At 71.6% G+C, this 113,273-nt stretch carries 100 protein-coding genes and 1 pseudogene (1 of these 101 running past the window's edge); 35 read left to right on the forward strand and 66 right to left on the reverse strand.

The features are described 5' to 3' along the window. Positions 1–259: 259 nt before the first annotated feature. Together ACFULQ_RS10810 and ACFULQ_RS10815 are read right to left on the reverse strand one after the other, a co-directional pair. Complete coding sequence (locus ACFULQ_RS10810; protein ID WP_028809711.1) at positions 260–442, reverse strand: hypothetical protein; 183 nt, start codon at positions 440–442, stop codon at positions 260–262. 196 nt (positions 443–638) lie between these two features. Continuing rightward, positions 639–914, reverse strand: coding sequence for a hypothetical protein (locus tag ACFULQ_RS10815; protein ID WP_381306609.1), 276 nt, complete (start codon positions 912–914; stop codon positions 639–641). Between the two features lie 196 nt (positions 915–1,110). Here ACFULQ_RS10815 and ACFULQ_RS10820 point away from each other — a divergent pair, with 196 nt between their 5' ends. Further along, positions 1,111–2,535, forward strand: a complete 1,425-nt coding sequence (locus ACFULQ_RS10820) for a protein kinase (RefSeq protein ID WP_383541124.1) — start codon at positions 1,111–1,113, stop codon at positions 2,533–2,535. 57 nt (positions 2,536–2,592) lie between these two features. Here the strand turns inward: ACFULQ_RS10820 and ACFULQ_RS10825 are convergent, their stop codons facing one another. From ACFULQ_RS10825 to ACFULQ_RS10865, 9 genes are all read right to left on the reverse strand, one after another. Next, positions 2,593–3,411 (reverse strand): TrmH family RNA methyltransferase, encoded by an 819-nt coding sequence (locus ACFULQ_RS10825; protein WP_383541127.1) that lies wholly within the window; start codon positions 3,409–3,411, stop codon positions 2,593–2,595. A gap of 64 nt (positions 3,412–3,475) precedes the next feature. Next, complete coding sequence (cobA, locus tag ACFULQ_RS10830; protein WP_383541128.1) at positions 3,476–4,708, reverse strand: uroporphyrinogen-III C-methyltransferase; 1,233 nt, start codon at positions 4,706–4,708, stop codon at positions 3,476–3,478. A 250-nt stretch (positions 4,709–4,958) separates the two neighbouring features. Further along, a complete protein-coding gene (gene cobT, locus ACFULQ_RS10835; RefSeq protein ID WP_383541130.1) occupies positions 4,959–8,741 on the reverse strand; it encodes a nicotinate-nucleotide--dimethylbenzimidazole phosphoribosyltransferase in 3,783 nt (1,260 codons plus the stop codon). Between the two features lie 366 nt (positions 8,742–9,107). Beyond that, entirely contained in the window at positions 9,108–10,319 is a 1,212-nt protein-coding gene (gene cbiE / locus ACFULQ_RS10840) for a precorrin-6y C5,15-methyltransferase (decarboxylating) subunit CbiE (protein ID WP_383541133.1), read from the reverse strand. An 83-nt stretch (positions 10,320–10,402) separates the two neighbouring features. Next, complete coding sequence (locus tag ACFULQ_RS10845; RefSeq protein ID WP_383541135.1) at positions 10,403–11,041, reverse strand: GNAT family N-acetyltransferase; 639 nt, start codon at positions 11,039–11,041, stop codon at positions 10,403–10,405. 156 nt (positions 11,042–11,197) lie between these two features. Then, a complete protein-coding gene (locus ACFULQ_RS10850) occupies positions 11,198–12,028 on the reverse strand; it encodes a MetQ/NlpA family ABC transporter substrate-binding protein (protein WP_383541138.1) in 831 nt (276 codons plus the stop codon). Positions 12,029–12,095: 67 nt separating this feature from the next. Continuing rightward, entirely contained in the window at positions 12,096–12,821 is a 726-nt protein-coding gene (locus ACFULQ_RS10855; protein ID WP_062241543.1) for a methionine ABC transporter permease, read from the reverse strand. Beyond that, entirely contained in the window at positions 12,818–13,849 is a 1,032-nt protein-coding gene (locus tag ACFULQ_RS10860; RefSeq protein WP_383541139.1) for a methionine ABC transporter ATP-binding protein, read from the reverse strand. The genes ACFULQ_RS10855 and ACFULQ_RS10860 overlap by 4 nt, the downstream gene beginning before the upstream one ends. 321 nt (positions 13,850–14,170) lie before the next feature. After that, positions 14,171–14,821 carry an HAD family hydrolase gene (locus tag ACFULQ_RS10865; RefSeq protein ID WP_383541141.1) on the reverse strand — a complete coding sequence of 217 codons (651 nt, stop codon included), beginning with the start codon at positions 14,819–14,821 and terminating at the stop codon, positions 14,171–14,173. A 69-nt stretch (positions 14,822–14,890) separates the two neighbouring features. Here ACFULQ_RS10865 and ACFULQ_RS10870 point away from each other — a divergent pair, with 69 nt between their 5' ends. Together ACFULQ_RS10870 and ACFULQ_RS10875 are read left to right on the forward strand one after the other, a co-directional pair. Continuing rightward, positions 14,891–15,250 (forward strand): hypothetical protein, encoded by a 360-nt coding sequence (locus tag ACFULQ_RS10870; RefSeq protein WP_383541144.1) that lies wholly within the window; start codon positions 14,891–14,893, stop codon positions 15,248–15,250. Then, positions 15,231–15,662 carry a hypothetical protein gene (locus tag ACFULQ_RS10875; protein ID WP_383541147.1) on the forward strand — a complete coding sequence of 144 codons (432 nt, stop codon included), beginning with the start codon at positions 15,231–15,233 and terminating at the stop codon, positions 15,660–15,662. Before ACFULQ_RS10870 ends, ACFULQ_RS10875 begins: the two co-directional genes overlap by 20 nt. A gap of 67 nt (positions 15,663–15,729) precedes the next feature. Here ACFULQ_RS10875 and ACFULQ_RS10880 read toward each other — a convergent pair whose 3' ends face one another. The 3 genes from ACFULQ_RS10880 to ACFULQ_RS10890 form a co-directional block, all read right to left on the reverse strand. Then, positions 15,730–16,227, reverse strand: coding sequence for a GNAT family N-acetyltransferase (locus ACFULQ_RS10880; RefSeq protein WP_383541150.1), 498 nt, complete (start codon positions 16,225–16,227; stop codon positions 15,730–15,732). 45 nt (positions 16,228–16,272) lie between these two features. After that, positions 16,273–16,779: a sigma-70 family RNA polymerase sigma factor gene (locus ACFULQ_RS10885; protein ID WP_383541153.1), complete on the reverse strand. Its 507-nt coding sequence runs from the start codon at positions 16,777–16,779 to the stop codon at positions 16,273–16,275. Between the two features lie 75 nt (positions 16,780–16,854). After that, positions 16,855–18,027, reverse strand: coding sequence for a glycerophosphodiester phosphodiesterase (locus ACFULQ_RS10890; RefSeq protein WP_383541156.1), 1,173 nt, complete (start codon positions 18,025–18,027; stop codon positions 16,855–16,857). Positions 18,028–18,398: 371 nt separating this feature from the next. Between ACFULQ_RS10890 and ACFULQ_RS10895 the strand changes: the two genes are divergently transcribed. Continuing rightward, complete coding sequence (locus ACFULQ_RS10895) at positions 18,399–19,070, forward strand: 1-acyl-sn-glycerol-3-phosphate acyltransferase (RefSeq protein ID WP_125191514.1); 672 nt, start codon at positions 18,399–18,401, stop codon at positions 19,068–19,070. Positions 19,071–19,151: 81 nt separating this feature from the next. Here ACFULQ_RS10895 and ACFULQ_RS10900 read toward each other — a convergent pair whose 3' ends face one another. The 4 genes from ACFULQ_RS10900 to argH form a co-directional block, all read right to left on the reverse strand. Then, on the reverse strand, positions 19,152–20,669 hold the full coding sequence (locus ACFULQ_RS10900) for an MFS transporter (RefSeq protein ID WP_383541160.1): 1,518 nt from the start codon (positions 20,667–20,669) through the stop codon (positions 19,152–19,154). Continuing rightward, positions 20,666–21,214 (reverse strand): TetR/AcrR family transcriptional regulator, encoded by a 549-nt coding sequence (locus ACFULQ_RS10905; protein ID WP_383541163.1) that lies wholly within the window; start codon positions 21,212–21,214, stop codon positions 20,666–20,668. Before ACFULQ_RS10905 ends, ACFULQ_RS10900 begins: the two co-directional genes overlap by 4 nt. A gap of 84 nt (positions 21,215–21,298) precedes the next feature. Continuing rightward, on the reverse strand, positions 21,299–22,270 hold the full coding sequence (locus ACFULQ_RS10910; protein ID WP_383541166.1) for an aldo/keto reductase: 972 nt from the start codon (positions 22,268–22,270) through the stop codon (positions 21,299–21,301). A 104-nt stretch (positions 22,271–22,374) separates the two neighbouring features. Further along, positions 22,375–23,805 (reverse strand): argininosuccinate lyase, encoded by a 1,431-nt coding sequence (gene argH, locus ACFULQ_RS10915; RefSeq protein ID WP_383541169.1) that lies wholly within the window; start codon positions 23,803–23,805, stop codon positions 22,375–22,377. A 198-nt stretch (positions 23,806–24,003) separates the two neighbouring features. Here argH and ACFULQ_RS10920 point away from each other — a divergent pair, with 198 nt between their 5' ends. Further along, complete coding sequence (locus ACFULQ_RS10920) at positions 24,004–24,933, forward strand: hypothetical protein (protein ID WP_383541172.1); 930 nt, start codon at positions 24,004–24,006, stop codon at positions 24,931–24,933. 121 nt (positions 24,934–25,054) lie between these two features. Next, positions 25,055–25,642, forward strand: a complete 588-nt coding sequence (locus tag ACFULQ_RS10925) for a pyridoxamine 5'-phosphate oxidase family protein (protein WP_383541175.1) — start codon at positions 25,055–25,057, stop codon at positions 25,640–25,642. A gap of 27 nt (positions 25,643–25,669) precedes the next feature. On the opposite strand, the gene ACFULQ_RS10930 is transcribed toward ACFULQ_RS10925, so the two are convergent. Both ACFULQ_RS10930 and ACFULQ_RS10935 read right to left on the reverse strand, forming a co-directional pair. Continuing rightward, positions 25,670–27,112 (reverse strand): sensor histidine kinase, encoded by a 1,443-nt coding sequence (locus tag ACFULQ_RS10930; protein ID WP_383541178.1) that lies wholly within the window; start codon positions 27,110–27,112, stop codon positions 25,670–25,672. After that, positions 27,109–27,849, reverse strand: coding sequence for a response regulator transcription factor (locus ACFULQ_RS10935; RefSeq protein WP_383541181.1), 741 nt, complete (start codon positions 27,847–27,849; stop codon positions 27,109–27,111). Before ACFULQ_RS10935 ends, ACFULQ_RS10930 begins: the two co-directional genes overlap by 4 nt. Positions 27,850–28,000: 151 nt before the next feature. Here ACFULQ_RS10935 and ACFULQ_RS10940 point away from each other — a divergent pair, with 151 nt between their 5' ends. The 5 genes from ACFULQ_RS10940 to ACFULQ_RS10960 all read left to right on the forward strand — a co-directional run bounded on the left by ACFULQ_RS10940 (position 28,001) and on the right by ACFULQ_RS10960 (position 32,903). Next, positions 28,001–29,356 (forward strand): ferric reductase-like transmembrane domain-containing protein, encoded by a 1,356-nt coding sequence (locus ACFULQ_RS10940; protein ID WP_383541183.1) that lies wholly within the window; start codon positions 28,001–28,003, stop codon positions 29,354–29,356. Between the two features lie 20 nt (positions 29,357–29,376). After that, complete coding sequence (locus ACFULQ_RS10945) at positions 29,377–29,835, forward strand: FMN-binding protein (RefSeq protein WP_383541185.1); 459 nt, start codon at positions 29,377–29,379, stop codon at positions 29,833–29,835. Between the two features lie 77 nt (positions 29,836–29,912). Further along, the gene (locus tag ACFULQ_RS10950) at positions 29,913–31,295 is read left to right on the forward strand and encodes a ferric reductase-like transmembrane domain-containing protein (protein ID WP_383541189.1); all 1,383 of its coding nucleotides are present in this window, start codon (positions 29,913–29,915) and stop codon (positions 31,293–31,295) included. A gap of 29 nt (positions 31,296–31,324) precedes the next feature. Next, on the forward strand, positions 31,325–32,110 hold the full coding sequence (locus ACFULQ_RS10955; protein WP_383541192.1) for an FMN-binding protein: 786 nt from the start codon (positions 31,325–31,327) through the stop codon (positions 32,108–32,110). Then, the gene (locus tag ACFULQ_RS10960) at positions 32,103–32,903 is read left to right on the forward strand and encodes an FAD:protein FMN transferase (protein ID WP_383541194.1); all 801 of its coding nucleotides are present in this window, start codon (positions 32,103–32,105) and stop codon (positions 32,901–32,903) included. The genes ACFULQ_RS10955 and ACFULQ_RS10960 overlap by 8 nt, the downstream gene beginning before the upstream one ends. A 69-nt stretch (positions 32,904–32,972) precedes the next feature. Here ACFULQ_RS10960 and ACFULQ_RS10965 read toward each other — a convergent pair whose 3' ends face one another. The 7 genes from ACFULQ_RS10965 to ACFULQ_RS10995 all read right to left on the reverse strand — a co-directional run bounded on the left by ACFULQ_RS10965 (position 32,973) and on the right by ACFULQ_RS10995 (position 41,251). Further along, entirely contained in the window at positions 32,973–33,518 is a 546-nt protein-coding gene (locus tag ACFULQ_RS10965) for an arginine repressor (protein ID WP_020138005.1), read from the reverse strand. Between the two features lie 19 nt (positions 33,519–33,537). After that, complete coding sequence (locus tag ACFULQ_RS10970) at positions 33,538–34,680, reverse strand: acetylornithine transaminase (protein ID WP_383541395.1); 1,143 nt, start codon at positions 34,678–34,680, stop codon at positions 33,538–33,540. Positions 34,681–34,721: 41 nt separating this feature from the next. Then, positions 34,722–35,633: an acetylglutamate kinase gene (gene argB, locus ACFULQ_RS10975; RefSeq protein WP_383541197.1), complete on the reverse strand. Its 912-nt coding sequence runs from the start codon at positions 35,631–35,633 to the stop codon at positions 34,722–34,724. Beyond that, the gene (argJ, locus tag ACFULQ_RS10980; protein WP_383541199.1) at positions 35,630–36,781 is read right to left on the reverse strand and encodes a bifunctional glutamate N-acetyltransferase/amino-acid acetyltransferase ArgJ; all 1,152 of its coding nucleotides are present in this window, start codon (positions 36,779–36,781) and stop codon (positions 35,630–35,632) included. The genes argB and argJ overlap by 4 nt, the downstream gene beginning before the upstream one ends. Then, positions 36,778–37,806 (reverse strand): N-acetyl-gamma-glutamyl-phosphate reductase, encoded by a 1,029-nt coding sequence (gene argC, locus ACFULQ_RS10985; protein ID WP_383541202.1) that lies wholly within the window; start codon positions 37,804–37,806, stop codon positions 36,778–36,780. Before argC ends, argJ begins: the two co-directional genes overlap by 4 nt. Before the next feature lie 65 nt (positions 37,807–37,871). Next, positions 37,872–40,487, reverse strand: a complete 2,616-nt coding sequence (locus ACFULQ_RS10990) for a YfhO family protein (RefSeq protein WP_383541205.1) — start codon at positions 40,485–40,487, stop codon at positions 37,872–37,874. 158 nt (positions 40,488–40,645) lie between these two features. Beyond that, positions 40,646–41,251, reverse strand: coding sequence for an ABATE domain-containing protein (locus tag ACFULQ_RS10995; protein ID WP_383541208.1), 606 nt, complete (start codon positions 41,249–41,251; stop codon positions 40,646–40,648). Between the two features lie 81 nt (positions 41,252–41,332). On the opposite strand from ACFULQ_RS10995, the gene ACFULQ_RS11000 reads away from it, so the two are divergent. Next, positions 41,333–42,565, forward strand: a complete 1,233-nt coding sequence (locus tag ACFULQ_RS11000; RefSeq protein WP_383541211.1) for a cysteine desulfurase — start codon at positions 41,333–41,335, stop codon at positions 42,563–42,565. 36 nt (positions 42,566–42,601) lie between these two features. Beyond that, entirely contained in the window at positions 42,602–43,042 is a 441-nt protein-coding gene (locus ACFULQ_RS11005) for a carboxymuconolactone decarboxylase family protein (protein ID WP_383541214.1), read from the forward strand. Here ACFULQ_RS11005 and ACFULQ_RS11010 read toward each other — a convergent pair. Beyond that, positions 43,029–45,506 carry an alpha-L-arabinofuranosidase C-terminal domain-containing protein gene (locus tag ACFULQ_RS11010; protein WP_383541217.1) on the reverse strand — a complete coding sequence of 826 codons (2,478 nt, stop codon included), beginning with the start codon at positions 45,504–45,506 and terminating at the stop codon, positions 43,029–43,031. The two genes, ACFULQ_RS11005 and ACFULQ_RS11010, sit on opposite strands and share 14 nt — an antisense overlap. Positions 45,507–45,658: 152 nt before the next feature. Here ACFULQ_RS11010 and ACFULQ_RS11015 point away from each other — a divergent pair, with 152 nt between their 5' ends. After that, entirely contained in the window at positions 45,659–46,102 is a 444-nt protein-coding gene (locus ACFULQ_RS11015) for a DUF6314 family protein (protein WP_383541219.1), read from the forward strand. Between the two features lie 121 nt (positions 46,103–46,223). Here ACFULQ_RS11015 and ACFULQ_RS11020 read toward each other — a convergent pair whose 3' ends face one another. Both ACFULQ_RS11020 and ACFULQ_RS11025 read right to left on the reverse strand, forming a co-directional pair. Then, positions 46,224–46,817 (reverse strand): histidine phosphatase family protein, encoded by a 594-nt coding sequence (locus tag ACFULQ_RS11020; protein ID WP_383541221.1) that lies wholly within the window; start codon positions 46,815–46,817, stop codon positions 46,224–46,226. Positions 46,818–46,890: 73 nt separating this feature from the next. Beyond that, complete coding sequence (locus ACFULQ_RS11025) at positions 46,891–47,331, reverse strand: GNAT family N-acetyltransferase (RefSeq protein ID WP_383541223.1); 441 nt, start codon at positions 47,329–47,331, stop codon at positions 46,891–46,893. 89 nt (positions 47,332–47,420) lie between these two features. On the opposite strand from ACFULQ_RS11025, the gene ACFULQ_RS11030 reads away from it, so the two are divergent. Continuing rightward, positions 47,421–48,056, forward strand: coding sequence for a DUF6461 domain-containing protein (locus ACFULQ_RS11030; protein WP_383541225.1), 636 nt, complete (start codon positions 47,421–47,423; stop codon positions 48,054–48,056). Here the strand turns inward: ACFULQ_RS11030 and ACFULQ_RS11035 are convergent. Beyond that, on the reverse strand, positions 48,053–49,486 hold the full coding sequence (locus ACFULQ_RS11035; RefSeq protein WP_383541228.1) for a PLP-dependent aminotransferase family protein: 1,434 nt from the start codon (positions 49,484–49,486) through the stop codon (positions 48,053–48,055). The two genes, ACFULQ_RS11030 and ACFULQ_RS11035, sit on opposite strands and share 4 nt — an antisense overlap. Between ACFULQ_RS11035 and ACFULQ_RS11040 the strand changes: the two genes are divergently transcribed. After that, on the forward strand, positions 49,485–50,417 hold the full coding sequence (locus ACFULQ_RS11040) for a DMT family transporter (protein ID WP_383541230.1): 933 nt from the start codon (positions 49,485–49,487) through the stop codon (positions 50,415–50,417). The genes ACFULQ_RS11035 and ACFULQ_RS11040 overlap by 2 nt on opposite strands. A gap of 85 nt (positions 50,418–50,502) precedes the next feature. Then, positions 50,503–50,703 carry a DUF1918 domain-containing protein gene (locus ACFULQ_RS11045; protein WP_053848921.1) on the forward strand — a complete coding sequence of 67 codons (201 nt, stop codon included), beginning with the start codon at positions 50,503–50,505 and terminating at the stop codon, positions 50,701–50,703. On the opposite strand, the gene ACFULQ_RS11050 is transcribed toward ACFULQ_RS11045, so the two are convergent. Then, positions 50,672–51,931: a glycoside hydrolase family 10 protein gene (locus ACFULQ_RS11050; protein ID WP_383541233.1), complete on the reverse strand. Its 1,260-nt coding sequence runs from the start codon at positions 51,929–51,931 to the stop codon at positions 50,672–50,674. The two genes, ACFULQ_RS11045 and ACFULQ_RS11050, sit on opposite strands and share 32 nt — an antisense overlap. Before the next feature lie 158 nt (positions 51,932–52,089). On the opposite strand from ACFULQ_RS11050, the gene ACFULQ_RS11055 reads away from it, so the two are divergent. Both ACFULQ_RS11055 and ACFULQ_RS11060 read left to right on the forward strand, forming a co-directional pair. Further along, positions 52,090–52,989 (forward strand): 3-hydroxybutyryl-CoA dehydrogenase, encoded by a 900-nt coding sequence (locus ACFULQ_RS11055; RefSeq protein WP_383541236.1) that lies wholly within the window; start codon positions 52,090–52,092, stop codon positions 52,987–52,989. 230 nt (positions 52,990–53,219) lie between these two features. Next, positions 53,220–53,477 (forward strand): hypothetical protein, encoded by a 258-nt coding sequence (locus ACFULQ_RS11060; RefSeq protein WP_383541238.1) that lies wholly within the window; start codon positions 53,220–53,222, stop codon positions 53,475–53,477. Between the two features lie 37 nt (positions 53,478–53,514). On the opposite strand, the gene ACFULQ_RS11065 is transcribed toward ACFULQ_RS11060, so the two are convergent. The 10 genes and pseudogenes from ACFULQ_RS11065 to infC form a co-directional block, all read right to left on the reverse strand. Then, positions 53,515–54,054: an NUDIX hydrolase gene (locus ACFULQ_RS11065; protein ID WP_383541240.1), complete on the reverse strand. Its 540-nt coding sequence runs from the start codon at positions 54,052–54,054 to the stop codon at positions 53,515–53,517. A gap of 74 nt (positions 54,055–54,128) precedes the next feature. Next, positions 54,129–55,469: a transcriptional regulator gene (locus ACFULQ_RS11070; RefSeq protein ID WP_383541241.1), complete on the reverse strand. Its 1,341-nt coding sequence runs from the start codon at positions 55,467–55,469 to the stop codon at positions 54,129–54,131. A gap of 203 nt (positions 55,470–55,672) precedes the next feature. Further along, on the reverse strand, positions 55,673–56,719 hold the full coding sequence (locus ACFULQ_RS11075; RefSeq protein WP_383541242.1) for a PP2C family protein-serine/threonine phosphatase: 1,047 nt from the start codon (positions 56,717–56,719) through the stop codon (positions 55,673–55,675). Between the two features lie 239 nt (positions 56,720–56,958). Next, on the reverse strand, positions 56,959–59,457 hold the full coding sequence (pheT, locus tag ACFULQ_RS11080) for a phenylalanine--tRNA ligase subunit beta (RefSeq protein ID WP_383541245.1): 2,499 nt from the start codon (positions 59,455–59,457) through the stop codon (positions 56,959–56,961). Continuing rightward, positions 59,457–60,578, reverse strand: coding sequence for a phenylalanine--tRNA ligase subunit alpha (gene pheS / locus ACFULQ_RS11085; protein ID WP_383541248.1), 1,122 nt, complete (start codon positions 60,576–60,578; stop codon positions 59,457–59,459). The genes pheT and pheS overlap by 1 nt, the downstream gene beginning before the upstream one ends. Before the next feature lie 155 nt (positions 60,579–60,733). After that, positions 60,734–61,852 (reverse strand): ATP-binding protein, encoded by a 1,119-nt coding sequence (locus tag ACFULQ_RS11090; protein WP_383541250.1) that lies wholly within the window; start codon positions 61,850–61,852, stop codon positions 60,734–60,736. A gap of 49 nt (positions 61,853–61,901) precedes the next feature. After that, complete coding sequence (locus ACFULQ_RS11095; protein WP_383541253.1) at positions 61,902–62,744, reverse strand: TrmH family RNA methyltransferase; 843 nt, start codon at positions 62,742–62,744, stop codon at positions 61,902–61,904. Between the two features lie 92 nt (positions 62,745–62,836). Further along, complete coding sequence (rplT, locus tag ACFULQ_RS11100; RefSeq protein WP_123759612.1) at positions 62,837–63,220, reverse strand: 50S ribosomal protein L20; 384 nt, start codon at positions 63,218–63,220, stop codon at positions 62,837–62,839. 101 nt (positions 63,221–63,321) lie between these two features. Beyond that, positions 63,322–63,516 (reverse strand): 50S ribosomal protein L35, encoded by a 195-nt coding sequence (gene rpmI / locus ACFULQ_RS11105; RefSeq protein WP_003977225.1) that lies wholly within the window; start codon positions 63,514–63,516, stop codon positions 63,322–63,324. A gap of 110 nt (positions 63,517–63,626) precedes the next feature. Continuing rightward, positions 63,627–64,317 (reverse strand): annotated as a pseudogene (gene infC, locus ACFULQ_RS11110) (translation initiation factor IF-3). A 347-nt stretch (positions 64,318–64,664) separates the two neighbouring features. Between infC and ACFULQ_RS11115 the strand changes: the two are divergent. Continuing rightward, a complete protein-coding gene (locus ACFULQ_RS11115) occupies positions 64,665–65,030 on the forward strand; it encodes a DUF1844 domain-containing protein (RefSeq protein WP_330268085.1) in 366 nt (121 codons plus the stop codon). A 26-nt stretch (positions 65,031–65,056) separates the two neighbouring features. Here the strand turns inward: ACFULQ_RS11115 and ACFULQ_RS11120 are convergent, their stop codons facing one another. Next, positions 65,057–65,788, reverse strand: coding sequence for an SseB family protein (locus tag ACFULQ_RS11120; RefSeq protein WP_383541257.1), 732 nt, complete (start codon positions 65,786–65,788; stop codon positions 65,057–65,059). Positions 65,789–65,938: 150 nt separating this feature from the next. On the opposite strand from ACFULQ_RS11120, the gene ACFULQ_RS11125 reads away from it, so the two are divergent. Continuing rightward, positions 65,939–66,958 (forward strand): serine hydrolase, encoded by a 1,020-nt coding sequence (locus ACFULQ_RS11125; RefSeq protein WP_383541259.1) that lies wholly within the window; start codon positions 65,939–65,941, stop codon positions 66,956–66,958. A 168-nt stretch (positions 66,959–67,126) separates the two neighbouring features. Here the strand turns inward: ACFULQ_RS11125 and mycP are convergent, their stop codons facing one another. Together mycP and ACFULQ_RS11135 are read right to left on the reverse strand one after the other, a co-directional pair. Beyond that, complete coding sequence (gene mycP / locus ACFULQ_RS11130; protein WP_383541261.1) at positions 67,127–68,302, reverse strand: type VII secretion-associated serine protease mycosin; 1,176 nt, start codon at positions 68,300–68,302, stop codon at positions 67,127–67,129. Further along, on the reverse strand, positions 68,299–69,102 hold the full coding sequence (locus tag ACFULQ_RS11135; RefSeq protein WP_383541264.1) for a hypothetical protein: 804 nt from the start codon (positions 69,100–69,102) through the stop codon (positions 68,299–68,301). The genes mycP and ACFULQ_RS11135 overlap by 4 nt, the downstream gene beginning before the upstream one ends. A 625-nt stretch (positions 69,103–69,727) precedes the next feature. Here ACFULQ_RS11135 and ACFULQ_RS11140 point away from each other — a divergent pair. Both ACFULQ_RS11140 and ACFULQ_RS11145 read left to right on the forward strand, forming a co-directional pair. Continuing rightward, the gene (locus ACFULQ_RS11140) at positions 69,728–70,108 is read left to right on the forward strand and encodes a hypothetical protein (protein WP_383541266.1); all 381 of its coding nucleotides are present in this window, start codon (positions 69,728–69,730) and stop codon (positions 70,106–70,108) included. A gap of 736 nt (positions 70,109–70,844) precedes the next feature. Beyond that, a complete protein-coding gene (locus ACFULQ_RS11145) occupies positions 70,845–72,047 on the forward strand; it encodes an amino acid deaminase/aldolase (RefSeq protein WP_383541268.1) in 1,203 nt (400 codons plus the stop codon). Between the two features lies 1 nt (position 72,048). On the opposite strand, the gene ACFULQ_RS11150 is transcribed toward ACFULQ_RS11145, so the two are convergent. The 4 genes from ACFULQ_RS11150 to ACFULQ_RS11165 are packed head-to-tail and all read right to left on the reverse strand — an operon-like array spanning position 72,049 to position 76,387. Then, positions 72,049–72,843 carry a DUF2510 domain-containing protein gene (locus ACFULQ_RS11150; RefSeq protein WP_383541271.1) on the reverse strand — a complete coding sequence of 265 codons (795 nt, stop codon included), beginning with the start codon at positions 72,841–72,843 and terminating at the stop codon, positions 72,049–72,051. Positions 72,844–72,864: 21 nt separating this feature from the next. Beyond that, complete coding sequence (locus ACFULQ_RS11155) at positions 72,865–73,650, reverse strand: 3-oxoacyl-ACP reductase (RefSeq protein WP_383541274.1); 786 nt, start codon at positions 73,648–73,650, stop codon at positions 72,865–72,867. After that, the gene (locus ACFULQ_RS11160; RefSeq protein ID WP_383541276.1) at positions 73,647–75,020 is read right to left on the reverse strand and encodes an aldehyde dehydrogenase family protein; all 1,374 of its coding nucleotides are present in this window, start codon (positions 75,018–75,020) and stop codon (positions 73,647–73,649) included. The genes ACFULQ_RS11155 and ACFULQ_RS11160 overlap by 4 nt, the downstream gene beginning before the upstream one ends. An 8-nt stretch (positions 75,021–75,028) precedes the next feature. Further along, on the reverse strand, positions 75,029–76,387 hold the full coding sequence (locus ACFULQ_RS11165; protein ID WP_383541279.1) for a glutamine synthetase family protein: 1,359 nt from the start codon (positions 76,385–76,387) through the stop codon (positions 75,029–75,031). Between the two features lie 95 nt (positions 76,388–76,482). Here ACFULQ_RS11165 and ACFULQ_RS11170 point away from each other — a divergent pair, with 95 nt between their 5' ends. After that, positions 76,483–77,220, forward strand: coding sequence for a FadR/GntR family transcriptional regulator (locus ACFULQ_RS11170; protein WP_383541282.1), 738 nt, complete (start codon positions 76,483–76,485; stop codon positions 77,218–77,220). A 177-nt stretch (positions 77,221–77,397) separates the two neighbouring features. Continuing rightward, complete coding sequence (locus tag ACFULQ_RS11175) at positions 77,398–78,090, forward strand: gamma-glutamyl-gamma-aminobutyrate hydrolase family protein (RefSeq protein ID WP_383541285.1); 693 nt, start codon at positions 77,398–77,400, stop codon at positions 78,088–78,090. An 18-nt stretch (positions 78,091–78,108) separates the two neighbouring features. Here the strand turns inward: ACFULQ_RS11175 and ACFULQ_RS11180 are convergent, their stop codons facing one another. Beyond that, positions 78,109–79,035, reverse strand: coding sequence for a LysR family transcriptional regulator (locus tag ACFULQ_RS11180; protein ID WP_383541288.1), 927 nt, complete (start codon positions 79,033–79,035; stop codon positions 78,109–78,111). A 70-nt stretch (positions 79,036–79,105) separates the two neighbouring features. Between ACFULQ_RS11180 and ACFULQ_RS11185 the strand changes: the two genes are divergently transcribed. Further along, positions 79,106–80,230, forward strand: coding sequence for a TDT family transporter (locus ACFULQ_RS11185; protein ID WP_383541290.1), 1,125 nt, complete (start codon positions 79,106–79,108; stop codon positions 80,228–80,230). On the opposite strand, the gene ACFULQ_RS11190 is transcribed toward ACFULQ_RS11185, so the two are convergent. The 4 genes from ACFULQ_RS11190 to ACFULQ_RS11205 all read right to left on the reverse strand — a co-directional run bounded on the left by ACFULQ_RS11190 (position 80,142) and on the right by ACFULQ_RS11205 (position 85,370). Beyond that, entirely contained in the window at positions 80,142–80,861 is a 720-nt protein-coding gene (locus ACFULQ_RS11190) for a helical backbone metal receptor (protein WP_383541293.1), read from the reverse strand. The two genes, ACFULQ_RS11185 and ACFULQ_RS11190, sit on opposite strands and share 89 nt — an antisense overlap. Beyond that, positions 80,858–81,427, reverse strand: a complete 570-nt coding sequence (locus tag ACFULQ_RS11195) for a helix-turn-helix domain-containing protein (protein WP_383541296.1) — start codon at positions 81,425–81,427, stop codon at positions 80,858–80,860. The genes ACFULQ_RS11190 and ACFULQ_RS11195 overlap by 4 nt, the downstream gene beginning before the upstream one ends. 294 nt (positions 81,428–81,721) lie before the next feature. Then, complete coding sequence (locus tag ACFULQ_RS11200; protein ID WP_383541298.1) at positions 81,722–84,328, reverse strand: ABC transporter permease/substrate binding protein; 2,607 nt, start codon at positions 84,326–84,328, stop codon at positions 81,722–81,724. Then, entirely contained in the window at positions 84,321–85,370 is a 1,050-nt protein-coding gene (locus tag ACFULQ_RS11205; protein WP_383541301.1) for a glycine betaine/L-proline ABC transporter ATP-binding protein, read from the reverse strand. Before ACFULQ_RS11205 ends, ACFULQ_RS11200 begins: the two co-directional genes overlap by 8 nt. Positions 85,371–86,717: 1,347 nt before the next feature. Here ACFULQ_RS11205 and ACFULQ_RS11210 point away from each other — a divergent pair. Both ACFULQ_RS11210 and ACFULQ_RS11215 read left to right on the forward strand, forming a co-directional pair. After that, positions 86,718–87,647 carry a 5'-3' exonuclease H3TH domain-containing protein gene (locus ACFULQ_RS11210; RefSeq protein WP_383541398.1) on the forward strand — a complete coding sequence of 310 codons (930 nt, stop codon included), beginning with the start codon at positions 86,718–86,720 and terminating at the stop codon, positions 87,645–87,647. A 243-nt stretch (positions 87,648–87,890) separates the two neighbouring features. After that, positions 87,891–88,736 (forward strand): siderophore-interacting protein, encoded by an 846-nt coding sequence (locus ACFULQ_RS11215; protein WP_383541304.1) that lies wholly within the window; start codon positions 87,891–87,893, stop codon positions 88,734–88,736. Between the two features lie 64 nt (positions 88,737–88,800). Here ACFULQ_RS11215 and ACFULQ_RS11220 read toward each other — a convergent pair whose 3' ends face one another. From ACFULQ_RS11220 to ACFULQ_RS11230, 3 genes are all read right to left on the reverse strand, one after another. Beyond that, on the reverse strand, positions 88,801–89,577 hold the full coding sequence (locus tag ACFULQ_RS11220; RefSeq protein ID WP_383541306.1) for an ABC transporter permease: 777 nt from the start codon (positions 89,575–89,577) through the stop codon (positions 88,801–88,803). Further along, on the reverse strand, positions 89,574–90,563 hold the full coding sequence (locus tag ACFULQ_RS11225) for an ATP-binding cassette domain-containing protein (RefSeq protein ID WP_383541309.1): 990 nt from the start codon (positions 90,561–90,563) through the stop codon (positions 89,574–89,576). The genes ACFULQ_RS11220 and ACFULQ_RS11225 overlap by 4 nt, the downstream gene beginning before the upstream one ends. A 183-nt stretch (positions 90,564–90,746) precedes the next feature. Further along, positions 90,747–91,427, reverse strand: a complete 681-nt coding sequence (locus ACFULQ_RS11230) for a PadR family transcriptional regulator (protein ID WP_383541310.1) — start codon at positions 91,425–91,427, stop codon at positions 90,747–90,749. Positions 91,428–91,700: 273 nt separating this feature from the next. On the opposite strand from ACFULQ_RS11230, the gene ACFULQ_RS11235 reads away from it, so the two are divergent. Next, the gene (locus tag ACFULQ_RS11235; protein WP_383541313.1) at positions 91,701–93,257 is read left to right on the forward strand and encodes an amino acid permease; all 1,557 of its coding nucleotides are present in this window, start codon (positions 91,701–91,703) and stop codon (positions 93,255–93,257) included. On the opposite strand, the gene ACFULQ_RS11240 is transcribed toward ACFULQ_RS11235, so the two are convergent. Beyond that, the gene (locus tag ACFULQ_RS11240) at positions 93,254–93,847 is read right to left on the reverse strand and encodes a GNAT family N-acetyltransferase (protein ID WP_383541316.1); all 594 of its coding nucleotides are present in this window, start codon (positions 93,845–93,847) and stop codon (positions 93,254–93,256) included. The genes ACFULQ_RS11235 and ACFULQ_RS11240 overlap by 4 nt on opposite strands. Positions 93,848–94,803: 956 nt before the next feature. On the opposite strand from ACFULQ_RS11240, the gene ACFULQ_RS11245 reads away from it, so the two are divergent. After that, positions 94,804–95,814 carry a hypothetical protein gene (locus ACFULQ_RS11245; RefSeq protein ID WP_383541318.1) on the forward strand — a complete coding sequence of 337 codons (1,011 nt, stop codon included), beginning with the start codon at positions 94,804–94,806 and terminating at the stop codon, positions 95,812–95,814. Between the two features lie 107 nt (positions 95,815–95,921). Next, positions 95,922–96,866, forward strand: coding sequence for an RluA family pseudouridine synthase (locus ACFULQ_RS11250; protein ID WP_383541321.1), 945 nt, complete (start codon positions 95,922–95,924; stop codon positions 96,864–96,866). 23 nt (positions 96,867–96,889) lie between these two features. On the opposite strand, the gene ACFULQ_RS11255 is transcribed toward ACFULQ_RS11250, so the two are convergent. From ACFULQ_RS11255 to ACFULQ_RS11280, 6 genes are all read right to left on the reverse strand, one after another. Then, complete coding sequence (locus ACFULQ_RS11255) at positions 96,890–98,347, reverse strand: cytochrome P450 (RefSeq protein ID WP_383541324.1); 1,458 nt, start codon at positions 98,345–98,347, stop codon at positions 96,890–96,892. A gap of 191 nt (positions 98,348–98,538) precedes the next feature. Beyond that, positions 98,539–99,159, reverse strand: coding sequence for an ATP/GTP-binding protein (locus tag ACFULQ_RS11260; protein WP_383541326.1), 621 nt, complete (start codon positions 99,157–99,159; stop codon positions 98,539–98,541). Then, positions 99,140–99,565, reverse strand: a complete 426-nt coding sequence (locus ACFULQ_RS11265) for a DUF742 domain-containing protein (RefSeq protein ID WP_383541329.1) — start codon at positions 99,563–99,565, stop codon at positions 99,140–99,142. Before ACFULQ_RS11265 ends, ACFULQ_RS11260 begins: the two co-directional genes overlap by 20 nt. Next, positions 99,562–99,969: a roadblock/LC7 domain-containing protein gene (locus ACFULQ_RS11270; RefSeq protein WP_007380839.1), complete on the reverse strand. Its 408-nt coding sequence runs from the start codon at positions 99,967–99,969 to the stop codon at positions 99,562–99,564. Before ACFULQ_RS11270 ends, ACFULQ_RS11265 begins: the two co-directional genes overlap by 4 nt. Continuing rightward, complete coding sequence (locus ACFULQ_RS11275; protein ID WP_383541332.1) at positions 99,966–101,555, reverse strand: sensor histidine kinase; 1,590 nt, start codon at positions 101,553–101,555, stop codon at positions 99,966–99,968. Before ACFULQ_RS11275 ends, ACFULQ_RS11270 begins: the two co-directional genes overlap by 4 nt. Before the next feature lie 292 nt (positions 101,556–101,847). Next, entirely contained in the window at positions 101,848–102,489 is a 642-nt protein-coding gene (locus ACFULQ_RS11280; RefSeq protein ID WP_383541335.1) for a TetR/AcrR family transcriptional regulator, read from the reverse strand. Between the two features lie 405 nt (positions 102,490–102,894). Here ACFULQ_RS11280 and ACFULQ_RS11285 point away from each other — a divergent pair, with 405 nt between their 5' ends. The 4 genes from ACFULQ_RS11285 (at position 102,895) to atzF (ending at position 109,839) form a co-directional block, all read left to right on the forward strand. After that, positions 102,895–103,719, forward strand: a complete 825-nt coding sequence (locus ACFULQ_RS11285) for an urea amidolyase associated protein UAAP1 (RefSeq protein WP_383541337.1) — start codon at positions 102,895–102,897, stop codon at positions 103,717–103,719. 206 nt (positions 103,720–103,925) lie between these two features. After that, the gene (locus ACFULQ_RS11290; protein WP_383541340.1) at positions 103,926–104,543 is read left to right on the forward strand and encodes an urea amidolyase associated protein UAAP2; all 618 of its coding nucleotides are present in this window, start codon (positions 103,926–103,928) and stop codon (positions 104,541–104,543) included. Then, positions 104,540–108,178 (forward strand): 5-oxoprolinase/urea amidolyase family protein, encoded by a 3,639-nt coding sequence (locus tag ACFULQ_RS11295; RefSeq protein ID WP_383541343.1) that lies wholly within the window; start codon positions 104,540–104,542, stop codon positions 108,176–108,178. Before ACFULQ_RS11290 ends, ACFULQ_RS11295 begins: the two co-directional genes overlap by 4 nt. Positions 108,179–108,192: 14 nt before the next feature. Beyond that, positions 108,193–109,839 (forward strand): allophanate hydrolase, encoded by a 1,647-nt coding sequence (gene atzF, locus ACFULQ_RS11300; RefSeq protein ID WP_383541346.1) that lies wholly within the window; start codon positions 108,193–108,195, stop codon positions 109,837–109,839. Positions 109,840–109,936: 97 nt separating this feature from the next. Here atzF and ACFULQ_RS11305 read toward each other — a convergent pair whose 3' ends face one another. Together ACFULQ_RS11305 and ACFULQ_RS11310 are read right to left on the reverse strand one after the other, a co-directional pair. Then, positions 109,937–112,801, reverse strand: coding sequence for a DEAD/DEAH box helicase (locus tag ACFULQ_RS11305; protein WP_383541348.1), 2,865 nt, complete (start codon positions 112,799–112,801; stop codon positions 109,937–109,939). Positions 112,802–112,841: 40 nt separating this feature from the next. Continuing rightward, a protein-coding gene (locus ACFULQ_RS11310) for a diacylglycerol kinase (RefSeq protein WP_383541350.1) crosses the window boundary here: on the reverse strand, positions 112,842–113,273 show its end. Its footprint extends 459 nt past the window's final position; only the last 432 of its 891 coding nucleotides appear in the window; its start codon lies beyond the right edge, outside the window — the gene reads right to left on this strand; its stop codon occupies positions 112,842–112,844.

Consider the following 113,273-nt stretch of genomic DNA (forward strand, 5'->3'; position numbering starts at 1 on the left):
CCGAACCGCACGCGCTACACAAGCCCCCACCGAAGACGAGCGGGCCGCCGCAGGCCTCCAGGGGCGCGGGGAACTGCGAAAAAACGCCCGCCCCCACCCACGCCGCACGGCAAACGGCTCAACCCCCGGAGGGCAAAGCAATGCCGGCGCAGCTCCCCAGCTGCGCCGGCATTTTGCCGTCCGCCGCACCCCCGTCCCCACGGGGTTTCATGGGTGGATGTCCCCGCCCGGACCGCTCTTCCGGGCCTGGGGTCGCCGCTCAGCGCCCCAGCATCACTCCCACGGACGACGCCTGTGTGGCCACTGTCTCCCAGCCGTCGAAGACGACGAGGAGCAGGACCGCCAGGGGAAGGGCCATCAGCGTCGCCACCAGCGGGTGACGGCGGCCCGTACGGCGGGGCTGACGTGTGCGGGACAGTGTCCGCGGTGCCGTAAGAGCCATGGTCCCTCTCCTGACCGTTCTGTTGTCGTTGGCAGCGGCGGGTGTCTGACCTCGGGGGACGAGTGCTGCACCCGCCGCTTGACCTCAAATCTAGGCGTCACGGCCCTCTCGCACGTCATGCCCTCGTACCGATTGCCGGGCCTCCCCGAGGATGAGCCACCACCGGTGACGTACTCCCGTGGGTGGAGACGAGGGCCTAGGTCTCCGGGTCTTCCCGGAGGGGTCGCCCGGTCTGTGCCGCTTTCTCCGAGCTGTCCTCACGCGGCACCGGCTGCTCGACCAGCGCCAGCACGCGCGTCGCCATGAAACGGGCCGTCCGCACCACCGAGCCGTTCCGCGTGACTTCGCTCACTTCCACCACGCCTCGGCGTACCGCCGTCTCCACCCGGCGGCCCGCCCTGCTCGCCACCACCTCATATGTGCGCGTCGTGTCACCGGCGTCCACGACTATCTCCACGCGATCACCCTTCACGGGTTCAATCCCCCTTCTGGGACGGGTGGTTGGGATCACATCCGAACCGAAGTCCGCCCGCCCTCCGGCTCCCTGACCACCTCTCAATTCTCCCACCCGGCACTGACAATCCATCGGGACGAGAGGGCGCGGCCTCTGCGCGCGACGGCCCGTCAATACGTAAGCTGTCGCTCGTCACACGGACCGGGCAGCGGGGATGAACATGGCGATGATGCGCCTGAGGCGCGAGGACCCGCGCGTCGTCGGCTCGTTCAGGCTTCACAGACGGCTCGGCGCGGGGGGTATGGGGGTCGTCTACCTGGGCTCCGACCGCAAGGGGCAGCGGGTCGCGCTGAAGGTCATCCGGCCCGATCTCGCCGAGGACCAGGAGTTCCGGTCACGGTTCGCACGCGAGGTCTCCGCGGCCCGGCGGATCCGGGGCGGCTGCACCGCCCGGCTCGTCGCGGCCGATCTGGAAGCGGACCGTCCGTGGTTCGCCACCCAGTACGTGCCCGGGCCCTCCCTGCACGACAAGGTCGCCGACGAGGGTTCCCTCGGCGCGGCCGAGGTCGCCTCCATCGGGGCCGCTCTCTCGGAGGGGCTCGTCGCCGTGCACGAGGCGGGGGTGGTGCACCGCGACCTCAAGCCGTCGAACATCCTCCTCTCCCCCAAGGGCCCCCGGATCATCGACTTCGGCATCGCCTGGGCGACCGGGGCCTCCACCCTGACCCACGTCGGCACCGCCGTGGGCTCCCCCGGCTTCCTCGCGCCGGAGCAGGTGCGCGGGGCCGCGGTGACGCCGGCCACGGACGTGTTCTCGCTCGGCGCGACCCTGGCGTACGCCTCGATGGGTGACTCGCCCTTCGGCCACGGCAGTTCCGAGGTGATGCTGTACCGCGTGGTGCACGAGGAGGCACAGCTGCACGGCGTGCCCGACGCGCTGGCCCCGCTCGTCCGCGCCTGTCTGGCGAAGGACCCCGAGGAGCGGCCGAGCACCCTCCAACTGTCGCTGCGGCTCAAGGAGATCGCGGCCCGCGAGGCCCAGGGTCTGCCCGACCTGCGCCCGCCCGCACCGCGCGCCGCCGAGGCGGACCGGCCCACCGGACGGCTCGCCGACACCTACCCCGACCGGCCCGCGCAGCGCCGCCCGCAGGGGCAGCCGGGCACGCAGGGCAGCCGCGGGGACAGCCCGTCACGTGGTTCCGGCCCGGCGCGCAACGGCGCTCCGCCGCGCGGTGGCGTCCCGTCCCGCGGCGGCAACGGTCCCGTGCGCGGCACCGGCGCCCCCGCCCCCCGCTCCGGCAGCGCCCGGCCCACTCCGGCTGGGCGGAACACCACCCGCTCCGGCAGCGGCAGCCGCCCCGCGCCCCGCAGCGGCACCGGGCGCCCCGCACCGCGGAACACCGGTACCGGACGCAGGCCCGCCAACCCGCGCCTGCTCCGTCAGCGGTTGTTCGTGTTCGTCGTCGTCACGCTGTTCGTGGCGCTCGGCATCGCGGCGGCCCAGGGCTGTGAGGGGCCCTCCCGTGGTCTCGGCGGCGACAGCGGCGTCGTAAGGGAACAGCGGCAGGGGCAGGTGCACGCGCCGCCCCTGCGGACGACGTCGGATCCGCAGCAGCCGGCCGGCGGCGCGACGGACTGACCGCGGCGCGCGGCCGGCCCGGGCTGGCGGCGCACCGTCGGCCGGGGTCGCCCGGGCTCAGGCCTGCGGCCGTCCCGTGGCCACCGCGTAGAACGCGACCGCGGCCGCCGCGCCCACGTTCAGGGAGTCGACGCCGTGGGCCATCGGGATGCGGACCCATTCGTCGGCGGCGACCAGGGCCTGGGTGGTGAGGCCGTCGCCCTCGGCGCCGAGCATCAGGGCGACCCGGTCCATCTTGTGCGGGGCGGCCTCGTCGAGGGTCTTCGCCTTGGCGTCCGGGGTGAGGGCGAGGAGGGTGAAGCCGGCCTCGCGGACCGAGTCCAGGCCCTTGGGCCAGGTGTCGAGACGGGCGTAGGGGACGGAGAAGACCGCGCCCATGGAGACCTTGACGCTACGGCGGTACAGGGGGTCGGCGCAGTCCGGCGAGAGCAGGACCGCGTCCATGCCGAGGGCTGCCGCCGAGCGGAAGATCGCGCCGATGTTGGTGTGGTCGTTGACGGACTCCATGACCACCACGCGACGGGCGCTCTGGAGCAACTCGGCCGCCGTGGGCAGCGGTTTGCGCTGCATGGAGGCGAGCGCGCCGCGGTGCACGTGGTAACCGGTGACCTGTTCGGCGAGCTCGGGGCTCACGGCGTAGACGGGGGCGGGCAGTTCGTCGATGACGTCCCGCATGACGTCGACCCACTTGGCGGACAGCAGCATGGAGCGCATCTCGTAGCCCGCGTCCTTGGCCCGGCGGATGACCTTCTCGCCCTCGGCGATGAACAGGCCCTCGGCGGGTTCGCGTTTGCGGCGCAGTTCGACGTCGGTCAGGCCCGTGTAGTCGTGCAGGCGCGGGTCGTCGGGGTCCTCGACGGTGATGAGATCGGCCACAGGGTGATACTGCCTTGTCCTGGAAGCGGTGCCAACGGCTGGGAACGAGTTGTGTTACCCCGGGTTACGCCGACGGCTGGAGTCCTACGGCGACGACCTCGCCGACGACGATGACGGCCGGGGGCTTCACGTCCTCGGCGACGACCACCTCGCCGACCGTCGCCAGGGTGGCGTCGACCCGGCGCTGAGCGGCCGTCGTCCCCTCCTGGACCAGGGCGACCGGGGTGTCCGGCGACTTGCCGTGGGCCACCAGGGTCTCGGCGATACGGCCGATCTTGTCGACGCCCATGAGGATGACCAGCGTGCCGGTGAGCCGGGCGAGCGCGGGCCAGTCGACCAGGGAGCGCTCGTCGTCGGGGGCGACATGGCCGCTGACGACGGTGAACTCGTGGGCGACCCCGCGATGGGTGACCGGGATGCCGGCCGCGCCCGGGACCGAGATCGAGCTGGAGATGCCGGGGACGACGGTGCAGGGGATGCCGGCCTCGGCGAGGGCGTGCAGCTCCTCCATGCCACGGCCGAAGACGTAGGGGTCGCCGCCCTTCAGCCGTACGACCGACTTGCCCTGCTTGGCGTGCTCGATCAGGGCGTTGTTGATGGCCTCCTGGGCCATGAAACGGCCGTAGGGGATCTTCGCCGCGTCGATCACCTCGACATGCGCCGGGAGCTCGGCGAGGAGGTCGCGGGGGCCGAGGCGGTCGGCGATGACGACGTCGGCCTCGGCGAGCAGGCGCCGGCCGCGGACCGTGATCAGGTCGGGGTCGCCGGGGCCGCCGCCGACCAGGGCGACGCCGGGGGTGCGGGTGCGGTAGTGGGGGGCGACGAGGGTGCCGTCGCGCAGGCCCTCGACGACCGCGTCCCGGACGGCGGCGGTGTGGCGGGGGTCGCGGCCCTTGGCGTTGGTGGTCAGGACGGCGACCGTGACGCCCTCGCTGTGGCCGGTGGCCGGGGTCCAGGCGGTGGCCTGGTCGGCGTCGTCGGAGCGGACGCACCAGACGCGGTGCCGCTCCGCTTCGGCGGAGGCGCGGGTGTTGGCCTCGGGGTCGCTGGTGGCGATGAGGGAGTACCAGGCGTCTTCGAGGTCGCCTTCCCGGTACGGCCGCCTCTCCCAGGTGATCTCGCCCGCGTCCGCCATCGCCTCCACGGAGGGGGTCGCGGCAGGGGACACGAGGAGGACGTCCGCGCCCGCCGCGATCAGGGCCGGGAGGCGGCGCTGGGCCACCTGGCCGCCGCCGAGGACGACGACTTTGCGGCCGGTGAGGCGGAGGCCTACGGGGTAGGCGGGGTTCTCGGCCATGAGGGGCGGCTCCTCTGGTACGGCGGTGCAGTGGCCCTGACGTGCGGATTTTACGGGGCGGGCGGGGAGGACGGCTCGGGTGTCCGGTGGCTGGGCTTCGGGGCCGGGGGCGGGTGCGTGGGTCCGTGCCCACCCGTCCCGCCCTGCCGGACGACTGCCCACGGACCCACGAGCGCGAGGAAAAGGACGCGGAATGCCCACGTGCGAAGGGGACCCGGAGACAGAACGCCCCCGAGTCCCCCCAGAAGTCCTACTTCTCGGTCACCCCTGCGGAATCGAAGGTCGCCACCTCGTGCATCGCCCTCGCCGTGCTCTGGACCAGCGGGAGGGCCAGCAGGGCGCCCGTGCCCTCGCCCAGGCGGAGGTCGAGGTCGACCAGGGGGCGCAGGCCGAGCTTGTTCAGGGCGGCGACATGGCCGGGTTCCGCGCTGCGGTGGCCCGCGATGCAGGCCGCGAGGACCTCCGGGGCGATCGCGCGGGCCACCAGGGCGGCGGCTCCGGCGCTGACGCCGTCGAGGATGACCGGGGTGCGCAGCGAGGCACCGCCCAGCAACAGGCCGACCATCGCCGCGTGTTCGAAGCCGCCGATCGCCGCGAGCACGCCGATCGGGTCGGCGGGGTCCGGCTGGTGGAGCTCGATCGCGCGCCGGACGACCTCGGTCTTGCGGGCCAGGGTCTCGTCGTTGATACCGGTGCCGCGGCCGGTGACCTCGGCGGGGTCGGTGCCCGTGAAGACGGAGATCAGGGCGGCGGACGCGGTGGTGTTCGCGATGCCCATCTCGCCCGTGAGCAGGGCCTTGTTGCCGGCCGCGACCAGGTCGCGGGCGGTCTCGATGCCCACCTCGATGGCCTGCTTGGCCTCCTCGCGGGTCATCGCGGGGCCGGTGGTCATGTCGGACGTGCCGGCCCGGATCTTGCGGGGCAACAGGCCGGGGGTGGCGGGGAGTTCGGACGCCACGCCGACGTCGACCACGCACACCTCGGCGCCCACCTGGCCGGCGAAGGCGTTGCAGACCGCGCCGCCGCCGAGGAAGTTGGCGACCATCTGGGCCGTCACCTCCTGCGGCCAGGGGGTGACGCCCTGGGCGTGCACACCGTGGTCGCCGGCGAAGATCGCGACGGCCGCGGGCTCCGGGATCGGCGGCGGGCACTGGCGCGAAAGCCCGGACAGCTGGGCGGAGATGATCTCCAGCATGCCGAGCGCGCCGGCCGGCTTGGTCATCCGCTTCTGCCGCTCCCAGGCCTCGCCGAGCGCCTTGGCGTCCAGCGGGCGGATCTGGGCGACGGTCTCGCCGAGCAGGTCGTGCGGCTCCTCGCCGGGCAGGGCGCGGCGGCCGTACGTCTCCTCGTGCACCACCCAGGACAGCGGGCGGCGCTTGGACCAGCCGGCCTGCATCAGCTCGGGCTCGTCAGGGAACTCGTCGACGTAACCCACGCACAGGTAGGCGATGACTTCGAGGTGCTCGGGCAGGCCGAGCGCGCGGACCATCTCGCGCTCGTCGAAGAAGCTGACCCAGCCGACGCCGAGGCCCTCGGCGCGGGCGGCGAGCCAGAGGTTCTCGACGGCGAGGGCGGCGGAGTACGGGGCCATCTGCGGCTGGGTGTGCCGGCCGAGGGTGTGGCGGCCGCCGCGGGTGGGGTCGGCGGTGACGACGATGTTCACCGGGGTGTCGAGGATGGCCTCGATCTTCAGTTCCTTGAACTGCTTGGCCCGGCCCTTGGGCAGCGACTTGGCGTACGCGTCGCGCTGGCGCTGGGCCAGTTCGTGCATCGCGCCGCGCGTCTCGGCGGAGCGGATGACCACGAAGTCCCAGGGCTGCGAGTGGCCCACGGAGGGCGCGGTGTGGGCGGCCTCCAGGACGCGGAGCAGCACCTCGTGCGGGATCGGGTCGCTGCGGAAGCCGTTGCGGATGTCCCGGCGCTCCCGCATGACCTTGAGCACGGCCTCGCGCTCGGCGTCGTCGTAGGCGGGCGCGGCGGGGCCCGTGGACTGTCGTGCTTCTGCCACGGGGGCCGTGCTCACTTCTTCCGGTGCCTGCTGGTCTTCCTGGTCGGCCGCCCTGGTGTCCAGGTCGTCCGCCTGCTGTACGAGTTCGGTGTCGCCGTCCGCCTCCCGCGGGCCCGGGACCACCGGCTGCTCCTCGGGGAGCGACAGGGGGTGGGGCGGGGTCGGCGCGAGGTGCGGGGTGGTGGGCACCGAACCGTCCACCGGCACGAACTCCCCGAGCGGCTGGCCCGGTCGGGGCTCCATGGGCACCGCGCTGGGCAGCACTCCGGGGGCCTCGGCGGCACCGGGCACCGCGAACTGGGGCTGCGCGTCGGCGACTTCCTCGGCGGGGGCCGGGGGCACCGGGTCGATCGGCTGTACGTCGGCCTCGGCCGCGATCGCCTCCGGTGCGTCCTGGACGGGGGCGGTGGACGGGTCGAGGACGGGGCCCTGCGGGGCGGGCTGGTCGAGGTGGGGGGCCTGCGGGGCCTCGACGGGCTGACCTGCCTGGGCGGGCTCCGGGAACTGCTCCGGGGTCGCCTCGGTGAGGGACGGTTCGGGGGCGGTGGTGGGCTCGGGCGCCTCGACGACAGGGGCGGGGGTGGCGGGGTGCGTCGCCTGCGCGGCGGGCTCGGGCTCGGCGGGCTCCGGGAGGGTTACGGCCTCGGAGGCGTCCGGGGCGGTCGCGGGGGCCGGGTCCTCGACGGGAAGTGCGGCTTCCGGAGCGGCTGTTTCCGGCGCCGTGGCGGCTTCCTCGACGAGTGCCACGGGTTCCGGAGCCGTGACCTCCTGCTGGAAAGCGTCCGCTTCCGGAACCACCGGCTCCTCGACAACGGGGGCTTCCGGCGCGACGGTGTCCGGTGCGGCGGGGAGTTCCGCAGCGGCGGCGGCCTCCGGAGCGGCAATGTCCTCCCGGGCAGCGTCGGTCTCCGCAGGGACTTCCGCTTCCGGCACGGCGACAGCCTCTGGCAGGGCGTCAGCCTCCGGCACGACAGCCTGCGGGGCGGCTTCGGTCGCCGCTTCCGGTCCATCCGTGGCCGGCTCGGCCTCGGCGGTCTCCTCGTCCGGCGCGACGGACTGGGGCGCGGGCTCGGCGACCTCGTCGACCTGCACGCCCTCGACCACCGGCTCGGCGCCGGCGGCGCCCTCCGCTTCGGCGAGTTCCGTCACCCCCTCGGCAGCCGGACCCTGCGTCTGGTCGGGCAGGAATCCATCAGTCGCCACCGGGTCGGCACCGGGGCCCCCATGGCCCCCGTCCTCGCCCAGGACCGGAGCCGCGTCGGCGCTCACGGTCTGCGTCCCGTCCGACCCGAGTTCGGCCGCCGCGCCCGGCTCCGTGACCGGCGACCCTTCCGGGGCCTCCTCGTGCATGGCCTCCGGGACGGCGACCGCGGGAGCCGGCTCCTGCGGTGCGTACCCGACCGCGCCCGCCTCGGACGCCAGCCGAGCCACCGCCGCCTGCGCCGCACCGACCGGCTCGGGAGCCGGGGCCGGGGCGGGAGCCGGAGCTGGAACAACCGTTTCGGCAGCCGGGGCCGCCGTGCTCACCGGCGTCTGGACGGCGGCCGGTGCGCCCCACGGCACCGCGCCCTGCGGCTGCGGGGCCTCGAAGTACTCGGGACCGGCCGCGACCGGCTGCCGTACCGGCGCGCCTGCGGGGCCGCGGTCGGCCAGGGAGCGGACCGGGCTCGCGGAGGCGTCGGGGATCGGCGGGCCGAGGTGCAGCGGCCGACGGGGGGTGATGGGCGGGATCGGCACCGAGGGAGCCTGCGGCGGAGTGCGGACGGCGCTCAGATCGTGCGCCCCGCTGTCGCGGCCGGCCATCTCGTGCGGTCCCGGTTCGTGGACGGTCTCGACGACCGGCTCGGGCGCGGGCGGAGCGACCTCGTTGCCCCAGGGGCTCTGGGCGCCCGGCAGCAGCAACAGGTCTTCGTCCTCGGCGGCGGTCTCGGAGAGGTAGGTGTACGCACCCGGGACGCCCGGCTGTTCCACCATGCCTGCGTTCTCCGGCAGTCCCTCGCCCGGAACCTGGCCGGTGTCGGTCATGCGTACCCCTCGCCCATCGGTTAGTGCTTCTACGACCAGCTCACCGGGGACGGCGCACCGACCGCCCCCGCAGTGAAGAACGAGCGTGCGTGCCCAGCGGCACGAACGGCCCGCCGAGAAAGACGACAAAGCCATTAACTGGCATTGTCGCGGCCGTTCCCCCGTCGCGACAGCTTGATCCGCGACGACCCGCTGTGGACTGCGCCACGTTGCGCGTCCTCCGGTTGTGGCGTACCACACCCACCCCAAAACGGGCGCGCTTTCCGGACATTGACGAACGAATGCCGGGCCACGCGGTGCGGTACAACGGTCGGCCAGCCTACCGCGCGCAGTACGACAACAGGATCACGGGGACGGCGAACCGGGTCAGACCGTACGGTCCGGAAGAACCGCGCTGAGCAGGAACGCGACGCTCCGTTCCGTCTCCGTCCAGGCCCGGGTGTCGAGTTCGACGGACTGGAGGAGGGCGCACTCGACGCGGTAGCCGTGCTCGGTGAGGTCCCGGCCGACGAGTTCGGCCTCGTCGCGGGTGGCCGCGTGGGCGACGATGCGCTGCGGGCGGCGGTCGGCGACCGCGGAGACCACGGCCACTCCCCCGCCGCCGACCCGGACGACGTCCGGTTCGGGGAGGTTCTCCAGGACGTGCGGGGCGGTGCCGGCCACGATCTGCACCTGGAGTCCGAAGGCGCGCGCGTTGGCCTCGGTGCGCTCACAGGCCCTCAGGTCGCGGTCCACGGCGATGACGGCGGCCCCGGCCCGGGCGGCCTCGGTGGCGAAGGCGCCGCTGCCGCAGCCGATGTCCCACACCAGGTCGCCGACGCGCGGTCCGAGGCGGGTGAGTTGGGCCGCGCGCAGCGGTTCCAGTTCGCCTTCGCCCATGAGGCCGCCGTAGGCCTCGGCGGGCAGCGTCCAGCCGCGCGGTGCGGCGGCCGGGTCGCGGCCGGCGATCCAGCCGCCGCTCTCCGTGGTGGCCGCGGTGCCGCCGATGACGATGACGAGGTTGGGGTCGCGCCAGGTGTGGTCGGCGGCCTTGTCGGAGGTGACGACGGTGACCTGTTCGCGGTCGGTGCCGAGTTCCTCGCAGATGACGAAGGTGCGGTGGACGCCCTCCATCAGCAGGCCGAGCTCGGCGGGGCCGGCGCCGGGTGAGGTGAGGACGGCGACCTTGGTGTGGGCCCGGCACACGTTCACCGCGCGTCGCAGGGTGCGGCGGTGTGCGACGACCACCTGGGCGTCGTCCCAGGGCATCCCGGCGCGGGCGAAGGCGGCGGCGACCGAGGAGACCCCGGGGACGACCTCGACCTCCAGGCCGAACTCGGGTGCGCGCAGGGTCCGTACGACGCCGAAGAACCCGGGGTCGCCGTCGGCCAGCACGACCGCGGTGCCGCGGTGGCCGGTGATGCGGCGGGCGGCGAGGGCGACGCTGCCGAGGCGGATGCGTTCGGCGGTGGGCGGCACCTCGGGGAGTGCCAGGTGGTGGGCGGCGCCCGCCACGAGGGTGGCCGCGCCGAGGGCGGAGCGTGCCGCGGCGGTCAGCGGCGAGCCGTCCCAGCCGATCACCGTGACCCGGTCGGCCATCGTGTCTCAGTCTCCAGAAGTGTGCGCAGGTGGTCGTCGGGAGGTTACCCGGTCGGACGGTGAAGCGTTTTCGCCGAACTCGGTCAGTTCCAGTCCGAGTAGGGCGTGAAGCCGTCCGCGTCGGCCAGCTGCTCGCCCGCGCCGTCGAGGTCCTCGGGCAGCAGGCTCCACACGATGAAGTCGGTGCGGACGTCGCTCCAGGTGCCGTCCTCGGCGCGGACGTGCGCTATGCAGGCGCCCCGCAGGACACCCTCGCTGATACAGCCGATCTTCTGGGCGACCTGCTGGGAGGCGGTGTTGTCGGCCGCCGTGCGCAGCTCGATCCGCTCGAACTTCTGGTCGGTGAACAGCCACTGGGCGGTGGCGAGCGCGGCCTCGGAGGCGTAGCCCTCGCCGCGGGCCCAGGGGGCGATGATGTACGACAGCTCGGTGGAGCGGACGTGCCAGTCGGTCTTCGCGAGCTGGACGACGCCGACCAGGCGCTGGGTGAGGAACTCGGTGACGGCGAGATCGAGTCCGCGGCCGGCCTCCCGCTCGCCCGGCGCGTAGCGGGTGATCCAGCCGCGCGCCTGGTCCTCGGTGTAGGGCTGGGGGACGTCGGTCCACGCCCCGACCTGCTCGTCGTTCATCATCTCGGCCAGCGCGGGCACGTCGTCCTCGTCCAGGGGGCGCAGCACCAACCGCTCCGTGTTGATGGAGATGTTGGGGAAGGTGCCAGTCATGCGCCACTCCGTAACCGTGGGAGAACCTCAGGGCCTGCTGAACTGCCCAGCATGCAGCATGAAAGCACCGCACCGCATCACGGGGCCCACACATGGTGAGCGAGTGGACCCCGTGGGTGGCGATACGTCGTATACGCGCCAGTGGCCCTACGGCGCTCAGAAGGACGCGATGACCGATCCGGCGTACTTGTCCTCGATGAACTTCTTGACCTCGGGGGAGGTGAGGAGCTTGGCGAGCTTCTTCACGCGCGGGTCGTCCTCGTTGCCTTCCTTCACCGCGAGGAAGTTGCCGTAGGGGTTGTTCTCGGCGGACTCCAGGACGAGGGCGTCCTTCGCGGGCTTGAGGTCGGCCTCGATGGCGTAGTTGCCGTTGACGACCGCGGCGTCGACGTCGTCGAGGGAGCGCGGGGTCTGGGCCGCCTCCAGCTCCTTGAACTTGAGGTTCTTCGGGTTCTTGGTGATGTCGGAGGGGGTCGCCTCGTTGCCCACGCCGTCCTTGAGGGTGATCAGGCCGTTGGCGGCGAGCAGCTTGAGGGCGCGCGCCTCGTTCACGCTGTCGTTGGGGACGGCGATCGTCGCACCGCTCTTGAGGGCGTCGGCGCTCTTGACCTTGTGGGAGTAGAGGCCGAGCGGCTCCAGGTGGACCGTGACGACGGGCGCGATGTGGGTGCCGCGCTTCTTGTTGAAGTCGTCGAGGTACGGCTGGTTCTGGAAGTAGTTGGCGTCGACCGAGCCGTCCTCGGTGGCCGTGTTGGGGGTCACGTAGTCCGTGAACTCCTTGACCTCCAGGTCGAGGCCCGCCTTCTTCGCCAGGTTCTCCTTGACGTAGTTCAGGATCTCGGCGTGCGGGGTGGGGCTGGCGGCGACGACCAGGGGTCCGCTGGTGTCCGAGGCGGAGTCCGAGTCGGACGAACCGCAGGCGCTGAGCCCGAGGGTGAGGGCTCCGGCGGCGAGGGCGGCAGTGGTGAACTTTACGGTGTTACGCACGAAAAGTGCCTTTCCTTGTGGGTACAGCGATCCCGTGATGGGGTGCACGGGAAGAACAGGGGGTGGCTCAGACGGTCTTCGTGTCCGCCGTGGCCGCCTTCAGCAGCCGCAGCTTCGGCGCCGGACCGGAGCGTCCGCCGCGGCGGTGCAGCGAGCGGGCCGCGTAGTCGCCGGCGAACTGGATGAGCGAGATGACGACGGCGAGGATCGCGACCGTGATCCACATGAGCTGGGTCTCGAAGCGCTGGTAGCCGTAGCGGATGGCGATGTCGCCGAGGCCGCCGGCGCCGACCGTGCCGGCCATCGCGGAGTAGCCGATCAACGCCACGATCGTGGTCGTGGTGCTGGCGATCAGCGAGGGCAGCGCCTCCGGGACGAGGACCTTGCGGACGATGGTCCAGGTGTTGCCGCCCATCGACTGCACGGCCTCCACGAGCCCGCCGTCCACTTCGCGGACAGCCGTCTCGACGAGGCGCGCGAAGAACGGGATGGCTCCGATGGCGAGCGGCACGATGGCGGCCTCGCGGCCGATGGTCGTGCCGGTGATCGAGCGGGTGAAGCCCATCAGCGCGACCATCAGGATGATGAACGGCATCGAGCGGGCGACGTTCACCACCTGCCCGATGACCTTGTTGGCGACGACGTTCTGAAGGAGCCCGCCGCGGTCGGTGAGGACCAGGAGCACACCGAGCGGAAGGCCGCCCACGACGGCGATGACCGTGGACCAGCCCACCATGTAGAGGGTGTCCCAACACGCCTGCTCCAGCAGGGGCTGCATCTCGGACCAGGTCACTTGGCACCTTCCTTCACCAGCTGGGGCTCACCGACGACGTCGATCTGGAGGCCCTGCTCGCGCAGGAAGCCGACCGGCACGACGTTGTCCTCGTAGCGGCCGGGCAGTTCGATGCGCATCCGGCCGACCTGGAGGCCGCCGACGGTGTCGATGGCCGCGCCGAGGATCGAGATATCGATGTTGTAGGTGCGGGACAGCTGGGAGATGACGGGCTGGGTGGCCGCCTCGCCCTGGAAGGTGACGTCGAGGACGGTCCGGTCCTCGCCGGTGGCCTCGCCGCCGACGGGGAAGAGCGCGGAGGCGAGTTCGGACCCGGGCGTGGCGAGCAGTTCGCTCACCGTCCCCGACTCGACGATGCGCCCGTGCTCCATCAGGGCGGCCGAGTCGCAGATCGACTTCACGACGTCCATCTCGTGGGTGATGAGCAGCACGGTGAGCCCCAACTGCCGGTTCAGGTCGCGCAGCAGCTGGAGGATGGAGCGGGTGGTCTCCGGGTCGAGGGCGCTGGTGGCCTCGTCGGACAGCAGCACCTTGGGGTCCCCGGCGAGGGCGCGGGCGATGCCGACGCGCTGCTTCTGACCGCCGGAGAGCTGGGCGGGGTAGGCCTTGGCCTTGTCGGCGAGCCCGACGAGGTCCAGCAGCTCCAGCGCCTTGCGGGAGCGCTCCTTGCCGGACTTGCCGAGGATCTCGAGCGGCAGCTCGACGTTGTCCTGGACGGTCCGGGTGGACAGCAGGTTGAAGTGCTGGAAGACCATGCCGATACGGCTGCGCGCCTGCCGCAGCTCCCTGCCCGCGCGCGGTCCGCGGCCGGCGAGGGCGGTGAGGTCCCGTCCGTCGACGGTCACGGTGCCGGCGGTGGGGCGCTCCAGCAGGTTGACGCAGCGGATGAGCGAGGACTTGCCGGCGCCGGACTGGCCGATGACGCCGTACACCTCGCCTTCGCGGACATGGAGATCGACGCCGTCCAGGGCGGTGACCTCACGGCCGCGCGAGCGGTAGACCTTCGTGAGGCCTGATGTCGTGATCACTGGGGTTCCATCACTGTCGAGTAGCGCAGGGCGTGGGTGTGCCCTGGTACGGGAGGGAAGTCGTGCGCGGGCACCTGGGTCGCGTACGGGATGTCACGGCGTACGGACGTGCCGGGGCGGCTCGCTTCGGGGCGCGAGGCTCACAGGGGTGGTGCGGGGGCCCTCTAACAGGAGCGCATTCGACACATACAACGAGCACCGGGCGTCAGGGTCGCCTCGGTCGCAAGGGTGCGGCAGCTCGTCGTGGTCATGCGATCAGTAAAGCAGAAGTACGGTCCTGACAAAGTGCCGCTGTCCATATCCTGGACAGCGGCGGACAGGTCAGTGGCGCTGGGCGATCTCCACACCCTCGGGAGTGACCAGCGCGGACAGGGCCGACAGGTTCTCGACCACGAGATCGGCGTCCAGCTCGTGGGACGCGTGCGTTGTGGTCAACGCCACGGTGGTCATCCCGGCGGCGCGGCCCGCGCGCAGGCCCGCGGGGGCGTCCTCGAGGACGACACAGCGGGCCGGGTCCACGCCGAGCTCCCTGGCGGCGAGCAGATACGGCTCGGGGTCGGGCTTGCCGCGGGTGACGTCGTCGGCCGCGACCAGCGTCTTGGGGAGGATGCCGACGGCTTCGAGACGGGCCTCGGCGAGCCGGCGGGTGGCGGAGGTGACGACGGCCCAGCGGTGCGCGGGCAGGACGTCGAGGAGGTCCCTGGTCCCGGGGAGCAGCTGGACTCCGCCGTTGGGCACGTCCTCCACCTCCAGCTGCTCGATCCGCGCGAGGGCTTGCGGTACGACATCGGCCGGCAGCAGGTCGGCGGCTATCTCGACGGCCGGGCGCCCGTGCAGTTCGACCCGGGCGAAGGCCTCGGGGGTGATGCCGAACTCCCCGGCCCAGCGTGTCCAGCAGCGGTGGACGGATTCGAGGGAGGAGACGAGGGTGCCGTCGTTGTCGAACAGGAGGGCTTCGGCATGGATCTTCATGGCCTCGACCCTACGGTGCCGGGCGGGGGCGGCCGCATCAGGCCTTTTGGCCCGTAATAGGCTCGCCGCATGTTTGATGCCCTGACGCTGGTGACCGGCGTCGCCGCGCTGCTGCTGGCCGCCTGGTGCGGTTGGGCCGCGTACCGAGATCAGCCGACCAAGGACTGGCACTTCATCGGGATGGCCGTGGTGTCGGTGCTGGCGCTGGTGCAGCTGGTGATCGGGATCGTGCAGCTCGCGCGGGGCGAGAAGCCGGAGCAGGGCACGACGATCTTCGTCGCCTATCTGCTGGGGGCGTTCGCGTGTGTGCCGGCGGCGGGGTTCATGTCGCTCGCGGAGCGGACGCGGTGGGGGTCGGTGACGGTTGCCGCCGGCGGGGTGGTGCTGGCCGTTCTGGAGGTGCGGCTCTATGACATCTGGGGAGGCTGAGGTGACTCGGCGGCGGCGCTTGGCCAGCGGGCCGGGGACGCTTCTCGTGTGGCTGTACGGCGTGATGGTCGTCGGAGCGGTGTCGAGGTCGGCGTACCAGATCTCCACCGAGTTCGACCGGGCGCCGCTGGCGTATTCGCTGTCCGCGGTGGCAGGTGTCGTGTACGGGTTCATCACGTACACGCTGGTGCGGGGCGGAGAGACGGCTCGCAAGGTGGCGCTCGCGTGCTGCATCGCGGAGCTGGTGGGTGTACTGACCGTCGGCACGTGGACATTGATCGAACCGTCCGCGTTTCCGGATGCCACCGTGTGGTCGGACTTCGGGATGGGTTATTTGTTCATTCCCGTGCTGCTGCCGCTTTCCGCCATTTACTGGTTGCGGAAGGGTGCGCCCACGGGGGATGCCGCCTGAGGTTCGTCGGGCGGCATCCGGTCGCATGTGGCTGGTCGCGCAGTTCCCCGCGCCCCTGGGTGGGTAATCAGGCCGTCGCCGCGTATGTTCCCGCCGGCTTCTCCAGGACGATCATCGGGACTCCGTCCTCGCCCTCCGACGTGCCGACCGTCTGGTAGCCGACCTTGCGGTAGAGGCGGAGGTTGCCCTCGCTGCGGTGGCCGGTGTGGAGGCGGAAGCTCGTGGCTCCGCGCTCGTCCGCCAGGGCCGCTTCCGCCGCCCGCAGGAGCCTCGCGCCGATGCCGTGGCCCTGGAGGCGGGGGTGGACGCAGAGTTTGCCGATGGCGGCCGAGCCGTCCTCGGTGACACGGCCGCGGACCGAGCCGACCACTTCCTCGCCCAGGCGGGCCACGAAGACGCAGTCCGAGACCACCTCCGCGCGGACCGAGTCCAGGGTCTGGACGAGCGGATCGATGCGGTAGTTGCCGTACAGCGCCGCCTCACTCTGGAAGCACAGGTACTGCAGCCTGAAGATCTGCTCCGCGTCCTGCTCGGCCGCCGCAGAGATGGTCACGCTCATGCCCATGTGCGCACGCCTCCCGCTCACCTGATCGCCTGTTGTCCCCCACTCCTATCCCCGCCCCCGGCGTGCCGCAACCTCCGGTGTGAGCAATCTGCGAAGACATCCCAGGCATCTGGAACGTTCCGGACCGAGACTGCCCTGTGAGATACCCAACTCCCCCGCGATCTCCCGGTACGTGAGGTCCTTCGGGGAGAGCAGGGCGGCCATGAGGGAGGGGCAGCGGCCGGGCAGCCGGCGGACCGCGTCATGGACGGCCCTGCGGCGGGCCGCGGCCAAGGTGAGCTGCTCGGGGGTGTGGGCGTCGTCGGCCGCGGGCTCGGTGGCGTAGGGCCGTTCCAGGCGGGTCGTACGACGGCTGCGGCGGGACTCGGAGCGGACGGCCCGGCGGAGCCAGCCGGGCGGGTCCAGCGGCGGCCCCTGGGTCTTCAGGTGTTCCAGGAGGCGGAGCCAGACCGCCTGCTCCAGGTCGCCGGGTTCGGTACCGGTGGCATGTGCCTCCGCGGACGCCTCGGCGGTGAGCAGCGGGCGCAGGGTGGTGACCAACTCGTGCGTCATATGCGGTACGACACGGCCGCCCGGGACATGGGTTGCCCGGGCGGCCGTAAGTCACCCCCATCGGGGGCCGGTGGCTCAGCCGTTGACGAAGTCCTGGCGGGCGAGGAGGCCGGTGTCCGGGTTGTCGGTGAAGACGCCGTCGATGCCGGTGGCGAAGTACCGCTTGAACGCGCCGAAGACGTCTCCGTAGGCGTCCGCGTCGGTGCCCTTGCGGTACTCGGCCGGCAGGAAGGGGTTCTCGTTGCGCATGGTGTAGGGGTGCAGGATCAGCCCCACCTTGTGCGCGTCGGCGACCAGGGTGGTCTCCTTGTCGAGGCTGCCGTCCGCCTTCTTGGTGATGACCAGGTCCAGGGTCGGGCCGATGCCCTGGGCGTACCCGGCGATCTCCCTGAGGCCCTTGGGGGTGATCAGGTCGGCCACCGTGCGCGGGTCTCCGGTCTCGACGAAGTCCCAGGGGCGGGTGCTCGCGGCGGAGAGCAGCACGACCAGGGGGTTGTCGACGAGCTTGTTCAGGCGCTGGATGCTGGTCGGCTCGAAGGACTGGAGGATGACCGGGGAGTTCCGGCGGTCCTTGCCGTGCTGGTGCAGGAGCTTCGCGACCCGCTCCTCCAGACCGAGGCCCAGCTTGCGGAAGTAGGTGGGGTGCTTGGTCTCGGGGTAGATCCAGACCTGCTTGCCGCGCTTGCGGGTCTGCTCGTCCTGCCACTTCAGGACTTCCTCGAAGGTGGGGATCTCCCAGCGGCCGTTGTAGAGGGTGTTGTGCGGGCGGTTGGCCGGGATGCGCTCGATCGCGCGGAGCGTCTTGAGCTCGGCGAGCGTGAAGTCCTCGGTGAACCAGCCGGTGACGGAGACACCGTCGAGGACCTTGGTGGTCTTCCGGTCGGCGAACTCCTTGTGGTCGGCGACGTCGGTCGTCCCGCCGATCTCCGGCTCGTGGCGGCAGACCAGGTGGCCGTCCTTGGTGGGGACGAGGTCGCCGGCCTCGACGATGTCGGCGCCCAGGTCGAGGGCGAGCTGGTAGGAGCCGAAGGTGTGCTCGGGGCGGTAGCCGCTGGCGCCCCGGTGGCCTATGACCGTCGGCACGGGCAGGCTCTTCAGCCCGCCGCCCCTGCCCTGCCCGGCGGATCCCGAGGTCGCCGCTCTCGCCGTACCCGTGAGGCCCAGGACCGCTCCCCCGGCGCCGAGCATCGCGGCTCCGAGAAGTGCCCGTCGTCCGGTGCCGTCCGTGTGCTCGTCCTGCGATCCCATGTGGACCCCTCCTGCCGTCGCCTCTTCGATGCGGGCCGATCGTAGGTGTGTGTCCATGACGGACGGGAGACCTGCGGCGGAACACGCGGGTGACGTGGGATGTCGTATGGGAACAGATGTCTGATGACTCGTCGGCTTCACGGCGGGGAGCCGGGGTACGCGTCCGTCGGGGCGACCTCCGTCACATCGTTCCGCCCGGGTTTCCGGGAGGCAACGGGGCCTCCCCGCAGGTAAACGAGCGTCAACAACGCGTAAGACCTCGGTGAACCCGCGGTGCTCGATGTGCACGATTCGCCGAGCCGCGAGTAATGTCCTCACCTGCACAGACTCATACAGTTTCCCTGGCCGTTCTCTTGACATCGGAGGGCCCGTTGTCCCGCTTCGTGCTCATCAAGGCAGTGCTCGGACCGATCATGCGCCTGATGTTCCGCCCCCGGGTGGAGGGCGCGGAGCACATCCCGGGCGACGGTCCCGTCATCCTGGCCGGCAACCACCTCACCTTCATCGACTCGATGATCCTTCCGCTGGTGTGCGACCGGCAGGTGTTCTTCATCGGCAAGGACGAGTACGTCACCGGCAAGTCCCTCAAGGGCCGGCTCATGGCCTGGTTCTTCACCGGGGTCGGCATGATCCCGGTGGACCGCGACGGCGGCCGCGGGGGCGTGGCCGCGCTGATGACCGGGCGGCGGGTCCTGGAGGAGGGCAAGGTCTTCGGGATCTACCCCGAGGGGACGCGGTCGCCCGACGGTCGGCTGTACCGGGGGCGTACCGGGATCGCCCGGCTGACCCTGATGACGGGCGCGCCCGTCGTGCCCTTCGCGATGATCGGCACGGACAAGTTGCAGCCGGGCGGGGCGGGGATGCCCCGGCCCGGGCGGGTCACGGTCCGGTTCGGTGAGGCGATGGAGTTCTCCCGCTATGACGGGATGGACCGCGATCGGTATGTGCTGCGGGCCGTGACGGACTCCGTGATGACCGAGGTCATGCGGTTGTCGGGGCAGGAGTATGTGGACATGTATGCGACCAAGGCCAAGGCTGCGTAGCCGGTTCGTCGTCGGGTGCGGCGTCGTGGGGGCTGGTCGCGCCCGCGCGGCGGAGCCGCAAATCGACACAGCCCCGCGCCCCTAAAGACCCAACCGTTGGTTCTTCAGCATGAACCAAGCCGCCACCGCTGTGGCGATCAGGACTGCTGCTCCTGCGCCCGCGGCGATGGTGAGGCCGTCCACAAAGGCTTCTCGGGCCGACGACAGCATGTCCTGAGCGGTGTTCGTCGGCATGCCGGACGCCGCTTCCACCGCGCCGCCCAGTGACTCGTGGGCGCCTGACGGAGTGCCCGCCGGGGCCGCGAAGCCTCGGTACACGCCCGTCACGATCGAGCCCAGTACCGCGATGCCCAGGGCCGCGCCCAACTCGTACGCCGTCTCCGAGACCGCCGAGGCCGCGCCCGCCTGTTCCTTCGGGACGCTCGACAGGATCACGTCCGCGGTCACCGTGAACGAGAAGCCCGCGCCCACGCCCACCACCAGCAGCGCCGCGCCCAGCACCGGGTAGCCCGTGGACTGGTCGAGGACGGTCAGGGAGGCCAGGGCCAGGCCGATGGCCGCGAGGCCGCCGGAGACCACCGCGCGTACCGAGTAGCGGCGGGCCGTCGCGCCGGCCACCAGGCCCGCCGCCACCGCTCCGACCGCCGCCGGGAGTTCGGCCAGGCCTGCCTCCAACGGGGGCCTGTCCTGGACCAGTTGGAGGTACTGGGAGAGGAAGAAGACCAGGCCGGAGAGGCCGAGGATGGTCAGCAGGTCGGCCAGGACGGCGCCGCTGAAGCCGCGGTTGCGGAAGAGGCGCATGTCGAGAAGGGGGGTCGGGAGGGTCAACTGGCGGCGCACGAAGGCGTAGAGGGCCGCCGCGCCCAACAGGCCCGCGGCGAGCGGCTCCCAGGTGACGCCGTGCGACGCGGCTTCCTTCACCGCGTAGACCACGCCGATCATGCCGACCAGGGACAGGGTGACGCTGATCATGTCCCAGGGGCCTGGGTCCGGGTTGCGGGACTCCGGCAGCAGCTTGATGCCGACGAGGACCAGGACCGCCATCACCGGCAGGTTGATGAGGAAGACCGAGCCCCACCAGAAGTGTTCGAGGAGGAAGCCGCCGACGATGGGACCGACCGCCGTGCCGGCGGAGGCGGTCGCGCCCCAGATGCCCACGGCGAGGCTGCGTTCGCGCGGGTCGTGGAAGAGGTTGCGGATCAGGGCCAGGGTGGCGGGCATCAGGGTCGCGCCGGCGACGCCGAGCAGGGCCCGGGCCAGGATCATCAACTCCGGTGTCGTCGCATAGGCGTTGAGGACGGACATCGCGCCGAACGCCGTCGCGCCCAGCAGCAGGATCCGCTTGCGGCCGATCCTGTCGCCCAGGCTGCCCATCGAGACCAGGAGGCCGGCGATGACGAAGGAGTAGACGTCCCCGATCCACAGGAGTTGGGTGCCGGTCGGCTTGAGGTCCTCGCTGATGTAGGGGGTCGCGAGGCCGAGGACGGTCGCGTCGACGGCCACCAGCAGCACGGCGAGCACGAGGACGGACAGCGCGAGCCAACGGCCGGGGCGCTTCACCGCCTCGGTCGTGGTCGCCGGCTGCAGGGTGCTGGTCATGATTCCTCTCTCCGTAGTGCGCCACCGAGCAGCAGCTCGGTGATCATGTGGGTGAAGTCCTTGGGGGCGACGCGGCCCGCCTGGGTGGCCCAGGCGCACGAGGCGACCAGGCCGTAGAGCGCCTCGGTGAGCCAGACCGGGCTGAGGTCGATGCGGAACTCGCCGCTCTGCTGGCCGCGCACGAACACCGAGGCGATCCGCAGGTCCAGGCGCGACCAGGGGTCGCTGCCGCCGTTCTCCCACAGTTCGTTCTCGCCGTAGAGGAAGGCCAGCAGGCCGGCGACGGGCTCGATCTCGCGGACGAGCCTGCGGACGGCCTCGCTCGCGGGCCCCTCGTCGAGGCGGGCCGCGTCCAGTGCCGCCTCGCACTCGGCGATGCCGTGCTCCTCCAGCGCGCGGACGAGCGCGTCACGTCCCGCGAAGTGCCGGTGCAGCGTGGCCCGGCTGATCCCGGCGGCCTTGGCGACCTCGTCCATGGTCGCGGTGGCTTTGCGGGTCAGCAGGGCCGCGGCACTGCGCAGCACGTGGTCACGATCGACAGCCATGAGACAAGGGTACCTCGTATGAGACATTGGCGTCTTATGCGAGGTACGGAGGTCTCATCTACGTCGACCGGATTCGCGTTTCTCTCAGTGCCAGGGCAGCTGACCGCGCCGCTGCCAGTAGATCTGCGGCTCCTCCACCAGCTCTCCGAGGCGGGCCAGCTGGTCGTCGTCCAGGTCGACCACGGCGGCATGGAGGTTGGAGGCGAGCTGGCTGGTCGTGGCGGCTCCGGACAGGACCACTCCGGCCCAGGGCTGCCTGAGGACCAGCGCCAGGGCCACCGAGTCGCAGCCGAGGGACGTCTCCTCGGCTACGGCCTTCAGGGCGTCCGGGGCGTGCGGTGCGGCCAGCCTGCCGTTGGCCATGCCCTCCTTGACGATCACGGTGAGTCCGGCGTCGTGGGCCTCGGCGAGGGCGGGGGCGGCCGAGGTCTCCAGGGCGTTGTAGGTCGACTGGACCGTACGGAAGAGGGGCTCGCCGTCCACGGTCACCGCCAGTGCGGCGCGGATGGCGTCCGCCTGGGCGGGGCCGCTGGTCGAGAAGCCGATGGTGGTGCCCTGGGCCGCCGCTTCCGCGAGCCTCGCGTGGAGTTCCTTGTCGGTGAGGGCGGGGCTGTCGGGGGTCACCGAGTGGATCTGGTAGAGGTCGAGGTGGTCGCCGAGGAGCGCGGCGGTTTCGGCGCGCTGGCGGTCGTACGTCTGGACGCTGTGGTCCTTGACCTCGTGCTTCTCGGCGGTCGTGGTCCAGTCGGCGGTGTAGGTGTAGCCCCACTTGCTGCCGATGACCACGTCGTCTCGGCCGGGGTTGGCGGTGAGCCAGTCCGCGAGGAACTCTTCGCTGCGGCCGTAGGAGCGGGCCACGTCGAAGTAGCGGACGCCCTGGAAGTAGGCGGCGTCGAGGAGTTCGTGGGTCCGGGTGCGGAGGGCTTCGACGCTGCGGTCGTCTCCCAGGTCGTCGTCTCGGCCCAGATTGATGTAGCCGGGGCGGGCGACTGCGGCGAGGCCCAGGCCGATGTGGCAGGTGGGGGTGGTTGCTGTGGCGAGGCGGGCGAAGGGCATACCGCCAACGTAACGCGGGATGCCCGTTCGCCTCAGGGGGTGGGTTATTCGGTGCGTTGGCGGGTGCGGCGGCGTCGTGGCTAGTCGCGCAGTTCCCCGCGCCCCTAAAGGCCCTTCGCCTGAACCCACTCGTGCTGCGCCGCCAGGTTTGCCTTCACCTCGGCCAGCTGGACCGCCACCGCGCTCGGGGCCGTGCCGCCCCTGCCGTTCCTCGATGCCAGGGCACCCGGGACGTTCAGGACCGTCCTCACCTCCGGGGTCAGGTGGGTGCTGATCTTGGCGAACTGGTCGTCCGTGAGGTCGTTCAGTTCCTTGCCCTCTGCCTCGGCCGCCTTCACGCACTCGCCGGCGACCTCGTGGGCCACCCGGAAGGGGACCCCCTGCTTGACCAGCCACTCGGCGATGTCGGTGGCCAGGGAGAAGCCGGCCGGGGCCAGTTCCTCCATGCGGTCGCGGTTGACCGTGAGGGTGGCCATCATGCCGGTGAAGGCGGGGAGCAGGACCTCCAGCTGGTCGCAGGAGTCGAAGACCGGCTCCTTGTCCTCCTGGAGGTCCCGGTTGTAGGCGAGGGGGAGCGCCTTGAGGGTGGCGAGCAGGCCCGTCAGATTGCCGATCAGGCGGCCGCTCTTGCCACGCGCCAGCTCCGCGATGTCCGGGTTCTTCTTCTGGGGCATGATCGACGAGCCCGTGGAGAACGCGTCGTGCAGGGTCACGAAGGAGAACTCCTTCGTGTTCCAGATGATGATCTCCTCGGCGATCCGGGAGAGGTTCACGCCGATCATCGCGGTGATGAAGGCGAACTCCGCGACGAAGTCACGGGAGGCCGTGCCGTCGATGGAGTTGCCCACCGAGCCGTGCTCGAAGCCGAGGTCCTTGGCGACCGCCTCCGGGTCCAGGCCCAGGGAGGAGCCGGCCAGGGCGCCCGAGCCGTACGGCGAGACCGCCGTGCGCTCGTCCCACTGGCGCAGCCGCTCCGCGTCCCGGGACAGGGACTGCACGTGGGCCAGGACATGATGGGCGAACAGGACCGGCTGGGCGTGCTGGAGGTGGGTGCGGCCGGGCATCGCCACGTCCGGGTGGGCCTCCGCGAGACCGACCAGCGCGTCCTGGAGCTCGGCGATCAGGCCGCCGATGATCCGGGCGTGGTCCCGCAGGTACATGCGGAAGAGGGTGGCGATCTGGTCGTTGCGCGAGCGGCCGGCGCGGAGCTTGCCGCCGAGGTCGGGGCCGACGCGCTCCAGCAGGCCCCGCTCCAGGGCGGTGTGGCAGTCCTCGTCGGCGATGGTGCCCACGAAGGAGCCGGCGGCCACGTCGGCCTCCAGCTGGTCGAGTCCGGCGAGCATGCGCTGGAGCTCGTCCTCGGTGAGCAGGCCCGCCTTGTGCAGCACGCGCGCGTGGGCCCGCGAACCGGCGATGTCGTAGGGCGCGAGCCGCCAGTCGAAGTGGACGGACGCGGACAGCTTGGCCAGGGCCTCGGCGGGACCGTCGGCGAAACGACCGCCCCAGAGCCGGACGTCACCGCTGTTGCTGCTCACTTGCGTTGCTCCTCACCGCTGCGCTCAACCTTATGCATGATTATGCAGAGTGCTGCATGATTCGTCAATTCCAGCTCGGGCGGCAGAGAATTTGCGGTCCCTTTGAACACCGGAAACCGCTTGCCCGTACTTCACGCCGAACGCAGGCGCCGCGTTTGTAAACGAAGACCACTTCCCGACCCCGAGTGAGGCATCCGCATGTCCAGGGCTCTTCCGAAGTACAACAAGCGCCGCGTGGCGATCATCGGTGGCGCCGCCGCCGTGGCACTGACCGGGGCGATCGTCGCCGGTACCGCCCTCGCCGGGGAGACCTCCAAGAGCAGCAACAACGCCACCGCCCGCACGCTGGCCTCCCCCGGCACGATCAGCTGCCCGGACGTGGCCTCGAAGCTGCCCGCGATCCCGGCCACCGCCAAGGCCGAGGTCGACCGGAACCTGGCCCTGCTCCAGACCCAGATCAACGAGGCCAACAAGCGGCTCGTCGACACCGTCGGCCAGGGCGGGCCCAACTTCGTCCAGAACGCGATCACCGGCCCGCTGAAGGACAAGCGCATCGCCACGATCAACCGCATCGCCACGGCGATCGGCCGTACCGCGGCCAAGCCGACCGGCCTGGACGCGCTCGCGCCGTGCACGCTGAACGGCGCCGGCGCGGCCGGCACCAACACCGGCAACGCGGGCGGCAACGCCAACGCGGGCAACGGGAACGGCAACGGGAACGGCAACGCGAACGCCAACGCGGGCAACAACGCGAACGCCGGAGGCAACGCCAACGCCGGAGGCAACGCCAACGCCGGAGGCAACGCCAACGCCGGAGGCAATGCCGCGACCGCCGCCGGGACGATCAGCTGCCCGGACGTGGCCTCGAAGCTGCCCGCGATCCCGGCCTCCGCCAAGGCCGAGGTCGACCGCAACCTGGCCCTGCTCAACACGCAGATCGCCGAGGCCAACAAGCGGCTCGTCGACACCGTCGGCCAGGGCGGACCGAACTTCGTCCAGAACGCGATCACCGGCCCGCTGGCCGACAAGCGGAAGTCGACCATCGACCGCATCGCCATCTCCATCGGCCGTACCGCCGCGAAGCCGCAGGGCCTCGACTCCCTGGCCGCCTGCACGGTCTCCAAGTGACGTGACAGGCGCTGTGGCCGCCCCGTGTGAGCGCCGGCCGGGGCGGCCACGGGCTTGTCCGCGGAAGTGGACGCCCGAATTCCTTAGACAGGCGAAAGGTTTGCACCCATAATGCTTAGACATGGGAAAGACCTATGAGCGCATAGACGGCCGGCTGCGGACCTTCATCGAGGCGCAGCCCCTCTTCTTCACCGCGACCGCTCCCCTCTCCGGCGACGGCACGGTCAACCTCTCCCCCAAGGGCCTGCGCGGCTCGTTCGTCATCCTCGACGAACTCACCCTCGCCTACCTCGACTTCGCCGGATCCAACGCCGAGACGATCGCGCATCTGCGGGAGAACGGCCGGATCACCCTGATGTGGTGCGCGTTCCAGGGGCCGCCGAACATCGTGCGGGTGCACGGGCGCGGTGAGCCCGTCTTCCGGGACGACCCACGCTTCCCCGACCTGCTCTCCCACTTCCCGGACATCGACCCCACCCAGCACGGCCTGCGGGCGATCGTCGTCGTGACGGCCGAAGTGGTCCGGGACTCCTGCGGCTACGCGGTGCCGTACATGTCGTACGACGGCGACCGTGAGCTGCACGGCAAGCGGTTCGCGCGCGAGGACGACGAGTCGCTGAGCGCCTACTTCGCCAAGAAGGACCACATCGCCACGAGCCTGGACGGACTTCCCGGACTGCCGCTGCCGTTGCCGCCCTCCGCGGTCTGACGTCCCCGGCCCCGGACCACCCGAGGCTCACCCGCTGCCGAACCGGACCGTGAACGTCGTCGATCCGGGCCTGCTCTCCACCGTCACCGCTCCCCCGTGCGCCTCCACCACCGCCGCCACGATCGACAGGCCCAGGCCCGCGCCGCCGGTCTCCGCCTTGGTGCTGCGGTCGGCCCGGGTGAAGCGGTCGAAGACGCCCGGCTGGATGTCCTCCGGGATGCCGGGGCCGTCGTCGTGGACCCTGAGGGTGACCGTGCTGCCGTCGGTCTCCAGGGTCACCGTCACCTTGGTGCCCGCCGGGGTGTGCAGGCGGGCGTTGGACAGCAGGTTGGCGAGGACCTGCTGGAGGCGGTGTTCGTCGCCCGTCACCGTGACCGGGTCCTCGGGAAGGTCCAGCTCCCAGCGGTGGGCGGAACCGGTGGCCCGCGCGTCCGCGAGGGCGTCCAGGACCAGGCGGGTGAGGTCGACGGGGGCGGCCTCCAGGGGACGGCCCGCGTCCAGGCGGGCCAGCAGGAGCAGGTCGTCGACCATCGCGCCCATGCGGGTGGACTCGGCGGCGATGCGCTCCAGGGCGCGGGTGACCTCGGGCGGGACCGGGCCCGGGTGCAGCAGGGCGAGTTCGGCGTGGCCGCGGACCGAGGCGACCGGGGTGCGCAGCTCGTGGCTGGCGTCGGCGGCGAAGCTGCGCAGCCGCTCCTCACTGGCGTGCCGTTTGGTCAGGGCGTCCTCGACATGGCCCAGCATGCGGTTGAAGGCGCCGGCGACCCGGCCCACCTCACTGCGCGGGTCGGACTCCGGGGCCCGGGGCGGCAGGGCCACCTCGCCGCTGGCCAGCGGGAGTTCACTGACCCGGGTGGCGGTCGCGGCGACCCGGCTGAGCGGACGCAGGGCCCAGCGCACCCACAGGGCGCCGGCGACGCCGGTGGCCGTGAGGGCGGCGCCGAAGACGATCGCGGCGAGCAGTTCGAGTCGGTGGACGGCGGCCTCGGCGGGCTCCAGGGGCAGGCCGGTGATCAGGACGTCGCCGTCCAGCCCCTGGGTGGCGAGCACGCGGTAGTCGTCCAGGGCGGAGAGGTCGACGCTGTGGCCGCGGCCGTCGGCGGGGATCGCGGCGAGCCGCTCGCGGTCGGCGGCGGTCAGGTCGACGTTCAGGGTGCCGGTGGACCGGACCACGGCCGCGTTGGTGACGGTGCCGTCCACGAGGCGGGCCCCGAAGGTGCCGGTCGCCTGGCGGCGGGTGTCGCCGTGCTCGTCGCCGTCCTTGTCGTTCTTCACCGGCTCGCCCTTGTGTTCCAGGCTCACCGCGAACCTGTTCCCGGCCTCCGTCAGCTGCTCGTCGAGGCGGCTGGTGAGGAAGCCGCGCAGGCCCAGCACCGCGGCGACGCCGACCGCGGCGCAGCTGACCGCCAGCAGCACCACCAGGCCGAGGGTGAGCCGGGCCCGCAGGGTGTGCGGTCGCAGGCTCCTCACGGCGTCACCGGTTTGATCACGTAGCCCGCCCCGCGCACGGTGTGGATCATCGGCTCGCGGCCCGCATCCACCTTCTTGCGCAGGTAGGAGATGTACAGCTCGACGACATGGGCCCGGCCCCCGAAGTCGTAGGACCACACCCGGTCGAGGATCTGGGCCTTGCTGAGCACGCGGCGCGGGTTGCGCATGAGGAAGCGCAGCAGCTCGAACTCGGTCGGGGACAGTTCGATGAGCTCACCGCCGCGGGTGACCTCGCGGGCCTCCTCGTCCATGACCAGGTCGCCGACGGTCAGCCGCGGGCCCTCCTCCAGCTGGCGGGCCATGCCGGCGCGGCGCAGCAGTCCGCGCAGCCGGGCGACGACCTCCTCCAGGCTGAACGGCTTGGTGACGTAGTCGTCGCCGCCCGCGGTGATGCCCTTGATGCGGTCCTCGACGGCGTCCCGGGCGGTCAGGAAGAGCACGCAGACGTCCGACTTCACGGTGTGCAGGGCGCGCAGGACGGCGAAGCCGTCGGTGTCCGGGAGCATCACGTCCAGGACGACGGCGTCGGGCAGCAGCTCCCGGGCGGCAGTCACCGCGGAGGCGCCGTCCCCGGCCGTGCGGACCTGCCAGCCCTCGTAGCGCAGGGCGCCGGAGAGGACCTCGGCGAGATCGGGGTCGTCGTCGACGACGAGGACGCGCAGCGGGGTGCCGTCGGGGCGGGTGAGGGCGGGGCGGCCGGAGCGTGCGGTGTTCATGGCCCCTCCAGGATCACCCCTGGCCGGGGTGGAGCGGGCCCCGGGAAGCTCTGAGTTCCCTCTGAGTGTGGTCTGCGGGGTGCCGGTTCAGAGCGTCCTGAGAGGTTCGGCCCGCACAGTGGCGTTCCGGACGGCAGAGAGGACCCACTCCATGACCACCCTGTACGAGCGGACGGCGGCACCGCCCGTCCCGCTGGCGCCCCGCCGCTCCCCGGCCGGGCCGCTGCTCGTCCTGTTGTGGGGCGGGGCGGCGGCCGTGATCGCCCTGTGGTGGGCCGACACCGGTTCCGTGGTCGGTGCCGCCGGGTGGCTGACCGGGGCCGGGCGGATCGCCGGACTGCTGTGCGGGTACGCCTGCGCGGTGCTGGTGGGTCTGATGGCACGCGTCCCGCTGCTGGAGGAGCGGATCGGCGCGGACCGGGTGGCCCGCTGGCACGCGATGGCGGGCCGCTACACCGTCTGCCTGCTGCTCGCGCACATCGGGCTGATCCTCACCGGGTACGCGGCCCAGGACGGGGCCTCGCTGTGGCACGAGACCGTCACCGTGGTCCTGGACTACCCGGAGATGCTCAAGGCGACCGCCGGCACGGTGATCCTCCTCGCGGTCGGCGTCACCTCCGCGCGGGCGGTGCGCCGCCGTACCGGCCACGAGTTCTGGTACTACGTCCATCTCCTCACCTACGCGGCCGTGTTCCTCGCCTTCGGTCACCAACTGGCCCTCGGCAACGACCTGAGCGGCAACTCCGTGGCCACGGCCGCCTGGTACGCGCTGTACCTGGGCGTCGCCGCCCTGGTGCTGTGGTTCCGGGTGCTCGCCCCGGTGCGGCTGAACCTGCGGCACCGGCTGCGCGTGGAGTCGGTGCACCAGGAGGCGCGGGGCGTGTGGTCCGTGGTCGTCGCCGGGCGCGGGCTCGACCGACTCGGCGCGGAGCCGGGGCAGTTCTTCCGCTGGCGGTTCCTCTCCGCGGGCCTGCGGTGGACCTCGACGCCGTACTCCCTGTCGGCTCCGCCCCGCCCCGACCGCATGCGCATCACGGTCAAGGCGCTCGGCGACCACAGCACGGCCGTGGCACTGCTGCGGCCCGGCACGCGCGTGTGGGCGGAGGGGCCGTACGGCTCGCTGACCGGGGACCGGCGGACCTCCCCCAGGGCGCTGCTCATCGCGGGCGGGGTCGGAATCACCCCGCTGCGGGCCCTGTTCGAGACGCTGCCGGGCGAGGTCACCCTGCTGTACCGGGCGCGCACGGTCGAGGACCTGGCGCTGGGCGCGGAGTTGGAGGCCGTCGCGCGCTGGCGCGGGGCGCGGGTGCAGTACCTGCTCAACGGCCCGGACGGCCGACGCCCGCGGGTGACGGCCGAGTTGCTGCGGGCCGCCGTACCCGACGACCTGGCCGGGCGGGACGTCTACCTGTGCGGACCGCACGGGTTCGCCCGTGAGGTGTACGAGGCGCTGCGCGCCGCCGGGGTGCCGGACCGCCGGATCCACCACGAGTCGTTCGAACTCTGAGAGCTGTGAGGCCGTAGGACATGCACGCGTTGAGGAAGAACCACCCGCTGCGCCGGATCGTGCTGGCGAGCGCCGCGACGGTCTCCGGGATGGTGCTGCTGCTGTCGCTGAAACCGCACGCGTCGCCGCAGGCCGCCCTGGCGCTGCCCGCGCCCTCGGGCAGCGCGAGCGCGTCCGGGGGCACCGGCTCGGCCGCCGCCGGTACGAAAACCGTCGACGGCGACACGGTCCAGACCCGCTGGGGGCCGGTCCAGGTCCGCATCACCGTCAAGGACGGCAAGCTCACCGAGGTCACGGCGATCACCTACCCGTCGGACAATCCACGGGACCAGGAGATCAACAGCTATGCCCTGCCCCGGCTGCGCACCGAGGCCCTCACGGCCCAGAGCGCGGACATCGACACCGTCTCGGGGGCCACTTACACGAGTGAGGGTTACCGCCAGTCACTCCAGTCCGCACTGGACTCGGTGAGCGGCTGAACACACCGGCGTCACGGCACGTATCCAAGGACCAAGGGACCACGCCCACCCCCCTTGCCCCCGTCCTCGGAGGAAACGTGACCACGACGCTCGCAGGCGGCCGCGCCGCCCGCCGCCAGACGATGCGCCGCATCCGCCCGCGCCGTTCCCCGGCGACCGTCCTCCTGCTCGCCGTATGGGCGGGCGCGGTCGGTGTGCTGTGGCTGTGGTGGCACAACACGCCGTCCGTCGCCGACGACAACAGCAAGATCCTCAACGCGGGCCGGATCACCGGCCTGCTGGCGGGCTATCTGATGGCGCTCGTGGTGCTCCAGATGGCCCGGGTGCCCGCGCTGGAGCGCCGGGTGGGATCCGACCGGGTGGCCCGCTGGCACGCGATGAGCGGCCGCTACACGCTCTGCCTCACGGTCGCCCACGTCTTCCTGATCATGTGGGGCTACGCCCTCCAGGCCGGCAAGGGGCTCGGTGACATCGTCCAGCAGACGATGGACTCCATCAACCAGCTGCCGGACATGGGCAAGGCGGCCATCGGCACCGGCCTGCTGTTCTTCATCGGGCTGATCTCGATCGGCGGGGTGCGCCGGCGGATTCCGTACGACACCTGGTACCACGTGCACCTGCTGACGTACGCGGCGGTCTTCCTGACCTTCTGGCACCAGCTGACCACCGGCAACGACTTCGCGGTCGAACCGGTCGCCAAGACCGTCTGGTACGGGCTCTACGGCTCGGTCACCGCGCTGGTGATCTGGTACCGGATCCTCACCCCGATCCGGCTGAACCTGCGGCACCGCATGTACGTCGAGGCCGTGATCGAGGAGACGCCCGGCGTGGTGTCGGTCCTGATCGGCGGGCGCAAGCTGCACCGGATGGGCGCGGAGGCGGGCCAGTTCTTCCGCTGGCGGTTCCTCGCCCCGGGCATGCGGTTCTCCTCCCACCCGTACTCGCTGTCCGCGGCGCCCCGACCGGGCATGCTGCGGATCACGGTGAAGGCGATCGGCGACCACAGCGAACGGCTGCGGGAGCTGGAGCCCGGCACCAAGGTGTGGGCCGAGGGGCCGTACGGCGCGCTGACCGCCCAGCGCCGCCGCAGCGGCAAGGTGCTGCTGGTGGCGGGCGGTGTCGGCATCACCCCGATGCGGGCCCTGTTCGAGACGCTGCCGGGCGCGGCCGGTGACATCACCCTGCTGTACCGGGCCAACACCACCCAGGACCTGGCCCTGTGGGACGAGCTCGCCGCCATCGCGGACGAGCGCGGCGCCCGGCTGATGTACGCGGTCAACAGTCCGGACGGGGAGCGCCCGGACATCTCCGCGGAGTCCCTCCAGCGCAAGCTCCCCGACATCGACCAGCACGACGTGTTCATGTGCGGGCCGAACGGCTTCGCGCAGTCCGTGTACGAAGCACTGCGCGGCGCGGGTGTGCCCGCCCGCCGCATCCATCACGAGTCGTTCGAGATGTGAGCGACGGGAATCCAGGAGCTGTTGAAGCGATGAGGAAGTCTCACCCCGTCCGTCGGGTCGTGCTCGCGACGGCCGCCACCGTGTCCGGTGTCGTGCTGATGCTGTCGCTGAAGCCGTCCACGGACCCGGCGTCCGCCCAGGCGGGCGGCGCGATCCCGCAACAGACGGCGGCGGCGCAGGAGTCGGCCCAGGGCGGCACCGGGGCGGCCGCCGGCGGTGCGGTCACCGGAGACGTGGTCCAGACGCAGTACGGCCCGGTCCAGGTCCGCATCACCGTCAGCGGCAACAGGATCACCAAGGCGGAGGCGGTCCAGGCGCCCAAGGGCGGCGAGAGCGACCAGAAGACGGCCCTGTCCGTCCCGAAGCTCAACCAGGCCGTGGTCGCCAAGCAGAGCCCGCAGATCGACACGGTGTCCGGGGCCACCTACACCAGCGAGGGCTACAAGAAGTCCCTCCAGTCCGCGATCGACAAGGCGAACCAGGCGGCGTCCCAGGCGCAGCCGTCGGCCCAGCCGTCCCAGCCCGCGGGCGGAGCGGCGGCGGCCAAGACGGTCACCGGCACGGTCGCGCAGACCCAGTACGGCCCGGTCCAGGTCCGTATCACCGTCAGCGGCGGCAAGATCACCAAGGCCGAGGCCGTGCAGGCGCCGAGCGGCGGGACCAGCAGCCAGAAGACCGAGCAGTCCGTCCCGAAGCTCAACCAGGAGGCCGTGGCCGCCGGCAGCGCGGACATCGACACGGTGTCCGGGGCCACCTACACCAGCGAGGGCTACAAGAAGTCGCTCCAGTCCGCGCTGGACCAGGCCGGTGGCTGACACGGTGACCGAGCCGGCACAAGCTCCCGCCGCGGTACGTCACGTGGAGGAGGTCATGGGGACGGTCTTCTCCTTCGACGTCCGCGGCGGGGAACCCATTGCCGTACAGACGGCGGTGCGCGAAGCGGTGGCGGGACTGCACCGCGTGAACGAGGTGTTCAGCACCTACCGCGACGACAGCCAGGTCTCGCGCCTGGCCCGCGGTGAGCTGACGGTCGCGGACTGCGACCCCGAGGTCGCCGAGGTCCTCGAACTCGGCGCGGAGGCCGAGCACTTGAGCGAGGGCTGGTTCAGCCTGCGCTACGAGGGCCGCCTCGACCCCACCGGCATCGTCAAGGGCTGGGCGGTGGAGCGCGCGGCCCGCCGGGTCGCTCTCGCGGGAGCGACCGGCGTGAGCGTCAACGGCGGCGGAGACGTCCAACTGCTCGGCGTACCGGGCCCCGAACGCCCATGGCGCGTGGGCGTCTCGGACCCCCTGCGCCCGGGCGGCCTGGCGGCGGTGGTCTCGGCGGCGGGAGCGGCGGAGTTGGCGGTGGCCACATCGGGCTCGGCCGAGCGGGGCGCCCACATCGTCGACCCCAGAACGGGCCGTTCGGCGGTGACGGACCTGGTGGCGGTGACGGTAGTGGCCCCCACCCTGACCTGGGCGGACTGCTGGGCGACAGCAGCTTTCGCCATGGGTTCGAGAGAGGGCCTGGCCTGGCTGGAAAGCCTGCCGGACACGGAGGCCCTACTGATCACGGCGGGCGACGAGGTGCTGATCACGGGGGGTCTGGCGGCTCGACTCGGGTGACTGGATGTTTTTAGGGGCGCGGGGAACTGCGCGACCAGCCCCCACGAACCCGCACCCGACCGACAACCTCTAGTGCCCGTTCTGAGCCAACCGCAACAAGTGCTCAGCCAGCGCCTGACCCCCGGTCGGATTCCGGCTGATCAACATCAACGTGTCATCACCGGCGATCGTCCCCAAGATGTCATGCAGCTCAGCCTGATCAATGGCAGACGCAAGGAACTGCGCAGCCCCCGGAGGAGTCCGCAGCACCACAAGATTCGCCGAAGCCTCCGCAGAGATCAGCAGCTCCTGCGAAAGCCGCCGCATCCGCTCCTCCTTCGCCGACTCCCCCAGCGGCGCCCGAGGAGTCCGGAAACCCCCCTCACTCGGCACCGCGTAGATCAGGTCACCGTCGGTGTTGCGGATCTTCACCGCGTTGAGCTCGTCGAGGTCCCGGGAGAGCGTCGCCTGCGTGACGCTCAGCCCGTCGTCGGACAGCAACTTGGCCAACTGGCTCTGCGACCGCACCGGTTGCCGATTGAGGATGTCCACGATCCGGCGGTGGCGCGCGGTACGCGTCTGCGGCACGGCGGGCCCGGCGCCCCCGTTGTGCTCGTGCTCCTGCGCATGACTCATCGTCGTCTCATTCTCCGGATCATCCGTCCGCCCTGGCCGTGTCCAGGATGCCGGGGAGCGCCTGAAGAAGCGCGTCCGCTTCGTCGTCGCCGAGGTTCAGCGGCGGCATCAGCCGTACGACGTCGGGGGCGGGCGCGTTCAGCAGGAAACCGGCGTCCTGAGCCGCCTGCTGCGCCTGCGGCGCGAGCGGCTCGGTGAGCACGATACCCAGGAGGAGCCCGGCACCCCTGACATGGCCGATCAACGGGTGTCCGAGTGACTCGATCCCGTCCCGCAACCGCTCGCTCTGCCGCTTGACGTTCTCCAGCAACCCGTCGTTCGCGATGGTGTCGAGGACGGCGAGTCCGGCGGCGCAGGCGACCGGGTTGCCGCCGAACGTCGTCCCGTGGTGCCCCGGCTGGAGCAGCTCCGCGGTCCGTCCGAAGGCGATGGTCGCGCCGAGCGGCAGTCCGCCGCCGAGCTGCTTGGCGAGGGTGACCACGTCCGGCAGCACCCCGTCGTGGGCCTGGTACTCGAACCAGTGCCCGGTACGGCCGATGCCGGTCTGCACCTCGTCGAGGACCAGCAGCGCGCCCTTGGCCGCCGTGATCGCCCGGGCCGCCTTGAGGTACCCGGCGGGGGGCATCACGACGCCGTTCTCGCCCTGGATGGGCTCGATGACGACGAGCGCGGTGTCCTCGGTGACCGCGGCGGCCAGGGCCTGCGCGTCGCCGTAGGGCACGTGCGTGATGTCGCCGGGCAGCGGCAGGAAGGGGGTCCGCTTGGCCGCCTGGCCGGTGAGGGCGAGGGCGCCCATGGTCCGGCCGTGGAAGCCGCCGTCGGTGGCGACCATGTGGGTGCGTCCGGTGAGCCTGCCGATCTTGAAGGCGGCCTCGTTGGCCTCGGCCCCGGAGTTGCAGAAGAAGACCTTGCCGTCCCGGCCGAAGAGCTGGAGCAGCCGCTCGGCGAGGGCGACGGTGGGCTCCGCCATGAAGAAGTTGGAGATGTGGCCGAGGGACGCGATCTGCCGGCTGACGGCCTCGACGATCGCCGGGTGGGCGTGGCCGAGCGCGTTGGTGGCGATCCCGCCGACGAAGTCCAGGTACTGCTTGCCCTCGCTGTCCCAGACCTTGAGTCCCGCACCGCGGACGAGGGGCAGGCGCGGGGTGCCGTAGTTGTTCATGAGCGAGCCCTGCCACCGCTGGGAGAGCTCCTGATTGTCCGTCACTTCGCGTCCCCCTCTTGTCCGTCGGGCACGACCATGGTGCCGATGCCCTCGTCGGTGAAGATCTCCAGCAGGATCGAGTGCTGGACCCGCCCGTCGATGACCCGGGCCGTGGTCACGCCGTTGCGCACGGCGTGCAGACAGCCCTCCATCTTCGGGACCATGCCGGAGCTCAACTCCGGCAGCAGCTTCTCCAGTTGGGAAGCGGTGAGGCGGCTGATCACCTCGTCGCTGTGCGGCCAGTCCTCATAGAGGCCCTCGACGTCCGTGAGGACCATGAGAGTCTCCGCTCCAAGCGCAGCAGCGAGTGCCGCAGCCGCCGTGTCAGCATTGACGTTGTAGACATGTCCGTCGTCCTGGCTACGGGCGATCGACGAGACGACCGGGATCCGGCCGTCGGCGAGCAGTGCCTCGATCGCGCCCGTGTCGATCGCGGTGATCTCGCCCACCCGCCCGATGTCGATCAACTCGCCGTCGATCTCGGGCTGGTGCTTGGTGGCGGTGATGGTGTGGGCGTCCTCGCCGGTCAATCCGACGGCGAGCGGCCCGTGGTGGTTGAGCAGCCCGACCAGCTCGCGCTGCACCTGACCGGCCAGCACCATCCGTACGACGTCCATGGCGTCCTCGGTGGTGACCCGGAGGCCGGCCTTGAACTCGCTGACGATGCCCGCCTGGTCGAGGGCGGCGCTGATCTGCGGGCCGCCGCCGTGCACGACGACCGGTTTGAGCCCGGCGTGGTGCAGGAAGACGACGTCCTGGGCGAAGGCGGCCTTGAGGTCCTCGTCGATCATGGCGTTGCCGCCGAACTTGATGACGACCGTCTTGCCGTTGTGGCGGACCAGCCAGGGCAGCGCCTCGATGAGGATCTGGGCCTTGGGGAGCGCGGTGTGCTTCCGCGTGGGGCTGCTCATGACGAGTAGGCGCTGTTCTCGTGGACGTAGTCCGCGGTGAGGTCGTTGGTCCAGACGGTGGCGGTCTCGGAGCCGGCCGCGAGGTCGGCGACGATGTGCACCTCGCGGTAGCGCATGTCGACCTTGTCGCGGTCCTCGCCGACGCCGCCGCTCTTGCAGACCCAGACGCCGTTGATGGCGACGTTCAGCTGGTCGGGCTCGAAGGCGGCCCTGGTGGTGCCGATGGCGGAGAGGACGCGGCCCCAGTTGGGGTCCTCGCCGTGGATGGCGCACTTGAGGAGGTTGTTGCGGGCGATGGAGCGGCCCACCTCGACGGCGTCGTCCTCGGAGGCCGCGTTGATCACCTCGACCTTGATGTCCTTGCTGGCGCCCTCGGCGTCCCGGATCAGCTGCTGGCCGAGGTCGTCGCAGACCTGCCGTACGGCTTCCGCGAACTCCGCGTGGTCCGGAGTGACTTCGGAGGCGCCGGAAGCGAGCAGCAGGACGGTGTCGTTGGTGGACATGCAGCCGTCGGAGTCGACGCGGTCGAAGGTGGTGCGGGTCGCGGCCCGAAGTGCCGTGTCCAGCACGTCACTGGGAAGGTCCGCGTCCGTGGTGAGGACGACCAGCATGGTGGCGAGGCCGGGAGCGAGCATGCCCGCGCCCTTGGCCATGCCGCCCACGGTCCAGCCGTCCTTGGTGACGACGGAGGTCTTGTGGACGGTGTCGGTGGTCTTGATGGCGATGGCGGCCTTCTCGCCGCCGTGCTCGCTCAACGAGGCGGCCGCGGCCTCGACTCCCGGCAGCAGCTTGTCCATCGGGAGCAGGACGCCGATGAGTCCGGTGGAGGCGACGGCGACCTCGCCCGCGCCGATCTCCAGGACCTCGGCGACCTTCTCGGCGGTGGCGTGCGTGTCCTGGAAGCCCTTCGGTCCGGTACAGGCGTTGGCGCCACCGGAGTTGAGGACGACGGCGGTCAGCTCACCGCTCTTGAGGACCTGCTCGGACCACAGCACGGGCGCGGCCTTCACGCGGTTGGAGGTGAAGACGCCGGCGGCGGCGCGGCGCGGCCCGGTGTTGACCACGAGGGCCAGGTCCGGGTTGCCGTTCTCCTTGATTCCGGCGGCGATGCCCGCCGCCTGGAATCCCTTGGCTGCCGTGACGCTCACGGTGCGACTCCGATCGTGGAAAGACCGAGCTCCTCGGGGAGTCCGAGGGCGATGTTCATGCTCTGGACGGCACCGCCCGCGGTGCCCTTGGTCAGGTTGTCGATGGCGCTGATCGCGATGATGCGGCCCACGGCCTCGTCGAGGGCGACCTGCACCTGAACGCCGTTCGAACCGTAGACGGACGCCGTGGCGGGCCACTGGCCCTCGGGGAGCAGGTGGACGAAGGGCTCGTCGGCGAAGGCCTTCTCGTAGGCGGCGCGGACGGACTCGGCGGTGACGCCGGGCTTGGCAGCCGCGCTGCACGTGGCGAGGATGCCGCGGGGCATCGGCGCGAGGGTCGGGGTGAAGGAGACGGCGACCTTCGAGCCCGCCACCCCGCTGAGGTTCTGGATCATCTCGGGCGTGTGCCGGTGGCCGCCGCCCACGCCGTACGGCGACATGGACCCCATGACCTCGCTGCCCAGCAGGTTCGGCTTGGGGGCCTTGCCCGCGCCGGAGGTGCCGGAGGCGGCGACGATCACGGCCTCGGACTCGGCGAGCCCGGCGGCGTAGGCCGGGAAGAGGGCGAGCGTGACGGCGGTGGGGTAGCAACCGGGCACCGCGATGCGCTTGGAGCCCTCCAGCCCGGTGCGGGCACCCGGGAGTTCGGGCAGGCCGTAGGGCCAGGTGCCGGCGTGCGCGGAGCCGTAGAACTTCTCCCAGTCGGCCGCGTCCTTCAGCCGGAAGTCGGCGCCCATGTCGACGACGAGGACGTCCGGGCCGAGCTGTTCGGCGACGGCGGCGGACTGGCCGTGGGGCAGGGCGAGGAAGACGACGTCGTGGCCGGCGAGGACGTCGGCCGTGGTCTCCTGGAGTTCCCGGTCGGCCAGCGGCAGCAGGTGGGGCTGGAGCGAGCCGAGCCGCTGTCCGGCGTTGGAGTTGCCGGTCAGGGCGCCGATCTCGACCTCGGGGTGCGCCAGGAGCAGCCGCAGGACCTCACCGCCCGCGTATCCGCTCGCTCCGGCCACTGCCGCACGTACCGCCATGTCATCCTCCTCCTGGATGGCATGACTATACGTTTCGCTGCACGTTTATGCAACCGCGTGCATACTCACGCCCTCCTGCGGCGCACGGCCCGGAACGCGCCGATTCCGAGGATGCAGACGAGTGCCCCGGCCCCGATCGTCGTACCGAGCCGCAGTCCCGGCGGACGGAACGCGCAGGTGACAGTCGTCGAGCCGCCGTCGAGGGGTACGGCGATCAGCCCGTGGTACTGCCTCGCGGGTACGGCGTCGGCGGCACCGGCGGCACAGCGCCAGCCCGCGATCCGGGGCGCCGCGACGACCGCGACACCCTTGCTGCCCGCCGGAAGTTCCGCCCGGATCGTGCCCCCGGAGCCGGAGACGGTCACCTTGGTGGCGCCGGTGGCCTTGAGCTGCCGTACGGCGGACCGCAGCCGGCCGGTGTCCAGGCAGCCGATCGCACCGTCCGGCACGACGCCCGGCCCGTTCGGGGACAGCTCGACGGTCAGGCGCCCGGAGTGCGGGACCGTGCCGAGCGGCTGCATCGCGGCGATCTTGGTGACGGGCCAGTCGGCGCGGAACCGGCCGGTCAGGTCAGCGGCGGTGGGGCCCGCGAGCCGTGCGGTGCCCGCGTAGTGCGGCGCCCAGAGGTAGACCTCGTTGCCCGCGGGACACCGGGCGGTGAGCGTCGCCCTCCCTCCCACGCGCACGCCTTGGCGCCGGTCCGTGCTGCGGTCCGCGGGCCGCCCGGCGCCGTTCAGGACGGTGACGCGGGGCACGGTGTAGACGCGGGCGCCCAGCAGGAGCTCCTGGTTGCGGTACGGCGAGGGGCCGAAGGCGCCGGTCGCGGGGGACGGCCGTACGGTCACCAGGGGCGGCACGTCCTCCCTGGTCACCGTCACCCCGCTGCCGTCCTGCGGGAACCAGTTCTGGTGCGGGTCCGGCGGGGAGTGGACGCGGGCGCCCACGGAGAAGATCGCGTCCGTGACGGCGTTGTCCAGGCTCTGGAGGCTGCGGCCGCCCGAGGTCCAGCCGTACCCGAGGGCGGTGAGCGTGCTGCTGAACACGGCGGAGGTGTGACTGCTGTAGTACTGGGCGCCCTGGCCGCCGACCTCCAGCGGGTCGTTGCCGACGGTCTGCTCCCGGCCCGGGTCGGTCCGGTAGCGGGGCCAGCCGTCGGCCCGCGCGATCGCGTCCGCCTGCTCCTGCTGCCGGTCGCCCCAGGGGGCGTAGTCGTCCATGTGCCCGAGCCGCATCCGGGCGGCCACGGCGGAGGTCGCGGTGGCCTCGCCGACCTGCGTGCCGATGAGCAGAACGGCGGCGAGGGCGGCCGGGGCCATGCGCAGGAGGGGGCGGCGACGGCCGAGCAGGAGCAGCCCGAGCAGCGCGCCGAGGAACGCCGTCAGGAAGACCGGCCAGGCGAAGGAACGCACCAGCGGGCTGCCGCTCGCCACGACCGCGACGAGCGCGAGCACTCCGGCGGCCGCCCCGAGCGCCCGCGGGTCGAGACGGCCGTACGACAGGGAGTGCCAGGCGGCGATCACCAGCAGGGCGCAGACCACGAAGGTCTGGCGGTACGAGCTGCCCTGCGGGGCGGCGAAGGCGTGCCAGAGCAGATGGGTCGGGCCCCACTGCATCGACAGGGTCACCGCGACCACCAGCAGCGTCCACCCGGCGCGCACCCGGCGGGGGGCCGCCCGGTGGAAGGGCAGCGCGAGGGCGAGCAGCAGGGCCGTGGTGCCGACGAAGAGCGCCGGGGAGCCGAAGCTGTACGTCGTCGGCAGCAGCCGGGCCAGCAGGTCCTCCGTGCCCACCCGCGCGAACAGGGTGAAGCGGCCTGCGGAGGCGTGCGCGCTGCCGAAGTACACGACCGTGACCAGGGGCGCGGCGAGACCGATGCCGAGGGCGAAGGTCCCGGCGGCCCGCCCCGCGGCGGTGAGCCTGCGGCGGGCCGGGAGGTCGGCCAGGCACAGCCGCAGCAGGAAGACGAGGGCCGCGGCGAGGGTGGCCATGTAGGCCGTGTAGAAGTTGGCGATCCAGGCGGCCGTCACCACCAGCACCCCGAGCAGCGGGCGGCGGCCGCTCAGGACCCACTCGCCGACCAGGCACAGCAGCGGCAGGGCGATCAGCCCGTCGAGCCACATGAGGTTGTACGAGGCGGTCGCCACGGTCCAGCCGCACAGGGCGTACGACGCGCCGAGCAGTCCGGCCGCCCACCAGCGACCGGGACGCAGCCGCAGCAGCAGCCAGGTCATGGCGGCCGCGGCGCAGGCGATCTTCAGCACGGTGATCACGTACACCGCGAGGTCGATCTCGGCCCTCGGGAACACCGCCACGAGCGGGGCGAACGGGCTGGTGAGGTAGGTGCCGAGGTCGGGCAGGAAGCCGGCGCCGTACCCCGACTGCCAGTTGACGAGGAGCCCGCCGGTGCCGCGTCCGTGCAGCAGGTCCCACAGGTGCGCGTGGAAGGGGACGTACTGGTTGCCGAGGTCGCTGACGTTCCGGGTGCGCGGACCGAAGGGGTAGCTGCGCGCGACGGCGTCGGCCGCGCACAGCACCACGACGGTGATCGTCGCCGCGAGCAGGGCGGCCCGGCCCGGGCCTGGCGGTGGCCCCGGCGGTGGTTCCGTGGCGGCCGCCACGGGCACGCGGCCGGACAGCCGGCCGTGCGCGGTCTTCGGTTCGGGCGGGATGGTCGGTCGCACACCCTGTCCACTGGTCACTTGGGCCCCCGTCCGGGGTCTTCACCCCAGCGCGTCGTTTCTGCGCCGAATTAGACGGAGGGTGAATACGGTTGGTTGTGCGCCTGCCGATGGCGGGGCGGTGAACACCGGACGACCTGAAAACCAACGAAAGGTGCTGCTCAGCCGCGCCTGTCGGCGCGCTTCGCCGCATACGCCCGAGCGGCCCGGACCCGGTTGCCGCACTGGGTCGTGCACCAGCGCCGGGCTCCGTGGGAGCGCAGGAACCAGCGCGCGCAGCCCTGGGCGGCGCACTCGGTGAGCCGCGCGGCCTCGGCCCCGGTGAGCAGGTCGGCGGCGTCCTCGGCGAGCAGCGAGAGGGCCGCGGCGGCCGGGTTGGCCGCGTCGGGTTCGTCGGCGCGGTGCGGGCCTTCGGCCGTCCAGGCGAGCCGCGGGGTCGAAGGGGCCGCGGCGAGCGCGGAGTTGAGGGTGGCGAGGTCCGCCTCGGCGGGCCGGGCGTGCCCGTCGTACGCCTGGAAGAGCGCCCGCAGCGCCTCCCGCAGGCCGAGGAGCCGCCCGAACTGCCGCCCGTTCAGCGCGACCCGGTCCGGCAGCAGTTCATGCCGTACGAGCCACAGGTGCGCGGCCTCGGGGTCGTCGAGCAGGTCGACCTTGCCGTGGCTGAGGGTGAAGCGCGTGTTGACCAGGGCCAGCGAGAGGTACTGGTCCTCGCCGGGGACCGGGAGCTGGCGCAGATGAACGGGGGCGTCTTGATCCACGGTTCTCATGGTAATGCTTGCGATTCTCCGTGAGGAGTCCTAGCGTGCCTCACGGAGAATCATCAGTGAAACCGTGAGAGGTGAGATGCCGTGGGCTTCGACGTGGACGCGCTGCGCGAGGACTTCCCGATCCTGGGGCGGACGCTGGACAGCGGTGCCCGTCTCGTCTATCTGGACTCCGGCGCCACCACCCAGAAACCGCTCCAAGTCCTCGACGCGGAGCGGGACTTCTACCTCACCCACAACGCGGCCGTGCACCGGGGCGCGCATCAGCTCGCCGGTGAGGCGACGGAGGCGTACGAGACCGCGCGGCGCACGATCGCCCGGTTCGTCGGGGCCGCCGAGGACGAGGTGGTCTTCGTCAAGAACACCACCGAGGGCATCAACCTGGTCGCCTACGCGCTGGGCAACGCCCGCCGGATCGGCCCCGGCGACCGGATCGTCGTCACCGAGATGGAGCACCACGCCAACCTGGTGCCCTGGCAGCAGCTCGCGGAGCGCACGGGGGCCACGCTGGACTGGTTCGGGCTGACCGACGAGGGCCGGCTCGACCTGAGCCGGATCGACGAACTCCTCGACGAGCGCACCAAGGTGCTCGCCGTCACCCATCAGTCCAACGTGCTCGGCACGGTCAACCCGGTGCGTGAACTCGCCGACCGGGCCCATGAGTTCGGGAGCCTCGTGGTGGTCGACGGCGCCCAGTCGGTCCCGCACCGGCCGGTTGACGTCCGGGAGCTGGGCGCGGACTTCCTGGCCTTCTCCGGGCACAAGATGCTCGGCCCGAACGGCATCGGTGTGCTGTGGGGCAGGCGTGAACTCCTCGCGGATCTGCCGCCGTTCCTCACCGGCGGCTCGATGGTGGAGATCGTCGAGATGGACCGCACCACCTTCCTGCCGCCCCCGCAGCGCTTCGAGGCGGGCGTGCCGATGACCTCCCAGGCGGTGGGGCTCGCGGCGGCCGTCGCGTATCTGGAGGCGCTCGGCTTGGCGGAGGTGGCCGCCCATGAGGACCGGCTCACGGCACGTGCCCTGCAAGCGCTGGGCGAGATCCCGGGGGTGCGGATCGTGGGCCCCACCGACCTCACGGACCGCGGCTCGGCCGTCTCCTTCACGGTCGACGGCATCCACCCGCACGACGTCGGCCAGGTCCTGGACGACCGGGGTGTCGCCGTCCGGGTGGGCCACCACTGCGCCCGTCCGATCGTGCGCCGCTACCGCCTTCCGGCGACGACCCGGGCCACCTTCTACGTCTACACCACGGAGGCCGAGGTGGACGCCCTGGCCGACGGGGTGCGGGCCGCCCAGGAATACTTCGGACGGTGAGTGCGAGGAAGCGCCGGCGATGACCGAGGAGCGGAGATGAGCGAGAGCACCACCCGTGAGGAGCGGTTCGAGCGAGGCCTGGAGATGCTGGCGAGCGTCAATCCCGAGGTGGGGCAGCGGGTTCTGGACTCGCTCGCCGACATCAGCCCGGAGATGGGCCACCAGCTCGTCGCCTGGGGGTTCGGCGAGATCTACTCCCGGCCGCAGCTGGTGCCCCGGGACCGGCAGTTGGTCACGCTGGGGATGCTGACCGCGCTGGGCGGCTGCGAGAGTCAGCTGGAGGTCCACGTCCACACGGCGCTGAACGTGGGACTCACCCCCGAGCAGATCGCCGAGGCGCTGCTCCAGTCGGCCGGCTACTGCGGCTTCCCGCGGGCCCTCAACGCCATGGCCGTGGCGAAGAAGGTCTTCGCCGAGCGTGGGCTGCTGCCGGTCGGACAGCAGCCCACGGAGGGCGGGCCGGCTACCTCTGTCTGATCCTCAGGAAGGTGACCGAGTTCGGCGGGAAGGTGTACGTGAACTTTCCGGCGACGCCGTCGAAGGTCGACCTCACCGGCGCGACCGCCGTCGACGTCTCGCTGTTCACGGCGTCGGAGGCGGCCGCCAGCGTCGTGACCCGGGCCCTGGACGCGACCTTGGCGCCACCCAGGTCGATCGCCGTACGGGCCGCCGAGTCCTGCGCGTTGACGACCTTGACGATCAGCTCACCGCTCTTCTGGTCCCTGGTGACGACCTGGCGGAACGGCTCGGCGGGCTTGTCGTCGGTGAAGCTGCCCCACTCCTGTCCGTCGAGGTAGAGGGTGACCTGGCGGCCCCGCACCTTGACGTCGACGTCGTAGGTCCGACCGGTCTCCACCGACCCGGCCTTGGAGATCAGCGTCGACTTGCCGCCGTCCACGGCCTGTTCGACGGCGGTCTGGGTGTTGTTCCAGCCGCCGATGTTCCACCAGTAGAAGTTGCCGGTGTCCTTGACGCCGAACGCGACGAGGAAGCCCTCCTTGCCGGACCTCTTGGTGGCCTTCACCCGCAGGTCGTAGTCGTGCCAGCTCGGGTCGCCGGCCGAGACCATGGTGTTCTCGGCGTTCACGTCGGTCTGCACGTACCGGCCGTCCTGGACGCTCCAGCTGCCGCCGCCCGTGTGGGTCCACTGGGAGGCGCCGGAGGAGAAGTCGTCGGTGAGCAGCGTGCGGCCGTCGGCGTCCGTGACCTGCACGTCGTCGTACGCCGCCGTGGTCGCCCAGGTCGACAGGCCGACGGCGCCGGTGATCGGGGCGAGCAGCGAGGGCGTGCCGGTGGCCGTCGAGGGCACCACCCGGTCGCCGACGTTGTTCATGAAGAGCTTCTGGACCTCGTAGTTGGCGGAGTTCCAGGAGGCGTGGTTGTTGAACCAGATCAGGTCCGGGCGCCACTGGACGTAGTCCTCGTTGGCGAACAGCGGGGCGTAGGAGGCGAGTTTGACGACGTCGGCGTTGCGCTCCAGGCCGGTCATGAACGCGGCCTCGGTGAGCCCGTTCTTGAACGTGTTGCCCTGGGAGGCGTACTCGCCGAGGAAGACCTTCGGGCCGCTGCGGTCGTAGGAGTCGTAGCGGTCGTTGTTCTGGAGGAACCACTGGGGGCTGTTGTAGTAGTGCTCGTCGACCATGTCGACCTTGGCGTCCTTGTTGAGCTGCCAGGCCGTGTCGAAGGTCGTACCGGAGTCGTCCGGGCCGGAGTTGGAGATCACCTGGATGTCCGGGTACTTCGCCTGGATGGCGGCGCGGAACTCCTTGAAGCGGGCGAAGAACTCGTTCGGGAGGTTCTCCTCGTTGCCGACCTCGATGTGGGTGAGATGGAAGGGCTCGGGGTGGCCCATCCCCGCCCGCACCTTGCCCCAGGGGGAGTTCGCCGGGCCGTTGGCGAACTCGATGAGGTCGAGGGTGTCCTGGATGTGCCGCTTGAGCAGCGCCTCGTCGACGACGGCCCTGTTCTGGCCGCAGCCGGTCACCAGAGCGGGGACGACGGGCAGCGGCATGGCGCCGATGTCCTCGGCGAGCCGGAAGTACTCGTAGTAGCCGAGGCCGTAACTCTGGTTGTAACCCCAGAAGTTGGCGTTGGTGGCGCGCGTCTCGACCGGGCCGATGGTGTCCTTCCACTGGTAGGACCGCTTGCGCTGGTAACCGGAGGCCTCGCTGTAGTCCTCCATGGAGCCCGTGTTGACCAGACAGCCGCCCGGGAAGCGCACGAAGCCCGGGTGCAGGGCGGCGATCTTCTCGGCGAGGTCCTTGCGCAGGCCGTTGGGCTCACCGCGGTAGGTGTCGCGGGGGAAGAGGGAGACCATGTCGAGAGCGGCCGCCGCCGAGGAGGCCACGGTGAGACGGCCGCTGCTGCTGGTCCGCGTCGCGGTGAGGGTGGCCTGGTACCGGGTCCAGCCGCTCTTGGTCACGGCCACCTCGCGGGCGGTGGCGAGCGTGCCGTCGGCGTCCCGCAGCGAGACCGTGAGGGCGGTGGCGGCGGCCGCGCGGGCCCACACCGAGAAGTCGTACTTCTTGCCCGCCTCGACGTGGATGCCGGTGTTGTATCCGGCGTTGGTCACGGAGGAACCGGCGGCCAGCGAAAGGTAGGCGCGGTTGCGGTCGTTGAGGCGGCCGCCGTCGTTCACGACCTGGGCGGTGCCGTCGACCGTCCACGCGGTCAGCGGGGTGTACGAGGTGTTGTCGGCGGTGGAGTACTCGAAGGACCTGTTCTGCACGAGCTCGGCGTACAGACCGCCGTCGGCGGCCCGGTTGATGTCCTCGAAGAAGACGCCGTACATCGTGTCGTCGATCCGCGCGCCCTTGGCGGTGGGGTCGACGGTGATCGCGTAGTCGGTGACGTCCTCGGCGTGGGCGGGGGCGGGGATGGTTCCTGCCGCCACCAGGAGTGCGGTGGCGCTGAGACCGAGTCTCCAGCGGGTGCGTGACATGGATACTCCGCGGCTCTGTCGACGTGGGGTTCTACCGGAGTCGAGTTCGAAATATCGGACGCTGATCAGCACATCGAACGGCAAGATAGGGAGGGGGAATCCGAAGCGTCAACGGGTCGCGCGGTACCGAAAGTGTCGGAAGCGAGGGAGACATGGGCGGGTTCTGGCCAGTGCCGGACGTGCTGGCGTATCTGGCCGGGGACTGGCGGACCGAGCGGACCGTGCGGGATCTGGCGAGCGGGGCCGAGGGGGAGTTCTCCGGTGTCACCGCTTTCGGCCGGCTGGCGGGTGGCGGGCTGCTGTCGCAGGAATCGGGCACCTTCGTCTGGCAGGGCGTGCCGCGCCCCGCCGAGCGGACGCTCCGGTTCCTGCCGACCGCGACACCGGGTACGGCGGACGTCCGCTTCGCCGACGGCCGGCCCTTCCACGACCTGGACCTGAGCTCCGGCCGCCACGTCGCCGACCACCCGTGCGCGGCGGACCTCTACCGCGGCGAGTTCACCGCCCTGGACACGGACCACTGGCGCACGGTGTGGCGGGTCGGCGGCCCGGCGAAGGACTTGGTACTGACGACGGAGTACGCGCGGGTGGGCTGAGGTGGACGGCTGCGCGGGCGTGGGCTGAGCCGGATATCTACGCGGGCGTGAACTGAGCCGACCCAACCACCCTCGCCGGCCGAGCCGATTCACCACCCGCCCGCAGCCCGCCCCCGACCGCCTACGCCCGCGTCCGCTGAGTCGCGGCCGCCTCGAAGCGCAGGTTCCAGCGGCCGGCGCGGCCCGTCACCGAGATCGCCGACAGAGGGCGTACGTCGAGGTTCCAGTAGGTCGACGGGGGCGCCTTCAGGACGTAGACCAGCGCGGCCCGGACCACGGCCGGCTCCGCGACGGCGACGACCCGGCCGCCGTCCTCCACCGGCCGGGTGTCGAGCCACTCCCCCACCCGGGCGATGAACGCGAGCAGCGACTCACCGCCGTGCGGGGTCGCGCGCGGGTCGGCGAGCCAGGCGTCCACGGACTCCGGCTCGCGGGCCATCGCCTCGCCGAGGGTCAGCCCGCGCCAGCGCCCCATGTCACAGTCCCGCAGCGCGAGTTGGACGAGGGGTGAGTAGCCGAGGGCGTCCCCCGTGGCCCGGCTGCGGGGCGTGGGCGAGCAGTACCGCAGCTCGGCCGCCGCGAGCGGCAGCAGATCGGGTGCCACGGCCAGCACCTGGTCCCAGCCGGCCTGGTCGAGCGGACGGTCGTCCTCGAACCGCTCGGCGAGCAACGAGGAGCTGCGCGCGGCGGCGACGAACGTGACCCGAAGTTGCATGCGGCGATCGTGAGCCGCGAAAGTGCGCAGGTCAAGAGGTGTTACCGGGGATTTACCGTGGGTACGCGCGGGCTCACTGGTCGAAGCCCAGCACCATCCATCTCTCCGGCTCGGCCAGCGGCGCGAACCCGAGCTTCCCGTACACCCCGTGCGCGTCGAGGGTGGCGAGCGCGATCCGCCTCGGGCCGTACGGCCGCAGGTGCTCCCGTACCGCCCCGACGAGCGCCACGCCGATCCCCTTGCCGCGCACGGCACGGTCCACGTAGACATCGCAGAGCCAGGCGAAGGTGGCCATGTCGGTGACCACGCGCGCGTAGGCCACCTGCTCCCCCGAAGCCGTGTCGTACACCCCGAAGTTGAGCGACCCGGCGATCGCGCGGTCCTGCTTCTCCCGCGGTCGCCCGATCGCCCAGTACGCGTCGGTGGACAGCCAGTGGTGCACCCGGTCGGCGTCGAGACGCTCGGGGTCGGTGGAGATCTCGTAGCCCCCGGGGAGGGGCGGGGTGTCGGTCATGCCGGGAGATTCCCAGGTCAGGGCTGTCGGCGTCGAACGGTTTTCCGTGGGCGGAGGGCGTTGTCAGTGCCGGGTGCGAAGCTGTGGGCATGACGGGGATGACGACGACGGCCGCGGACTACACGTGGCTCAAGGAGCGGCGGTACGGACTCCTGATGGATGCGTACTGCCTCGCGCTGGTCCGGGACCTCACGCCCGAGGAGCTGCTGCGGGAGCTGGGAGCCGAGGGGCGGGAGCGGATCACCGGGGTGGACGGGCTGAGCGGGCCCTCGTACGAGGTCCACGACCACTCCCGGCAGTTCGTCGGAGCCACGGCGACGGGCGACTGGACGCTGATGGTCCAGTTCAACGGCTACCTCGGCATCACCGACACGGCCATGCTGCCGCTCTCTCGCGGCCGCCGGGTCGTCTCGCACTTCCTCAACGTCAACGCGGTGGACCGCTTCTGCTGGTACGAGGACGGCGATCTGCGGCTGCACTTCGAACCGCTCTTCGCCGACGAGCGCTACGGCAGCCACCCCGACGAACTCCTCACCGAGATGCGGGAGTCGGGCTTCGACCTCACCGAGCGCGAGGAGGACGGCGACCACGACGCCTACTACACGTCCCTGACCGGCGCCTCCTTCGCCCTCGCCCACCGCCTGACCGGCATACGCCTGACGCCCGAGCTGTTCGCCGACGCCGAGTTCCTGTGCGGGGTGGCGCCGGTGCCGCGCGGGGGCTAGAGCACCTCGTCGCAGGCCGTACGCAGCCGTCGTACGCCCTCCTGGATCTCCTGCGGACCCGCCACCGCCGCGAAGCTCAGCCGGAGGTGTCCGGCGGGCGGTTCGGCGCTGAAGTACGGGCGGCCCGGGGTAATCGCGACGCCCGCGCGGAGGGCGGCCGAGGTCAGGGCGGTCTCGTCCGTGCCGTCGGGCAGCCGCAGCCACAGGTGGTAGCCGCCGGACGGGATGTGCGGGAGGACCAGTTCGGGGAGGTCCAGCCGGAGTGCGGTGGTCATGGTGTCGCGGCGGGCCTTCAACTCCGCCGAGATCGACCGCAGATGGCGGGACCAGGCCGGGGAGCCGACGAGTTCCAGGGCCGCCTCCTGGAGCGGACGGGGGACGAAGAAGGTGTCGACGATCTGGATCGCGCGCAGCCGTTCCAGCACCGGGCCCCGTGCGGCGAGCGCGCTGACCCGGAAGCTCGGTGAGGTCGCCTTGGTCAGCGAGCTCACATGGACGACGACTCCGTCGGGGTCGTCGGCGGCCAGCGGGCGCGGCAGCGGGCCGGCGTCCTCGTGCACGAGCCGCCGTACGAAGTCGTCCTCGACGACGAACGCGCCGGCCTCGCGGGCGGTCCTCAGCACCTCGCCCCGGCGCTCGGGCGCCAGCACGGCTCCGGTCGGGTTCTGGAAGAGCGGCTGGCAGACGAACACCCGGGCACCGGTCGCCCGGAACGCGTCGGCGAGCAGATCCGGCTTCACCCCGTCCGGGTCCACCGGGACGGGGACGGGACGAAGGCCGGCGGAGCGCGCGATCGCCAGCATGCCGGGGTAGGTGGGCGACTCGACGAGCACGGGTGCGCCGGGCGGGGCCAGCGCCCGCAGGGCCGTCGTGAGCGCGGACTGGCCGCCCGCGGTGATCAGCACCTCCGCCGCGGTGACGGTTCCGCCGATGTTCCGCGCGAACCACTCGCGCAGTTCCGGCAGTCCCTCCGTGGGCGGTCGGCCCCAGGCGCCGGGGCGGCGGCCCGCGCGGGCCAGGGCCGCGGACATCGCGCGCTCGGGCTGGAGGGAGGGGTGCAGATAGCCGCCGTTGAACTCGATCACGCCGGGCGGCGGGGCGGCCAGCGACACCAGGACGCCGGACGCGTCGACCGAGCGCGGTACGAAGTCGGCGGCGCCGTCCGCGCTCAGCGCCACCTCCTGCCAGGAGGTGTCCCCGGCCGCGGTGACGGCGGTGCGGGCCTGTGCGCGGAAGGCGCCGGCGCCAGGGCGGGTCACGACGAGTCCCTCGGCGGCGAGCTGGGCCAGGGCGCGGGAGACGGTCACGGGACTGACCCGGAAGCGGTCGACGAGCGCCCGGCTCGACGGGAGCTTTCCTCCTGGAGAGTAGCGGTTCAGCTCTCGCCGCAGCTGTTCTGCCAGTTCGGTGACGCTGCTACGCTCTTGCATGAGAGCACAGAGTAGCGCTACCGCACCGACCGGGATAGCGGTCACCGGTCCGGAGACCTCTCCCACCACCCCGACCAGGACCTTCGGCACCGCCTTGGCCGCCCTCGGGGTCGCCGCCTTCTCCCTCACCTTCCCGGCCACCGCGTGGGGCCTGGAGGGCTTCGGGCCCTGGTCCCTCGTCGCGGTGCGGAGCGTCCTCGCGGCGCTGATCGCGGGTGGCTGCCTGGCGGCGCTGCGGGTGCCGCTGCCGAACCGCCGTCACTGGCCGGGGCTCGCGGTCGTCGGTGCCGGCGTGGTCGTCGGCTTTCCTCTCCTGACGACCCTGGCCCTCCAGACGTCGACCACCGCGCACGCCGCCGTCGTGGTCGGTCTGCTGCCCCTGACGACCGCGCTGCTGTCCGCCCTGCGCGTCGGCACCCGCCCCTCACGGACCTTCTGGACGGCCGCGCTCGCGGGCGCGGCCGCGGTGGTGGCCTTCACCGTGCAGCAGAGCGGCGGCGCCCTGACCACCGCCGACCTGTATCTCTTCGCCGCACTGCTGGTGTGCGCGGCCGGCTACACCGAGGGCGGCCGGCTGGCCCGGACCATGCCCGGCTGGCAGGTCATCGCCTGGGCGCTGGTGCTGTGCCTGCCGCTCAGCGTGCCCGCGGCGGCGCTCGCGCTGTCCCACGAGCCCGTGCACCTCACCGCGCACAGCGTGGCCGGGCTGCTGTGGGTGGCTGCGGGCTCGCAGTTCCTCGGCCTGGTGGTGTGGTACCGGGGGATGGCGGCGATCGGCATCCCCAAGGCCAGCCAGTTGCAGCTTGCCCAGCCCCTGCTCACACTGGTGTGGTCGGTGCTGCTGCTCGGCGAGCACCTGACGGTGGCCGCCCCGCTGACGGCCGCGGCGGTGCTGGTGTGCATCGCGGTCACCCAGCGGGCGCGGGGCTGAGCGATGCTGACGCGTCGGTTCCCAGTGGGCCTCCGCGCCGTAAAATCAGGCCACCGACCGGTCACTTGGTGAGGAGGCACCGCTGATGCGCGCAACCGTGGGCGACCAGCTTGTCCAGCACGGCAGGGTGGTCGGACAGCAGGACAAGGTCGGCGAGATCGTCGAGGTGATGGGTCAGGAGGGCAACCCCCCGTACCGCGTCCGCTTCGAGGACGGGCACGAGGGTGTGTGCTCACCGGGTCCCGACACCGAGATCAGGCACCGCTTCCAGCAGACAGGCCGGTGATCCCGCGCGGTGGTACCGCCCGCTGCTGATAGTGGTCGGCGACCACCCGCGCCATCGCCCCGATCGAGTCGGAGGCCACCTCGCGCGCGGCGAAGAAAACATGTCCGCGCACCTGCTTGTACTGGCGCGCGAGCGTGAGGTGCCGCGACAGCTCCGCCGGATCCTGCCAGGCCGCCGGCTGCGCCGGGTCCCCGGCCTTGTAGAGGGCCTCGCCCAGGTACAGCTTCGTCCTGCTCCCGCGCGCCTGCTCGGCCCACCAGGGCAGCAGCTTGGCGTAGTCGGCGGCGGAGAAGCCGATGTTCCAGTAGAGCTGCGGCACGAGATAGTCGATCCAGCCCTCGCGCAGCCACTTGCGGGTGTCCGCGCAGTTGTCGTCGTACGACTGCACACCCGCGCGCGTGTCCGAGCCGAGCGGGTCGGTGGCGAGGTTGCGCCACACCCCGAACGGGCTGATGCCGAACTGCGTGGTGGGCCGGATCCGCCTGATCGCCGCCGCCGTCTCCAGGACCAGTTTGTCGATGTTGTCCCGGCGCCAGTCGCCCCGGTTCGAGAAGTCGCCGCCGTAGCGGTCGTAGGCCGCGTCGTCGTCGAAGGTCTGGCCTGCCACCGGATACGGGTAGAAGTAGTCGTCGAAGTGGACCGCGTCCAAGGGGTACTTGCGCACCGCGTCGAGGATCGCCGTCTCCACGAAGGCGCGGACCTCGGGCAGGCCGGGGTTGTAGTAGAGCTTCCCGCCGTACGGCACCACCCAGTCCGGGTGCCTGCGGGCGGGGTGGGAGGCGACCAGCTTCGTCGGATCGCCGTGGTTGGCGATGCGGTACGGGTTGAACCAGGCGTGCAGTTGCAGGCCCCGCTTGTGCGCCTCGGTGACGGCGGTGCCGAGCGGGTCCCAGCCCGGGTTCTCGCCCTGCGTCCCGGTGAGGTACTGCGACCAGGGCTCATAGGGCGAGGGCCACAGGGCGTCCGCGGTGGGCCGTACCTGGAAGATCACCGTGTTCAGGCGGTCCGCGGCCGCCCGGTCGAGGTGGGCGATCAGCTCGGCCCGCTGCTGTGCGGCGGTCAGACCCGGCTTCGAGGGCCAGTCCCGGTTGGACACGGTGGCCAGCCACACGCCGCGCATCTCGGTCGGCGTCCACCAGTACCGCCGTGGTGCGGCCGCGGCTCCCGAGGCCGTCGTGAGGGTCGACAGCGCGGCCAGCGCGAAGGCCCGGCGCGACAGACGTCCCATGTGCACACTCCCCCAACACCATGGATCCGCTCGGTCGCGGATCGACTTCGGGCCCCAGAATGCCCGACGGATGACCGACCCCGACGATCGATCATCGATACTTGGGAGTAACGTGCTCGAACGGAGCAGGAACCGGACCACGGCCGACCTGCCACCAGGTGAAGATCAGCGAAAGGGACGAAGTGACGGACTTCCCGGCCGGAGACATCGCACGCGTCGGAGTGGTGGGCTGCGGCCAGATGGGGGCGGGCATCGCCGAGGTGTGCGCCCGCGCCGGTCTGGACGTGAAGGTCGCCGAGACCACCGGCGAGGCCCTGGAGATCGGCCGCACCCGGCTGTTCAACTCCCTCAGCAAGGCCGCCGAACGCGGCAAGATCAGCGCGGACGAGCTGGCCGCCACGCAGGCCCGGCTCTCCTTCACCACCGACCTCGGCGAGTTCGCGGACCGCGACCTGGTCATCGAGGCCGTCGTGGAGAACGAGCAGGTGAAGACCGAGATCTTCCAGGTGCTCGACCAGGTGGTGACCCGCCCGGACGCGATCCTGGCCTCCAACACCTCCTCCATCCCGCTGGTGAGGCTGGCCGTCGCCACCTCGCGGCCCGACCAGGTAGTCGGCATCCACTTCTTCAACCCGGCCCCGGTGCAGAAGCTCGTCGAGCTGATCCCGGCGCTCACCACCTCCGAGGGCACCCTGGCCCGCGCCCAGGCCTTCGCCGAGAAGCTGCTCGGCAAGCACGCGATCCGCGCCCAGGACCGCTCCGGCTTCGTGGTCAACGCGCTGCTGATCCCCTATCTCCTGTCCGCGATCCGGATGTTCGAGTCGGGCATCGCGAGCCGCGAGGACATCGACAACGGCATGGAACTCGGCTGCGCCCACCCGATGGGCCCGCTGAAGCTGTCCGACCTGATCGGCCTGGACACCGTCGCCTCGGTCGCCTTCAGCATGTACGAGGAGTACAAGGAGCCGCTGTACGCCGCTCCCCCGCTGCTCCAGCGCATGGTCGACGCGGGCCGGCTGGGCCGCAAGTCCGGCTCGGGCTTCTACACCTACGGCTGACCCGTACCCTCCACGGCCAACCGGCACCCTGTCCGTTCCAGGGTGCCGATGACACAGTGCTACGACCGCGGGCCCGGCTCTCTTCGGAGTGCCGGGCCCGTGTCATTCACACACCGTGTGCGCGCCGGGCCCGCATATGCCCCTCGCACACTCTCCCCACGTGCCCACCAGGCGAGTTGACTCTTCATGCGCATGCAAGGGATGTGACGACTACGGAAAGGAGCGGACCCGTGACCGCCGACCCGGAGCATCCCGTGGTCCATGGAGAACTCGCAGAGTTACGACGTCGCCTCGACGTCGCGTACGCACGTGTCGAGGGCGGCCTCGCCCTTCTCAGTCATCGTACGAAGGAGACGGACAAGGAGATCGACGATCTGAGCGCACGGATCATCGCCCTGGAGCACGCCCGGTGGCCGCTGCCCGCGGTCGCGGCGATCACCGCCGTGGGCGCGCTCGTCGTGGCGATCTGGCAGGCCCTCGGCCGCTGAGGCCTCGGGACAGCGGGGTGGGGGATCAGGGCAGGTCCTAGGTGTCCTGACCGAGCCTCAGATGGTGCAACAGCAGTAATGCGGCCGCCATGTTGGCGGCCGGGACCTCCCCACGGGCGACCATGTCGGGAACGAGTTTCAGGGGGACCCATTCCCGGCGGTCGGACTCGAAGTCGTCCACGGGGTGCCCGATGTACTCGCCCTCGTCGGCCCAGTAGATGTGGTGCCGGGCGTCGGTGAGCCCGTTGGAGGGCTCCACGCTCATCAGGTGCTGGAGCGGCCCCGGCCGCCAACCGGTCTCTTCCTCGAGCTCCCTGGCGGCCGCGACGGCGATGTCCTCGCCGTCCTCGACCACCCCCGCGGCGAGCTCCCAGCCCCAGCTGTCGGTGATGAAGCGGTGGCGCCACAGCAACAGGACCTCGTTGGCCTCGTTCACCACCGTGGCGACGGCGACCGGCCTCAGCCGTATCAGGAAGTGGTCGAGGTGCCGCCCGTCCGGTAGGGCGACATCGGCGAGATTGACGCTGAACCAGCGGTTTTCATACACAGTTTGTTCGTTCTGTTTCGTCCACTGCACGGTTCTGCCACCTTCCGTCGAGTAAGTGGCAATATCGCAGCAGGGACTGTGGGTGTCGGCGGTCGTGGGCCGCCCTACAGAGGCACGCGCAGTGCGCCGTCGATCAGTTCGGCTGCCTCGGCCGTGCCCGCGCAGCCGCTCCGCACGAGGTGCTCGCGCACCGCTCTGAGTCTGTCGCGCAGGCGCTGGGACTCCATTCCGCGCGCCTGTTCCGCCATCTGCACGGCGGTGGCCACCGCCTTGTCGGCGTTGCCCTGGCGCAGTTCGATCGTGCTGAGCATCGCGAGCCGGTGCACCCGGCCGCGGTCGTGCGCCGGGTTGTCGACGGCGGCCGCGGCGTGCGCGGCGGCGGCCGCGAGTTCGCCGAGGCTGAGGAGCGCCTCCGCCACCTGGACGTTGACGAGGCCGGGTTGGACATAGCCGGTCTCGTCGGGCTCGTATCCGCGCCGGATGCGTTCGGCGGCCTGCTCGGCCCGCCGGATGCAGGACAGCGCGGTCGTGCCGTCGCCGAGGTGGGCGTACGCCTTGGCCTGCATCGCGTAGAGGTCGCAGGCGAGCGCCGGGGTGATGTGCTTGCCGGCGGCCCTGAGCGCGGCCTCGGCGAAGGCGACGGCCTGGCGGTACTCCCGCATGAACAGGGACTGGTTGACGAGGAGCGCGATCACATAGGCGCCGAGTCCGCGGTCGCCGCTGGCCTTGGCGAGCCTGAGGGCCTGGTGGAAGTAGCGCTGGGCGAGGCCGTGCGCGTCGGAGTCGTAGGCGCAGATGCCGGCGACCGCGACCAACCCGCCGGTCGCCCGGTGCAGTTGGCGGCCCGTCTCGTCGGTGTAGCTGCCGCGCAGCAGCGGGGCGGCCTCGGCGTTGAGGAAGCCGACGATCCGGCTCCGGGTCGCCACCCCGCCGGCCTTGCGGTACATCTGCTCGTAGTGGGTGCGGGCCGCGCGCAGCATCTCGAGGTCGGAGCGGGTGACGCGGTGCCGGCCGCCGCGGGAGACGTCGACGTCCTCGGGCGGGTTCTCCCACTCCCACACGGGCATCACGGCGGGTGTGCCGGTGACCGCGGGGGCGCCCAGGATGTGCGGGCGCTGCTGCTCGTCGGAGCGCCACAGGGCGGTGGCCCGCTCGACGAAGCCGGACAGGGAGGTGCCGTGCGGGGCGGACGGTTCGCCGGGCACGCCGAGGCCGATGTCGTCGAGGGTGACGGGGCGCTGGAGCCGGCCGGCGAGCACCTCGCAGATCAGGTCGGGCACCTGGCCGCGCGGGCGCTGGCCCTTCAACCACCGGGCGACGGCGGTGTGTTCGTACCTGAGCGCGAGGCCGCGTGCCCTCCCGGCCTGGTTCACATGTGCGGCTAGCCCCGCGTGCGAGATCCCGGCTTCGTCGAGGATCGCGTCGAGCAGAGTGTTGGGCTGCATGGATGCCCCCCGGGTGCCTCGGTGCCGTCAGGTTAGTGGGTCCGCCTTCACACGGGGTGTGATCGGAGTACTCGAATCCGCAGGGTGTGCGCGCTGTTGCGGAGAGTGTCCGGCCGGTTGACTGAAATGCCTCGCAAGAGGCCTCGGCCGGGCCGCCGGCTCCCCCTCGTACAGTGCGGTGGCCTGGCCGGCGGCTGAACCGGTCAGAGGTGCGTTGTCGGCTGCGGGTGGATCGTGGCTGGTCGCGCAGTTCCCCGCGCCCCTTGAGTGGGATGCGGTTGACCCTCGTTCCTCAGGACGAGTAAGGCCACGTCGTCCTTCGGTGTGCCGGACGTGTGGTCCAGCAGTGCTGTGAAGACCCTGCCCAGTACGGCTTGAGGGGGCCTTCCCGCGGAGCCACCGAGCGCTTCACGCAAGGAGAAGAACCGGCCGCCGGTGTCCCTGGCGTCCTCCGCGCCGTCGGTGTGCAGGACCAGGGTCTCGCCCGGCAACAGGTGGCCGCAGTGCAGCCCCGATAAGTCGGTCGGCAGCGGGAACGGGCCGAGCGGCGGCAGGGGGTCCGCACAGGAGAAGGGCTCGACGACCGGGCCGCTCAGCAGATACGGCCACGGGTGACCGCAGTTGAGGGCGCGCAGTTCTCCGTCGCCGCTGATCTCCATGAGCAGCACGGTGACGAAGTCCTCCGTGACCGTGCCGTCGCGCTCCGCGCGGTCGCGGAGGTGGCGGGCGAGGGCGCGGTCCAGTCTGCGGAGCACTCCCCCGAGTTCGGGTTCGTCGTGGACGGCCTCGCGGAAGCTGCCGAGGACCGCGGCCGCCGTACCGATGGCGGCGAGGCCGTGGCCGCGGACGTCGCCCATGACGACCCTCACACCGTGTTCCGTGGCGACCGCCTCGTACAGGTCGCCGCCGATGGTGGCGCCCCGGTCGGCGGACAGTTGGGCGGCGGCGACGGACAGACCGTCGATGCGCGGGGGCAGCGGCCGCAGCAGCACGCTCTGGGCGGCGCCCGCGACCTGGCGGGCCTGCCGCAGTTCGCGCAGCAGGGCGCGCCGGACATGGATGATCAGACCGGTGCCGACGGCGAAGAACACGGCACTGGTGGCGACCCGCGCCCCGAGGCCGTCCTGCTGGGCCAGCGGACAGGTCAGCTTGTACGTGATCGCGACGGCGCCCCACATGGTGGGCAGCCCCAACGAGAGCACACGGCGCAACACTCCCCGCCGGGGAACCGCAGCCTTGAAGCACATCATGCCGATGGCCCCCCAACTAGGCCCTGCACACGCAATCGGACCGACCTCGAAAGGCCGGTCCGATTCTGTCGAGCGCATGGACCAGAAGGACCAGATCACCGGAAGAACTCACCCTATCGAGTGAGGTGACCAGATATGGGGGTGCCGGGGCGCAGCCCCGCACCCCCAGGGGCGCGGGGAACCGCGCGACCAGCCACGACGCAGCCGCAGCCGCCAGACTCCCGCAGCCCCCACGGCGCCTAGGCCCTCAGAACAGCCCCAGTCCGCTCCCCCGCAAGCGCAACCGCCGCATCCCGAGCCGCAGAAGCCTCATCCACGGTCAGAGTCCGATCACCGGCCCGGAACCGCAGCGCATACGCCAGCGACTTCTTCCCGTCCCCCAGCTGCTCCTCGTTCTCGTACACGTCGAACAGCCGGATCCCCTCAAGGAGTTCTCCCGCCCCCTCACGCAGCGCGGCCTCGACCTCGGCGTGCGGCACGAACTTGTCCACGACCAGCGCGACATCCTGCGTGGCCACCGGGAACGTGGAGATGCTCGGCGCCTGCGGGGTGTCGTCGCCGACCGCCTCCAGGACGTCCAGGTCCAGCTCCATCGCCGAGGTGCGCGCGGGCAGCCCGAACGCCTTCACGACCCGCGGGTGCAGTTCACCGGCGTGACCGACGACGGTGTCGCCGACCAGGAGCTCGGCGCACCGGCCCGGGTGCCACGGCCCGTACTGCCCGCCGCGGACGACCAGTTCGGCTCCGGCCTCACCGGCGACGACCCGCGCCGCCTCGACCGCGTCGGCCCAGTCGGCCGGACGGCCCTTGCCCCACCAGCCGGCCTGCTCCCGCGCCCCGGCGAGGACCACGGCCACGTGCCGGGGCTGCTCGGGCAGCGCGGCGTCCAGCTCGGCGATCTCGTCGTCGGTCGGGCGCCGGTCCACCGGCAGCACCGCGGCGACCCGCTGCTCCTCGCGGGGCAGGAAGACCAGCCCCGTCTCGAACAGCGCCAGATCGTGCGTGCCCCGCCCGTCGTTGCGCCGCAGCGCCCCGAACAGGCCCGGCAGCAGAGACGTACGGAGCGCGGGCTCCTCGTCGTTCAGCGGGTTGGTGAGCTTCACGACCCGGCGCTTCGGGTCGTCCGCGTCCAGCAGCAGCTGGTCGAAGACCTGCTGGCCGACGAAGGGGTAGTTCGGCGCCTCGACGTACCCGGCACCGGCCAGCACCCGGCCCACCCGGCGGTGCAGCCGCTGGCGCCGGGTCAGGCCGCGCCCCGCGGGGGGCCTCGGCAGGGTGGAGGGCAGGTTCTCGTAGCCCTCCAGTCGGATGACCTCTTCGGCCAGGTCGTTGATCTCCTGGAGGTCGGGACGCCAGGACGGCACGGTGACGATCAGCTCGTCCTGCCCGTACACGTCGCAGCCGACCTCCTGGAGACGCCGTACGACGGTCTCGCGGCCGTAGGAGACGCCCGCGACCTTGTCGGGGTGGTCCGCCGGCATGCTGATGGTGTGCGGGGCCGACGGGGTGACGACCTCGGTGACACCGGCCTCGGCGGTGCCGCCCGCGAGGAGGACCAGCAGGTCGACCGTGCGCTGTGCGGCGGCCGCGGCGGCCGCCGGGTCGACACCGCGCTCGAAGCGCCGGGACGCCTCGGAGGACAGCTTGTGGCGACGGGCCGTACGCGCGATGGAGACCGCGTCGAAGTGCGCGGCCTCGATGACGACGTCGGTCGTGCCTTCGGCCTCGGAGTGGTCGGCGATCTCGGTGTTCGCGCCACCCATGACACCCGCGAGGCCGATCGGGCCGCGCTCGTCGGTGATGACCAGGTCTTCGGCGTGCAGCTTCCGCTCGACGCCGTCGAGGGTCTTGATCTGCTCGCCCTCGGCCGCCCGGCGGACGCCGATGGTGCCCTGGACCAGGGAGCGGTCGTAGGCGTGCAGCGGCTGGCCGAGCTCCATCATCACGTAGTTGGTGACGTCGACGGCGAGCGAGATCGGGCGCATGCCGACCTTCTGGAGCCGGCGCTGGAGCCAGATCGGCGAGCGCGCCTCCGGGCTCAGACCGGTGACGGTGCGCGCGGTGAAGCGGTCGCAGCCGAGCGGGTCGGAGACCTCGACCGGGTAGCCGTAGGCGTTCGGACCCGGCACGTCGAGCAGCGCGGGGTCGCTCAGCGGCAGGCCGTAGGCGATGGCGGCCTCGCGGGCCACGCCCCGGATGGACAGGCAGTCGCCGCGGTTGGCGGTGACGGCGATGTCCAGGACCTCGTCGACCAGCTCCAGGAGCTCGATGGCGTCCTTGCCGACCTCGGTCTCCGGCGGCAGCACGATGATGCCGTGCGTGCCGTCGTCGCCCATGCCCAGCTCGTCGCTGGAGCAGATCATGCCGTGCGAGGTCCTGCCGTACGTCTTGCGCGCGGAGATCGAGAAGCCGCCGGGCAGCGTGGCGCCCGGGAGCACGACCACGACCTTGTCGCCGACGGAGAAGTTCCGGGCGCCGCAGACGATCTCCTGCGGCTCACCGGTGCCGTTGGCCTGGCCGACGTCGACCGTGCAGAAGCGGATCGGCTTCTTGAAGCCCTCCAGCTCCTCGATGGTCAGCACCTGGCCGACGACCAGGGGGCCCTTGAGGTCGGCGCCGAGGTGTTCGACGGTCTCGACCTCGAGCCCTGCGGAAACGAGCTTGGCCTGGACGTCACGGCCGGTTTCGGTCGCCGGCAGGTCGACGTACTCCCGCAGCCAAGAAAGCGGGACCCGCATCAGATCTCCATCCCGAACGGCCGGGTGAACCGGACGTCACCCTCGACCATGTCTCGCATGTCCTCGACGTTGTGGCGGAACATCAGCATCCGCTCGATGCCGAACCCGAAGGCGAAGCCGCTGTACTTCTCCGGGTCCACCCCGCAGGCGGTGAGCACCTTGGGGTTGACCATCCCGCAGCCGCCCAGCTCGATCCAGCCCTCGGAGGAGCAGGTACGGCAGGGGCGGTCGGGGTTGCCGACGGACTCGCCGCGGCAGACGTAGCACACCATGTCCATCTCGGCGGACGGCTCGGTGAAGGGGAAGAAGTTCGGCCGCAGCCGGGTCTTCATGCCCTCGCCGAACAGCGCCTGGACCATGTGGTCCAGGGTGCCCTTGAGGTCGGCCATGGTCAGGCCCTCGTCGACGGCCAGCAGCTCGACCTGGCGGAAGACCGGGGTGTGGGTGGCGTCCAGCTCGTCGGTGCGGTAGACGACACCGGGACAGATCACGTAGACCGGCAGCTCGCGCTGGAGCAGGGAGCGGATCTGCACGGGCGAGGTGTGGGTGCGCAGCACGACACCGGAGTCGGCGGTGCCGTCGGGACCCTGGACGAAGAAGGTGTCCTGCTCGCCGCGGGCCGGGTGGTCCGGGCCGATGTTGAGGGCGTCGAAGTTGAACCACTCGGCCTCGGCCTGCGGGCCCTCGGCGACCTCGTAGCCCATGGCCACGAAGACGTCCTCGATGCGCTCGGAGAGCGTGGTGAGGGGGTGGCGGGCGCCGGCCGGTACACGGTCGTAGGGCAGTGTGACGTCCACCGCCTCCTCGACCAGTACGCGCTGGTCCCGCTCGGCCTCCAGCTCGGCCTGACGGCCGGCGAGGGCCTTGTTCACCGCGCCCCGGGCCTGGCCGACGAGCTTGCCGGCGGCGGCCTTGGCGTGCGGGGGCAGGGCGCCGATCTCGCGGTTGGCGAGGGCCAGCGGGGAGGTTCCGCCGGTGTGGGCGACCTTGGCCTCCTGGAGCGCGTCGAGCGAGTCCGCGGCGGCGAAGGCGGCGAGCGCCTCGTCCCGCATGCGCTCGATCTCTTCCGGTTTCAAGGCCTCGACCTCTACAGGGTCGTACGACTTATTCGGTGCCGACATCTCTTCCCGTGCTTCCGGTTGGCTGGCTGAAGGTCCCCGTCACCGACTCGCGCCGTCTCTTTCCGAGGGGCCGTCCATGGGACACAAAGGTGCCAAAGGCCGAGTCTAACGGGGTGGAGGTATACGAATGCGCCCGCGGGCGGCTCGGGCGGATCTCAGCTGAGATAGGCCGGAGCGCTCACGGGCAACGTAAATCGGAACTCGGCGCCGCCCTCGGCGGCGCGGCCGACCGTGATGGTGCCGCCGTGGGCCTCGACGATGCCCTTGACGATGTACAGCCCGAGTCCGGTGCCACCGCGCTTGCTGCCCCGCCAGAAGCGGGTGAAGACGCGGTTCATGGACTCCTCCGGGATGCCGGGGCCCTCGTCGCTCACCGTGACCGACGTGCCGGTGTCCTCGCCCTCGCGGGGGGACGCCGTGGGCGTGATGTCAATCGTGACGGTTCCCTCGCCGTGCCGCACGGCATTTTCCAGCAGGTTGCTGAGCACCTGGTCGATCTTGTCCGGATCGGCCCACAGCGCGGGCAGCGGCTGCTCCAGGCGCAGCAGGAACCGGTCGGCGGCGAGGCCCGCGGCCACGTAGGCCTGGATGTGCCGTCCGACGGCGGCGCCGATGTCGACGGGCTGGCGTCTGACCTCGAGGCGCCCGGAGTCGATGCGGGAGATGTCGAGAAGCTCGGCGATGAGCCGGGTGACCCGGTCGGCGTCCGCGTCGACGGTCTCCAGCATCAGCCGCTTCTGGTCGTCGGTGAACCTCTCCCACTTGGCGAGGAGGGTCGCGGTGAAGCCCTTGACGGAGGTGAGCGGGGAGCGCAGCTCATGGGCCACGGTGGCGATCAGCTCGGCGTGGCTGCGCTCGGTACGGCGGCGGGCCTCGGTGTCCCGGAGGGTGACGACGACCCGGTGGACGGGTCCGGTGGGCTCGGTGCGCACGTACTGCGCGCAGACCAGGACCTCACGGCCGCCCGGGAGCAGCAGGTTCCGCTCGGGCTGCCCCCTGCGGATGGCGAGGCCGCCGTACGGATCGGTCAGCTGCCACCAGCGCCGCCCCTCCAGGTCCTCTAAAGGGAGGGCCTTCTCCAGCCGCTGTCCGAGGGCGTCCTCGGCGGGGAGGGCGGTGATGCGGGCCGCGGCGCCGTTGAAGCAGATCACCCGGCCCTGCTCGTCCGCGACCACGAGGCCGTCGGGCAGCTGGTCGGGGTCGATGCCGAGCCCGCCGGGGCCACCGGCACAGGCCTCGGACACGTCTGTCGCGTTCCTCGTGCCGACACTCATCCCCGCACCCCACCTCTCAGGCGTCTGAGGGGCCCCCGAGCTGGTCACCCTACTGGTTCTCGATGACGGAGCGGCACCCTCCCACGGCGCGCTGTGCACGGGCTGACGCATAGAGACATACGGCGGCCGCGGTGGCGAGGTTCAGGCTTTCGGCCTTCCCGTGGATCGGGACGCGCACCACGGCGTCCGCGAGTGCGCGGGTCTCCTCCGGGAGCCCCCAGGCCTCGTTGCCGAACACCCAGGCGGTCGGCCCGCCCATGGTGCCCCGGTCGAGCTCGTCGTCGAGGTCGTCGGTCCCGGCCCCGTCGGCGGCGAGGACGCGCACCCCGGCCTTCCTGAGTCCCTCGACGGCCTCTTCCACGGGCACGCCGACGGCGACCGGCAGATGGAAGAGGGAGCCCACGGAGGCGCGTACGGCCTTGGGGTTGTAGAGGTCGACGGAGGCGTCGGTCAGCACGACGGCCTCGGCACCGGCGGCGTCGGCGCAGCGCAGGACGGTGCCGGCGTTGCCGGGGTCGCGTACGTTCGCGAGCACGGCGACGAGTTTGGGGCGGGCGGCGAGGATCTCCTCGAAGGGCGTGTCCAGGAACCGGCAGACGCCGACGAGCCCCTGCGGGGTCACGGTCGTCGAGATGTCGGCGATGACGTCCTCGGAGGCGAGGTGCACCCGGGCCCCGACGGACCGGGCGTCGCCGATGATGTCGGCGTACCGCTCGGCCGCCTCCACGGTGGCGAACAGTTCCACCAGCCCGTGCCCCGCGGCCTCCCGCACGGCCTGCGGCCCCTCGGCCAGGAACAGCCGCTCCTTGCCCCGGAAGTTCCGCCTGGCGAGCCGCCGGGCGGCCGCGACACGGGCGGAACGGGGGGAGATCAGCTCGGGGGCAGCACTCATCGGACTCACTTTCACCATCTGTTCAACGCAACGGACCCGCAGGCAATAGCCCGCGGGTCCGTCTGTCACCTCGGCCTAGGCCCAGCGTGGCGTCAGGCCGCCTTGGGGGCGTTGACGTCGGCCGGGAGGGCCTTCTGCGCCACCTCGACCAGCGCGGCGAACGCGGTCGAGTCGTTGACGGCCAGCTCGGCCAGGATCTTGCGGTCGACCTCGATGTTCGCGGCCTTCAGACCCTGGATGAAGCGGTTGTAGGTGATGCCGTTGGCGCGGGCAGCGGCGTTGATGCGCTGGATCCACAGCTGGCGGAAGTCACCCTTGCGCTTCTTGCGGTCGTTGTAGTTGTAGACCAGCGAGTGGGTGACCTGCTCCTTGGCCTTGCGGTACAGGCGCGAACGCTGACCGCGGTAGCCGGAGGCCGCCTCGAGGATCGCCCGGCGCTTCTTGTGGGCGTTGACTGCCCGCTTGACGCGTGCCACTTGTTAACTCCTTGTAGCGGGGCCGTGGTTGGACTCACACGGCCCGGAAACGATTGGGTCCCGGTCTCGACGTACGGCGCTCACGAGGGGCGCCGGGTACGTCACTTGCCGAGAAGCTTCTTGATCTTCGCGGCGTCGCCCGGGGCCATCTCGGCGTTGCCGGTGAGGCGACGCGTCACACGGGACGACTTGTGCTCGAGCAGGTGGCGCTTGCCGGCGCGCTCACGGAGCACCTTGCCGGAGCCGGTGATCTTGAAGCGCTTGCTGGCACCGCTGTGCGACTTGTTCTTCGGCATAGCGCCGTTCTCTCCTCGTCGGTGGCGTTCCGGTGCCCGGTCGTGAAACCGGGCACGGTGGAACGTCGTGTTGTTTCGGTTACGTCGTCGGGGACTCGCGTCCCTTCGGATCACGCCTCGGCGGATGCCTCGGCAGGAGCCTCGACGTCGGCCGCGACCTCGTCGTGGTCGGACTCCGCGGCGTTCTGCGACTTGCCGGGGTTGGCCTTCGCGTCTGCCTTGCGGGCTTCCTGCGCCTGGCGGGCCTCGGCCATCGCCTCGGTCTTCTTCTTGTGCGGACCGAGAACCATGATCATGTTCCGGCCGTCCTGCTTCGGGTTCGACTCGACGAAACCGAGGTCCTGGACGTCCTCCGCGAGACGCTGCAGCAGTCGGTAGCCGAGTTCCGGCCGGGACTGCTCGCGACCACGGAACATGATCGTGATCTTGACCTTGTCGCCCTGCTTGAGGAACCGGACGACGTGACCCTTCTTGGTGTCATAGTCGTGCGGGTCGATCTTCGGCCGGAGCTTCATCTCCTTGATGACCGTGTGCGCCTGGTTCTTGCGCGCCTCACGGGCCTTCATGGCCGACTCGTACTTGAACTTCCCGTAGTCCATGAGCTTGCACACGGGCGGACGGGCGTTCGCCGCGACCTCGACCAGGTCCAGGTCGTACTCCTGCGCAAGCTCCAGTGCCTTGGCCAGGGGGACGATGCCCACCTGCTCGCCACTGGGACCGACAAGTCGCACCTCGGGAACGCGAATCCGGTCGTTGATGCGGGGCTCGGCGCTGATGGATCCTCCTCGGTTAGCACCACACGGCGGTCTGGCGGACAGCCGCGTTTGTCTCTGTTCGACAGACCTAACCGCGCCGAAGCACAAAAAATGCCCCGGACGATCACAGACGGGGCTCCAAAACACTGCCGGAGCACCGCCGCGATGCCGCGGGGCGCGCTTTCGGGCGACTCCATCGTCCGTACGGAACGATGGTGGCCGCCTGACCGGGGTGACCCGCCTCCCCGGAGGGCGGTCGGGTGGGAGATCGGAGCCTCCACTTGTGGGCCGGTCACACTTACACACAGGTGTGTCCGGCCGGTCGTCACACAAGGTTAGCAGCATCCAGGGGGTGGTGCGAACCGGCCTGCACCGGGCCCTATCGTGTGGGACATGAGTGACACCCCTCCCGCGTCCCCTGACTCCCCCGACTTCGACGAGATGACCCGCGACATCGCGGAGGTCCCCGCCGTCGAGGTGATCGTGACGGTCGCCGTCAACCTGATGAGCGCCGCCGCCGTGAAGCTCGGTCTGACCGAGGAGGGCGACAAGTACAAGGACCTGGACGAGGCCCGCAAGCTGGTGACGGCCCTGGCCGGTCTCCTGGACGCGTCCACGACGGAGATCAGCTCCTTCCACGCGGCCCCGCTGCGGGACGGCCTGAAGTCCCTCCAGCTGGCCTTCCGCGAGGCGTCCCTGGTCCCGGACGAGCCGGGCCAGGGCCCCGGCGAGAAGTACACCGGGCCGATCTACGGCTAGTTCACTCCCGTACGTACACGGCTAGTTCACTCCCGTACGTACAAGGGCTCGCCCGGAGGTGTGGCGTCGGCCGGCAGCAGTGCCAGGTCGAGGCCGCGCACCAGGCGGGCCCGCAGTGTCTCGTCGGCGGCGAGGCGCTCGGCGACGGCCCGCGCGGTCTCAGCCGGCGGGGTCCCGGCGTCCAGTACGAGGGCCAGGGTGCCGTCGGCCTGTCCGGGCCCGAGGTGGGCACGCAGGATGCCGGGCTCGGCGGCCACGGCGTCCCGTACGGCGCCGATCACGGCCGGATCGGCCAGCGGATCGGCGTTCGCCCGGCCCTCGGCCAGCGCGAGCAGCGCGGAACCGGTCAGCTCGAAGGGCACCGGACCGGCCAGATCGAGTACGACGGTGTCCGCCTTCTCGTGCGCGGCGGCCTGGAGCGCCTGGTGCAGGGGTACGGCGACGGGGCGGGCCTCGGGGTCCCAGCGGGCCAGCGAGTCGGTGGACGTGAAGGCGGGCAGCGCGGTCCGGGATCCGGCCTTGAGCGTCGGCACGGCCATGTCGCTGGTCTTCTCGCGGCGCAGGCCGTTCTCGTCCTCCTCGACCTCGCCGAGCACGGCCACCACGGGGACGAGCAGCCTGGCGTCCTTGAGCGCCGCGAGGACGGGGCTGAGGGCGGCGCGGTCCTCGGCCCAGGCCGCGAGCGCCGCGCTCAGCCGGGGGTCGGCGGAGCCGTCGTCGTCGGAGAAGCCGGGGTCGGGAATGTTCTTGTTCGCCACGGTCACCGACCCTATCGGGGGCTTGCGCTTGCGGTTGTGCGGCCCCGGAAACCCGCCCGTGACGACTTTCACCGGTTTCTCAGAATTCGCTGACACAGCTCTAACGTCCGCCTAACGGCCCGCACAGCCGGTGGTCGGAGCATCGGCGCCATGGATCCCTCCAGAGCCGTCAGTCGCCGTGTCCGCGGGTCCCGCAGGCCTTTGCTGTCCCTCGCGCTCGCCTCCGTCGCCGTCGTCGGCGTGACGGCCGGGGGGACGGTCTATGTGAAGGCGCAGGCGCACTCCGGGGGCGGGCCCGTATCGTCGGCCGCGACGCCGTCGGTCTCCCCGTCGTCGGCGACCACGACTCAGGAGGCGGCCGTGGCGGAGCCGGTGGTGGACTTCGACGAGCGGCTCGCGAGCGCCATGAGGTCGGTGAGCGTGACCGGCGCGGCGAAGGTGTCGGTGGCCGTGCTCGACATGGAGTCGGGCGACAGCGCGGTGCACGGCGAGGGCGCCTTCGACACGGCGAGCATCGTGAAGGTCGACATCCTGGCCACGCTGCTGCTCCAGCACCAAAAGGCGGGGACCTCGCTCACCGCGCAGGAGAAGGCGTACGCCACCAGGATGATCGAGAACAGCGACAACGCCTCGGCGTCGGCGCTGTGGGACGCGATCGGGAGGGCGACGGGGCTCGACGCGGCCAACGAGAAGTTCGGGCTCACCGGCACGGAGGGCGGCGACGGGGCGCTGTGGGGGCTCACGCAGACCACGGCGGCCGATCAACTCGCGCTGCTCCAGCAGGTGTTCGGGGACGACTCGGACTCGGAGCTGAGCGCGGCCTCGCGGTCGTATCTCCAGGGGTTGATGGGGCGGATCGAGGCGGATCAGCGGTGGGGGGTCTCCGCCGCGGCCGACGGCTCCGGGTGGGCGCTGAAGAACGGGTGGCTGCCGCGCAGCACGACCGGGCTGTGGGACATCAACAGCGTCGGGCGGGTGACGGTGGACGGGCACGCGTACCTGGTGGCCGTGCTGTCGAAGGGCAACGCGACGCAGGCGAAGGGGATTTCGCTGGTGGAGGCGGCGGCGAGTGCGGCCGTGTCGGTGTTCACGGGCACGGGCACGGATGCGGGGGCATCGACTGCGGCGGTCTCGAGCGGATCCACCTCGACTGCGGCCGTCTCGCACTGATCTACGTCGGCCGGACCGCTGGACTGGTCGCGCCCCCGCCTCGACTGCGGCCGTCTCGCACTGATCTGTGCCCGCTGGTCCGTTGGGCTGGTCGCGCCCGCGCCCGCGCGGCGGATCGGCTGATGCAGCTGCCCCTCGCCCTTGGGGGGCGTGTTGACCGGCCCTGGTTCAGAAGCTCTCGTGGGAGCGGCGGCGGCCGCGCCACAGGACCACCGCGGTGACCAGCAGGGCGACGCCGAAGCCGCCCGCCAGCGGGGCCGCCCAACTGGTCGTGTCGTCCTGTGACGTGGCGGTGTCGGGGCCCGAGCCGAAGTACTTCTCGCCGTAGGCGGCCGGCTCGAGGCCGCCGGGCCGCAGACGGGCCGCCGCCTTGAGCGCGGCCGCGGGGTCGACGAAGCCGAAGCCGCGGGAGTCGTCGCGGCCGCCGGCGGGGGCGTTGCGGGCCGTGTCCTCCAGGAGGCGCTTGATCTGGGCCGGCGTCAGGTCCGGGTGCGCGGCCTTGACCAGGGCGACCGCGCCCGAGACGAACGCGGAGGCGGCGCTGGTCCCCCAGCCCTCGTAGTACTTGTGGTCGGGATCGGCGATAACAACGTCGTCGCCGGGTGCGGCGACCGTGGCGTACCAGCGGCGGGTGGAGAAGGAGGCGCGGGTGCCGAACCGGTCGACGGCCGTGGCGGCGATGACGCCCGGGTAGGCCGCCGGGTAGGAGATGTGGTCGCCCTTCTCGCCGCCGTTGCCGGCCGAGGCGACGACCACGGCGCCCTTCCTGAGGGCGTACTGGACGGCGTCGTCCTCGCCGGCCTCGGGGTGCGCGGAGGCGGAGTCGTCGCCGAGGGAGAGGTTGATGACGTCGGCGCCGTGGTCGGCGGCCCAGCGGATGCCCTCGGCGAGGGCGTTGCCGCGGGTGTTGCGGGCCTTGGCACGGGCCGGGTCGTCGTCCTCCAGGATCACGCGGACCGGGAGGATCTTGGCCTCGGGGGCGATGCCCATGACGCCGTCGCCGCCCCCGACGCCGTGTCCGTGGCCGGCGATGATGCCGGCCATGGCGGTGCCGTGCCGGGCCCAGGACCGCTGTCCGCGGACGGCTCCGAAGCCGATCATGTCCTTGCCGGTGAGGACGTTGCCGACGAGGTCGGGGTGGTCGTTCTCGACGCCGGTGTCGAGGACGGCGACGGTGACGCCGGCGCCCTTGGTGGTCTGCCAGGCCTGCTGGGTGTGCATGGCGTCCAGGGCCCACTGCTTGGCGCGGATGCCGTCGGCGTGCGCGGCGGTGGGCGGGACGAGGGCGACGGAGGCGGCGAGGAGAACGCTCAGGAGGCCTGCTCTGCGGGTGGCGACGCTCATGAGGGCTGCTCCGAGGGCGAGGAGACGGTCTTGCGCAGACCGCGTTCTACGCGGTCGGCCAGTCCCTGGGCCTCGTTGCCGAGTCCGGCCTGGGCGGCGGGGCTGGTGTCGCCCGGCTCCATGGCCTTCTCGGCGGGCTCCGGGGTGTCGACGGTACGGCCGTCCGCCCAGCCGGAGACGGCGTAGGCGACGACCGGGGCGTCGGTGAGGACGGAGATCGTCCAGGAGGCCCGCTGCTGGGCGCCGAAGCCGGCGGCGAGGGTGTTCTTCGCGGCGTACGGCAGGGGCATCAGGTCGGTGCGGGTGTCCAGGCCCTGTTGGGTGAAGCGGGCGTCGAGCTGGCGCATGGCGGGGGCGTCGGCGTCGGTGAACAGGAGGCCGACGGTGGTGACGTAGCTCTGGGTGGCGTCCGTGTAGGTGGCGCGCAGCAGGCGTTCGCAGCCGACGGGGGCGAGGGCCTTGCGCAGCAGGGGGTCGAAGGCGCCGGTGCAGCCGCTGTCCGGGGCGACGGCGATCCGCGTCCACGTACGGTCGGCTCCGCCGGGGCCGGCGCCCTGGCCGTCCACGGTCGGCGGGAACAGCTGGTCCACGGGCACGCTGTGCCAGAGCCGGCCGGCCTGCGCGAAGCGGTCGCTCCCGCCGTCCTCGCCGGATCCTCCGGTCAGCCAACTCCCGGTCACGGCACCGCCGATGAGCCCGAGACCGAGCACGACGCACCCGGCCACGGCGGCGAACCTGGGCGGAATCCGCACCCCCCAGGACCGCTCCTTGTACCCCACCTCGGGCTCCCCGAACGACACAACAGGCCGCCCGCTGCCGGAAGTTCCGGCCTGCGGGGGGAGGGAGGCGCTCCAGGAGAGAGCGGGGTCGGGCGAGAGGGACGCGGTACGTGAGGCCGCCGGGGTGGCGGGGGGTTCGGCGGGGGCCGGAGGCGTGGAGGGCATGGGGGCGGGGCGCGGTGGGGCGGCCGGGGGCGGCGGCACGCGCATGCCACCCGTGGCCGACACGTCCCGCCCGAGGCGAGGTGGAAAGCCGGGACGCCCGGCCCCACCGGAACGCACACCGCTCTGCGGGGCCGCGGGCTCGGCCGACCCGGCGGAACGGCTCGAGTCGGAACCGGCACGGCCGGGGTCGCCCGCGGGACGACCGGGCGCGAAGCCTGTGCGGTTCGCATCGCCCGCGGGGCCGGCGGGAGCGGAACCGGCACGGCCGGGGTCGCCCGCGGGACGGCCAGGCGCGGAGCCGGCACGGTTCGCATCGGCCGTGGGACGGCCGGGGACGGTTCCACCCGGGTCGGCGGCAGATGGGCGGCCCGGCGCGGAGCCTGGGCGGCGGGCGTCGGGCGTCGGCTGTGCGGAGTCGGGGCGGGTCCCGGGCATGGGCGGTATCGCGGGGCCGTCTGAGGTGGTCCGGGATCCGGGGGCCGTGGACGGCGAGCCCGTACGGCCCTCACCGGGCTCCCGGCCGGGCGGTACCGGCCGCATCCGAAACGTCGTCTCGGAGGCGGTCTCGGCGGGGGCACCAGGACGGCGTGGCGGTACGGAGGGTCGAGAACTCGGCCGGGGCGGCACGACACCGGACGCCGACGAACCGGCGCCGGACTCGGGCGGCATCGGGCCGGGATCGGCCGCCGCCCCCGAGCGCGTGGAGCGGGGCTCGGTGCCGGGCGTCGAGCGATCGGCGGCCGGCTGTCCGCCGCCGGTGCCGGGCGCCGGGGGCGCGTCCGGGAAGCGGGCCGAGGCCGGGGGTGGTGGAAGGGGGCTGTCGGAGAACAGTGCTCCCGGCTTCGCCGAGCCGGGGCGGTAGGGGCTCTGGGAGCCGGACACGGGCCGGGCGTCGGTGCCGGTGCCGGCGCCGTTACCGGTCGTCGTCGCGCCCGCGTCCGCGTCGTTCGGCGTGCGTATCGGGGGTCGCCCCGCGGGGTTCGGCACCGAGGCCCGCTCCCCGTTCGGCGAGTCGCCCGCCGGGCCGGCCTCCCGCCGATCCGAACCGCCGGACCCGGAGCCGCCGCTCTCACCGGACCCCTGCCAGTCGAACCCGCCGAACACCGGTCGGCCAGACGTACCCGCGCCGCCCCGTCGACCCCGCTCACCGAAGGCCTGCCATTCCGTGTCATCCGTCACACGGGCACCTGGAGCCACGGATTCCCGCCCCGCCTCCTCGGACGACCGGGACGACTGCGACGGGCCGGACCCGGACTCGCCCGCTCCCACCGTCGGCGGCTGAGCCGGCCGTGGAGGAATCGAGGCGCGGCGTGCGTCCGTACTCATGCACCCCCCGTTTCCTCATGTCCGGGCCGTTCGGTCGTGCGCGCGCCCCACGGCGGTGTCATCGGTGCGGAAGACGGCCGTCCGGGCAGGCATACCCGCACGGGAGGTCCGGCATCCCGGCGCGGCGGCGCCGGGAGGGCGAACAGCCCTGCGTGCGTGCGCGTCACTCTACGGGTTGTCGCGGGCCGATCGGGAACCAGTCCGGCAGGCCGGGGGCATCTGCCCGGAACGTCCCCCTACCCTGCGGTAATCCTGTCTGGCAGGCTTCGTTCATGACTGCGCGCGCCGCCGACCGGGCCCGTTACGACCGGGCCACCGCCCATCTCGAGGCCCCCCTCGCAATCGTGGACCTGGACGCCTTCGACGCCAACGCGGACGATCTCGTCCGCCGGGCGGCGGGCAAACCGATCCGCGTCGCCAGCAAGTCCGTGCGGTGCCGGGCCCTGCTCGAACGGGTCCTGGCGAAGGACGGGTTCGCGGGAATCATGTCCTTCACCCTCGCCGAGTCCCTGTGGCTGGCCCGGAGCGGCTTCGACGACGTCCTGCTCGCCTACCCCTCGGCCGACCGCGCCGGTTACGCCGAACTCGCCGCGGATCCCAAGCTCGCCGCCGCCGTGACGGTGATGGTCGACGACCCGTCGCAGCTCGCCTTCATCGACGAGGCCAGGGCCGGCGGCACCGAAGTCATCCGGGTCTGCCTGGAGTTGGACACCTCGCTGAAGCTCCTCGGCGGCAAGGTCCGGGTCGGCGCCCGGCGTTCACCGCTGCACTCCCCCGCCCAGGTCGCCGACATGGCCCGCGCGGTGGCCCGGCGCCCCGGGTTCAAGGTCGTCGGGATCATGGCCTACGAGGGGCACATCGCCGGTGTCGGGGACGCGGTCGCCGGGCGGCCGTTGCGTTCCCGGGCGGTACGGCTGATGCAGGCCACCGCCCGCAAGGAGCTCTCCGAGCGGCGGGCCGCCGTGGTGCGCGCGGTGCGGGCCGTCGTACCGGATCTGGAGTTCGTCAACGGCGGTGGCACCGGCAGTGTGCAGCACACCGCGGCGGAGGACGCCGTCACGGAGATCGGGGCCGGGTCGGGGCTGTACGTGCCGCGGCTCTTCGACAACTACACGTCCTTCAGCGGCCGTCCGGCGGCCCTGTTCGCCCAGCCCGTGGTGCGCCGGCCGGGCGTGGGCGTGGTGACCGTCCTCGGCGGTGGATACCCGGCCTCGGGCGCGGCCGGACCCGACCGGCTGCCGGTGCCCTATCTGCCGGAGGGCCTGAAGTACGACCCCCAGGAGGGCCCCGGCGAGGTGCAGACCCCGCTGCTCGGCTCCCCCGCCGACGACCTGCTGATCGGCGACAAGGTGTGGTTCCGGCACGCCAAGGCCGGTGAGCTGTGCGAGCGGTTCGAGTTGCTGCGGCTGATCGAGGGGGACGCGGTGACGGCGACCGTCCCGACGTACCGCGGGGAAGGCCACACGTTCCTGTAGGTCAGCGGTCCAGGGACCGGATCCCGCGGGTGATCCGGTCCATGTCGGCGAGCGGCGGGCCGTCCGGGCCCGCGTCGAAGGCGAAGCGGACGACGACGACGGCGGCGCCCGGCGGGTCGTCGTCGCCCCGGGGCCCGAAGGCCAGCGACTGGACGTAGCCTCCCGGGCCCTCGGCGGTCCGCACCCGCCAGCGCACCAGGTACCCGGCGCGTCCGGCGACGGCGACGCGCTCGGACCTGACGACCAGGTGGCTGCGGATGCCGGTGTAGGAACTGCCCGCGGCCTGCGGAATGTCCTTCTCGGCGAGAGCGGCCGGGGACCCCCCGGGGTGCTCGGGCAGGGTGCGTGTGAAGACCCTGCCGCCCTCGGTGGTCATCACCAGGTTGTCCCGGGTGACGTATCTCGCCGGTGCCCAGCCGTCGGGCAACGGCAGGCTGATGCCGTCGAGTTCGTCGACCATGCGGGACGGAGCCGGAGCGGTCGAGCCGGCCGGAGCGGTCGAGGTGGGCGGCGTCCGGGGCGGGGCCGAGATCTCCGGTGCCGTGTCCGCCACCACGTCGTCCCCGTCGCCCCGGGCGAGGGCGAACCCTCCGCTGACGATCGCGGCGACGAGGACGCCCCCGGAGATCGTGAGCGCGATGCCCTTGGCGCGTCCCGAGGCCCGGCCGGCCGGTCGGGGCGGGCCGGGGGCCTCGGGAGCGCGCCGGTGGTCCGTCCAGGCCGTCCCGTCCCACCAGCGCTCCTCCTGCGGAGCGTCGGGGTCCGGGTACCAGCCGGGCGGGAGCGTCCTGCTCATGGGGGCACTGTAGGACGAGACCTAGAGCGGCGTGACGTACGCCCCCGAGATGCCGCCGTCGACGAGGAAGTCGCTGGCGTTGACGAAGGAGGAGTCGTCGCTGGCCAGGAAGGCGACGGCGGCGGCGATCTCCTCGGCCTCGGCGAACCGGCCGACCGGAATGTGCACCAGGCGGCGGGCGGCCCGCTCCGGGTCCTTGGCGAACAGCTCCTGGAGGAGCGGGGTGTTGACCGGGCCGGGGCACAGGGCGTTGACCCGGATGCCCTCCCGCGCGAACTGCACGCCCAGTTCCCGGGACATGGCCAGCACCCCGCCCTTGGAGGCGGTGTAGGAGATCTGGGAGGTGGCCGCGCCCATCCGCGCCACGAAGGACGCCGTGTTGATGATGGAGCCCTTGCCCTGCTGCCGCATGTAGGGGATCGCGGCCTTGCAGCACAGGTAGACGGAGGTCAGGTTGACCTCCTGGACCCGCTTCCAGGCCTCCAGGCCGGTCTCCAGGATCGAGTCGTCGTCGGGCGGGGAGATGCCCGCGTTGTTGAAGGCCACGTCGACACTGCCGTAGGTGTCGTAGGCCGTCCTGAACAGCGCCTCGACCTGCTCCTGGTCGGTGACGTCGACCTTGACGAAGAGCCCGCCGACCTCCTCGGCGGCGGCCTTGCCGCGGGTCTCGTCCACGTCGGCGCAGACCACGTGCGCGCCCTCGGAGGCGAGCCTGCGGGCGGTGGCGAGGCCGATGCCGCTGCCGGCTCCGGTGATGACGGCCGTACGGCCGACCAGGCGACGGCAGATGTTTTCCTGGGCAGTCACTGTGCGGGGCCCTCCGTGCTGATGAAGACGTTCTTGGTTTCGGTGAAGGCGGTCAGGGCGTCCGGGCCGAGCTCGCGGCCGAGTCCGGACTGCTTGTAGCCGCCGAAGGGGGTCCAGTAGCGGACGCTGGAATGGGAGTTGACGGACAGGTTGCCGGCCCGGACGGCCTGGGAGACGCGCAGGGCCCGGCCGACGTCGCGGGTCCAGATGGAGCCGGAGAGGCCGTAGGGGGTGCCGTTGGCGAGGCGGATCGCGTCCTGCTCGTCGGTGAAGGGCAGCAGGACGGCGACGGGGCCGAAGATCTCCTCGCAGGCGGCGGCCGAGTCGGGGCTCTCCCCGGTGAGGACGGTGGGCGGGAACCAGAAGCCCGGGCCCTCGGGTGCGCTGCCGCGCAGGGCCGGGGCGCCGTCCGGTACGAAGCCGCGGACCCGGTCGAGCTGCTGCCGGGAGATCAGCGGGCCCATCTGGGTCTTCTCGTCGGCCGGGTCGCCCACCACCACGGCGGACAGCGCCTCGGCGAGAAGCTCGCGGACCTCGTCGTGGACGGACTCCTGGACCAGGATCCGGGTGCGGGCGCAGCAGTCCTGGCCGGAGTTGTCGAGGAAGGAGAAGGGGTCGACGGCGGTCTTGAGGTCGGCGTCGGCGAAGACGATGTTGGGGCTCTTGCCGCCGAGTTCGAGGGTGACGGGCTTGACCTGCTCGGCACCGAGAGCCGCGACGCGCGTCCCGGTGCGGGTGGAGCCGGTGAAGACGATCTTGGCGACTCCGGGGTGCCGGACCAGGGCGTCGCCGGTGATGTCGCCGCGTCCGGGCAGGACCTGGAAGAGGTGCTCCGGGAGCCCTGCCTCCAGGGCGAGTTCGGCCAGGCGCAGCGCGGTGAGCGGGGTGGTCTCGGCGGGCTTGAGGATGACGGCGTTGCCGGCCGCGAGGGCGGGGGCGGTGCCCCAGGCGGCGATCGGCAGGGGGAAGTTCCAGGGCGCGATCACGCCGACGACGCCGAGCGGTTCGAGGATGGTGACGTTCAGGCCGCCGGGCACCGGGATCTGCCGGCCGGTGAGCCGCTCCACTCCCCCGGCCGCGTAGTCCAGCAGGTCACGGACGTTGCCGGCCTCCCAGCGGGCGTTGCCGATGAGGTGGCCGGCCTCCCGGACCTCCAGGCGGGCCAGCTCCTCCAGGTGGTCGTCGACCGTGGCCGCGAAGCGGCGCAGCAGCCGGGCGCGGTCCGCGGGGGCCAGGGCGGCCCAGGTCCGCTGCGCCCTGGCGGCCCGGGTGACGGCGGTGTCGACGTCGGCCGGACCCGCCCCGGCGACGGCGGCGACGACCTCCTCGGTCGCGGGGTTCAGCACGTCCAGAAGGTGCTCGGAAGACAAGAAGGACCTCACAGGCGTTCGAAGGAGCGGCGCAGCTCCCAGTCGGTCACGGCCGCGTCGAAGGCCTCCAGCTCGACGCGGGCCATGTTGCGGTAGTGCGCGACGACCTCGTCGCCGAAGGCGGCCTGGGCGATCGGGCTGTTCTCCCACAGCTCGGCGGCCTCGCGCAGGGTGGTCGGGACGTGGGCGTACTCGCCGGTGTAGGCGTTGCCGGTGCAGACCTCGGGCAGCTCCAGCTTCTGCTCGATGCCGTACAGGCCGGCCGCGACGAGCCCGGCGACCGCGAGGTGCGGGTTGACGTCCCCGCCGGGCAGCCGGTTCTCGAAGCGCATCGAGCGGCCGTGGCCGACGACCCGCAGCGCGCAGGTGCGGTTGTCGTGGCCCCAGGCGACGGCCGTGGGGGCGAAGGAGCCCGGCTGGAACCGCTTGTAGGAGTTGATGTTGGGGGCGTAGAGCAGCGAGAAGTCCCGCAGGGCCGCGAGCTGTCCGGCGAGGAAGTACCGCATCACGTCGGACATGCCGTCCGGGCCCGCCATCGCGTTGTTGCCGGCCGCGTCGGCGAGCGAGAGGTGGATGTGGCAGGAGTTGCCCTCGCGCTCGTTGTACTTGGCCATGAAGGTCAGCGAGACGCCCTCCTGGGCGGCGATCTCCTTGGCGCCGGTCTTGTAGATCGCGTGCTGGTCGCAGGTGGTCAGGGCCTCGTCGTAGCGGAAGGCGATCTCGTGCTGGCCGGGGTTGCACTCGCCCTTGGCGGACTCCACGGTGAGCCCGGCGGCGGCCATCTCGTTGCGGATCCGGCGCAGCAGTGGCTCGATGCGGCCGGTGCCGAGCACCGAGTAGTCGATGTTGTACTGGTTCGCCGGGGTGAGGCCCCGGTAGTTGGCGTCCCAGGCCTGCTCGTAGGTGTCCTTGAAGACGATGAACTCCAGCTCGGTGCCGACCTGGGCGGTGAAGCCGTGCTCGGCGAGCCGCTCCAGCTGGCGGCGCAGGATCTGCCGGGGCGCGGCGACGACCGGCGAGCCGTCCTCCCAGGCGAGGTCGGCGATCAGCATGGCCGTACCGGCGTTCCACGGGACGCGGCGCAGGGTGCGCAGGTCGGGGTGCATGGCGAAGTCGCCGTAGCCGCGGTCCCAGGAGGACATCGCGTAGCCGTCCACGGTGTTCATCTCGGTGTCGACGGCCAGCAGGTAGTTGCAGCCCTCTGTGCCGTGGTGGAGTACCTCGTCGAGGAAGAAGCGGGCGGCGAACCGCTTGCCCTGGAGCCGGCCCTGCATGTCCGGGAAGGCCAGGACGACGGTGTCGATCTCGCCGCTCGCGACGAGGGCGTGCAGCTCCTCGACGCTCAGCGGGGGTGTGCGGTCTGCCACGGGAGAGCTCCTTCGGCGCTTGCGCGTTTCTTCGACCGGGCCGGGAGCCCTAAGGTATTGCTGAGAACCATTGCTTGGGAAGGGGGCACGGCCATATGTCGGTGGACGCTGACGGCGGGCCGGACGACCGGTTGAACCCGGTGCTGCGTCCGGTCAGGGCGGGCAACGGCTTCGAGGAGGCGCTGGAGCAGATCCTCCAGGTCGTGCGGCTCGGGCTGGTGCCGGGGGGCGAGCGGCTGCCGGCCGAGCGGGAACTCGCGGAGCGGCTCGGGATCAGCCGGGTGACGCTGCGCGAGGTCCTGAAGGTGCTCCAGGACCAGGGCCTGGTGGAGTCGCGGCGCGGGCGGTACGGCGGCACCTTCGTGCTGCCCCGCACACCGGACGCGGGCGGCGAGGAGGAACTGCGGCGCCGGATAGCCGAGTCGGACATCGAGGACGTGCTGCGCTTCCGGGAGGTGCTGGAGGTGGGTGCGGCGGGGCTCTGCGCGACGCACGGACTCACCGACGAGCAGGCGCGCCGGCTGCGGGAGGCGCTGGCGGCCACGCAGGAGGCCCCGCTGACCGACTACCGCCGCCTGGACACGCTGCTGCACCTGACCCTGGCGGAGCTGTGCGGCTCACCGACGCTCACCGCCCAGTACGCGGCGGTACGCGCCTCGGTGAACGACCTCCTGGACTGCATCCCGCTCCTGGTCCGCAACCTGGAGCACTCCCAGCGCCAGCACGCGGCACTGGTGGAGGCGGTCCTGGACGGCGACGCCGACGGGGCACGGGAGATGATGCGGGAGCACTGCTCGGGCACGGCGGCCCTGCTGCGGGGCTTTTTGGCGTGACCTTGCGGCGGCACCTGCGGGGCTGCCCGGCATGCCCTCGCCGCGGCACCCCGGGGGGGGGATTCCTGGCGCGGCCTCGCCTGAGCACCCTGCGGGGATTCCCGGCGTGACCTTGCTTCCGGCCACCCCAAGGCACAAAGGTATGCCTGTGGGCCATTGCAAGGCTGGGAGGACCGAGTGACGACCGTACGACCGCTGATCGGCGTCAGCACCTATCTGGAGGCCGGGACGCGCTGGGGTCTGTGGGAACTGGAGGCGGCGCTGCTGCCGGCCGGGTATCCGCGGCTCGTCCAGCGTGCGGGCGGCCTGGCCGCGATGCTCCCGCCGGACGCCCCCGAGCACGCGGCGGCGACGGTGGCCCGCCTGGACGGTCTGGTCATCGCGGGCGGCCCGGACGTGGAGCCGCTCCACTACGGCGCCACCCCGGACCCCCGCACGGGACCCCCCGCCCGCGCCCGGGACGCCTGGGAACTGGCCCTGATCAAGGCGGCGTTGGCGGCCCAGGTCCCGCTGCTGGGCATCTGCCGGGGCATGCAGCTCCTGAACGTCGCCCTCGGCGGCACCCTCACCCAGCACATCGACGGCCATGCCGAGGTGCCGGGCGTCTTCGGCCGGCACACCGTCAAGCCCGTACCGGACACGCTGTACGGCGGCATCGCCCCGGAGGAGACCGCCGTACCCACGTTCCACCACCAGGCGGTGGACCGCCTGGGACAGGACCTGCTGGTGTCGGCCCACGCGGCGGACGGCACGGTGGAGGCCGTCGAACTCCCCGGCCCGTCCTGGGTGTTGGGGGTGCAGTGGCATCCGGAGATGGGCGAGGACCTGCGGGTGATGCGGGCCCTGGTGGAGGCCGCCGCCCGGTCCTAGGCGTGCGTCGGCGGCAGCCTAGGCCCGCGTCAGCGACAGCAGGTCCCTCGCCGGGCCCACCGGGCGGTGACCCGTGGGCCAGACGGCCCGCAGGTCCCGGGCCAGCGAGACGCCCGCCACGGGGACCGCGACCAGCCGCCGCATCGCGAGTTCCTCGCCCACGGCGAGTTCGCTGAGCACCGCAGGCCCCGCCCCGCTCACCGCCGCCGCCTTCACCGCGGTGGTGGACGAGAGTTCGATGAGCGGGCGGGCCAGGCCGCCCAGGGCCGCGTCCAGGACCTGGCGGGTGCCGGAGCCCTTCTCGCGGAGGATCAGCGGGGTCGCGGCCAGCTCACCGGCCTCCAGCGGGCGCCGGCGGCGGGCCCACGCATGTGCCGGGGCCGTCACCACGATCAGGTGGTCGTGGGCTATCACCACCGAGTCCAGGCCGGAAGGCACCGTCAGGCCCTCCACGAAGCCGAGGTCCGCCTCGTCCGACAGCAACCGCTCCGCCACCGTCGCCGAGTTCCCGGCGTGCAGCGACACCGCCGTGTCCGGACGCCCGGCGCGCAGCGCGAGGAGCCAGCCCGGCAGCAGGTACTCCGCGATCGTCATGCTCGCCGCCACCCGCAGCCGGGAGTCCCGCCGCACCCGCAGCGCCTGCGCCCCCGCGTCGAAGGCCTCCGCCGCCTCCACGATCCGCCGCGCCCAGTCCGTCACCAGCGCCCCGGCGTCCGTGAGCCGGGAGCCCCGGGGCGACCGGTCGACCAGGGCCACCCCCAACTGCCGTTCCATGGAGCGGATCCGGCTGCTCGCCGCCGGCTGCGTGATGCCCAGCTCCCGCGCCGCCCCGCCGAGACTCCCCAGCCGCGCCACGGCCAACAGCAGCTCCAGCGCGCCGAGATCAGGCACCCGGTGCGCCAGCATCCCGCCCACCTCCAGCCTCAGCCCCTCGTCACCGCTCATAAAGACAGCTTATGCCCTCATAGAGCCATACTCCCTGGTGGCGCCCCTTCCCCGGCGGGACCGTGGAGACATGGTCACCGCCGTCCGTCACCTCGGGCCGAACTGGTACGCCTGCGTCATGGGCACCGCGATCGTCGCCACCGCCGGCTCCGCGCTCCCCGTGCACCTCCCCGGCCTGCGCACGATCTGCGCCGCCGTCTGGCTGCTGTCCCTGGCCCTGCTGCTCGCCCTCCTCGGCGCCCGCGCCCTGCACTGGCGCCACCACGCCGACCAGGCCCGCGCCCACCTCCTCGACCCCGCCACGGCCCCCTTCTACGGCTGCCTCGCGATGGCCCTGCTCGCGGTCGGCGGCGGTGCCCTCACCGTCGGCCGGTACTGGATCGGGACGACAGCCGCGGTCGCGCTGGACGCCGTGCTGTTCACCGCCGGTACGGCCGTGGGGCTCGCGGCCGCTCTCGTCGTGCCGTACCTCATGGCCGTACGGCAGAAGGCGGACCCGCGAGAGGCCACTCCCGTGTGGTTGCTGCCGCTCGTCGCGCCCATGGTGTCCGCCGCGCTCGGGCCGCTCCTGGTGCCGCACCTGCCGGCCGGGCAGCCGCGCGAGACCCTGCTCCTCGCCTGCTTCGCGATGTTCGGGCTCAGTCTTCTCGCGACCCTGCTCATGCTGCCGCTCGTCTTCGCCCGGATCGTCACCGGCGGCCCGCTCCCCCTCGCGCTCACCCCGACGCTCTTCCTGGTCCTCGGTCCGCTCGGCCAGTCCACCACCGCCGTGGGCAAGTTCGCGGACGTGGCCCCCGGTGTCGTACCGGCGCCCTACAGCCAGGGCTTCGGCGTCCTCGCGGTCCTGTACGGCGTCCCGGTCATGGGGTTCGCCCTGCTGTGGCTCGGGCTCGCCACCGCGCACGTCGTGCGGGCGCGAAGGCACGGGATGCGGTTCTCGATGACCTGGTGGGCGTTCACCTTCCCGGTGGGCACCTGCGTCACGGGCGCCGAGGCGCTCGCCCGGCACACCGGACTCGCCGTCTACGACGGCCTGGCGATCGGGCTGTACGGCGTCCTCGTGGCCGCCTGGGGCACGGCCGCCCTGCACACCGCGCGGGGCCTGCTCAGCGGAGCGCTGCTCGCAGGGCCTCGCCCAGCGCCCGTGGTGCTTCGGCCAGCGACGGTCCGTACCACGTCAGGTGCCGTCCGCTGACGAGGGCGCAGGGCAGCCCGGGGAAGGCCTCCGGGCCGTCCTCGGGGGTGAAGCGGTACGGCTCGTCGGGCAGGACGACCACGTCCGGGGCCGCGGCCCGCAGCTCCTCCAGCGGGACCTTCGGATAGCGGTCCTCGTGGCCGGCGTACAGGTGGTCCACGCCCAGCCGGGACAGGACGTCGCCCGCGAAGGTGTCCCGGCCCAGCACCATCCACGGCCGGCGCCAGATCGGCACCACCGCCGTCACCCGACGCGCGGGGGGCGCCTGGGCCGACCATGCCTCCTCGGCCTCGTCCAGCCAGCGCGGCCGTACGGACACTCCGCACGCCGCCACGACACGAGCCAGTTCCCGGAAGGCCTGCGGGACGTCCCGGACCTCCGTGACCAGGACCTCAAGGCCCGCCTCGCGCAGCGCCGAGAGGTCCGGCACACGGTTCTCCTCCTCGTTGGCGATCACGAGATCGGGGGCGAGGGAGACGATCCGGTCGACCTTGGGGTTCTTGGTGCCGCCGATCCGGGTGACGTCGAGGTCGGCCGGATGGGTGCACCAGTCGGTGGCGCCGACCAGGGTGCCGGGGGCGGAGCGGGCGATCGCCTCGGTGAGCGAGGGGACCAGGGAGACGACTCTCACTGGCGGGGCCGGTCCTGGACGGCCTCGATGTGCTCGGCGACGGCGACGACGACCACGCGGGTGTCGGCCACGGTCGCCCGCCAGCGGTGCCGCACCCCGCCGGTGAGATACAGGGTGTCGCCGCGGCCCAGACGGTAGGCGCGGCCCTCGGCCTCGACGTCCACCGCGCCGTCGGCGACGTACATCAACTGGTCGTTGCGGTACTGGAATTCGCGGCCGGCGTCATGGTCGCCGGTGAACTCCTGGGCGTGCATCTGGTGATGGCCGCGCACCAGGGAACGCATCCGGGGCTCGCAGTCCGGCTCGGGCCCCTCGGCGTGCACGACGTCGACGCTGCACGCCGGGTCGGCGGCGGCGAGGAGTTCGACGGCCGTGGTGCGCAGGGCGTCGGCGACCTTCTCCAGGGAGCTGCGGCTGGGACGGGCGCGTTCGTTCTCGATCTGGCTCAGGAAGGGGACCGAGAGGCCGCTGCGCTCGGCCACGACGGCGAGGGTGAGTTCCAGCGCGCGGCGCCTGCGGCGCACGGCCGCGCCGACCCGAAGGGGCTGTTCTTTGTGGTCGCCCATGGCTCCGGCTCCCTCCTCCGCTCGTCGGTCCTCGGACACGTCCCCTGATGAGTTGTCTGCACCCTACGCATGTTCGGCAAACCGTTTCATGCGGCCGTCACATCGATGTCATACGGCGTGTGACCGTACCTCACACTTCGCGCCAGCCGAACGGCCCCCTGGAACACTCCCAGGGGGCCGGGTATCGGTCACGCGCCCGCCGTCGGCCCGCCAAGTCTCCTAGTCGGCACCAGAGTTCGGGCGAGGGCGTAGCTCTATGTGGTTGGCCGGATCCTTACCGTGCGCAGAGAGCGGTTATGACGGTGTCATCCGCCCGACCATGTCCGGGTGCTCCTGGAGCCAGGCGGCGACCGCCTGCTCCTCGTGGCCCTGGCCGTGCTTGTTGATCTCGGCCTCCAGACTGCCGAGCTCCTCCTCGCTCATATGGAAGCCCTTGATCCACCTGGTGAGCTGCGGGTAGCGCGAGGGGAAGTCCTCGTGGGAGATGGTCCGGATCGTGTTGCCCTCGCCGAAGAGCTTCTTGCCGTCCTTGAGCTTGGTCAGGTCGTACTGGCTGTACGCCCAGTGCGGCGACCACAGGACGACGGCGACGGGCTGCTTCCTGGCGTAGGCGCGCTTGAGCTCGGCCAGCATCGCGGGCGTGGAGCCGTCGACGACGTCGTACTCCTTGTCGAGGCCGTAGCCGGGCAGGACCTTGGTCTTGAGGAGGTTCATCTCGCCGGTGCCCGGCTCGATGCCGATGATCCTCCCGTCGAAGAGGTCCGCCTTGCCCTTGAGGTCCTCGTAGGACTTCACGCCCTTGACGTACGAGGGCACGGCGACCTCCAGGGACGTCGGCTGGTACCAGGTGCCGAGGTCCTTGAGTCTGTCCTTGCTCTGGTCCCAGTAGTTCTTCTGCGCGTACGGCAGCCAGGCGTCGAAGTTGAGGTCCAGGTCGCCGGCGGCGAGGCCGGTGTAGACCGGGCCGACGTCCATCTGCTTGAGGTTGAGCTTGTAGCCGCGCTTCTCGAGGACGTTCTTCCACAGATAGGTGACGGCGATGTCCTCGTCCCAGGGGAACCAGGCGACGTTCACCGGGCGCTTGGTCTCCGCCGCCGTCTTCTGGACGGGGGCGAGCTTGTCGACCAGGCCCGGGTTCCGCTTCAGCCAGGTGCGCACGGCGTCCTGCTGCCTGCCCTTGCCGGCCTTGTTGATCTCGGCCTCCAGGCCGGTGAGCTGCTTCTCGTCCAGCTTGAAGTTCTTCAGCCACTGACCGACGGCCGGGTTGTCGCCGGCGAAGCCCTTGCGGGCCACGGTGTGGATGCCGTCGCCCGAGCCCCAGGCGCCCTTGGGGTCCTTGAGCTTCTTCAGGTCGTAGTCGTTGTACGCCCAGTGCGGCGACCAGAGCGTGACGACGATCGGGGCCTTCTGGGCGTACGCCCGCTTCAGCTCGGCCAGCATGGCGGGCGTGGAGCTGTCGACGACCTCGTACTCCTTGTCGAGGCCGTAGGCCTTGAGCACCTTGCTCTTGAGCAGGGCCATCTCGCCGGCACTGGACTCGATGCCGGTGATCTTCCCGCCGAACCGCGCGGCCTTGCCCTTGAGGTCGGCCAGGGTCTCGACGTCCGTCATGTACGAGGGGACGCTCAGCTCCAGGGACGTCTTGTCGTACCAGGCGCCGAGGTCGTCGAGCCTGCCGCCGTACTTCTTCCAGTACTGCTCGTGGGTCGTGGGCAGCCAGGCGCCCGTCATGAAGTCCACGTTGCCGGAGGCGACGGAGGTGTAGAGCGGTCCGGCGTCGAACTGCCTGGCGTCGACCTGGTAGCCGCGCTCCTCCAGGATCTCCTTCCAGAGGAAGGTGGAGGCGACCCCGTCGTCCCAGGGGACGTAGCCGATGCTGATCTTCTTGCCCTGGCCGACGTCCTTGCCGCCGGAGACGGCCGTGGCCTCGCCGGAGGTGCCGCCGAAGATCCCCATGCCGCCCGCCACGAGGGCGAGGACGACGACACCGATCACGGCGATCTGGGGACGGGGACGGTAGGACCAGATCCTGAGGCCCTGGGCCGCGCGGGCCTTGGCGGCGGCACGGCGGCCCAGCGGGGAGACCTGGGTGCCGAGCGCACTCGTCATGCGGTCGAGGTAGATCGCGAGGATCACGATGGCGACGCCGGCCTCGGAGCCGAGGCCCACGTCGAGCTGGCCGATGGCCTCGTTGACGTCGCCGCCGAGGCCGCCGGTGCCGACCATGCCGGCGATCGCGGCCATGGACAGGCCCAGCATGATGACCTGGTTGACGCCGGCCATCACGGTGGGCAGGGCCAGGGGCAGCTGGACGCGCAGGAGGGTGTCACGCGGGGTGGTGCCGAACGCCTCGGCGGCCTCCACGAGCTCCTTGTCGACCTGGCGGATGCCGAGCTCGGTCATGCGGACGCCGGGGGCCAGCGCGAAGATCAGGGTCGCGACGATGCCCGCGGAGGCGCCGGTGCCGAAGAACAGGATCGCCGGGATGAGGTAGATCATCGCGGGCAGCGTCTGCATGAAGTCCAGCACTGGGCGGACGAGGCCGCTGACCCGGTCGGAGCGGGCCGCCCAGATGCCCACGGGCACGGCTATGACCAGCGCGATGATCGTGGCGACGAGGACCAGCGAGAGGGTCGTCATCGCGTCCTCCCACAGTTCGAGGGAGTCGATGAAGGCGAATCCCGCGAAGGTGAGCAGGCCGGCGAGGGTGCCGCGCAGCCAGAAGGCGATCACGGCGAAGATGGCCGCGAGGAGCAGCGGCTCGGGCGCCTGGAGGACGGCGTCGATACCGTCGTAGGTGCCGGTGAAGACGGTCTTGAAGAAGTCGAAGAGCCAGGCCACGTGGTCGAGCAGCCAGTCGACGGTGTCGTTGACCCAGTCGCCGAGCGGGATCCTAGGCATGGGCGGCCTCCTCGTCGCCGATGAAGCCCACGAGGCGCTGCTGCGGCACGATCCCGACGAGCTTGCGTTTCTCGTCGAGCACGATCACCGGGTGGCTGGAACGGGCGCTCATCGCGCACAGTTCGGTGAACGGGGTGTCGGGCGTCGCGGTCGCGCAGTCCTCCGCACAGTCGCAGTCGGCGTCGACGCCGTGGAGGTCGGTGTCCATGACCGCGGCCGCGGTCAGGACGCGGGACCGGTCGACGTCCTTGGTGAAGGAGGCCACGTAGTCGTCGGCGGGCCGCACCAGGATGTCCTCCGCGGTGCCGATCTGGACGATCCGGCCGTCGCGCATGACGGCGATGCGGTCACCGAGGCGCATGGCCTCGTTGAGGTCGTGGGTGATGAAGACGATGGTCTTCTTCAGGGACTTCTGGAGCTGGAGCAGCTGGTCCTGCATGTCCCGGCGGATCAGCGGGTCGAGCGCGCTGAAGGACTCGTCCATCAGGAGCAGGTCGGCGTCGGTGGCGAGGGCGCGGGCGAGGCCGACGCGCTGCTGCATGCCGCCGGACAGCTCGTCGGGCCAGGACTTCTCCCAGCCCTTGAGGCCGCACAACTCCAGGGCCTCGGTGGCCCGTTCGAGGCGCTCGGCCTTGGCTACGCCCTGGACGGCGAGGCCGTAGGCTGCGTTCTCCAGGACGCTGCGGTGCGGGAAGAGCGCGAAGTGCTGGAAGACCATGCTGATCTTCTGGGCGCGTACGGCACGGAGTTCGCGGTCGGTGAGCGCGGTGAGGTCCTGGCCGTCGAAGCGGACGTGGCCGGCGGTCGGCTCCAGGAGGCCGTTGAGCATGCGCAGCAGCGTGGACTTGCCGGAGCCGGACAGGCCCATGACGACGAAGATCTGGCCCGGGTCCACGGTGAAGGAGGCGTCGATGACCGCGGCGGTGGTGCCCTCGGCCCTCAGTCCCTCCCGGTCGGCGCCCTCACGGAGCCGCTCGACGGCCGCCTCGGGGCGTCTTCCGAACACCTTGTACAGCTGCTCTGCCTCAAGCCTTGATGACACGCGTGTCTCTCGTCTCCTCGACAACAGGGATCCCCGGCGACAGGGGGAGACGAAGGGCCGCGAACAGTTGAAGATGCAACCTGCCTCGCTCCGAGGCGGCGCCTGCCCGTATGCCTTTCGGCCAAACACGGGGGTGTTGTGGTTCACAGGATGCTCACGGGGTGGGGGTGGGGGGTAGGCGGCCGGGGCTGCCGGGAGGGGCTCGGGTGGGACGTTGGCGGGAGGGGCGGGGGGTGGCGGTTGCCGGGAGCGGCCGGGACGGCCGGAGACTGCCGGGAGCGGCCGGTGGCTGGAGGGGCTGCTCCGAGCACCCCGGAGGGCCGCGGGTTGCCGGGAGCGGCCAGGACGGCCGGAGACTGCCGGGAGCGGCCGGTGGCTGGAGGGGCTGCTCCGAGCACCCCGGAGGGCCGCGGGTTGCCGGGAACGGCCAGGACGGCCGAAAGCTGCCGGGAGCGGCCGGTGACCGGAGGGGCCGGTGTCCGGAGGGGCCGCTCCGAGCACCCTAGAGGGCCGCGGGTTGCCGGGAACGGCCGGAGGCTGCCGGGAGCGGCCGCCGGGGCAGCCGAAAGCTGCCGCGAGCGCCCGAGACGGCCGGAGGCTGCCGGGCGTGGCCGGGGGCTGCCCCAAGCGCTCCGAATGGTCACAGGTTGCCGGGAACGACTGGGGTGGCCGACGGTTGCCGGGAGCGGCCGGGGCGGCCGGAGGTGGGCTGCCCCGAGCGCCCTGGAGGGCCAGAGGTTGCTGGGAAAGACCGGGATGGCCGGCGGCTGCCGGGAGCGCCCGGGCAGCCGAAGGTCGCCGCGAGGTCCCGCGACGGCCGAAGGCTGCCGGGCGTGGCCGGGGGCTGACCCGAGCGCCCCGGAGGGCCGCAGCTTGCCGAAAACGACAGGGATAGCCGGAGATCGCCGCGAGCGCCCGGGACGGCCGAAGGCTGCCGGGAGCGGCCGGGGGCTGCCCCGAGCGCCCCGGAGGGCCGCAGGTTGCCGGGAACGACCGGGATAGCCGGAGATCGCCGCGAGCGCCCGGGACGGCCGGAGACTGCCGGGAGCGGCCGGGGCGGCCGGAGGGGCTGACCCGAGCGCCCCGAGGGCCGGAGGCTGCCTGGGGCGGCCGGGGCCGCCGAAGGTTGCCGCAAGCGCACGGGACGGCCACGGGAGGTCAGGAGTAGCCGACATTGGCCCATGCGGCCAGCAGGCGTCGGTGTGGCCAGAGCCAGCCCGTGCGGTCGGAGATGGCAAGAGGTAGCCGGTGTGGCCGGGGGTAGCCAGTCGGGCCGGGGCCGGCCGGAGATGGGGTCCCGCCGGACGAGTTACTCGGCGGGGGCCGCTGTCGGTGGCGTACGGCATGATGCGAGGCGTGACCGGACGACTGATGCTCCTCGACACCGCCTCGCTCTACTTCCGTGCCTACTTCGGCGTACCGGAGTCGGTGAAGGCGCCGGACGGCACGCCGGTGAACGCCGTGCGCGGCCTCCTCGAATTCATCGACCGCCTGGTCAAGGACCACCACCCCGACGCCCTCGTGGCCTGCATGGACGCCGACTGGCGCCCGCAGTGGCGGGTGGACCTGATCCCGTCCTACAAGGCGCACCGCGTCGCCGAGGAGCACGAGGCCGGCCCGGACGAGGAAGAGGTGCCGGACACCCTCTCCCCGCAGGTCCCGATCATCGAGGCCGTCCTGGACGCACTCGGCATCGCGCGCGTGGGCGTGGCCGGATACGAGGCCGACGACGTGATCGGCACGTTCACGGCCCAGGCGAAGGGCCCGGTCGACATCGTCACCGGCGACCGCGACCTGTACCAACTGGTGGACGACGAGCGCGAGGTGCGCGTGCTGTACCCCCTCAAGGGCGTCGGCACCCTCCAGCTGACCGACGAGGCGTGGCTGCGCGAGAAGTATGGCGTCGACGGCCGTGGGTACGCGGATCTGGCGCTGCTGCGCGGCGACCCGAGCGACGGCCTGCCGGGCGTGCCCGGGATCGGCGAGAAGACGGCGGCCAAGCTGCTCGCCGAGTTCGGGGACCTGGCGGGGATCATGGCCGCGGTCGACGACCCGAAGGCGAAGCTCACGCCGTCGCAGCGCAAGCGGCTGGACGAGTCGCGGCCGTACGTCGCCGTGGCGCCGAAGGTCGTACAGGTGGCCGCCGACGTCCCGCTGCCGCAGGTCGAGACCGCGCTCCCTCGCACACCGCGCGATCCCGAGATGCTGGACGCACTGGCGACCCGGTGGGGCTTGGGCGGGTCGCTCCAGCGGCTGGTGGGGACGCTGGGGGCGTAGGTCCGGTGGGGACGCGGGGCACGTAGGCCGGCTGGAGCTCAGGTCCGGTGGCAGCACCGGGCGATCCGACGGCGACGCCGGGCGATCCGTTGGCGGCACCGGCCGATCCAGTGGCGGCACCGTCCGATCCCGCAGCCGCACCGGACGCGCAAATATTGCCGTCGCTTTCCACAAGTGGCGCGCCGTCGCCAGGGGGGTTGATGCTAACTTAGGTAAGCCTAAGCAATGGACTGGGAGGCCGCCATGGCAGAAGGACCGGGACGCAAGCCGCGGAAACCTCACTCCGCGCAGGTGATCCGCACCGAACGCCTCACCCCGCACATGCAGCGCGTGGTGCTTGGCGGCGACGGACTGGCCGACTTCACGGCGGACACCTGCACCGACCACTACGTCAAGATCCTTTTCCCGGCCGAGGGCGCCACCTACCCCGAGCCCTTCGACATGGAGCGCATCCGCGAGGAGTTCCCCCGCGAGCAGTGGCCCGTGACCCGCACATACACCGTGCGCCACTGGGACCCCGAACACCGCGAGCTCACCCTGGACTTCGTGATCCACGGCGACGAGGGCCTCGCCGGCCCCTGGGCAGTGCGCGTCCAGCCCGGCGAGACCGTGCGCTTCATGGGCCCGGGCGGCGCCTACGCCCCGAACCCGGACGCCGACTGGCATCTGCTCGTGGGTGACGAGAGCGCGCTGCCCGCGATCGCCCGCTCCCTGGAGTCGCTGCCCGACGGCGTCCGCGCGCACGCCTTCATCGAGGTGAGCGGCCCCGAGGAGGAGCAGAAGATCGACTCCGACGTGGAGGTCGTCTGGCTGCACCGCGGCTCCCGGCCGGTCGGCGAGCCGCTGGTGGAGGCCGTACGCGCACTGGAGTTCCCGGAGGGCCGGTTGTGCGCGTTCGTGCACGGCGAGGCGCACTTCGTGAAGCAGTTGCGCCATCTCCTGCGGGTCGAGCGCGCGATCCCGCGCGAGGACCTCTCGATCTCCGGCTACTGGCGCCTGGGCCACAACGAGGACGGCTGGCAGGCCTCCAAGCGGGACTGGAACGCGCGCATCGAGGCGGAGCAGGAGGGCGCGGCTCCGGCGGCTTAGGCATACGGCTTCGCAAGGGGCGGCATCTTCACAGGTGCCGCCCCTTGCGCATGCCCGGGAGCGGTCACACCGACCGCTGGTACGACCTGAACGTCCGGATCGACAGCCACACCGCCACGACCGCCAGCCCGAGCAGCGCTCCCCCGCGGCTCAGCACGACACCCCAGTCCGGGTCGGCGGACAGGGCCGAACGGCCCGCCACCATCGCCCAGTTCAGCGGATTGAAGTCGGCGATGTGCCGCATCCAGGAGGGCATCTGCGAGGGCGCCATGAAGGCGCTGGACAGGAAGGTGAGCGGGAGCAGCAGGAAGGTGTTGATCCCGATGATCGACTCCCGCTCCCGCACCAGCATGCCGAGCGCATTGGACAGCGCCCCGAAGACGGTGCCGAGCAGGACCGAGGCGACCACCAGGACGGCGATCCCCGGGACGCCGCCCGGATAGTCGGCGCCTCCGAGGAGCCCGAGCAGCACGATGACCACCGACTGGAAGGCGGTGACCAGGCCGTTGTTGACGACGTTGCCGTTCATCAGCGCGGCCCGGCTGACCGGGGTGGTCAGGAAGCGGTCCAGGGTTCCGCGCTGGATCTCCTCCAAGGTGCCCATACCGGCCCACATGTTGGAGCCGAGCGCGCTCATCACGACCACGCCCGGGACGAGGTAGTCCAGATACGAGGTCGTCCCGAAGCCGCCGAGTTCCACGACCTTCCTGAAGAGGCTGCCGAACAGGAACAGCCAGATCACCGGCTGGATCAGGGTGATGATCGCGTACGCGGGCTGCCGTACGAACACCATGAGTTGACGCTGCGTCATGTACCAGGTCTGGGAGACGGCCATGCTCATCGGGCACCCACCAGGTCTTCGGCGTCGGAGTAACGGCGGCCCGCGTAGCGCAGGTAGACGTCGTCGAGGGAGGGGCGGGCGACGGTCGCGGTGGCGACCTTGACCCCGGCCCGCTCCAGCGCGGCGAGCAGGGCGGGTACGGCGGCGGCCCCGTCGTCGGCGCGGACGCTGACCCGGTGTCCGTCGGCCAGCACCTCGTGCACGCCCGGCACGTCGCGCAGGGCGCCGGTCAGCAGGGTGCGCCCCGCGTCACCGAGGGGCTCGCCCAGTTCCACGTGCACGGCGTCGCCGCGGAGTTCGCCCTTGAGGGCGTCCGGTGTGCCCTCGACGACGATCCGGCCGCGGTCGACGACCGCGACGCGCTCGGCGAGCCGGTCGGCCTCTTCGAGGTAGTGCGTGGTGAGCAGGATCGTCAGCCCCTCCTCCGCGGCGAGCCGCCCGATCTCGTCCCACATCGCGCTGCGGGCCTCGGGGTCGAGGCCGGTGGTGGGCTCGTCGAGGAAGAGCACCTCGGGGCGGTGCACCAGGCCGAGGGCGACGTCGAGCCGGCGTCGCATGCCGCCGGAGTAGCCCTTGACCGGACGCCGGGCCGCCTCGGTGAGCGTGAAGCGGTCGAGGAGCTCGTCCACCCGCCCGTCGAGGGCGGCGCCCTTGAGGCCGTAGAGCCTGCCCTGGAGTCGGAGGTTCTCGCGGCCGGTGGCGACCGGGTCGGCGCCGGAGCCCTGGGCGACCACCCCGATGGCCCGCCGGACCCGGTCCGGGTGGCGCAGCACGTCATGGCCGGCGACGGTGGCCGAGCCTGAGTCGGGGCGGGCCAGGGTGGTGAGGATCTTGACGGTGGTGGACTTGCCGGCGCCGTTCGGGCCGAGCAGGCCGAAGACGCTGCCCCGCTCGACGACGAGGTCGATGCCGTCGAGGGCGGTGACCTGACCGCCGTAGGTCTTGATCAGTTGACGCGCCTCGATCGCGGGCGCACGGGTGTTCATGGCAGGTGCTCTCCTGGGTCTCCTGGCTGAGCGGATGACAACTGATCCGCGTGAGGAGCACCGGGCTATCCTGGGTGTGCCGCACCTCGATCGCCTGGATGTGCCTCAGGGCGGATTCAGTTCGGGGTTCGAGGCCCCGGCGGGCTGCTGCAACAGCCGTGCCGGGGCCTGTTCTTGTTCAGGTCAAGGTTCTTGGGCAGGTCCTGTCTCTCGTTGAGGGTCCGGGTCTCGGTCAGGACCTGCGTCTCGCTCAGGACCTGCGTCTCGCTCCGGGCCCGGTTCGTGGAAGGCCTTCCACTCCTCGATGCCGGGCAGCGTGCCCTTGGTGAGCTCGTCGAGGAAACCGCGGACCCACTCGGCCTCCGCCTCGACCATGTGGAGCTGGTACTCGTTCTCCACGAGGAAGAGCCGGGGCAGCGTCTCGTACAGCTTCTCCAGCGCGCCCCGGCCGCTCGCGATCTGCACCTCCAGGGCGTCGAGCCGCTCCTTCAGCAGCGGCACCACCTCGTCGGGGTGCAGCACGGCGAGCAGGGAGAGCGCGGTCTCGAAGATCGGGTACTCCTTGGCCGGGAACGCGACCAGGTCCGACATCCACTCGGTGGTCTCCTGGCGCCCGGCCGCGGTGATGCCGTAGACGGTCCGCTCGGGCCGGTTCCCCTGCCGCTCCACGTCCGTGACCTCGACGAATCCATGCTTCTCGAGGTTCTGCACGACCGTGTAGAGCGAGCCGTAGTTGATCTTCGTGCTGGCGTCCTTGCCCTGGCGGCGCAGGGTCTGGGCGATCTCATAGGGATGCATCGGCTTCTGCCAGAGCGTCGCCAGTACGGCGAGCGCCAGGGGGTTGCGGAGCTTGCGACGCCTCATCGACCCCACCTCCCCTCCGCAGCCGTGCCGCAGAACCTCGCGGCCGAATATCCGTAAGCGAACATATCGCGAGCCGCGATCGAGCGTCAATAGACACGATATATCGCGTTTGAGTGCTCCCCGCAAGGGAGTGAGGACTTGGGCGCCGCTCCGACACGGCTGCGTCATGCGCCCGAAACAGCCTCTCCCTAATTTCTGTCACCCGACAGGAATTCAGCTCCCGCACCGCTGTTCCGCTCTTACGCCCTCATGCCGCCGAAGGCAGGTGCCGCCGTGACGACGACCAGTCCCTCCGACGTCCGTCCCGATCCCCCGCACTCCCCCTCCCCCTCCGCCGACGACCGGTCGCTCGCCGAGTTCGGCTACCCCCAGGAGCTGCACCGCAGCCTGGGCCGGTACGCCTCGTTCGCGGCCGGGTTCTCCTTCATCTCGGTCCTGACGACCGTCTTCCAGTTCTTCGCCTTCGGGTACGCGTTCGGCGGCCCCGTCTTCTTCTGGGCCTGGCCGGCGGTCCTGGTCGGGCAGCTGCTGGTGGCGGCCTGCTTCGCGGAACTGGCGGCCCGCTACCCGCTCTCGGGCGCGATCTACCAGTGGTCGTCCCGCCTCTCCACCCCGGTCTTCGGCTGGTTCGCCGGCTGGATCATGGTGATCGGCCAGATCGTCGTGGTCGCCGCGGCGGCACTGGCCCTGCAGATGGTGCTTCCGGCGATCTGGTCGGGTTTCCAGCTGGTCGGCACCGACCCGGCCCCGACCTCGGCGGACGGGGCGGCCAACGCGGCCGTCCTGGGCGTGATCCTGCTGGTCCTGACGACCGTCGTGAACGTCCTCGACAACCGGGTCCTGTCCGTGGTCAACCGGGTCGGCGTCACGGCGGAGATCATCGGCGCGGTGCTGATCATCGTGCTGCTGCTGACCCACTCCGAGCGCACCCCGAGCATCACCTTCCACACCGAGGGCGCCGCGCAGAGCGGCCTGTTCGGCGCGCTGCTCGTCGGTTCGTTCACGGCGGCCTACGTGATGATCGGCTTCGACAGCGCGGGCGAGATGAGCGAGGAGACCCGCAACCCCCGGCGCGTCGCGCCCCGCACGATCCTGACGGCGCTCGGCTCGGCCGGCGCGCTCGGCGGCCTGATCGTCCTGGGCGGCCTGCTCGCCGCCCCCAGCCTCACCGACGGGCACCTGTCGGTCGACGGCCTCAGCTACGTCCTCACCAGCAGCCTCGGCGACGGTGTCGGCAAGGCCCTGCTGGCCGACGTGGTCATCGCGATCACGGTGGCCACGCTCGCCATCCAGACGGCGGCCTGCCGCATGCTCTTCTCCATGGCCCGCGACGGCCAACTGCCCTTCGCGGCCCGCCTCGCGCGCGTGAACCCCCGCACCGGCATGCCCACCGCCCCCGCGTTGGTCGTCGGCATCCTGGCCGCCGCCCTGCTCCTGCTCAACTTCGCCTCACCGGAGGCGTTCCTGGCGATCGGCACGACCTGCATCGTGATGCTGTACCTGGCGTACGCGATGGTCACGGGCCCGCTGCTGATCCGCCGCATCCGGGGCGAGTTCACCGCGTCGGGCACCGACGAGGAAGGCGGCCAACTGTTCTCCCTGGGCCGCTGGGGCATCCCCGTCAACGCCCTGGCCCTCCTCTACGGCCTCCTGATGACCGTCAACCTGGCCTGGCCGAGGGCGGCGGTGTACGACCCGGCGGGCGGGCACTGGTACTTCCAGTGGTTCACGGTGCTGTTCCTGGCCGCGACACTGGCGGCGGGAGTGGCCTGGCGAGCACTGCGCAGGGGAACGCCGGCCCAGCCCTCCCCCGCAGCCGACCCCCGCTAGGAATTGCCCTCGCTATCACGCACACGCGCGTGGAGATGCATGTCGTGCCAGCCGTCCGGATGCAGTACGGCACTGCGCTTGGTCCCTTCCAGCGCGAAGCCGGTCTTGGCGGCGACACGGCAGGACGCCTCGTTGCGGACGGCGTGCAGCAGTTCGAGACGGTGGAAACCGATGTCGTCGAGGGCCCAACGGGCGAGCGCGGCCGTGGCACGAGCCGCGACCCCGCGCCCACGGGCCCCGACGGTCGTCCAGTACGCCATCTCGGCCTGCCCGTCGGCGAGATGGATCTCCCGCAGAGCCACCCGCCCGAGCAGCAGCCCGGACTCGGACTCCACGACGGCCCACTGCGCGCTCGCCTCCCGCCCCCAGTCCGCCACCCACTCCTCGATCCAGACGCCGACCTCCTCCAAGGAGTCGGCGGCACGGGCATGCCACTGATGCATCGCCGGATCCTGAAAGGCGGCATACACATCGGCCGCGTCCCCACCCCGCCAGGGGCGCAAGAGCAGCCCGTCCTTGGTGGGGACGGTGGGCTGGGTGGTCCCGGAGAGAGTGCCGGGGGGCAGGACCGGTTCAGTGAGATACGGCATGACCCGCATCCTGCCAAGGAGGCGGAGCGCGCCCCAAAAGTTTTTGCCCCCGCCGGCGACAAGCCACGCCCCGCGCGTCCCCCTCTCAGGCAGGCCACCTTCCAGATCACGGCCGTTCGATACGGACGTCCCGCCTCCGGGGCCGCCTGACTCCCCAACTGCCGCAAACGGGGGTGGTACTCGCAGCGCACCAGCAGGCTGGAACGCGCGGCCGTGCATCCGGCGGCCAGGGACTCCGCATCGTGCGCCGGGGCTGCGCCCCCTTTTGCCCGGCCGGAAATCGTCGCATGGTGCGAAGTGGTGGGCTGTCAGGGTGGATTGCGAGCATGAGCGGTGTCGCACCTGAGCCTGTGAGGGTGGTGGCCGGATGCCTTCGATGCGCCGCGGTGTCCCTGCGGACCGCGCTCAACGCCCTACGCCGACAGGGTCGGTGTGGTGGTGTACGGGTGCGAATCCGCCGGCCGAGGCCGACCGCCTCCCACCCACCGGCCCCCGCGGATCCCCACCGAGAACCCGGACCCGCCCACCGCCCGGCCTCTCCCTCCCGGCCCCCCACCACGGCGCCCGGCCCGGGCCCCGGGCCACGCCGCACAGTTGACGAAACCCGCGGTGGCACTGGAAGGTAGGGATGATCCACGACCTCGCCACCGACAACGCTGTCGTGGCGGTGGTGGCCACCGATTCCCCCCGCACCGCCCGGCTGCCGCTGCAAAGGCCCCGGCCGACGACACCGCCCGGCGCGCAAGGCCTGTTTTCGTGCACGAGTTCAGCCACGCTGCGGTCGCGGCGTGTGGAACACCACGCGTAGTTCATGGACTTGGTCGGCTCCGCCACCCGGGGGGCATCATGCGTCGCACAGCTCCGGGACGTCTCCGAATCCGTGTTCTACCCGAGCCGAAGGATCTGAAAAGGACTGTTCGCACCAGGCCTTGCATACGCGACGGGAGATCACCACGATGCGCATAACCTCGTCTCCGATACCTTACGCGTGGCGGGAGAACCCGAGTGTCGACCTGCTGCGTCGCGACGGCGACGCGTGGACGTACAGCATGGAACTCCTGCCCACCTCAGCCACTCCGGACGAGTGGTCGGCCATCCGGCTCCCCGAATGTGCCGCGTGGTGCTACCCCGTCGCACCCAGGGACGAGTTGTTCCTGCTCTACCACGTGTACGCGTGGATGTTCGCGCTCGACCTGTTGTTCGTGCGGACGTTCAAGGCCGACCGCGACCTCGACGGGGCGCGAGCAATGGTCGACCGGCTCCCTCTGTTCATGCCGCTGGACGGCACGGCCCGTGCGATGCCAAGGCCTGAGAACCCCATCGAGAGGAGCCTCGCCGACATCTGGCTACGGCTCGCTCCGACCAGGTCGACAGCCTGGAAACGCGACATGCTGAAAGCACAGATGGAATACGCCGACGGGCAGTGCTGGGAGCTGGAATGCATCCGCAATGGGCGGATCCCCGATCCAGCCGAGTATCTCGTCCGTCGTCGAGGCTCGTACGGCGGACCTGTCGGCATTTGCCTGGCCGAGCACGTGGCGGATGCGGAGGTGCCGGTACAGGTGCGCCACTCACGACCGTTCCGCGCGCTGATGGACGCTTGGACCGACGTACAGGCGCTCCACAACGACATCCGCTCGTACCGCCGAGAAGTCGAGGACGAAGACGAGACGTGCAACTCCGTCCTCGTCTTCGCCAAGTTCCTGGAGCTCACCACCGCTGAGGCCGCGGCCTCGGTCACGCGGTTGCGGACGGCCAGGCTGTCGGAGTACGAGCACCTGGAATCGACTCAGCTCCCGGAGCTCTGCGACCAGCTCCGCCTGGACCACGAGGACCGCGAGCAGTTGTCGGCCGTCATGAAGGCGATGCGCGATCACCTCACCGGCTTTCACGTCTGGCAGGACAGCGCCACGCGGTATCAGGCCCCTGCTCCAGGGCAGGGAACCTCGAAGCGGCTCGGATCCTGATCACCTGACCCGGATGCTCCCTGATCTCCCGTCGGAGCTGACGGGTGGGCAATGGTGTCAGCTCGTCGCGCAGCCAGAGTCAGTCCGGACTCGTACGCTTGATCGTGATGAGACGCCGCACTTCGCCCCCGCCCTCTCCCCTGCCCCAAATCGACGGGGTCGACCCGGTGCGGTTGCGGTTGCCGCCCGGGGATGCCTGGGCGACCGTGCGGGATCATCTCGTGGCGCGGCTCCCCGTCGGGGCCGAGGTGATCGACGAGATGTTGCAGGCGGGGCGGATCGTGGACGCTGCCGGGCGTGCGGTGCCGCGGGACAGGGCCTATGTCCCGGGGATGTTCGTCTGGTTCCACCGGGATCTGCCTGACGAGGAGCGGGTCCCGTTCGCGATCGACGTCATCCATCGGGACGACCACCTGGTGGTTGCGGACAAGCCGCACTTCCTCGCCACCACCCCTCGCGGCAGCCACATCGCCGAGACGGCCCTCGCCCGGCTGCGCCGTGATCTGGACATCCCCACGCTCGGCGCCGCGCACCGGCTGGACAGGCTGACGGCGGGCCTGGTGATGTTCACCGTACGGCCGGAGGAACGCGGCGCGTATCAGTCGCTGTTCCGGGACAGACGAGTGGTGAAGGAGTACGAGGCGGTGGCCCCGTACGACCCGACGCTGTCCCTTCCGCGCACTGTGCGCAGCCGGATCGTCAAGGAGCGCGGTGTCCTGGCGGCCCGCGAGGTCGAGGGTGAGCCCAATGCCGTCAGCCGGGTCGAGTTGCTGGAGCAGCGGGGCGGGCTCGCCCGTTACCGACTGACGCCGAGTACCGGGCAGACTCACCAACTGCGGGTGCACATGAGCGCCTTGGGCGTGCCGATCCTCGGCGACCCCCTGTACCCAGTAGTCACCGACCCCGTGCCGACCGGTGACTTCCGGCGCCCGCTCCAACTGCTGGCGCGAATGCTGGAGTTCACCGATCCGGTCACGGGGCACGAGCACCGGTTCGTCAGCCCGCGCATGCTGCGTGCGTGGGTGTCGTACGAGGAGTGGATGACCGGCTAGCCCCAGCACTGGTGCCGGTCGGCTCAGTCACCTCGCCACCAACGCAGCAGGCGCTGCCATACCCCCGGCCGCGGGGGTACGGGTGGGGGCGTCGGTGCCGGAGCCGGGGGCTCCGGGACCACTGGCTCAGGCTGCGGTGTACTGACCTGCCAGTCGTTGCGTCGTGGGGACGGGACGGGGTGCGTCGGACGCGACATGACGTCCTGCTGCGGCTTGGGCGCGAACTTCACCGGCAGATCCACCAGATGCCGGTTCGAGATGGTCTCCTGCCACTGGAGTTCGTCCTCCTCGCAGGCCAGTTCCGCATCGGGGAGCCTGGTCAGCAGCGCGTCGACGCCGACATCGGCGATGGCGCGGCCGATGTCCTGGCCCGGGCATTCGTGGGGACCGCCGCTGAAGGCCAGGTGGGAGCGGTTTCCATGCATGTGGGCTGTGGGATCGGGACGGACGCGCGGGTCCACGTTGCCCGGCGCGATGCCGAGAATGAGGCCGTCACCCTTGCGGATGCGCTGACCACCCAGTTCGGCGTCCTGCTTGGCGAAGTAGCCCAGGATGGTACTGAAGGGGGGCTCATCCCACATGGACTGCTCGACCGCCTGGGGCACCGTCATCTGGCCGCCGTTGAGCTGGGCGCGGAAGCGTGGGTCGGTGAGCACCACCCGCAGTACGTTCGCCAGGAGGTTGGCCGTGCTCTCGTAAGCGATGATCAGAACGAGCCGCAGATGCTGGCTGACCTCCTGATCTGTGAGCTGCGCCGGGTGCCTGATGAGGTGACTGGTGAAGTCGTCCTCGGGTTCGGCCCTGCGCCGGGCGGTGAGTCGCGTCAGGACGCCCATGATGTATTCGTTGCTGGCGATGGCCGTCTCTGTGCCCTTGGGCAGGTCGCGGGCGGCCTCGACGATCCGGTCGTTGTATTCGTCGGGCATGCCGAGGATCTCGCACATCACCATCATCGGCAGGCGCTCGGCGAACTGGCTGACCAGATCGGCTGTGCCCTGCTCACAGAACTTGTTGACGAGGTGCTGGGTCGCGCGGTTGATGTGCCGACGAACCCCCCGGTGATCGATGGTCGAGATGGCGCCGTTGACTGCGGCACGCAGCCGCAGGTGCTCATCGCCCTCGGCGTGGCAGCAGAGGGGCTGCCAGGCGAGGTGTGGCATGAGGGGGTGGTCCGGCTTGACCGTGCCGTCCTGCATTGGCCCCCACAGCCGGGTGTCACGGCTGTAGTGCGAGGGGGTACGCACCATGTGCATGTTCTCGCTGTGACCGAGCACCACCCAGATCGGCACGTCCTCGTGCACCAGCGCGGGAGCCACGGATCCATGCTGGTCGCGGAGTTCCTCGTAAACGGCCTCCAGGTTTTCCGCTCCGGGGCCATACAGCCGGCGCAGCCCGCCGGGACCGATGCCGTGCGCGGGACAGCCGGGCGGGGCGGCCGTGGGGCCGTACGTGTGGGCTGGGGACTGGGGTTCAGGCGTCACGATGATCGCTCCGAAGCTGAGGTGGATCTGGTGTGCAGGAAGTAGTTGGGCCCCCGGCTCCAGCGGGGCGGGGACGGTGGAGAGTCACACGAAAGGTGTGGGTGCATCGCCATGAGGCGCGTCCGGCATCCCCGTGGGGCACGGGTCGCCGACCCACTCGGCACGAGGGCGGCGGGCCGTCCATGACGGGCTCACACAGGCGCTTTCTCCATCGCCAACGAATGCAGAAACCGCAGCAGTGTCATCAGCACATCCCGGCTGGAGGCCCGCCGCCGCGCATCGCACTCCACGATCGGGATCTCCGCGGCGAGGTCGAGCGCCGCGCGCAGGTCCTCGATGTCGTGGCGGGGGCCGTCAGGGAAGGTGTTGACGGCCACGACGAAGGGGACGCCGCGTTCCTCCAGGCGGCCCATGACGTCGAAGCTGACTTCGAGGCGCCGGGTGTCCACGAGGACCACCGCGCCGAGGGCGCCTTCGAACAGGCCGTTCCAGAGGAACCAGAAGCGTTCCTGACCGGGGGTGCCGAAGAGGTACAGCACCAGTTGTTCGGTGATGCTGATGCGGCCGAAGTCCATGGCCACGGTGGTGGCCGTCTTGGTCTCGGAGCCGTAGTTGTCGTCGACGCCGATGCCGGCCTGGGTCATGGTCTCCTCGGTGGTCAGCGGTTTGATCTCGCTGACCGAGCCGACCATGGTCGTCTTGCCGACGCCGAAGCCGCCGACGATGACGATCTTCACCGCGGCCTGGGCGGTCTGGGGGAGGTGGTCCTCGGTTCGCGGACCGGGGATGGTGTCAGAGCCTTTGAAGTCCATGCATCACCGCTTCGAGGAGGGAACGGTCGGCCAGCGCCTGGCGGATGACGGGGGCGCGGGCCGTGACCAGTTCGGCCGTCAGCAGCTCGGTGAGCAGGACGGTCACCACGCTGAACGGCAGGCTGAGATAGGCGGACAGCTCGGCCACGGACAGCGGGGCCGTGCAGAGCCTGAGCAGCGCCGCCTGCTCGGGCGTGGCGGAGGGCGGTGGGTCGGCGTGCGCCACGATTAAGGTGACCAGGTCGAGTTCCGAGCGCTCGGTCCCGTCGGGGCCGGTGATGACGTACAGCCGCTCGGGGTTCTTCTTCGGCCCCTCGGGGGGATCCTGGCTCTCCTGCTGCGGAGGCGTCGGTGGCTGGTCCGGGCCGGGTTTGGGGAATCGCCGTCGGCGTTGTGGAGGAGTCATACGGTCTGCCCGTTGCGGCGGGGCGGGCTGGTCAGGTGCGCGCCGATGCGGACGACCAGATCGCTCATGCGGGCGCTCATGTGGCCGGGTTCGGTGATGATGTCGGAGAGCACCGCCAGATAGGCGTTGGGGCCCGCGGCCATCAGGTAGAAGTAGCCGCCGTGGATCTCGATCAGGACCATCTTCATCTTGCCGTCGCTGCCGGGGATCTCCCCGGCGACGGCGCCCGCCAGGCTCTGCAGGCCCGCGCAGGCCGCGGCGACGCGGTCCGCGGTGTCCGGGTCGCCGCCGTGGCGGGCGATGCGCAGGCCGTCGGCGGAGAGCACCACGATCATCTGGATGCCCGGTACGCCTTTGGCGAGGTCCTGGAGCATCCAGTCGAAGTTGCCTCGCTGCTGGATCACTTGAGGTTCCCCTCGTCTTCGGCCTCGGTACGGGCCGGTTCGTCGGTCGGCTGGGTGACTGTGGAAGAGGTGGGGCGTTTGAGGCCGTCCATGAACGCCTGGACCCACAGGCCCGGCGGGGTGTCGTCCGGCTTCGGTTCGGGCTCGGCCTCGCGCCGGGCCGTCGACCACACGGTCGGACGGCCTTCCCGCTCGGCTCGCTCGATCTCGGCCTGCTCGGCGTAGCGCTGGCTGAACGAGGTCTTGACCCGGCTGCGGCGCTGCGGCAGCCCGTTGGCGGTCCACTCGGTGACCTCGGGGACGTCGTCCTCCACGGACACGGGTGTCGTGAACTTGGGGCTGGTGGGCCGGCGCTTCTTGATCGTGCGCTTGGGGCCGGGCAGTGCGCCGAGTTCGGCCTTGGGCACGGCGGTGGCGCCGATGCCGTGGGCGAGTCCGACTCCGGGTTCGTCGGTGAGCATGTCGCTCGGCACGACGAGGATCGCGCGGACACCGCCGTACGCGGAGGCGCGCAGGGAGACCTGCATGTCGTACGCCTGGCAGAGCCGGCCCACTACGGCGAGGCCGAGGCGCGGCGACTCGCCGAGGTCCTGGAGGTCGACTCCGGCCTTGGCGCGCTCGAGCATGCCCTCGGCCCTCAGGCGCGCCTCCTCGCTCAAGCTGACGCCGGCGTCCTCGATCTCGATGCAGACGCCGGTCTGCACCTCGGTCGCGGTGACGTGCACCTTGCTCTGCGGCGGGGAGTAACGCGTGGCGTTGTCGAGGAGTTCGGCCGCGGCGTGGATCACGGGCTCCACAGCGGTGCCCTTGACGTTGACCTTGGCGATCGAGGTCAGGTCGATGCGCCGGTACTCCAGGATCCGGGACATGGCGCCGCGCAGCACGCTGTAGAGCGCCACGGGCTCGGGCCACTGGCGGCCGGGGCGGCCGCCGCCGAGGACGGAGATCGAGTCGGCGAGCCGGCCGATCAGCGCGGTGCCGTGGTCGATGCGCAGGAGGTCGTCGAAGACCTCGGGATTGCGGCCGTGGTCCTCCTCCATCTCCCGGAGTTCGTTGGCCTGTTGGTGGACGATGGCCTGGACGCGGCGGGCGATGTTCACGAAGGAGCGCTGCGCGGCGTCGCGCATGATCTCCTCGGTGTCGACGATGTCGAGCACTGTCTTCAGCAGGCGGATCTGTGGGTCGGGGAGGTGGGCCCACGCGGGGTTGAGCTCCCCGAGCCGGCGAATCACCTCTCCGGGGGAACTTCCGCGCCGCATCCGGTCCAGCGCCGCCGGCGCGATCTCCTTGGCGAACCGGATCTGTTCCTGGTCGTGGTCGGCGATGCGCTGCTTGAGCGAGGCGATGTGACGGTCGTGCTCGACGCGCTGGTCGCGCAGTTCCCGACCGCGCCGGACGGCTTCGGCCGCCACCGCGATCACCAGCAGGGTGGCGACGGCACCGCAGCCGCCGACGGCGCCCCTGGCGGAGTGCTGCACTGCCGCGACGGCGGCCCCGGTCGCCGCGGCCATGACTATGGCGGGGAGCAACAGCACGCGCGCATACGGCAGTTCACGGCGTCCTGGGGTGGACTGAACACTCACCATGTGGGCCCTCTGAGACGTATCGACGGGGAGTCGCACATATAGGGAACAAGCGCACGAATACACATCAACTCGGTGCGCTGCGGGCGAGCTTAGTCCGACCGGATCATCGCCGTGTCATATTCAGCAAGCGCCTGAAACGGGCATTGTGACTGGAGTACTGTCGGTCCATTTACACGCTCAGGTATCGCTCGCACACGGTGAGTCAGGGCGGACGGGCGTACGAAACCCACTCACCGCGAGGGGTGAAGAACACCTTCCGGCGACCCGCCGACCCCGGAGCGGCCCGTCCTGATCAGACCCCGGCGATCCGCAGCGCGGCGTCCGCGGTGGCTTCCGCGAAGACGGAGACCGGGCGTTCGGGATCGGAGCGGTGGACGAGGATCACTCCCTCGATCAGACCGAACAACAGGTCCGTACGGAGATCGAGCTCGCTCTTGGCCAGCGCGCCGCCCGCGGCCGTCGCGGCGATCAACTGCCGGTAGGCGTCCTTGAGTTCGGCGCGCACGGCATGAAAGCCGGCGAACCGCTCGGTGCGCACCTCCGGCAGCAGATAGAGGCCGCCCAGGTTGTACGGCCCTCCGCACAGCACCTCGACGTCCGCGCGGCACAGCTGCCACAGCCGGCGTTCGGACGGGACCGTGTCGTCGGCGAGCAGTTCGCGGGCGTACGTCAGCGAGGGCGTGACGGTGGACTCCAGGAGCTCGGCGAGCAGCTCCTCCTTGCCGGAGACGTAGTGGTACATGGACGCCTGCCGCATGCCGGCCCGCTCGGCGACCGCGCGGGTGCTGGTGGCGGCGTACCCGAGCGTGGTGAACAACTCGGCCGCGGCGACGAGGAGTTCGTCACGCGGCGCCAGCCCACTGGCCGGCCGCCGATCGGCCCGTGGCCTGCCGACCCGCCGCCCGGACTCCGCCGCCCCACCTGTCGTACCCATGCGTTCGATCCTCGCACACGGGGACTCACGGCACCGCGCGGCAGAACCACCGGGGGCCTCCGGCGACCTGAAGCGACCACGACCTGGGGCGACGACGACCTGGGGCAACCACGACCTGGAGCGACCGCGAAGGGAACGACCGCGACGGGAGCGACCGCGAAGGGAGCGACGACGAACGGGATGACCGCGAACGGGCACCGGCAGGGCACCCATCCGCCGAGCCACCCCCGGGGCCGGGCCACCACTCACCCCCCGGCGAGCCCCCAGCGAGCCCCCAGCGAGCCCTCGGCGCTCCCCCCGTGAGCCCCCGGTAACCAACCGGCAACACCCGGGCAACCCTCCCGACCCGCCCCGCCCCTAATTTCTGTCAAGCGACAGAAATCACCCGCAGCCGGAGGTCCCGCCATGGCCACAGAGACCACCTACGGAGCCCGAGACCACGCCCGCGCACAGGACGGCACCCGCGCCGAGGCCATGCCCGTCGTCCCCGCCGGCGCCTGGCCGAACCCTCCCTGCGAGGCGGGCCACCTGGTGTGGGCGGAGACCGTCGCGGGCGGCAACTACACCCACCGCGTCCTGGCTCGCGGCACCGAGCTCCGCCTCACCGACCTCCACGGAGACGCCTGCGCCCACCTCCTCCTCTACGCGGAGGGCCGCCCCTGGGAGCGCCTGAACGTCGCCGACACGGTCAAGGTCCAGTGGAACGCCTACCTGGGCGAGGGCCAGCTGCTCCTGTCCGACCAGGGCCGCGTCCTCGCGAGTGTCGTCGCCGACAGCTCCGGCCGCCACGACGCCCTGTGCGGCACCTCCACCCTGGTCCGCAACACCGCGCGCTACGGCGACGGCACCCCCCAGAGCCCCTCCCCCGCCGGCCGCGAGCTCTTCAAGCTGGCCGCCGCGAAGAACGGCCTCGAACCCCGCGATCTCCCGCCCTCCCTCTCCTTCTTCCAGGGCGTGCGGATCCTCGAGGACGGCAGCCTCGACTTCACCGGCTCGGCGGGCCCCGGCGCCAGCGTCACCCTCCGCGCCGAACAGGACGTGACGGTCCTGATCGCGAACGTCCCGCACCCCGCCGACCCCCGGCCCGCCTACGTCAGCACGTCCCTGGAGGTCCTCGCCTGGCGCGCCGAACCCACCCGCGCCGGCGACCCCCTCTGGGACGCCACCCCCGAAGGCCGCCGCGCCTTCCTGAACACCGCCGAATTCCTGGCCTCCCGGGGACACGCGTGAGGACCGCGGAGCGACCCGCGAGGCCCGAACACCCCGGTCCGGACCCGGTGGACGCCGACGCGGCCCGCGAGAACTCCCACGCGGAAACCGAGGGCACCCACACGAACCCCGCCCGGCCGCGCCCGACACCCGAGAGCACCCGCTCAACCCGCAAGAGCGCCCGCCCCACTCCCGACCGCCCCCGCCCACACCCCAAGGAGACTCCCATGAAGACCGTGGTACCGGCCCGCGCCGCCTGGTCCTCCGTCATCCGCGAGGGCGAGACGCTCACCATCACCGACCTGTACGGCAACCAGGCCGTCGACTTCCTCGTCTACGACGCCCACGACACGGCCGTCCGCTACAGCGCCCCCGACACCATCCAGGCGCAGGGCGGCATCTTCCTCACCACGGGCAGCGTGCTGATGTCCGGCGAGCACACCCCGCTGATGACGGTCACCGCCGACGACGTGGGCCGCCACGACACGGTCGGCGGCGCCTGTTCCAAGGAGTCCAACACCCTGCGCTACGGCCACCACACCTGGTCGCAGCACGCCTGCGTGGACAACTTCCTGGCGGAAGGCGCGAAGTACGGCCTCGGCAAGCGCGACCTCGTCTCCAACATCAACTGGTACATGAACGTCCCGGTCGAGCAGGACGGCACCCTCGGCATCGTCGACGGCATCTCCGCCCCCGGCCTCTCCCTGACCCTGCGCGCCGACCGTGACGTCCTCGTCCTCGTCTCCAACTGCCCCCAGGTCAACAACCCTTGCAACGGCTTCGACCCGACGCCGGTGGAGATGACGATCGAGACCGCGGTGTCCTCGACGGGAGCCGGCGCATGACCTTCGACACCCTCCTCGTCGCCAACCGCGGCGAGATCGCGGTCCGCATCATCCGCACCGCCCGCCAACTGGGCCTGCGCACCGTCGCGGTGTACTCCGACGCCGACCGCGCCGCCCCCCACGTCCGCCTCGCCGACACAGCCGTACGCCTGGGCCCCGCCCCCGCGAAGGAGTCGTACCTCGACGCCGACCTGGTCCTGAAGGCCGCCAAGGACTCGGGCGCGGGCGCGGTCCACCCGGGCTACGGCTTCCTGTCCGAGGACGCCGAGTTCGCGCGCCGGTGCGAGGCCGCGGGGATCGTGTTCGTCGGCCCCACGCCCCAGCAGCTGGAGCTGTTCGGCGCCAAGCACACGGCCAGGGCCGCGGCGGAGGCGGCCGGAGTGCCGCTCGCGCCGGGCACCGGCCTGCTGCCCTCCCTCGAAGACGCCCTGGAAGCGGCCGACACCATCGGCTATCCCGTCATGCTCAAGGCCACCGGCGGGGGCGGCGGCATCGGCATGTCGGCCTGCCGCTCCGCCGCCGAACTGACCGACGCCTGGGACCGGGTGCAGCGCGTCGCGGCCGCCTCCTTCTCCTCCGCCGGCGTCTTCCTGGAACGGCTCGTCGAGCGGGCCCGCCATGTCGAGGTGCAGGTCTTCGGCGACGGCGCCGGCACGGTCGTCACCTTCGGCGACCGCGACTGCTCCCTCCAGCGCCGTAACCAGAAGGTCCTGGAGGAGGCCCCGGCCCCGGACCTGCCCGACCACGTCCGCACCCAACTCGCCGCCAGCGCACGCGACTTGTGCGCCTCGGTCGACTACCGCTCCGCCGGGACCGTCGAGTTCGTCTACGACGCCGCCCGCGAGGAGGCCTACTTCCTGGAGGTCAACACCCGTCTCCAGGTGGAACATCCGGTCACCGAGGAGATCTACGGCGTCGACCTGGTCGCCTGGATGCTCCGCCTGGCCCGCGGCGAGCGGGACGTCGTGCACGAACCCGGCCCCCCGCACGGCCACGCCGTCGAGGCCCGCCTCTACGCCGAGGACCCCTCCCGTGAACACCGGCCCAGCGCGGGCCTGTTGACCCGGGTGGAGTTCCCCACCGGGGTCCGCGTGGACGGCTGGGTGGAGACGGGCACCGAGGTGACGACGTCGTACGACCCGATGCTCGCGAAGGTCATCGCGTACGGCCCCGACCGCGCCCACGCGCTCCAGCGGCTGGACGAGGCGCTGGCCCGCACCCGCGTCGACGGCATCGAGACCAACCTGGGCCTGGTCCGGGCCGCGCTCACGGATCCCGCCTTCCAGGCCGCGGCCCACTCCACGGCGACCCTCGCCCGGGTGACCGACCCGACCCCGCGCATCGAGGTCGTGGCCCCCGGCACCCTCACCACGGTCCAGGACTGGCCGGGCCGCACCGGCTACTGGCAGGTCGGCGTGCCCCCGTGCGGCCCCATGGACGACCGTTCCTTCCGGCTCGGCAACCAGGCGCTGGGCAACCCGGAAGGCGCTCCCGGCCTCGAATGCACCCTCCAGGGCCCGGCGTTGAGGTTCACCCACCCCACGACCGTCTGTGTGACCGGCGCCCCGGCCCCGGTGACCGTGGACGGCACCCCGGTCGCCCAGTGGGAGCCGGTCCGGATACCGGCGGGCGGGACCCTGGAGGTGGGCGCACCCGCCGAGCACGGCCTGCGCACCTACGTCCTCTTCGCCGGCGGCCTCGACATCCCCGCCTTCCTCGGCAGCGCGAGCACCTTCACGCTGGGCCGCTTCGGCGGCCACGGCGGCCGGGCACTGCGCACCGGGGACGTGCTGCACGGCGGTGGGGGCATCCCGTACGACGGCGGAGGCACCACCCCGCACGGCGGCGGGGGCATCCCGTATGACGGCGGAGACACCACCCCGCACAGCCGCCGCCCCGACGCGGCACGCGCCCCCGAGGCAGCGCCCGCCACCCCGACCCGGGACCGCCCCACCTTCACCTCCACCTGGCACATCGCCGCCGTCGAAGGCCCGCACGCCGCCCCGGAGTTCTTCACCGAAGAGGACATCCGCGACTTCTACGCAGCCGACTGGAAGGTCCACTTCAACTCGGCGCGCACCGGCGTCCGCCTGGTCGGCCCCAAGCCCCGCTGGGCCCGCACCGACGGCGGCGAGGCGGGTCTGCACCCGTCCAACATCCACGACACCCCCTACTCGGTCGGAGCCGTCGACTACACCGGTGACATGCCGGTGCTGCTCGGCCCGGACGGGCCCTCGCTGGGCGGTTTCGTCTGCCCGGCGACCGTGATCAGCACCGAGCGCTGGAAACTGGGCCAGCTGCGACCGGGCGACACCGTGCGCTTCATACCGGTGACCACGGACGGCTCGGAGCGCCCGGCCATCGTGGACGGCGGCATCCTCGCCCGCGACGGCGACGTCACCTACCGCCGCAGCGGCGACGACAACCTGCTGGTCGAATTCGGGCCCATGCAGCTCGACCTGGCCCTCCGCATGCGCGTCCACGCCCTGATGGAGGCGCTGGCCGAGCGGGGCCCGGACGGCATCACCGACCTGACCCCCGGCATCCGCTCGCTCCAGATCCAGACGGACCCCACCCGCCTCCCGCAAGATCAACTGCTCACCGTCGTACGGGAGATCACCACCTCGCTCCCCCCGTCCGACGAGCTCGTCGTCCCCTCCCGCACGGTTCACCTCCCCCTCTCCTGGGACGACCCCGCCACCCGCGAGGCGATCGCCCGCTACATGGCCGGCGTCCGCGACGACGCCCCCTGGTGTCCGTGGAACATCGAGTTCATCCGCCGCGTCAACGGCCTGGACTCGGTGCACGACGTCCACCGCACGGTCTTCGACGCGGAGTACCTCGTGCTGGGCCTGGGAGACGTCTACCTGGGCGCCCCCGTGGCCACCCCGCTCGACCCGCGCCACCGCCTGGTGACCACGAAGTACAACCCGGCCCGCACCTGGACGGCCGAGAACTCGGTCGGCATCGGCGGCGCGTATCTGTGCATCTACGGCATGGAAGGGCCCGGCGGCTACCAGTTCGTGGGCCGTACGACCCAGGTGTGGTCGCCCTGGCAGCAGCGCGGCGCGTTCGAGCCGGGCTCGCCCTGGCTGCTGCGCTTCTTCGACCGCATCAAGTGGTACCCGGTGGAGGCGGACGAACTCCTGGAGCTCCGCGCGGACATCACCTCCGGCCGCTTTGTGCCCCGCATCGAGGAGGGCACCTTCTCGCTCGCCGAGTACCAGCGCTTCCTGGCCGAACACGCCGAGTCCATCGAGGAGTTCAGGGCACGCCAGCAGACGGCCTTCGGCGCGGAACGGGACGCGTGGGAGGCGGCGGGCGAGTTCGCCCGGGCCGAGTCGGCGTCCGCACCGGCGCCCATCCCCACCGACATGGTCATCCCTCCCGGCGCCCGTCTGATCGAGGCCGAATTCGCGGCTTCCGTATGGCAGTTGAACGTGGCCCCGGGCGACGAGGTGACGGCCGGCCAGCCGCTCCTCGCTCTGGAGGCGATGAAGATGGAGTCCAGGGTGCACGCGCCGGCCGACGGCGTGGTCACGGAGATCCTGGCAAGGCCCGGCGACCAGGTGGAGGCGGGGACGGCACTGCTCGTCCTGGCCCCGCAGGCCGCTGTCGCGGAGCCCGCACAGTGAAAGAGGAGCACACCATGTCCACCACCGTCACCCGGGTCCGCGCCGCCTACGACCGCGTCGAGGCTGTGGACCGCCCCGAGATCTGGATCGACCTGCGCCCACGGGACGAGGTCGAGCGGGAGGCCCGCGCGATCGACGAACGGCTGGCGCGGGGCGAGCAACTGCCGCTCGCGGGACGTCTGTTCGCTGCCAAGGGCAACATCGACGTGGCCGGACTGCCCACGACCGCGGGCTGTCCGTCGTACGCCTACCACCCCGAGGCCGACGCCCCGGTGGTCGCCGCTCTGCGCGCCGCGGGCGCACTCGTGCTCGGCACCACGAACCTGGACCAGTTCGCGACGGGCCTGGTCGGCACCCGCTCCCCGTACGGCGCGGTCCGCAACGCGTACGACCCGTCCCGCATCAGCGGCGGCTCCAGCTCCGGCTCGGCGGTGGCGGTGGCCCTGGGCATCGTCGACTTCGCGCTCGGTACCGACACGGCGGGCTCGGGCCGGGTCCCGGCCGCCTTCAACGGCATCGTCGGCCTCAAGCCCACCCGCGGTCTGGTCCCCACCACCGGTGTCGTCCCGGCCTGCGCCTCGATCGACTGCGTGACGGTCTTCGCCCGCACCCTCCCGGAGGCCGAGCAGGCCCTGGCCCACATGGCGACAGGCACCGCCCCGTCCCTCCCCGGCCGCCGCCCCGGCCCCTGGCGGATCGCGGTCCCCCCGCGCGAGCAGCTCGGCGAACTGGACGAGGGCTGGACGGAGGCGTACGAGGCCGCGGTGCGCCGACTGACCGCGGCGGGCGCGTCGATCCGCGAACTCGACCTCACGCCCTTCACCGAGGCGGCGGCGATGCTCTACGAGGGAGCGTTCGTCGCCGAGCGCTACACCGCGGTGGGAGCCTTCATCGACAAGGCGACAGCGGCGAACGACGACTCCCTCGACCCCACGGTCGCCGCGATCATCACCCGGGCCCGCGACCTCCCGGCCCACCAGCTCTACGCCGACCTGGACCGACTGGCCGCCCTGCGGAACCGGGCCCTGACGGAACTGTCGGACGCGGACGCCCTGCTCCTGCCCACGACTCCCGGCCACCCCACCCTCGCCGACGTGGCCGCCGACCCCGTGGGCACCAACGCCCGCCTGGGCCGCTTCACCAACTCCACGAACCTCTTCGACCTGGCCGCGGTGGCGGTCCCGACCGGCGAGGTGAACGGCCTCCCCTTCGGAGTGATGCTGATCGGCCCGGCGCACACCGACGAGCGCCTGGCGAGCATCGCGCGTCTGCTCCAGCCCGAGACCCAGCTCGCGGTGGTCGGCGCCCATCTGACGGGCCAGCCCCTGAACCCCCAACTGCTCGCACTGGGCGCCCGCCTGGACCGCACGACGACCACGGCCCCGGTCTACCGCCTGCACGCCCTGCACACGGATCCCCCGAAGCCGGGCCTGGTCCACGTGGGTGAGGACGGCGCTCAGATCGAGACAGAGATCTGGCGCCTCCCGGCAGAGGGCCTGGGCCGCCTCCTGACGACACTCCCCCGCCCGATGGCGCTGGGCAGCGTCCAGCTGTCGGACGGAAGCCGCGTCCCCGGCTTCCTGTGCGAACCGGCCGCACTGGAGAACGCCGAGGACATCACGTCATACGGAGGCTGGCGCAGCTACTTGAATCGCAGCTGACTGCAACTCCCTGGGGGCGCGGGGCTGTGTTGGATGTGCGGCTACCGCCGCGTGGGCGCGACCAGCCACAGCGAACCCGCACCCGCCAACCAATCCGTCACCCCACCGACGAGTAGGCCACAACCCCCCGCAACAACAGATCAACAGCCTTACGCGCATTCTTCGCGACGGACGACGACCCCTCGCCCCCAGAAACCGGCGCCGCCGCAGAGATCTGCCCGAGCACATCAATCACCTGCTTGCACCACCGCACAAAGTCCCCGGCCGGCATCTCCGCCTCCCGGAGAACCTCGTCGAGCCCCTTCCCGGAAGCCCACATGTACGCGGCCCAGGCGAACCCGAGATCCGGCTCCCGCTGCCCGACCCCCTCCGTCTGGTTGATCCGGAAGTCCTCCTCCAGCGCGTCCAGCCGCCCCCAGATCCGCACCATCTCCCCGAGCGCGGCCTTGGCCTTCCCGGACGGCAGCTTGGGCGCCATCGCGTCGTCGCCGACCCGCGCCTCGTACACCAGCGCCGAGACGCACGCGGCGAGTTCGGCGGGGCCGAGCCCTTCCCAGACGCCTTCCCGCAGGCACTCGCTGGCGAGCAGATCGAGCTCGCCGTACAACCGGGCCAGCCGCTTGCCGTGTTCGGTGACCTCGTCGCCGCGCAGGTAGTCCAGCTCGGTCAGCAGCGCCACGATCCGGTCGAAGGTTCGGGCGATGGTGTTGGTGCGCCCCTCGATCCGCCGCTCCAGCTGCGAGGTGTCCCGCAGCAGCCGGTGGTACCGCTCGGCCCAACGGGCGTGGTCCTCGCGGTCGTTGCACCCATGGCAGGGATGTGCGCGGATCGCCGTGCGCAGCCGGGCGATCTCCCGGTCGTCGGCGGCCTGGGACCGCTTCTTGCGGGCCCGCTCGGGCGGGATGTGCCCGGCCTTGGTGCGCAGCGCGGAGGCGAGGTCCCGACGCGACTGCGGTGAGCGGGGGTTGAAGGACTTCGGGATCCGCATCCGCTCCAGCGCCTCGACGGGCACCGGGAAGTCCATCGACGCGAGCCGCTTGACCTGCCGCTCGGCGGTCAGCACCAGCGGCCGCGGGCCGTCATGGTGCTCGAAGCCCCGGTGGCCGTTGGACCGCCCGGCGGGCAGCCCCGGGTCGAGGACGAGTGCGAGACCGGCGTACTTGCCCGTCGGTACATGGATGACATCACCCGGCCTGAGCTTCTCCAGCGCCACGGCCGCCTCGGCCCGCCGCTCGTTCGCTCCCTGCCGGGCCAGCTCGGTCTCCCGGTCCTTCAGCTCCCGCCGCAGTCGCGCGTACTCCTCGAAGTCGCCGAGGTGGCAGGTCATGGAGGCCTTGTAGCCGTCCAGGCCCTCCTCGTTGCGCTGCACCTGCCGCGAGATGCCGACGACCGACTTGTCGGCCTGGAACTGCGCGAAGGACGTCTCCAGGAGCTCACGCGAGCGGTGCCGCCCGAACTGCTCCACGAGGTTGACCGCCATGTTGTACGACGGCTTGAAGCTGGACCGCAGCGGATACGTGCGCGTGCCCGCCAGTCCCGCGAGGTGCTCGGGGCTGCTGCCGCGCTGCCACAGCACCACCGCGTGACCCTCGACGTCGATACCGCGGCGCCCCGCACGGCCCGTCAGCTGGGTGTACTCGCCGGGGGTGATGTCGGCGTGCTGCTCGCCGTTCCACTTGACGAGCTTCTCCAGCACCACGGACCGCGCGGGCATGTTGATGCCCAGGGCGAGCGTCTCGGTCGCGAACACGGCCTTGACCAGGCCGCGCACGAACAGTTCCTCGACGACCTCCTTGAAGGTCGGCAGCATGCCCGCGTGGTGGGCCGCGATACCGCGCTCCAGGCCCTCCAGCCATTCGTAGTACCCGAGGACATGGAGGTCCTCGGTCGGGATCGACGCGGTGCGCTCCTCGACGAGCGCGCGCACCTTGGCCCGCGCCTCGTCGTCGTTCAGCCGCAGCCCCGCGTACAGGCACTGCTGCACGGCCGCCTCGCAGGCGGCGCGGCTGAAGATGAAGGTGATGGCGGGCAGGAGGCCTTCGGCGTCGAGGCGCTCGATGACCTCGGGCCGGCTGGGCGTCCACACCCGGGAGCGCTGCCGGCGCTCCCGCTCCCGGTCGGCCTCGCGCATGGCCCGGCCGCGTCTGCGGTCCTGGTACGAGGGCCGCTGGGCCTCCATCCGGGCCAGCCGGACGAGGTCGGGGTTGACGGCCTTCTTGCTGCCCTCGCCCTCCTCGAACAGGTCGTACATCCGCCGTCCGGCGAGCACGTGCTGGAACAGCGGCACGGGCCGGTGCTCGGAGACGATCACCTGGGTGTCACCACGGACGGTGTCGAGCCAGTCGCCGAACTCCTCGGCGTTGGACACGGTCGCCGACAGCGACACCAGGGTCACCGACTCGGGGAGGTGGATGATCACCTCTTCCCACACGGCGCCCCGGAAGCGGTCGGAGAGGTAGTGCACCTCGTCCATGACCACGTATCCGAGGCCGAGGAGGGTCTGCGAGCCCGCGTACAGCATGTTCCGCAGGACCTCGGTGGTCATCACGACCACGGGGGCGTCGGAGTTGACGCTGTTGTCACCGGTGAGCAGACCGACCTTGTCGGCGCCGTAACGGCGGCTGAGGTCGGCGTACTTCTGGTTGGACAGCGCCTTGATGGGGGTCGTGTAGAAGCACTTCTTGCCCTGCTGGAGGGCGAGGTGGACGGCGAACTCGCCGACGATCGTCTTGCCGGAGCCGGTGGGGGCGGCGACCAGCACGCCCTTCCCCGCTTCGAGAGCCTTGCAGGCCTCGATCTGGAAGGGGTCGAGACCGAAGTCGTACATCTCGCGGAAGCCCGCGAGCGCGGTGGCCTGCTCGGCTGCCCGCAGGCGGGCTGCCGCGTACCGCTCGGCCGGTGAGAGGTCCTCTGTCATCGTGCTTTCGAGCGTACCGGGCCCCACTGACAACAGGACGATCATTATCCGGATCGGATCCCGTGAAACCTGCTCTTCACGCAGTTCAAGGCCCTATGACGGTCACGGCCGCGCGAACGCACCGTGCGGTGAGCGGCAGCGCTCCGAGGGGTTCACCGTCCGCGTACCCGGTCACGCCCGGTGCGGCGATCTCGACCTTCGCCGCCCGCACCACGCTGACCTCGGGATGGTCGACGTGGGTGCCCCGGTACACGCTCGGGAACACCCGCAACAGGGTCGTACGGCTGCAGTCGCCGACCACGGTGACGTCGAACAGCCCGTCGGTGAGGTCGGCACCGGGGCAGATCCGCATGCCGCCGCCGTACGACGAGCCGTTGCCGACGGCCACCAGGGTCGCCTCGGCCTCGCGCACCTCGCCGTCGTCGAGGGTGATCCGGTACGGGAGGGGCCGGAAGGCGGCGAGTTCGGCGAGCAGGGCGAGGTCGTACTTGAGGCGGCCGGTGGGCCATCTCATGCG

The sequence above is a fragment of the Streptomyces sp. NPDC057253 genome (assembly GCF_042669125.1).
Taxonomy (GTDB): Bacteria; Actinomycetota; Actinomycetes; order Streptomycetales; family Streptomycetaceae; genus Streptomyces.

Coding starts and splice junctions, on each gene's coding strand:
- ACFULQ_RS10810 (WP_028809711.1), bottom strand. CDS start 442: ATGGCTCTTACGGCACCGCGGACACTGTCCCGCACACGTCAGCCCCGC.
- ACFULQ_RS10820 (WP_383541124.1), top strand. CDS start 1,111: ATGAACATGGCGATGATGCGCCTGAGGCGCGAGGACCCGCGCGTCGTC.
- cobA (WP_383541128.1), bottom strand. CDS start 4,708: ATGGCCGAGAACCCCGCCTACCCCGTAGGCCTCCGCCTCACCGGCCGC.
- cobT (WP_383541130.1), bottom strand. CDS start 8,741: ATGACCGACACCGGCCAGGTTCCGGGCGAGGGACTGCCGGAGAACGCA.
- cbiE (WP_383541133.1), bottom strand. CDS start 10,319: ATGGCCGACCGGGTCACGGTGATCGGCTGGGACGGCTCGCCGCTGACC.
- ACFULQ_RS10845 (WP_383541135.1), bottom strand. CDS start 11,041: ATGACTGGCACCTTCCCCAACATCTCCATCAACACGGAGCGGTTGGTG.
- ACFULQ_RS10865 (WP_383541141.1), bottom strand. CDS start 14,821: ATGAAGATCCATGCCGAAGCCCTCCTGTTCGACAACGACGGCACCCTC.
- ACFULQ_RS10870 (WP_383541144.1), top strand. CDS start 14,891: ATGTTTGATGCCCTGACGCTGGTGACCGGCGTCGCCGCGCTGCTGCTG.
- ACFULQ_RS10875 (WP_383541147.1), top strand. CDS start 15,231: ATGACATCTGGGGAGGCTGAGGTGACTCGGCGGCGGCGCTTGGCCAGC.
- ACFULQ_RS10880 (WP_383541150.1), bottom strand. CDS start 16,227: ATGGGCATGAGCGTGACCATCTCTGCGGCGGCCGAGCAGGACGCGGAG.
- ACFULQ_RS10885 (WP_383541153.1), bottom strand. CDS start 16,779: ATGACGCACGAGTTGGTCACCACCCTGCGCCCGCTGCTCACCGCCGAG.
- ACFULQ_RS10890 (WP_383541156.1), bottom strand. CDS start 18,027: ATGGGATCGCAGGACGAGCACACGGACGGCACCGGACGACGGGCACTT.
- ACFULQ_RS10900 (WP_383541160.1), bottom strand. CDS start 20,669: ATGACCAGCACCCTGCAGCCGGCGACCACGACCGAGGCGGTGAAGCGC.
- ACFULQ_RS10905 (WP_383541163.1), bottom strand. CDS start 21,214: ATGGCTGTCGATCGTGACCACGTGCTGCGCAGTGCCGCGGCCCTGCTG.
- ACFULQ_RS10910 (WP_383541166.1), bottom strand. CDS start 22,270: ATGCCCTTCGCCCGCCTCGCCACAGCAACCACCCCCACCTGCCACATC.
- ACFULQ_RS10920 (WP_383541172.1), top strand. CDS start 24,004: ATGTCCAGGGCTCTTCCGAAGTACAACAAGCGCCGCGTGGCGATCATC.
- ACFULQ_RS10925 (WP_383541175.1), top strand. CDS start 25,055: ATGGGAAAGACCTATGAGCGCATAGACGGCCGGCTGCGGACCTTCATC.
- ACFULQ_RS10935 (WP_383541181.1), bottom strand. CDS start 27,849: ATGAACACCGCACGCTCCGGCCGCCCCGCCCTCACCCGCCCCGACGGC.
- ACFULQ_RS10940 (WP_383541183.1), top strand. CDS start 28,001: ATGACCACCCTGTACGAGCGGACGGCGGCACCGCCCGTCCCGCTGGCG.
- ACFULQ_RS10945 (WP_383541185.1), top strand. CDS start 29,377: ATGCACGCGTTGAGGAAGAACCACCCGCTGCGCCGGATCGTGCTGGCG.
- ACFULQ_RS10955 (WP_383541192.1), top strand. CDS start 31,325: ATGAGGAAGTCTCACCCCGTCCGTCGGGTCGTGCTCGCGACGGCCGCC.
- ACFULQ_RS10965 (WP_020138005.1), bottom strand. CDS start 33,518: ATGAGTCATGCGCAGGAGCACGAGCACAACGGGGGCGCCGGGCCCGCC.
- ACFULQ_RS10970 (WP_383541395.1), bottom strand. CDS start 34,680: ATGAACAACTACGGCACCCCGCGCCTGCCCCTCGTCCGCGGTGCGGGA.
- argB (WP_383541197.1), bottom strand. CDS start 35,633: ATGAGCAGCCCCACGCGGAAGCACACCGCGCTCCCCAAGGCCCAGATC.
- argC (WP_383541202.1), bottom strand. CDS start 37,806: ATGGCGGTACGTGCGGCAGTGGCCGGAGCGAGCGGATACGCGGGCGGT.
- ACFULQ_RS10995 (WP_383541208.1), bottom strand. CDS start 41,251: ATGAGAACCGTGGATCAAGACGCCCCCGTTCATCTGCGCCAGCTCCCG.
- ACFULQ_RS11005 (WP_383541214.1), top strand. CDS start 42,602: ATGAGCGAGAGCACCACCCGTGAGGAGCGGTTCGAGCGAGGCCTGGAG.
- ACFULQ_RS11010 (WP_383541217.1), bottom strand. CDS start 45,506: ATGTCACGCACCCGCTGGAGACTCGGTCTCAGCGCCACCGCACTCCTG.
- ACFULQ_RS11015 (WP_383541219.1), top strand. CDS start 45,659: ATGGGCGGGTTCTGGCCAGTGCCGGACGTGCTGGCGTATCTGGCCGGG.
- ACFULQ_RS11020 (WP_383541221.1), bottom strand. CDS start 46,817: ATGCAACTTCGGGTCACGTTCGTCGCCGCCGCGCGCAGCTCCTCGTTG.
- ACFULQ_RS11025 (WP_383541223.1), bottom strand. CDS start 47,331: ATGACCGACACCCCGCCCCTCCCCGGGGGCTACGAGATCTCCACCGAC.
- ACFULQ_RS11030 (WP_383541225.1), top strand. CDS start 47,421: ATGACGGGGATGACGACGACGGCCGCGGACTACACGTGGCTCAAGGAG.
- ACFULQ_RS11040 (WP_383541230.1), top strand. CDS start 49,485: ATGAGAGCACAGAGTAGCGCTACCGCACCGACCGGGATAGCGGTCACC.
- ACFULQ_RS11035 (WP_383541228.1), bottom strand. CDS start 49,486: ATGCAAGAGCGTAGCAGCGTCACCGAACTGGCAGAACAGCTGCGGCGA.
- ACFULQ_RS11045 (WP_053848921.1), top strand. CDS start 50,503: ATGCGCGCAACCGTGGGCGACCAGCTTGTCCAGCACGGCAGGGTGGTC.
- ACFULQ_RS11050 (WP_383541233.1), bottom strand. CDS start 51,931: ATGGGACGTCTGTCGCGCCGGGCCTTCGCGCTGGCCGCGCTGTCGACC.
- ACFULQ_RS11070 (WP_383541241.1), bottom strand. CDS start 55,469: ATGCAGCCCAACACTCTGCTCGACGCGATCCTCGACGAAGCCGGGATC.
- ACFULQ_RS11075 (WP_383541242.1), bottom strand. CDS start 56,719: ATGATGTGCTTCAAGGCTGCGGTTCCCCGGCGGGGAGTGTTGCGCCGT.
- pheT (WP_383541245.1), bottom strand. CDS start 59,457: ATGCGGGTCCCGCTTTCTTGGCTGCGGGAGTACGTCGACCTGCCGGCG.
- pheS (WP_383541248.1), bottom strand. CDS start 60,578: ATGTCGGCACCGAATAAGTCGTACGACCCTGTAGAGGTCGAGGCCTTG.
- ACFULQ_RS11090 (WP_383541250.1), bottom strand. CDS start 61,852: ATGAGTGTCGGCACGAGGAACGCGACAGACGTGTCCGAGGCCTGTGCC.
- ACFULQ_RS11095 (WP_383541253.1), bottom strand. CDS start 62,744: ATGAGTGCTGCCCCCGAGCTGATCTCCCCCCGTTCCGCCCGTGTCGCG.
- rpmI (WP_003977225.1), bottom strand. CDS start 63,516: ATGCCGAAGAACAAGTCGCACAGCGGTGCCAGCAAGCGCTTCAAGATC.
- ACFULQ_RS11115 (WP_330268085.1), top strand. CDS start 64,665: ATGAGTGACACCCCTCCCGCGTCCCCTGACTCCCCCGACTTCGACGAG.
- ACFULQ_RS11125 (WP_383541259.1), top strand. CDS start 65,939: ATGGATCCCTCCAGAGCCGTCAGTCGCCGTGTCCGCGGGTCCCGCAGG.
- mycP (WP_383541261.1), bottom strand. CDS start 68,302: ATGAGCGTCGCCACCCGCAGAGCAGGCCTCCTGAGCGTTCTCCTCGCC.
- ACFULQ_RS11145 (WP_383541268.1), top strand. CDS start 70,845: ATGACTGCGCGCGCCGCCGACCGGGCCCGTTACGACCGGGCCACCGCC.
- ACFULQ_RS11150 (WP_383541271.1), bottom strand. CDS start 72,843: ATGAGCAGGACGCTCCCGCCCGGCTGGTACCCGGACCCCGACGCTCCG.
- ACFULQ_RS11170 (WP_383541282.1), top strand. CDS start 76,483: ATGTCGGTGGACGCTGACGGCGGGCCGGACGACCGGTTGAACCCGGTG.
- ACFULQ_RS11180 (WP_383541288.1), bottom strand. CDS start 79,035: ATGAGCGGTGACGAGGGGCTGAGGCTGGAGGTGGGCGGGATGCTGGCG.
- ACFULQ_RS11185 (WP_383541290.1), top strand. CDS start 79,106: ATGGTCACCGCCGTCCGTCACCTCGGGCCGAACTGGTACGCCTGCGTC.
- ACFULQ_RS11195 (WP_383541296.1), bottom strand. CDS start 81,427: ATGGGCGACCACAAAGAACAGCCCCTTCGGGTCGGCGCGGCCGTGCGC.
- ACFULQ_RS11200 (WP_383541298.1), bottom strand. CDS start 84,328: ATGCCTAGGATCCCGCTCGGCGACTGGGTCAACGACACCGTCGACTGG.
- ACFULQ_RS11210 (WP_383541398.1), top strand. CDS start 86,718: ATGCGAGGCGTGACCGGACGACTGATGCTCCTCGACACCGCCTCGCTC.
- ACFULQ_RS11215 (WP_383541304.1), top strand. CDS start 87,891: ATGGCAGAAGGACCGGGACGCAAGCCGCGGAAACCTCACTCCGCGCAG.
- ACFULQ_RS11220 (WP_383541306.1), bottom strand. CDS start 89,577: ATGAGCATGGCCGTCTCCCAGACCTGGTACATGACGCAGCGTCAACTC.
- ACFULQ_RS11225 (WP_383541309.1), bottom strand. CDS start 90,563: ATGAACACCCGTGCGCCCGCGATCGAGGCGCGTCAACTGATCAAGACC.
- ACFULQ_RS11230 (WP_383541310.1), bottom strand. CDS start 91,427: ATGAGGCGTCGCAAGCTCCGCAACCCCCTGGCGCTCGCCGTACTGGCG.
- ACFULQ_RS11240 (WP_383541316.1), bottom strand. CDS start 93,847: ATGCCGTATCTCACTGAACCGGTCCTGCCCCCCGGCACTCTCTCCGGG.
- ACFULQ_RS11245 (WP_383541318.1), top strand. CDS start 94,804: ATGCGCATAACCTCGTCTCCGATACCTTACGCGTGGCGGGAGAACCCG.
- ACFULQ_RS11250 (WP_383541321.1), top strand. CDS start 95,922: ATGAGACGCCGCACTTCGCCCCCGCCCTCTCCCCTGCCCCAAATCGAC.
- ACFULQ_RS11260 (WP_383541326.1), bottom strand. CDS start 99,159: ATGGACTTCAAAGGCTCTGACACCATCCCCGGTCCGCGAACCGAGGAC.
- ACFULQ_RS11265 (WP_383541329.1), bottom strand. CDS start 99,565: ATGACTCCTCCACAACGCCGACGGCGATTCCCCAAACCCGGCCCGGAC.
- ACFULQ_RS11275 (WP_383541332.1), bottom strand. CDS start 101,555: ATGGTGAGTGTTCAGTCCACCCCAGGACGCCGTGAACTGCCGTATGCG.
- ACFULQ_RS11280 (WP_383541335.1), bottom strand. CDS start 102,489: ATGGGTACGACAGGTGGGGCGGCGGAGTCCGGGCGGCGGGTCGGCAGG.
- ACFULQ_RS11285 (WP_383541337.1), top strand. CDS start 102,895: ATGGCCACAGAGACCACCTACGGAGCCCGAGACCACGCCCGCGCACAG.
- ACFULQ_RS11290 (WP_383541340.1), top strand. CDS start 103,926: ATGAAGACCGTGGTACCGGCCCGCGCCGCCTGGTCCTCCGTCATCCGC.
- ACFULQ_RS11295 (WP_383541343.1), top strand. CDS start 104,540: ATGACCTTCGACACCCTCCTCGTCGCCAACCGCGGCGAGATCGCGGTC.
- atzF (WP_383541346.1), top strand. CDS start 108,193: ATGTCCACCACCGTCACCCGGGTCCGCGCCGCCTACGACCGCGTCGAG.
- ACFULQ_RS11305 (WP_383541348.1), bottom strand. CDS start 112,801: ATGATCGTCCTGTTGTCAGTGGGGCCCGGTACGCTCGAAAGCACGATG.